This window comes from Gordonia jacobaea, assembly GCF_965344965.1.
Taxonomy (GTDB): Bacteria; Actinomycetota; Actinomycetes; order Mycobacteriales; family Mycobacteriaceae; genus Gordonia; species Gordonia jacobaea.
In genome coordinates this window covers 401,730-517,072 of record NZ_CBDRLS010000003.1, presented here as the reverse complement: position 1 = coordinate 517,072, position 115,343 = coordinate 401,730, and the positions used below count along the sequence as shown (strand labels likewise).

At 65.7% G+C, this 115,343-nt stretch carries 79 protein-coding genes and 1 tRNA gene (2 of these 80 cut by a window edge); 24 read left to right on the top strand and 56 right to left on the bottom strand.

The features are described 5' to 3' along the window. A protein-coding gene (gene cobG / locus ACRVY7_RS13000; protein ID WP_431817327.1) for a precorrin-3B synthase crosses the window boundary here: on the top strand, positions 1-1,031 show its 3' portion. Its footprint begins 181 nt before the window's first position; 1,031 of the gene's 1,212 nt are visible here — the last part of the coding sequence; its start codon lies beyond the left edge, outside the window; it ends in the stop codon at positions 1,029-1,031. Positions 1,032-1,034: 3 nt separating this feature from the next. Here the strand turns inward: cobG and ACRVY7_RS12995 are convergent, their stop codons facing one another. Further along, entirely contained in the window at positions 1,035-2,525 is a 1,491-nt protein-coding gene (locus ACRVY7_RS12995) for a flavin-containing monooxygenase (RefSeq protein WP_064869295.1), read from the bottom strand. 92 nt (positions 2,526-2,617) lie between these two features. Here ACRVY7_RS12995 and ACRVY7_RS12990 point away from each other — a divergent pair, with 92 nt between their 5' ends. After that, positions 2,618-3,406: an SDR family NAD(P)-dependent oxidoreductase gene (locus ACRVY7_RS12990; RefSeq protein ID WP_431817326.1), complete on the top strand. Its 789-nt coding sequence runs from the start codon at positions 2,618-2,620 to the stop codon at positions 3,404-3,406. Between the two features lie 59 nt (positions 3,407-3,465). Here the strand turns inward: ACRVY7_RS12990 and ACRVY7_RS12985 are convergent, their stop codons facing one another. The 4 genes from ACRVY7_RS12985 to ACRVY7_RS12970 form a co-directional block, all read right to left on the bottom strand. Further along, positions 3,466-5,208, bottom strand: coding sequence for a hypothetical protein (locus tag ACRVY7_RS12985; RefSeq protein WP_431817325.1), 1,743 nt, complete (start codon positions 5,206-5,208; stop codon positions 3,466-3,468). Between the two features lie 108 nt (positions 5,209-5,316). Then, entirely contained in the window at positions 5,317-6,159 is an 843-nt protein-coding gene (locus ACRVY7_RS12980) for a nitroreductase family protein (protein ID WP_431817324.1), read from the bottom strand. Then, positions 6,152-6,652, bottom strand: a complete 501-nt coding sequence (locus tag ACRVY7_RS12975) for a DUF2505 domain-containing protein (RefSeq protein WP_431817323.1) — start codon at positions 6,650-6,652, stop codon at positions 6,152-6,154. Before ACRVY7_RS12975 ends, ACRVY7_RS12980 begins: the two co-directional genes overlap by 8 nt. Next, positions 6,652-7,290, bottom strand: coding sequence for a flavodoxin family protein (locus ACRVY7_RS12970; RefSeq protein WP_064869353.1), 639 nt, complete (start codon positions 7,288-7,290; stop codon positions 6,652-6,654). Before ACRVY7_RS12970 ends, ACRVY7_RS12975 begins: the two co-directional genes overlap by 1 nt. 179 nt (positions 7,291-7,469) lie before the next feature. Here ACRVY7_RS12970 and ACRVY7_RS12965 point away from each other — a divergent pair, with 179 nt between their 5' ends. Then, positions 7,470-8,288, top strand: coding sequence for a class I SAM-dependent methyltransferase (locus ACRVY7_RS12965; protein WP_431817322.1), 819 nt, complete (start codon positions 7,470-7,472; stop codon positions 8,286-8,288). A gap of 3 nt (positions 8,289-8,291) precedes the next feature. Here the strand turns inward: ACRVY7_RS12965 and ACRVY7_RS12960 are convergent, their stop codons facing one another. The 11 genes from ACRVY7_RS12960 to ACRVY7_RS12910 all read right to left on the bottom strand — a co-directional run bounded on the left by ACRVY7_RS12960 (position 8,292) and on the right by ACRVY7_RS12910 (position 40,856). Continuing rightward, the gene (locus ACRVY7_RS12960) at positions 8,292-9,566 is read right to left on the bottom strand and encodes a phthiocerol/phthiodiolone dimycocerosyl transferase family protein (protein WP_431817321.1); all 1,275 of its coding nucleotides are present in this window, start codon (positions 9,564-9,566) and stop codon (positions 8,292-8,294) included. Positions 9,567-9,680: 114 nt separating this feature from the next. Then, positions 9,681-10,520, bottom strand: a complete 840-nt coding sequence (locus tag ACRVY7_RS12955; RefSeq protein ID WP_431817320.1) for an ABC transporter permease — start codon at positions 10,518-10,520, stop codon at positions 9,681-9,683. After that, entirely contained in the window at positions 10,517-11,350 is an 834-nt protein-coding gene (locus ACRVY7_RS12950; protein WP_064869351.1) for an ABC transporter permease, read from the bottom strand. The genes ACRVY7_RS12955 and ACRVY7_RS12950 overlap by 4 nt, the downstream gene beginning before the upstream one ends. Before the next feature lie 8 nt (positions 11,351-11,358). Further along, complete coding sequence (locus tag ACRVY7_RS12945) at positions 11,359-12,363, bottom strand: ATP-binding cassette domain-containing protein (RefSeq protein ID WP_431817519.1); 1,005 nt, start codon at positions 12,361-12,363, stop codon at positions 11,359-11,361. 58 nt (positions 12,364-12,421) lie between these two features. Further along, positions 12,422-16,900: a type I polyketide synthase gene (locus ACRVY7_RS12940; protein WP_431817319.1), complete on the bottom strand. Its 4,479-nt coding sequence runs from the start codon at positions 16,898-16,900 to the stop codon at positions 12,422-12,424. Then, on the bottom strand, positions 16,897-22,317 hold the full coding sequence (locus ACRVY7_RS12935; protein ID WP_431817318.1) for a type I polyketide synthase: 5,421 nt from the start codon (positions 22,315-22,317) through the stop codon (positions 16,897-16,899). The genes ACRVY7_RS12940 and ACRVY7_RS12935 overlap by 4 nt, the downstream gene beginning before the upstream one ends. Further along, the gene (locus ACRVY7_RS12930) at positions 22,314-27,767 is read right to left on the bottom strand and encodes an SDR family NAD(P)-dependent oxidoreductase (protein ID WP_431817317.1); all 5,454 of its coding nucleotides are present in this window, start codon (positions 27,765-27,767) and stop codon (positions 22,314-22,316) included. The genes ACRVY7_RS12935 and ACRVY7_RS12930 overlap by 4 nt, the downstream gene beginning before the upstream one ends. Positions 27,768-27,773: 6 nt before the next feature. After that, the gene (locus tag ACRVY7_RS12925) at positions 27,774-32,543 is read right to left on the bottom strand and encodes an SDR family NAD(P)-dependent oxidoreductase (protein WP_431817316.1); all 4,770 of its coding nucleotides are present in this window, start codon (positions 32,541-32,543) and stop codon (positions 27,774-27,776) included. Next, positions 32,543-38,029, bottom strand: coding sequence for a type I polyketide synthase (locus tag ACRVY7_RS12920; RefSeq protein WP_431817518.1), 5,487 nt, complete (start codon positions 38,027-38,029; stop codon positions 32,543-32,545). The genes ACRVY7_RS12925 and ACRVY7_RS12920 overlap by 1 nt, the downstream gene beginning before the upstream one ends. A gap of 2 nt (positions 38,030-38,031) precedes the next feature. After that, positions 38,032-39,765, bottom strand: coding sequence for a fatty-acid--AMP ligase (locus ACRVY7_RS12915; RefSeq protein WP_049697392.1), 1,734 nt, complete (start codon positions 39,763-39,765; stop codon positions 38,032-38,034). Positions 39,766-40,166: 401 nt separating this feature from the next. Next, on the bottom strand, positions 40,167-40,856 hold the full coding sequence (locus ACRVY7_RS12910) for a thioesterase II family protein (RefSeq protein WP_235434269.1): 690 nt from the start codon (positions 40,854-40,856) through the stop codon (positions 40,167-40,169). A gap of 79 nt (positions 40,857-40,935) precedes the next feature. Here ACRVY7_RS12910 and ACRVY7_RS12905 point away from each other — a divergent pair, with 79 nt between their 5' ends. Then, positions 40,936-41,559 carry a precorrin-8X methylmutase gene (locus ACRVY7_RS12905; protein WP_064869267.1) on the top strand — a complete coding sequence of 208 codons (624 nt, stop codon included), beginning with the start codon at positions 40,936-40,938 and terminating at the stop codon, positions 41,557-41,559. A gap of 4 nt (positions 41,560-41,563) precedes the next feature. Beyond that, a complete protein-coding gene (locus tag ACRVY7_RS12900; protein ID WP_431817315.1) occupies positions 41,564-43,117 on the top strand; it encodes a precorrin-2 C(20)-methyltransferase in 1,554 nt (517 codons plus the stop codon). 32 nt (positions 43,118-43,149) lie between these two features. Here ACRVY7_RS12900 and ACRVY7_RS12895 read toward each other — a convergent pair whose 3' ends face one another. From ACRVY7_RS12895 to dprE2, 4 genes are read right to left on the bottom strand one after another with little or no spacing between them, the layout of a single operon-like run. Continuing rightward, positions 43,150-43,911: a cobalt-precorrin-6A reductase gene (locus ACRVY7_RS12895; protein WP_431817314.1), complete on the bottom strand. Its 762-nt coding sequence runs from the start codon at positions 43,909-43,911 to the stop codon at positions 43,150-43,152. Beyond that, positions 43,908-44,696 carry a precorrin-4 C(11)-methyltransferase gene (gene cobM / locus ACRVY7_RS12890; RefSeq protein ID WP_431817313.1) on the bottom strand — a complete coding sequence of 263 codons (789 nt, stop codon included), beginning with the start codon at positions 44,694-44,696 and terminating at the stop codon, positions 43,908-43,910. Before cobM ends, ACRVY7_RS12895 begins: the two co-directional genes overlap by 4 nt. Continuing rightward, complete coding sequence (cbiE, locus tag ACRVY7_RS12885; RefSeq protein WP_431817312.1) at positions 44,693-45,931, bottom strand: precorrin-6y C5,15-methyltransferase (decarboxylating) subunit CbiE; 1,239 nt, start codon at positions 45,929-45,931, stop codon at positions 44,693-44,695. Before cbiE ends, cobM begins: the two co-directional genes overlap by 4 nt. Further along, on the bottom strand, positions 45,928-46,704 hold the full coding sequence (gene dprE2 / locus ACRVY7_RS12880) for a decaprenylphospho-beta-D-erythro-pentofuranosid-2-ulose 2-reductase (RefSeq protein WP_431817311.1): 777 nt from the start codon (positions 46,702-46,704) through the stop codon (positions 45,928-45,930). Before dprE2 ends, cbiE begins: the two co-directional genes overlap by 4 nt. A gap of 69 nt (positions 46,705-46,773) precedes the next feature. Here dprE2 and ACRVY7_RS12875 point away from each other — a divergent pair, with 69 nt between their 5' ends. Next, on the top strand, positions 46,774-47,175 hold the full coding sequence (locus tag ACRVY7_RS12875; RefSeq protein ID WP_049697533.1) for a pyridoxamine 5'-phosphate oxidase family protein: 402 nt from the start codon (positions 46,774-46,776) through the stop codon (positions 47,173-47,175). A gap of 27 nt (positions 47,176-47,202) precedes the next feature. Here the strand turns inward: ACRVY7_RS12875 and ACRVY7_RS12870 are convergent, their stop codons facing one another. Next, entirely contained in the window at positions 47,203-48,363 is a 1,161-nt protein-coding gene (locus ACRVY7_RS12870; protein WP_049697385.1) for a M24 family metallopeptidase, read from the bottom strand. 13 nt (positions 48,364-48,376) lie between these two features. Here ACRVY7_RS12870 and ACRVY7_RS12865 point away from each other — a divergent pair, with 13 nt between their 5' ends. Then, positions 48,377-49,342 (top strand): 5'-3' exonuclease, encoded by a 966-nt coding sequence (locus ACRVY7_RS12865; RefSeq protein WP_431817517.1) that lies wholly within the window; start codon positions 48,377-48,379, stop codon positions 49,340-49,342. Here the strand turns inward: ACRVY7_RS12865 and ACRVY7_RS12860 are convergent, their stop codons facing one another. The 11 genes from ACRVY7_RS12860 to dop form a co-directional block, all read right to left on the bottom strand. Beyond that, entirely contained in the window at positions 49,343-50,230 is an 888-nt protein-coding gene (locus ACRVY7_RS12860; RefSeq protein WP_431817310.1) for a DUF4333 domain-containing protein, read from the bottom strand. Positions 50,231-50,431: 201 nt separating this feature from the next. Further along, positions 50,432-53,245, bottom strand: a complete 2,814-nt coding sequence (locus tag ACRVY7_RS12855) for a DEAD/DEAH box helicase (RefSeq protein ID WP_431817309.1) — start codon at positions 53,243-53,245, stop codon at positions 50,432-50,434. A gap of 21 nt (positions 53,246-53,266) precedes the next feature. Next, complete coding sequence (tatC, locus tag ACRVY7_RS12850; RefSeq protein WP_049697381.1) at positions 53,267-54,238, bottom strand: twin-arginine translocase subunit TatC; 972 nt, start codon at positions 54,236-54,238, stop codon at positions 53,267-53,269. 20 nt (positions 54,239-54,258) lie between these two features. Then, positions 54,259-54,531, bottom strand: coding sequence for a Sec-independent protein translocase subunit TatA (gene tatA, locus ACRVY7_RS12845; RefSeq protein ID WP_049697380.1), 273 nt, complete (start codon positions 54,529-54,531; stop codon positions 54,259-54,261). 46 nt (positions 54,532-54,577) lie between these two features. After that, positions 54,578-55,543 (bottom strand): helix-turn-helix transcriptional regulator, encoded by a 966-nt coding sequence (locus ACRVY7_RS12840; RefSeq protein WP_431817308.1) that lies wholly within the window; start codon positions 55,541-55,543, stop codon positions 54,578-54,580. Next, the gene (locus tag ACRVY7_RS12835) at positions 55,543-56,529 is read right to left on the bottom strand and encodes a helix-turn-helix transcriptional regulator (RefSeq protein WP_049697378.1); all 987 of its coding nucleotides are present in this window, start codon (positions 56,527-56,529) and stop codon (positions 55,543-55,545) included. The genes ACRVY7_RS12840 and ACRVY7_RS12835 overlap by 1 nt, the downstream gene beginning before the upstream one ends. A gap of 16 nt (positions 56,530-56,545) precedes the next feature. Continuing rightward, on the bottom strand, positions 56,546-57,904 hold the full coding sequence (gene pafA, locus ACRVY7_RS12830) for a Pup--protein ligase (protein ID WP_049697377.1): 1,359 nt from the start codon (positions 57,902-57,904) through the stop codon (positions 56,546-56,548). Between the two features lie 44 nt (positions 57,905-57,948). After that, on the bottom strand, positions 57,949-58,749 hold the full coding sequence (prcA, locus tag ACRVY7_RS12825) for a proteasome subunit alpha (RefSeq protein WP_431817307.1): 801 nt from the start codon (positions 58,747-58,749) through the stop codon (positions 57,949-57,951). Continuing rightward, positions 58,746-59,627 (bottom strand): proteasome subunit beta, encoded by an 882-nt coding sequence (gene prcB / locus ACRVY7_RS12820; protein ID WP_049697375.1) that lies wholly within the window; start codon positions 59,625-59,627, stop codon positions 58,746-58,748. The genes prcA and prcB overlap by 4 nt, the downstream gene beginning before the upstream one ends. Then, positions 59,624-59,815: a ubiquitin-like protein Pup gene (locus ACRVY7_RS12815; protein WP_005202935.1), complete on the bottom strand. Its 192-nt coding sequence runs from the start codon at positions 59,813-59,815 to the stop codon at positions 59,624-59,626. The genes prcB and ACRVY7_RS12815 overlap by 4 nt, the downstream gene beginning before the upstream one ends. Positions 59,816-60,023: 208 nt before the next feature. Beyond that, positions 60,024-61,523 carry a depupylase/deamidase Dop gene (dop, locus tag ACRVY7_RS12810; RefSeq protein ID WP_049697374.1) on the bottom strand — a complete coding sequence of 500 codons (1,500 nt, stop codon included), beginning with the start codon at positions 61,521-61,523 and terminating at the stop codon, positions 60,024-60,026. A 91-nt stretch (positions 61,524-61,614) separates the two neighbouring features. Here dop and glgP point away from each other — a divergent pair, with 91 nt between their 5' ends. After that, positions 61,615-64,188, top strand: a complete 2,574-nt coding sequence (glgP, locus tag ACRVY7_RS12805; protein WP_431817516.1) for an alpha-glucan family phosphorylase — start codon at positions 61,615-61,617, stop codon at positions 64,186-64,188. Positions 64,189-64,293: 105 nt separating this feature from the next. Here glgP and arc read toward each other — a convergent pair whose 3' ends face one another. Further along, positions 64,294-66,090 (bottom strand): proteasome ATPase, encoded by a 1,797-nt coding sequence (gene arc, locus ACRVY7_RS12800; RefSeq protein ID WP_049697373.1) that lies wholly within the window; start codon positions 66,088-66,090, stop codon positions 64,294-64,296. A gap of 189 nt (positions 66,091-66,279) precedes the next feature. After that, a complete protein-coding gene (locus ACRVY7_RS12795; protein WP_431817306.1) occupies positions 66,280-67,110 on the bottom strand; it encodes a tRNA (adenine-N1)-methyltransferase in 831 nt (276 codons plus the stop codon). Between the two features lie 119 nt (positions 67,111-67,229). On the opposite strand from ACRVY7_RS12795, the gene ACRVY7_RS12790 reads away from it, so the two are divergent. After that, positions 67,230-68,177: a RecB family exonuclease gene (locus ACRVY7_RS12790; protein ID WP_431817515.1), complete on the top strand. Its 948-nt coding sequence runs from the start codon at positions 67,230-67,232 to the stop codon at positions 68,175-68,177. A 39-nt stretch (positions 68,178-68,216) separates the two neighbouring features. Here ACRVY7_RS12790 and ACRVY7_RS12785 read toward each other — a convergent pair whose 3' ends face one another. Next, a complete protein-coding gene (locus ACRVY7_RS12785; protein ID WP_431817305.1) occupies positions 68,217-69,740 on the bottom strand; it encodes a PE-PPE domain-containing protein in 1,524 nt (507 codons plus the stop codon). A 288-nt stretch (positions 69,741-70,028) separates the two neighbouring features. Here ACRVY7_RS12785 and ACRVY7_RS12780 point away from each other — a divergent pair, with 288 nt between their 5' ends. After that, complete coding sequence (locus ACRVY7_RS12780) at positions 70,029-70,871, top strand: thioesterase family protein (RefSeq protein WP_431817304.1); 843 nt, start codon at positions 70,029-70,031, stop codon at positions 70,869-70,871. Positions 70,872-70,896: 25 nt separating this feature from the next. Here ACRVY7_RS12780 and hisG read toward each other — a convergent pair whose 3' ends face one another. The 4 genes from hisG to ACRVY7_RS12760 all read right to left on the bottom strand — a co-directional run bounded on the left by hisG (position 70,897) and on the right by ACRVY7_RS12760 (position 74,446). After that, positions 70,897-71,742: an ATP phosphoribosyltransferase gene (hisG, locus tag ACRVY7_RS12775; RefSeq protein WP_431817303.1), complete on the bottom strand. Its 846-nt coding sequence runs from the start codon at positions 71,740-71,742 to the stop codon at positions 70,897-70,899. A 74-nt stretch (positions 71,743-71,816) separates the two neighbouring features. Continuing rightward, the gene (locus tag ACRVY7_RS12770; protein WP_197494490.1) at positions 71,817-72,098 is read right to left on the bottom strand and encodes a phosphoribosyl-ATP diphosphatase; all 282 of its coding nucleotides are present in this window, start codon (positions 72,096-72,098) and stop codon (positions 71,817-71,819) included. 38 nt (positions 72,099-72,136) lie between these two features. Further along, on the bottom strand, positions 72,137-72,811 hold the full coding sequence (locus tag ACRVY7_RS12765; RefSeq protein ID WP_431817302.1) for an HAD family hydrolase: 675 nt from the start codon (positions 72,809-72,811) through the stop codon (positions 72,137-72,139). 51 nt (positions 72,812-72,862) lie between these two features. After that, entirely contained in the window at positions 72,863-74,446 is a 1,584-nt protein-coding gene (locus tag ACRVY7_RS12760) for a hypothetical protein (RefSeq protein ID WP_431817301.1), read from the bottom strand. Positions 74,447-74,598: 152 nt separating this feature from the next. Here ACRVY7_RS12760 and ACRVY7_RS12755 point away from each other — a divergent pair, with 152 nt between their 5' ends. Beyond that, complete coding sequence (locus tag ACRVY7_RS12755; protein WP_431817300.1) at positions 74,599-75,537, top strand: manganese-dependent inorganic pyrophosphatase; 939 nt, start codon at positions 74,599-74,601, stop codon at positions 75,535-75,537. A 9-nt stretch (positions 75,538-75,546) separates the two neighbouring features. On the opposite strand, the gene metH is transcribed toward ACRVY7_RS12755, so the two are convergent. Continuing rightward, a complete protein-coding gene (metH, locus tag ACRVY7_RS12750; protein ID WP_431817299.1) occupies positions 75,547-79,131 on the bottom strand; it encodes a methionine synthase in 3,585 nt (1,194 codons plus the stop codon). Positions 79,132-79,182: 51 nt separating this feature from the next. Between metH and ACRVY7_RS12745 the strand changes: the two genes are divergently transcribed. Beyond that, entirely contained in the window at positions 79,183-80,061 is an 879-nt protein-coding gene (locus tag ACRVY7_RS12745) for a PAC2 family protein (protein WP_049697364.1), read from the top strand. Between the two features lie 44 nt (positions 80,062-80,105). Here the strand turns inward: ACRVY7_RS12745 and ACRVY7_RS12740 are convergent, their stop codons facing one another. The 6 genes from ACRVY7_RS12740 to ACRVY7_RS12715 all read right to left on the bottom strand — a co-directional run bounded on the left by ACRVY7_RS12740 (position 80,106) and on the right by ACRVY7_RS12715 (position 85,057). Beyond that, positions 80,106-80,414: a hypothetical protein gene (locus ACRVY7_RS12740; protein ID WP_005202917.1), complete on the bottom strand. Its 309-nt coding sequence runs from the start codon at positions 80,412-80,414 to the stop codon at positions 80,106-80,108. Positions 80,415-80,462: 48 nt separating this feature from the next. Continuing rightward, positions 80,463-81,716 carry a cysteine--1-D-myo-inosityl 2-amino-2-deoxy-alpha-D-glucopyranoside ligase gene (mshC, locus tag ACRVY7_RS12735; RefSeq protein WP_431817298.1) on the bottom strand — a complete coding sequence of 418 codons (1,254 nt, stop codon included), beginning with the start codon at positions 81,714-81,716 and terminating at the stop codon, positions 80,463-80,465. Positions 81,717-81,788: 72 nt separating this feature from the next. Next, on the bottom strand, positions 81,789-82,646 hold the full coding sequence (locus tag ACRVY7_RS12730; RefSeq protein WP_431817297.1) for an SCO1664 family protein: 858 nt from the start codon (positions 82,644-82,646) through the stop codon (positions 81,789-81,791). Positions 82,647-82,651: 5 nt separating this feature from the next. Then, on the bottom strand, positions 82,652-83,350 hold the full coding sequence (locus ACRVY7_RS12725) for a DUF3090 domain-containing protein (protein WP_049697361.1): 699 nt from the start codon (positions 83,348-83,350) through the stop codon (positions 82,652-82,654). A 25-nt stretch (positions 83,351-83,375) separates the two neighbouring features. Beyond that, positions 83,376-84,158, bottom strand: coding sequence for an MSMEG_4193 family putative phosphomutase (locus tag ACRVY7_RS12720; RefSeq protein WP_431817296.1), 783 nt, complete (start codon positions 84,156-84,158; stop codon positions 83,376-83,378). A 56-nt stretch (positions 84,159-84,214) separates the two neighbouring features. Next, entirely contained in the window at positions 84,215-85,057 is an 843-nt protein-coding gene (locus ACRVY7_RS12715; RefSeq protein ID WP_431817295.1) for an undecaprenyl-diphosphate phosphatase, read from the bottom strand. Between the two features lie 116 nt (positions 85,058-85,173). On the opposite strand from ACRVY7_RS12715, the gene ACRVY7_RS12710 reads away from it, so the two are divergent. From ACRVY7_RS12710 to ACRVY7_RS12700, 3 genes are read left to right on the top strand one after another with little or no spacing between them, the layout of a single operon-like run. Beyond that, positions 85,174-86,292 carry a YncE family protein gene (locus ACRVY7_RS12710; protein ID WP_431817294.1) on the top strand — a complete coding sequence of 373 codons (1,119 nt, stop codon included), beginning with the start codon at positions 85,174-85,176 and terminating at the stop codon, positions 86,290-86,292. Further along, positions 86,292-86,597: a DUF5703 family protein gene (locus ACRVY7_RS12705; RefSeq protein WP_064869214.1), complete on the top strand. Its 306-nt coding sequence runs from the start codon at positions 86,292-86,294 to the stop codon at positions 86,595-86,597. Before ACRVY7_RS12710 ends, ACRVY7_RS12705 begins: the two co-directional genes overlap by 1 nt. Then, complete coding sequence (locus tag ACRVY7_RS12700; protein ID WP_431817293.1) at positions 86,591-87,694, top strand: quinone-dependent dihydroorotate dehydrogenase; 1,104 nt, start codon at positions 86,591-86,593, stop codon at positions 87,692-87,694. Before ACRVY7_RS12705 ends, ACRVY7_RS12700 begins: the two co-directional genes overlap by 7 nt. 8 nt (positions 87,695-87,702) lie before the next feature. Here the strand turns inward: ACRVY7_RS12700 and ACRVY7_RS12695 are convergent, their stop codons facing one another. Then, positions 87,703-88,248, bottom strand: coding sequence for a YbhB/YbcL family Raf kinase inhibitor-like protein (locus ACRVY7_RS12695; protein WP_049697356.1), 546 nt, complete (start codon positions 88,246-88,248; stop codon positions 87,703-87,705). A 204-nt stretch (positions 88,249-88,452) separates the two neighbouring features. Between ACRVY7_RS12695 and ACRVY7_RS12690 the strand changes: the two genes are divergently transcribed. Next, positions 88,453-89,739 carry an alanine racemase gene (locus ACRVY7_RS12690; RefSeq protein WP_431817292.1) on the top strand — a complete coding sequence of 429 codons (1,287 nt, stop codon included), beginning with the start codon at positions 88,453-88,455 and terminating at the stop codon, positions 89,737-89,739. Next, the gene (locus ACRVY7_RS12685) at positions 89,736-91,046 is read left to right on the top strand and encodes a D-arabinono-1,4-lactone oxidase (RefSeq protein WP_431817291.1); all 1,311 of its coding nucleotides are present in this window, start codon (positions 89,736-89,738) and stop codon (positions 91,044-91,046) included. Before ACRVY7_RS12690 ends, ACRVY7_RS12685 begins: the two co-directional genes overlap by 4 nt. Before the next feature lie 43 nt (positions 91,047-91,089). Here ACRVY7_RS12685 and ACRVY7_RS12680 read toward each other — a convergent pair whose 3' ends face one another. Further along, entirely contained in the window at positions 91,090-92,448 is a 1,359-nt protein-coding gene (locus tag ACRVY7_RS12680) for a M20/M25/M40 family metallo-hydrolase (RefSeq protein ID WP_049697354.1), read from the bottom strand. A 98-nt stretch (positions 92,449-92,546) separates the two neighbouring features. On the opposite strand from ACRVY7_RS12680, the gene ACRVY7_RS12675 reads away from it, so the two are divergent. After that, positions 92,547-92,632, top strand: a tRNA-Leu gene (locus ACRVY7_RS12675). A gap of 292 nt (positions 92,633-92,924) precedes the next feature. Here ACRVY7_RS12675 and ACRVY7_RS12670 read toward each other — a convergent pair. Beyond that, positions 92,925-93,476, bottom strand: coding sequence for an SRPBCC family protein (locus ACRVY7_RS12670; protein ID WP_431817290.1), 552 nt, complete (start codon positions 93,474-93,476; stop codon positions 92,925-92,927). Beyond that, entirely contained in the window at positions 93,473-93,907 is a 435-nt protein-coding gene (locus ACRVY7_RS12665) for an ArsR/SmtB family transcription factor (RefSeq protein WP_049697352.1), read from the bottom strand. Before ACRVY7_RS12665 ends, ACRVY7_RS12670 begins: the two co-directional genes overlap by 4 nt. 311 nt (positions 93,908-94,218) lie before the next feature. Here ACRVY7_RS12665 and ACRVY7_RS12660 point away from each other — a divergent pair, with 311 nt between their 5' ends. Continuing rightward, positions 94,219-96,111: an HNH endonuclease signature motif containing protein gene (locus tag ACRVY7_RS12660; protein ID WP_431817289.1), complete on the top strand. Its 1,893-nt coding sequence runs from the start codon at positions 94,219-94,221 to the stop codon at positions 96,109-96,111. Positions 96,112-96,272: 161 nt separating this feature from the next. On the opposite strand, the gene ACRVY7_RS12655 is transcribed toward ACRVY7_RS12660, so the two are convergent. After that, complete coding sequence (locus ACRVY7_RS12655) at positions 96,273-97,193, bottom strand: mechanosensitive ion channel family protein (protein ID WP_197494583.1); 921 nt, start codon at positions 97,191-97,193, stop codon at positions 96,273-96,275. Between the two features lie 45 nt (positions 97,194-97,238). Between ACRVY7_RS12655 and ACRVY7_RS12650 the strand changes: the two genes are divergently transcribed. Beyond that, on the top strand, positions 97,239-98,273 hold the full coding sequence (locus ACRVY7_RS12650) for a nucleoside hydrolase (protein WP_431817288.1): 1,035 nt from the start codon (positions 97,239-97,241) through the stop codon (positions 98,271-98,273). A 10-nt stretch (positions 98,274-98,283) separates the two neighbouring features. Further along, the gene (locus ACRVY7_RS12645) at positions 98,284-99,234 is read left to right on the top strand and encodes an LLM class F420-dependent oxidoreductase (RefSeq protein ID WP_431817287.1); all 951 of its coding nucleotides are present in this window, start codon (positions 98,284-98,286) and stop codon (positions 99,232-99,234) included. A gap of 54 nt (positions 99,235-99,288) precedes the next feature. Here the strand turns inward: ACRVY7_RS12645 and ACRVY7_RS12640 are convergent, their stop codons facing one another. Continuing rightward, positions 99,289-100,158 carry a siderophore-interacting protein gene (locus ACRVY7_RS12640; protein WP_431817286.1) on the bottom strand — a complete coding sequence of 290 codons (870 nt, stop codon included), beginning with the start codon at positions 100,156-100,158 and terminating at the stop codon, positions 99,289-99,291. 20 nt (positions 100,159-100,178) lie between these two features. Then, positions 100,179-101,492: a lysine N(6)-hydroxylase/L-ornithine N(5)-oxygenase family protein gene (locus ACRVY7_RS12635; protein WP_431817285.1), complete on the bottom strand. Its 1,314-nt coding sequence runs from the start codon at positions 101,490-101,492 to the stop codon at positions 100,179-100,181. Positions 101,493-101,667: 175 nt separating this feature from the next. On the opposite strand from ACRVY7_RS12635, the gene ACRVY7_RS12630 reads away from it, so the two are divergent. Continuing rightward, positions 101,668-102,957: an isochorismate synthase gene (locus ACRVY7_RS12630; RefSeq protein WP_431817284.1), complete on the top strand. Its 1,290-nt coding sequence runs from the start codon at positions 101,668-101,670 to the stop codon at positions 102,955-102,957. On the opposite strand, the gene ACRVY7_RS12625 is transcribed toward ACRVY7_RS12630, so the two are convergent. The 3 genes from ACRVY7_RS12625 to ACRVY7_RS12615 are packed head-to-tail and all read right to left on the bottom strand — an operon-like array spanning position 102,916 to position 106,002. Then, positions 102,916-104,184: a cation:proton antiporter gene (locus ACRVY7_RS12625; protein WP_431817283.1), complete on the bottom strand. Its 1,269-nt coding sequence runs from the start codon at positions 104,182-104,184 to the stop codon at positions 102,916-102,918. The two genes, ACRVY7_RS12630 and ACRVY7_RS12625, sit on opposite strands and share 42 nt — an antisense overlap. A gap of 16 nt (positions 104,185-104,200) precedes the next feature. Further along, positions 104,201-105,730 carry a tryptophan 7-halogenase gene (locus ACRVY7_RS12620; protein ID WP_049697345.1) on the bottom strand — a complete coding sequence of 510 codons (1,530 nt, stop codon included), beginning with the start codon at positions 105,728-105,730 and terminating at the stop codon, positions 104,201-104,203. Continuing rightward, positions 105,727-106,002 (bottom strand): phosphopantetheine-binding protein, encoded by a 276-nt coding sequence (locus ACRVY7_RS12615; protein ID WP_049697344.1) that lies wholly within the window; start codon positions 106,000-106,002, stop codon positions 105,727-105,729. Before ACRVY7_RS12615 ends, ACRVY7_RS12620 begins: the two co-directional genes overlap by 4 nt. A 196-nt stretch (positions 106,003-106,198) precedes the next feature. Between ACRVY7_RS12615 and ACRVY7_RS12610 the strand changes: the two genes are divergently transcribed. After that, positions 106,199-109,417, top strand: coding sequence for an amino acid adenylation domain-containing protein (locus ACRVY7_RS12610; protein ID WP_431817282.1), 3,219 nt, complete (start codon positions 106,199-106,201; stop codon positions 109,415-109,417). Next, on the top strand, positions 109,414-115,343 hold the 5' portion of the coding sequence (locus ACRVY7_RS12605; RefSeq protein WP_431817281.1) for an amino acid adenylation domain-containing protein. The gene runs 1,648 nt beyond the window's last position; only the first 5,930 of its 7,578 coding nucleotides appear in the window; its start codon is at positions 109,414-109,416; the stop codon falls past the right edge of the window. The genes ACRVY7_RS12610 and ACRVY7_RS12605 overlap by 4 nt, the downstream gene beginning before the upstream one ends.

Here is a 115,343-nt window from a genome sequence, read left to right as displayed (position 1 = left end):
TACTCGCCGGTGTGGCCTCGCAGTACGGCGACGGCTTCCTCGATCTGACGGGGCGCGCCAACGTGCAGATACGCGGCATCACAGAGGTCGACGCTGTCGCCGACGCCCTCGTCGACGCCGGCCTGGTACCGAGCACCAGTCACGAAAAGGTGCGCAACATCGAGGTCAGCCCCTTCACCGGGAGGGTCGGCGGCAACGCTGATCTACGCCCTCTGGCGCACGAACTCGACGACGCGCTCCGCTCGGATCAGCGCCTCACGGCACTATCTGGACGGTTCCTCTTCGGCCTCGACGACGGGCACACCGACATCGTGGGTGGCGGCACCGATGTGTGTGCCATCGCGCGCGTCCGCACCGACGAAACGACCGGTTTCGACATCGTTGTCGACGGCGAGATCGTAGGCTCGGTCGCCCAGGAATCAGCCGTTGCGCAGGTGATGCTGAGCGTCGCGCACGATTTCCTCGACGCGGCGGACGGTGCGTGGCGCCCAGCCGATCTCCCCGCGTCCGCGCGTACCGATCTGATCGCAGCGACTCGGAGCCGACTCGACCCGCCGCTCGATCCCTCCCCCGACGCCATGACGGCCGACGAGCCTCGGGTGGGTTGGTTCGATCAGGACGACGGCCGCGTGCTGCTCGGAGCGGTGGTCGAACTCGGGCGCCTGCCTGCTCGACTCGCCGAGTTCATCGCAGCCGTCGAAGCGCCGGTGGTGTTCACCCCCGACCGCGAAATCCTCGTCTGCGACCTCGGTGAGGGCGTCGCCGAGACCGTGGTGCGGGTTCTCGCCCCGATGGGACTGATCTTCGACGCCGCGTCGCCGTGGACACGGGTCAGCAGTTGTGCCGGCGCACCCGGCTGCTCGAGTGGCCTGGCCGAGGTACGCACCGACGTGAGCGAACGCGTCGAATCGGGGCCGCCGGTCACCGAGCGTGAACACTGGGTGGGGTGCGAGAGAGGATGCGGATCACCGCGGGAACCTCACCTGCGGGTCGAGGCCACCGGCGCCGGATACCGACGCACACACGAGTGAGGATCAGGTCCGGTCGAACACGTAGTCATCGAGTGGGAACGAGTCCTGGGCAGTTACCGCCTCGTTCACCGACGTGGGACGGAACAGCGGCGTCTCGCCCTTGCTGTTGAACCAATACGACCTCGACGTCGCGCAGTTTCCGAGCGCGAACACCGAATCGGCGATTCTGGTGGTCATGTCGTCGAAGAACCTGGTGTTGGCTGCCTCGGTGACCTCGAAAGTGGTTGCGTCTCGACGTTGCAGCTCGCCGAAGAGTCGCGCGATGTGTCGCATCTGGCACTCGACTGTGGTGAACCACGACAACCCCACCCACGAGTACGGTCCCGCCGAGTTGAGGAAGTTGGGGAAGTACGGCATCGAGACACCTTCGTAAGCCTGAAAAGCTGTGTCGCGCCACCACTTTCCGAGGTTCCGCCCATCTCGACCGATCACCTCGATGGCTGGGAGATTCCCCTCCCAGACGTCGTAGCCGGTTGCGAGCAGTAGTACGTCGATGGTCGTCTTACGTCCGTCGCGCGTCACGATTCCGTCAGGCTCGATGTGGTCGATTCCCGCCGTCTCGAGATGCACGTTGTCTTGGCCGAACGCCCGGTAATACTGATTCGACACGGTTGGCCGCTTACAGCCGTAGTCGTATGTCGGCGTCAATGCCTGGCGCACCCCGCGGTCGCGGACCTGCAGAAAGCGGAAAAGTGCTGCGAGCTTCTTCGCATTCTCGTTGAGCGATCGAAACCTGCGGTACTTCCACATCGCGATGAGCATCAGCATCTCTTGGGTCACGTCGGTCACCCAACGCACCGCGCGCTGTGTCGCCGGGACCTTGGCGAACAGTCCACGGACAGGAGCCGGAATCGGAAGATCGAGTTTGGGCATGACCCACATCGGCGTCCGTTGGTACACCGTCAAATCGCCGACTTCCTTGGCCAGTTCCGGAATCACCTGCACGGCAGTCGAACCGGTCCCGATCATCGCTGCGCGCTTACCCGCGAAATCGTAGTCGTCGTCCCAGCGCGAGGTGTAGACGATATGTCCGGCGAATGAGTCGAGGCCGGGAATATCAGGTTTTGCCGGTTGTGACAGAAATCCTGTTGCACAGATGAGGAAACGCGTAGTGAGCGTTTCGCCGCCGTCGACCGCAACCTGCCAGGTCGACGAGTCCTCGTCCCACCTCGCACCGTTTACGGTTGTGTTGAACCGCATGTGGCGTCGAACATCGTATTTGTCCGCGACATCGACGGCGTATCGCTTGAGTTCCGGTCCTGGTGCGTAGAGCTTGGACCAGTTCGGGTTTGGCTCGAACCAGAACGAGAATGTCGGCGACGGGACGTCGACCGCCAGTCCTGGATAGCGGTTGACATGCCAGGTTCCGCCCAGGTCGTCTTCACGGTCGAGAATGACAATGTTCTCGAACCCCAACCGTTTGAGTGCGATAGCGCTACCGATTCCGCCGAAACCGGCGCCGACGATGATGACGTCGTACTGCGCTTCGTTCATGGAGGCACGGTACCCCGACGGCGTTGTCGACGTCGTGGGACCTTGGTCTGATTCCGGTGGTCTCGTCATAGTCAAGCTCTATTCTCGTGAGTATGGATATCTCCGGGGCGAACGTTCTCATCACAGGAGCCAGTGGCGGCATCGGCGAGGCGCTCGCCAACGCGATGGCCGCAAAGGGAGGCCGCTTGATCCTCACCGGACGCAGGCACGCTGTGATCTCCGAGCTCGCAAAGCGATTGGGCGGCACCGCGATTGCGGCCGACCTGGCAACTCCCGGCGGACCCGCCGAACTGGTGCGCGAGGCGGGGCACATCGATATCTTGATCGCCAACGCAGGAGTGCCGGCGTCGGGAGAGATCACCGACTACACGAACGACGAGATCGACAGGGCCATCGACGTCAACTTGCGCGCCCCGGTCATTCTGGCGAAATTGATTGCCGAACAGATGATTCCACGACGACGAGGACACCTGGTCTTCATGTCGTCGTTGTCGGGTAAATCGGCGTCGGCAGGCACAGCGCTCTACAACGGAACCAAATTCGGTGTTCGGGGATTCGCGCTCGGCTTGCGTGACGATCTGCGCCCTCACGGCGTCGGTGTCTCGTCGATCTTCCCCGGTCCGGTCAGGGACGCGGGCATGATCGCCGATTCGGCAGTGTCGTTGCCCCGCTTGGGTACTCGCACCACGGCGCAGGTTGCTCGCGCCACGGTGCGAGCAATCGAACGAAACCGTGCGGAGACCACCGTGGCACCGGTCAGTCTGCGCGCGGCAACCCTTGTGGGGGCGTTCGCCCCGGACACCGCGGCCCGTCTGGCACGCTTGTCGGGAAGCGACAAGATCGTGACCGCGATCAGTGAGGGTCAGCGTTCCAAGAGGTGACACTGCAAGAGGTGACACTGCAAGCGGGGACATTCCGAACCGGGACATGGCGAAAGCCGTTACGCCGCCGCGCCGGTAGAACCGCCGGCCGAACTCGTCGACGCGCCGCTATCGGATGACGTTCCCGTCGTCGCGCGATGCTTGCCGGTGTACCCGGAACCGTCGTCGGCACGATGCTTTCCTGCGCTCGGCGCGGAGGACGTCTGCCCCGCGTCCGGCGACGACTCTGTCGGTTCCGATTCTGATGGTGTCGAGTGCTCCGGTGTGGAATGCGCTGGTGCCGAGGTCGTCTCGTCGGAAGTGGTGCTCGGCGGCGGTGTTGGAGACGGTGTCGGTGACGGGGAGACAGTGGTCGGCGACTGGGTTGACGGCGAACCAGGCTCCGGCGCGGCGGCAGATGGCTCCGCGCCGGGACCCGGCGTCGGTATGTCCTGATCGGCCGGCTTGCTGTCGGATGCGAGCGCTTTGCTTCCGCGAAGAGCCTCGTCGGCGGTCAGGGTCACAGCTGTCTTCGCCGCGGTCGTCGGCACCACGCTGCGTAGCGTGCTCGACGTACGGCCGTTGTCGCCTGTGGTCGCTGACGGCAGCGCGTTGACGAACGACTCCTTGATCATCTCCGCCAGTTCTTCGGCGGAACCGAACGTGGCTCCACCCGCGGTGGCGAGGCCGTCGATGTTGGCCACGATGTTGTGAGCCAACAACTTCGAGAACTCGTCGAGCTGGTCGCCGAACGTCGCGAGATTCTGCGGGATGATCGTCGGCAACTGTGGGATCAGGGCGAGTGAATCGCGGGTGGATGTCACGCCGTCGGTGAAGATCTGATCCCAGGCGGCCTTGGTCCAGATGTTGGTGACGGGCACATAGTCTTCGCGGTTGGGGTCGGTTGGGTCGTAGTCGGATGGTGGGTTGAGGCTCCAGTCCTGTTCGGTCAGCTTCTGTCCGAGGTTGAATGCCGTGTAGTACTTCCCGAACAACGCGAACTTGGGTAGCGATCCGGGAGCGCCGGCGGTGCCGAACAATTGGCAGGGCAGACAATAGGTTCCGTCGACAAACGGGTTCAGGCCGTTGAAGACTGCAGTACCGAACTCACCGTATGCCTGCGCCCACTGCTGCGCCGTCGGACCCTGTTCGATCCTCCCGGACGGATCTTCGGTGAGTGTCTCCCAGACCGCCTTGGCGGGCCCCAGGAAGTCGAGGTGGACAGTCTGACCGGACCACCACGGCTGGATGGCTACCTGCTGACCATCGGCCGCGGTGTAGTACTCGCTGTCCGGATCGATGGTGTTGCGGATCTCCGGGAACGTGTAGCCCTCAGGACTCAGCAACTGCCACATCGGGACCTGGCCGTACTGCAGAAAATACAGGGGATCGCTGCACGGACCCGGCACTCCGGTGCAATTGGGTGTCATCGGCGCGAACGTCGCCAATGTCATCCACAACTGATCCGATTGAGCCGCAGCCACTTTCGGGATCGGCATGAGAAGGAGGCTGATCGCAGCCACCTTCTCGTAGTCCTGCTGATCGAATCCGACGACATTCGTCGGGATATAGAGCCACCAGTTGCCGGAGTCGTTGAACGCCTTCGTCGTCTGCTGCAGTGCTTGGTATTGCACTGCGGGCATGTTCGCCAGCGTCTCGTACACGTTGGCCGGAATATTGGCTACCGAACCAGCCGCATGCGCCTGCGCCCCGGGACCCGCGAGCTGCGCGCCCAAAGTCACCGCAAGACCTGCGCCCGCGACGGCGGCAACGACGGCGCCGCGGCGGCCGGCTCTCGTGGTGGTGGCCGTGGTGGTGGACATCGTGTGTGTCGCTCCTCTGCTCATGGGTCGGCTCTCCGTCGCGACGGTGTCACTTGGCACGTCTGCCGAGAAGGGTTCTGTACCTTATCGATATCGACGCTGTCGCCGTTACGCTTGTGGGACAGAAACATTCGTGATTTCGCTACTTGTCTCCGGATCTTCCGTCGACGTGTCTGCTGTCGGCCGCCGGGTCGACTCGTCGGGTTCGGTTGTAGCGTCGAGCGGCTGAAGCCAGGTGCGCACGCCGTAACCGTCAAGGTGCGTGACCTCTCCCACCGGGCGGCGCGTCGAAGGCCCGTAGCGGCCGCGAGGCCACCCGATAGGGACGACGCATACCGGGGTGACGTTGGCGGGCAACTGCAGGATCCGACGTGCCGACGTCAGGTTCCACAGGGGCATCGTGGTGAGCGACGCTCCGAGACCCATCGCTCGGGCGGCGAGCAGCAGATTCTGCACACTGGGATAGATCGATCCCCAATAGCCCGACTCTGCAGGGTGCGGCATCCGGAGTCCGGTGACCCGTCCCTCTCTCACGCCAAGCCGTAGGCACGCGATCACCAGTACCGGTATCTCCTCGAAATGGTCGACCTGCCACTGCACGGCCTTGACCGTGCGTGCGGTCGCCGGGTCCTGTCGTACCAGGTAGCGAAGCGCGAAGCGGGTGTACAGATTCCATGCCTGTCGATAGCGCTTCGCCAATCGTCGCTTGATCTCACGATCCTTGACGACGACGAACTCCCATTGCTGCCCGTTGTTTCCGGTAGGCGCCTGGAGCGCGAGCTCGATACATCGGAGGACGACGGCGTCGTCGACCGGATCGGGCAACACCCGTCGAATCGCTCGTTGCGTCATCATTGCCGCGTCGAGTGGCATGGCCAGTCGGTCGAGTGCCTCGTCGGTGCTCGGAATCGGTTCCGGCGTCGTGGCCGATGGTCGTTTCGCGTCAGTCATGGGTCCGTACCCACTCGGTCGTGAACTCCTGAATGACCGGGATGTGAAGTGTGAACTCCTGTGCGACATGGCTTTCGATCTTTCCGCCAAGGAGCGGAACGGGCACTGCCACCACACCGGAGAATGTCATGCGAGAACCGTCGCCGTCAGGGACGATCTCGGCCGTACCTCCGCCGGACCCAGGTGCGCCGGTGACCTCGACCACGAGTTCCCCACGGACGACGTCCTTCTCGACGGTCACCCAGGTCTCTGTCGTGCGGATCGTCAGGCCGCGACGGTACACCTTGGTCAACAGCGATGGCAGCGCATCGTGGCCCAGGTCTTGCACCGTGACGACCTCGGTTCGGCCGCCGTCCACGGTGAGATCGTCGAGAACCGTGTGGTTGTCGAACTCCGCGAATCTGTCGTGCCAGTACTCGGCGCGCCCGAAGGCTGCAAGAATCTGCTCCGGCGATGCCGACGACGAGACCTCGACCTCGAATTCACGCGCCATCAGACCTTCTCCCCCATCAGCCGATCTGCCAGTCCCGCTGCGAAAACGCGCACCTCGTCAAGGTGTTCGGGCTGCACGTTGGTCGGTGGCAGCCGGACGCCGCGGTACGTCTCGCGATACTCCCCCGAGCCGAGAAAGCTGGTGAGCGACAACATGGAACGGAGCTGATCGCCGGGATACTCGACGTGCATTCCTCCGACGTAGTGCCCGCCCTGCCATTGGCCGAGTTTGCGAACCTCGTCGAGATTGCCCTTCCAACTGTCGCGGCAGACGACAAACGTCGCGAACGGTGTGCCCGCGAGGAGGTTTCGTGCTTCGTCGGTTTTCAGAAATGAGCGTATCGGCATAGACGCTTTACTCCACCACGTCGGAGAACCGATGCACACCAGGTCATAAGGGGTTTCGCTCACTTCTCGGGGAATCGAGATATCACCGGTCTTTCCGGCTACTTGTGCCGGCAGGACGCTGAGCATGTCCGGCCAGACGTTACGCATGGGAAATCGAGCGAATCGACGGGCATAGCGAGCGTCTGTGAATCCGATCTGGGCGTTCGTCACGTCGTACCCGCGCGTCGCGAATTCTGCTGCGGCGGTGTCGAGTAGCCGACGAGTTTGTCCCGAGTAGCTGTAATAGAGCATCAGCACGCGGAGGCTTTTGCGCCCTTCGGTGGTTGGCGTATCGATCACCGGAAACCCTTTCGTATGCGTGCAGGAAATCGGAGTGGACTATTCGAGGAACTATGCATTCGCTTCGCACAGCCAGTTGATGTGAACCGCCGTGATGGCGCCGAGAGCATTCTCCCGTTAGTGTGTTGCAAATGACCGACAAGGCCGCAGTAGACCTCACCGGTGCCGCGAAGACCATGCTCACCACCCTGTACCTGAAATCCCTCGATGCACAGTTCGACGAGCCAGTTCTCGGCGATACGTTCGCACGGGACGCGGTCAGCAGACTCGACTTCGACTGGAGTGACCTGAAAGTCACGGCGAAGTGGGCACCGATCGTCACCGTACGGACCGCCCTCTACGACATGTGGGCACGCGAATTCCTCGCCGCACACCCTGAGGCGACGGTCATCCACATCGGTTGTGGTCTCGACGCGCGGGTGTTCCGACTCGATCCGGGCCCCGAGGTGCGATGGTTTGACTGCGATTTTCCCGACGTGATCGCCCTCCGTGAACAGATCTACCCGACGCGCCCCGGCTACGAGCTCATCAAGACGTCTGCCACCGACCCGTCGTGGTTGGAGAAGATCCCGACAGACAAGCCCGTGCTGTTTCTCGCGGAGGGCATCAGCATGTACCTCACCCAGGACGAGGGCACCGCGTTGCTGCGACGCGTGGTCGACCGATTCGATTCCGGCGAGATCCAGATCGACTTCTACAACTGGTTGGCCATCAAGACACAGAAGATGCACATGCTCAACAGGCGTTCCGGTTCGACGCTGCACTGGGCGGTCAACGATCCCGCAGACGTGCTCGACGAGGTCCCTGGCCTGCGCAGTGTCGCCGACACCACGCTGTTCGACGCACCCACCTTCGATCGGGTGCGCGGTTCGTTTCGCACCGCCGGAGCTGTGACGCGGGCGATGCCTGCTGCTCGAAAGTCGTTGCAATACCATCGATTCGCTTTCTGATCCTCAGCCGACGCTGCTTGCGACGGCGGCGTCGGCGAGTTCGATGAGCAACTGCTCGACTGCCGCGATGGAACGCTCCGGTTCTGGTCCGTGGGTGTGGTATTCCACCATGAGCTGACCGGCAAAGATCTTGCTCGTGTACATCTCGATACCGCCGGCCACCTGGAAGTGCAGTTCGCCGTGCACCGCGACCAACTCGATGTCGCTCGGCGTGCGCATGGGTGGAATGATGCCGTTGTCCGTCATCATCACCACATCGGGAAGTCCGGGTGGATTGCCGTCGTACTGCGGTGTGAAGTGCAGTAGTGACTGCGCGATGACCCCCTCATCGAGGTCGGTGCGATAAGCGTCGGCGATTGCCTGAGCCAGTTTTAGAACGTCTGTGCTGCGGTCGATCTCGGCGAGGAAGGTGCCAACGCCCACGGGATTGGTCGCAGCAGTCGCGGTTACCGGTGGACTGAGGATGTAGCGAAGGTCGACCGGGTAGATGTAGGGCACGGGGATCGCGCGCTCGCCTCGCAATCGCCACTCTGCCATCAGGATGGCCGCCGACAGCACCCCGTTGAGGCTGATCTTGTGATTGCGCGCGTACGCGGTGATGGCGGCCGTGTGCTCAGCCGAGAGCTGACACCACGCCATCGGTACGCGGATCGGTGCGGGCGGGCGTTCTGCGGACGCCGAACGCCGTGACGGAGGCAGGTCGTACGCAAACAATGCGGGCATGAAGCGTTCGAGTCCGGAGCGGGCGAGTTTCGTGATGCCGCGTTCGGACAACACCGTCTCCAACGACGCGGGCGCGGGCTCGATCTTGCCGGGACGGATGTCACCGGTTGTCACGAGATCGGTGTAGTACGAGAAGAGTTCTTCGATGAGACTGAACTGATGGTGGCCATCGGCGAGGGCGTGGTGTACATAGAGGGTCGCCTGCACCGTGTCGTCTCCGACGATCACCCGCAGATGGACCAGCGTTTCGGTCTGATCGAAGTGGATGGGCGTGATCTCGGTATCTGACCTCGTGATCTCGGTATCTGAATTGTCGACGACGATGATGCCCGGATGCATCAGGTCGTCGACCACGATTTCCCAGCGACCGTCCTCGGTCTGCTCGAGATGTCCACCGAGGACGGGATGAACGTCGAGCAGGGTGTCGAAAGCATCGGCAAGCGCGTCGACGTCCAGCGGGCCTGACAGGTGCGCACCGAGACCGACGAAGTTGTGTGTCGCTGCGAACATTTCTTCGCTCTTGGCCAGTTTTCTGATCGTCGAAGCTGAACTCATTCGGTCTTTCCTGCCATCTCGGTGGTGTGGCGCAAGGTCACGTCTCGTTGTCTGTGGGCCGCTATCGCTGGGCCCAATATCTCTGGGCGCAGGCCTGGTGCTCGCGGCGTCCGGCTAGTCGCGCATGCTCGCCTTGCGATAGCCGATTGCCGCGGGAATCAGGCACACGGCGATGATGGCGCCCGACCAGATCAGCAGCCCCATCAGCGGTGTCAGCACCGGACCGCCCAGCGAGAGTCCGCGCATCACGTCGATGGTGTAGCTGAGCGGCTGGTGTTGCACGGCCGGTTGAATCCATTCCGGGTAGGCGTCGAGTGGCACGAACCCGGTGGAGAAGAACATGAACAGGCCGGAGATGAGGGCCGTGGCCTCGACGACGATCGCTTTGGCCGAGTACAGCGCAACTGTCGCCACCATCATGAAGAACGCGAGCCCGAATATGCAGGGCACGAACAACCAGCAGATCGCGGCGAGTACGCCCTCGTGAAAACGCATACCCAGAATCAGGCCGGTGATCATCAGTGCAAGTGTTGCCAACACGATTCGCGCGGCCTCCGCGGCGAATCGCGAGATGAATCCGGCTGCCCGATGGATCGGCAGCACCCACAACCGGGCGAGTAGACCGTCGTCGCGCTCGCGCATGATTCCCAGGCCGCCCACCGTCGAACCCTGAGTGGCCGCGACCATTGCGACGAGCGGCACGCTGCCATAGAGCGCGCTGTGTCCGCTGAATCGTTGGATGCCGTCGCCGAGCACGATATTGAGCGTCACCAGAAAGGCGACGGGCACCAGCACCGTCTCCGCAGTGGTCGCGGGGTCGCGTGTCCACCGGCGCAGCAGTCTCGCAGTGAGTGTTGCGGTGTCGCGCACGAGGGATCGCAGCGATGTCTCTGCCGTGTCATCGCCGCGGGCGGGCAACGTGGTGACGGAATCCAATTCGATGGTCGAGGTCATTTCTTCACCTTCTCCGACGAGGTGAACGCGTACGCCATCATCAACACCGCCAGCAAACCCACGATCCAGGCGATCGCGGGTCCGAGTGTGGCCCAGCCGATCTCACCGGCATAGGGGGTCGAATCACCCGCGAGTGCTCGCAGCGCATAGACGAACTGAGAGATCGGCTGGTTTCGTACGAAGCCCTGAATCCACGACGGGAAGGCTTCTGCCGATTGCACTCCGACCGAGAGCAATCCGAAGATCAACTGCGGCAACATCATCATGTGTGTCGTCGCGTCCGGGTTGCGGGCAACGGTACCGACCACCTCCCCCAGCAGCGAGAGAACCAGTCCGATCGCGAGTGCGAGCAGGCAGAATCCGACAGTGCCGCCAACTCCGTTGTAGAAGCGGAAGCCGATGACGTAACCGCAGATGAGCGAGATCACGAGAGCGACCGTGCAGCGGTACATACTCGCCGTCAATCGGGATGCCAGAGGAACGAACCGCGAGATGGGCATCGCCCGAAAACGTCTGTTGATGCCCGCGACGGCATCCGACGCGGAACGGAACGCGCCCGAGATCGCCGCGAAACTGACTGCCTGCAGCGCGATGAGCGGCATCAGGTATTGGGCATAGCTGCTCATATCCGTCGCGTACATCCCGATCTTCTTGAGGGGGATGTAGAAGCCGACGGTGAACATGATCGACGCCGCGATCTGGGTGACGAGTTCGCCATTGCGCAGTGTCGGCAGAATCGAGCGCGACGTCAGCACCCACCACTGTTGCAGGCGTGATGGTTCCACGTCGCGGGTGGTCGACGCGTCCCGCGCGTAGGCGCCATTACGCACCGTTCCCGTCACCTCGTCAGCCGTTCGTCGGGGCGACGGCCGCCGGTGTTCTGTCCGTTGGTGGGTTGCTGGTGTGCTGTCTCGGTGTTGCCGGTGAGGGCGAAGAACACCTCGTCGAGTGAGGGGCGTCGGAGGCCGATGTCTGCCAGTTGGATTCCCGTTGGTGAGAGCCGATGAACGACCTCGACGAGCGTCTGCGGGCCGCGTGGCGCAGGCATCGAGACCCGGTCGGTCTCCGCGGACAGCATGTTCTGCTTCTGGCGGGGCATCATCATCGGGCCGAGTGCGTGCAGGATGTGCGGAATGTCGGAGGGATAGCGCGGAACGATCTCGCAGAACGTCGCACCGGTCCTCGCCTTGAGTTCGTCGGCGGTGCCCTGGGCGATGACGGTGCCCCGGTTGATGACGACGATCTTGTCAGACAGCGTGTCTGCTTCTTCCAGGTACTGGGTGGTCAACACGGTTGCGATGCCCTCGCCCTTGAATTTGGCCACCAGATCCCACACGGACTGCCTGCTACGGGGATCGAGGCCGGTCGTCGGCTCGTCGAGGAAGACCACTTCTGGGCGCACCACGAGTCCGCACGCGATGTCGATACGTCTACGCATGCCGCCGGAGTATGTGCCGAGTTGACGATCCGACGCGTACTGCAGATCGAATTGGTCGAGCAACTCGTCGGCCCGATTCTTGGCTGCGTGCTTGCGCAAGCCCTGGAGTCGTCCGAACATGACGAGATTCTCACGGCCCGTGAGCATCTCGTCGAGCGCGACCTGCTGACCGGTCAGCATGATCGACCGTCGGACCGCCGCGGGATCGGTGGCGACATCGTGCCCGGCGACGCGAACGATGCCGGAGTCGGGTGTGCTCAGCGTCGACAGGATGTCGACTGTCGTGGTCTTTCCCGCTCCGTTGGGGCCGAGCAGGCCGAGGACCTCACCACGACCAACCGAGAAGCTCACTCCACGCAACGCCTCGAAGTCGCCGAAGCGCTTGCGCAGCCCTTCGACCACCACCGCGTAGTCGGACTCGTCCCGGCGCCGGTGACGGCCCGAGCGACGTCTGATCCGCGCGTTAGTGTCGTGCACTGGCTTCTCCCAGGTCGAAGTCGGACGACAAATCGATGAGTTCGAGTTCGTCACTCGCCGAGTCGGTTTCGTCTTCGATGATCGACTCTCGGGCGAGATCGGTGAGCGTGTGCCCGAACACGTCGGCCAACAGCGCAGCGCGTTCGGTGTCGACACGACGATGGTCGTACCACCAGTCGATGTGCAGCGAACCGCCCGTACGGTACACGCGGACCTCGATCGCATGCCCAGCTCCCGGTACGGTCTCGCGAATCGCCAGCGCTGCATCGGAATCCAGCGAGATGGGCGCGTTTGCCGCGTCCGCGGGTAGGTCGGGTATTGCTCCGGCAAATGTGACGAGCAGATCCGCCTCCGGTGCAGCCTCGAGTCGGCGGGCGGTTGGTGCGTACAGGTAACGCAGCACGCCATATCCGACACCCTGGTGTGGGACGTCGGTCACGGTCTTACGGATCGTCTCGAGGCGTTCGCGGGCCGTGTATCCGCTGACTGCGTTGCACTGCAGCGTGATCGGATGAATCGCGGCGAAGGTGCCGACCGTGCGTCGCGGATCGAGTTCGGGCCGAAGAACAGCCCGCCCGTTGCCGGCCAGATCCACAAGCAATGTGCCGTCGCCGGTCACCTGCGCGACCGTGCGGCCGAGTGCGGTGAGCAGGAAGTGCTCGAGCGGGAACGTCAACCTGCGACGCGCGTCGTCGAGTTCGGTGGTCTGCTTGTCGTCGAGCGCGGTCGCGATTCGGGTGAGGTGTGAGCGATTCGGACGTGCGAATGAACCGTCCCGCACCAGTTGGATATTCGCGGAATCGGTTGCACCGAGCCAGTAGTCGCGGGTCGCGAGGACGGCCGGATGTGCCGCGAGCTCGACCGATAGCTGCGACCAGTCGCGCCAGGGTGTGGCAACCGGAGCCAGGGTGATTTCCTCGCCTGCGAGGACCTGGCCGAATGCCGTGAACAGATCCGTGAGCAGAATCTCCCGGGACTCGTTGTCGGCGACGAGTCCGTGCACACTGAGGGCCAGATATCGGGGGCCGTCCGGTGTGACGACGTAAGCGGCGACCAGCGGGACCAGGGCGTCTGCCGTGCGTCCCACCGCGGCGTCGAGAAGTTCGCGTACCTGGCGACGTTGGGTCTCCTCCCCCGCCTCGATGCCCGCGTCGATCTCGGCGACCACGACGTCGAGGGCTTCCACGGGTTCGCTGATTCGCTGCTCGACCAATCCGTTGTCGTCGACGAGTCGAAGCCGCAGCGCGTCATGGTGATTGACGATCTTGGTCAAGACGGTGCCGACCACCTCAGCCGACACATCTGAACGGAGTCGAAGGATCAGCGGAACCCGCCACGAGTTCTGCTCGGCCAGGCCACGTTCGAGGAATCGCGTGACGGTCGGCGGCACCGGCAGATGTTCCGGATCGGCGTCGACCTTTCGGCCGAGGCCGCCGGACTCGTAGCGGGCGGTGAGCTTCTTAGCGAGTGAGGCGACCGTCTGGTTCTCGTACAGATCTTGTGGCGTGATCTCTAGGCCCTCGTTGGCAGCGCTCATGGCGATGCTGATCGCGATGAGCGAGTCGCCGCCGATCTCGAAGAAGTTGGCGGTGCGTTCGACACTGCCGACGCCGAGGCACTGTGCCCAGATCCGCGCGAGTGTCGCTTCCATCGGTGTCTGTCCGGTGGCGGAGGGAGCCTTGGAATCTGCAGCGGTGTTCTCCGCGTCGATTCCGTGCGTGCCTGCAAACCGCGCTGCGGCGTTGTGCTCGACCCAGTGTCGTTCGCGTGCAAAGGGATAGCCCGGCAGCGTCAGTCGCTGACGTGGTGTGGTCGTGTCGGCGAGTTCGACGTCGACGCCTGCGGCCCACAGTTGGCCGAGTCCGAGCAGGAATGCCGCCTCGTCGTCGCGATTCTGCGCGGGGTGACGCATGAGGCGCACCGCGCGATGTCCGTCGGACCAGCTCGGGTGCCGCGTCGCCGCGCTTGTGAGGGTGCCGCCTGGCCCGACTTCCACCAGCACCCGGGCGGGGTCGGCCAGCAGTGCGTCGACCTCGTCGGCGAACCTGACCGTCGCGCGGATCTGCCGAGCCCACGTGGCCGGATTGGCGGCCTCGCTTGCCGACATCCACGTGCCGGTGACGTTGGACATCAGCGGGATCTGTGGCGCGTTGAGTGTCAACTGCGAGAGGAAGCTCGTGAACTCGGCGACCACGCCGTCCATCAACCGGGAGTGGAACGCGTGTGAGGTGCGGACTCTGCGAGCTGCGATGCCCTGTTCGGACAGCCGCGCAGAGAAGGCGGCGATCGCGCTGTCGGAGCCCGCGACCACGCAACTGCCCGGGTCGTTCACGGTGGCGATGTCGACTTCGCCATCGAGGAGTGCCGCGATCTCGGCCGGGCCGCGTGGGACCGCGACCATCACGCCGCGCGGTGCGGCGTTCATCAGCCGTGCGCGCATCGCGACGGCCTTGACCGCTGTCGGTAGGTCGAAGACTCCGGCGATGGTCGCGGCGGCGTACTCACCGATGCTGTGTCCGGCGAGCGCCGAGGGCTCGACTCCCCGTGACTGGGCGAGCTTGGCCAGTGCGTACTCGACGGCGAACAGGGCCGGCTGGGTCCGGTCGGTCCGTTCGAGTGTTCGCGGAGAGCCGTCGATGATGTCCGAGCGGAGGTCGATGCCGAGCTCGGCGTCGAAAAGAGTTGCGGCAGCGGTGAAGTGCTCGGCGAAGACGGGCTCGGATTCGATGAGACCACGCGCCATCCCGACGTGTTGCGAGCCCTGTCCTGGAAACAGGAATGCGATGCGCTCACCGCTGCCTTCAACAGCCGGTGCCGCGGACGTGAACGCATTGTCGTGCTCGTCGGCACGCAGGATGCCAACCGCATCGGCCGTATCGTTGACCACTGCCGCCAGGCGGAACCGTTCTGTACGACGGCCGGCAAGGGTGTGGGCGACATCGGCGATGTCGAGGTCGGGTCGCCGCTCGAGATCGTCGGCGAGTGCGCGCCGGCCCAGCGCCAACGAGTCCGCGGTTCGCGCCGACAGCGTGACGACGTGAGGACCGCTGCTCGCCGGGACGGGCGCCGATGCCGGCGCTTCCTCGAGGACGACGTGCACATTGGTTCCGCCGACACCGAAGGCGCTCACACCCGCGCGCCGCGGTCGGCTCGATTCCCACTTGCTGTGCTGGCCGCGAACCTCGAAGGGGCCCCGCTCGAGGTGTAGCTCGGGATTGGGTGCCGTGTAGTGCAGCGTGCCCGGCAGTGCCTTGTTCTCCAGACACAGCACGGCTTTGATCAGGCTGGCAATGCCTGCCGCGGTTTCGAGATGGCCGATATTGGACTTCACCGACCCGAGGACACACGGTTCGGTGCGATCTTCCTCGGCGAGTTCGAAAGCCTGACGCAACCCCTCGACTTCGACCGGATCGCCCAGTGGCGTTGCGGTGCCGTGTGTTTCGACGTAACCGATCGTCGCGGCGTCGACCTCGGCGAGCGCGTGGGCCTCGGCGATGACCTCGGCCTGCCCTGCCGCGTTCGGTGCGGCGTAGTTCATCTTCGTCGCGCCGTCGTTGTTGACCGCGGAACCGCGAAGCACAGCGTGGATGCGGTCGCCGTCGGCCACTGCGTCCTCGAGTGGCTTGAGTAGCACCGCGCCGACACCGCTACCGAAGATCGTCCCGTCCGCCCGGACGTCGAATGGGCGGCAGTATCCGCTGGGCGATGCCATCGATCCCGGCTCGTAGAAATACCCGACCCGATTGGGCACGCGAATCGACGAACCGCCGGCAAGAGCCATCTCGCACTCGCCGTTGAGAATCGACTGGCATGCGAGATGGACCGCGAGCAACGACGACGAGCACGCGGTCTGCACGGCGAACGCGGGGCCGCGCAGATTGAACTGGTGCGCGACTCGGGTCGCCAGGTGGTCCTTGTCGTTCTGCAGCGAGAGATTGATCATCTCGAAGCTGGCGCCTTCGCCGATGACCTTGGCGGGGTCGAGATGCGACATCAGATTGTGAAGCAGGTAACCGCTCGCCGAGCTGGTGCCGAACACACCGACGTTCACATCGATGTCGGCGGGGTTGTAGCCGGCGTCCTCGAGTGCGTGCCAGGTGGTCTGCAAGAACAGCCGATGCTGAGGGTCGAGGGTGCGCGCCGCGTGCGGGGTGAAGCCGAAGAACTCGGCATCGAACTCGTCGATCCCGTCCATCGCGGGAGCCCTGCGCACATAGTTGCTGTTCTTCAGCGTGGAGTCGCTGACGCCTGCTGCGCGAAGATCACCTTCATCGAGCGAGACGATGCCTTCTTGATCGGCGCTGAGGGCCCGCCAGAATTCGGTGACCGAATCGGCGCCGGGAAACCGGCCTGCCATGCCGATGATCGCAATCGCGCCCGACGGGTAGTTCGCTGTGTCGACGCCGACACTCCCCGGCTGCGCCCCGAAGGTGCCTGTCCCCGTAGTCGATGCGGCTGTCGTCATACTCGCTGCCCCGTCCTGCGTCGCTGCGCCCGCTGACGGGCCGCCGCGCGTTGTTGGGCGCGTTCCCGCAGCCCACCGGTCGTGTCTGTCTTCTCCGCCTGAGCGAGTCCGAGTTGTCGGATGAGGTCGGCGGCGAGGTCTCGCGGCGTCGCGCCCTGCAGGAGCAACGCAACCGGCGGTTCGACGCCGAAGTCACCGCGAACCGTGTTTCTGATGCGCACCGCCATCAGCGAATCCATACCCAACTCGGTGAGTGGGCTCGTCGGATCGATCGCCGAGTTATCGGCGTACCCCATGATCGTCGCCACGCGTGTACGCAGGCGTTCGGTGACGGCGTCGAGCACCGCGTCGCCGTCGAGATCACGCAGCGCTTCGACTCCCGCCCAACCGTCGTCGGAGTTGTCGACGTCGAGTTCGGAGACGAGTGGCGCGAAGTAGCCGATCTTGTTCAACTCGGGGAAGGCCGCCGAGGCGCGGTCGAGGCGCAGTCGCACCACGCCCGCCTGTGCGACATCGTGACGGAGAATGACTTCGAGTGCCTCGATGCCCTCGTCGGGCGTGATGGGGTCGATCGCGGTCATGTTCAGCGTCTGCGCGACACCGACCTGCGCCCACTGGCCCCAATTGATCGACGTGGCAGGCAATCCCGAAGCGCGCCGCCACGCGACGAGCGCGTCGGTCCACGCGTTCGCAGCGGCGTATGCCCCCTGTCCGGGCGAGCCGAGCAGCGACGCGACGGACGAGAACACCACCCACCAATCGAGTTCGCGATGCGCACATGCGTCGTTGAGCGCGAGGGCGCCGAGCACCTTGGGACCCCACACGCGGTCGAGAGTCTCCGGAGCGAGTGCGCCCAGGAGCGCATCGTCGATCACAGCGGCACAGTGCATGACACCACGCAGTGGTTTTCCGGTCGCCTCCGCGGCGTCGACGAGGACCGTTGCGACGCCGGGATCGGTGATATCGCCCTGCACGTAGACGATCTCGCTGTTCGCCTGGAGTTCGACGAGTGCGGTCTGCTGCGCGTCGTCGGCGGCGCTGCGGCCGTTGAGTATCACCCTGCCTGCCCCGTTGGCGACCAGCCACTGGGCCATGACCAGACCGAGTCCGCCGAGCCCGCCGGTGAGGATGTACGCGCCGTCAGAGGTGACCGTCGTCGACGTGGAGTCGACGCCCAGCGCCGTACGCGTGAGCCGCGCGGCGTACCGAATGCCGTCGCGCCACGCGACGATATCGTCGATGCCGGCCGTCTCGGCTCCTCCTGCAGCGATCTCGCGTACCAGGTCGTTCATGCTGTCGCCCGCATCGTCGAGATCGACGAGCGTGGTGTGCAGATCGGGATGCTCGTACGCGAGCACGCGGACGAGTCCCTTCAAGCCGCCGACCGCCGGGTCGCCGGGCTCACGGGGGTCCACACCGAGTCCGTCCCGCGACACCAGCCACAGCCGTGGGGCGTTGCCGTGCCACCCGTTGACCACCGTGCGCACCGCACACGTCACGGACCACACGAGATCGCGCGCCCTCGTCGCTGACGCCGCGCTGGCGTCGAACCCCTGCTTGTCGACCATCACGATCACGCCTGCGGGCGGATGAGTGGGATCCCCGGTCGCCTCGCCGAATGCAGCAGCCACGGCGGCGTCGTCGAACATGTCGGCCGCGATGACCCGGCGGTGGTCGACGTCGCCGAGCGTCTGCGCGAAATCAGCGGCGAGCACGTCTGCGGTCTGTCCGGCCGAGAACGAGCTGAGCACCAGCCAACTACCGGCGGGAATCGCAGACGACGCGTCCGCAGGCAGCGGCGCCGGTTGCCACTGGGTGTCGAACAGCTTCTGCTCCAACGGAAGGGGAACGGTGTGGCTCTGCACCCGCCGTAGGTAGACCTGCGATCCGGCGAGGAACGGGCGTCCGTTGTCGTCGCTCAGGACGAAATCACCGATCTTGTCGACGCCGTTCTCGGCGTCGACGACACGCGCCGAACACGTCGCGGTTCGCCCGACGGGGCCGAGGACGCGCAGACTCCCTATCGCGACGGGCAGGTACGTCGCTTCGGCAGATTCTGACAGCGCGGTTGCGGGCATCGCTGCGGCGACGCCCTGGAGCGCGGCGTCGAGGAGTACCGGGTGGACACGGAAGCCACGGTGGGCGCTCGCCTCGTCCGGGAGCACGATCTGGGATTCCGACGCACCCCCTTCCGCACGAACGATTCGGGTGAGTGCGGCAAAACCCTGTCCGTGGTGAGCGCCCGTGCGGCGCAGCGCGGTGTAGAAGTCGGCGGCAGGAATGACCGATCCGGTCACCGGCACGACAGTGGGTGCTGCGGCATCGTCGGCAGGCGAGACACGACCGACGGCGTGGCGTCGCCAGGTGCCTTCCGCGTCACGCGAATGCACCTCAACCCGCACGGCTCCCCCGTCGACGGGCGTCAATTGAGTGGTGACCCTGATGGTTTCGTCGACCGGGAGCATCTGCTCCACCTCGACCTGAGCGAGTTGAAGTTGTTGTGCGGGCACTCCGAGTGCTTCGGAACCAGCGGCGAGAACCATCTCGGTGAATCCCGCAGCAGGCATGATGGCCTGACCGTGCACACGGTGGTCGGCCAGCCACACCGTGCTCTCGACGCCGATCTCGCTCTGCCACAGATGGCCTGCGGCAGCGGGGAGTTCGACGTGGGTACCGAGGAACGGGTGTGCGCCCGCACTCGACGTCGACGGTGCGGTCGCCATCCAGTAGCGGGTGTGATGCCAGCGGTTGGGCGGAAGGTCGACGAGGGAACCGTCAACTCGCTGTGTCGTCTCCGACCCCGCCTGCACCGCTGCCAGATTGGCGTGGAAGACGAGGGCCTCGTCCTCGTTGCGGACGATGCTGCCGAACACCGCGACATCGCCACGCGGCCGCGCGACCGAGAGCGTGTCGCCAATCGCGTGGGTGAGCAGCGGGTGCGGGCTCATCTCGATGAACGTCGAAAACGACTCTGCTGCGCGGGTCACCGCCTGTGAGAAGCGCACGGGATTGCGCAGGTTACGTGCCCAGTACTCGGCGTCGAGCACGGTCGACTCGCCCTCGCGGGCCACCGTGGTCAGCAGCGGGATGCGCGGCGTGGTCGGTGCGAGATCGGTCAGCGCCGACCGCAGATCGTCGAGAATCGGGTCGACGGTTCGGTGGTGCGAGGCGACATCGACCTCGACGCGTCGCGCCAGGAGGTTGCGGCCCTGCACCTCGGCGATGACCTTCTCGATCTGCTCGGGCGGGCCTGCGACGACGCTTTGCCGTGGTGAAGCGTAGACCGCGAGCGACACGTCGTCGTAGTTGCGTAGAAGTGCCTCGGTGGTGGTGGCGTCGGCTTCGAGCAATGCCATCGCGCCCTGGCCGGAGAGGTGCACTGCCATCAGCTTCGACCGGGTCGCGATGACCTTGAGACCATCGGCGCGGCTGAGTCCCCCGGAGACGATCGCGGCGGCGACCTCGCCCATGGAGTGGCCGATCACCGCATCCGGCTCGACACCGCGTGAGCGCCACAGTGCTGTGAGTGCCAACTGCACGCCGACGAGAGCCGGCTGGATTCGGTCGATTCCGACGACAGCGTCGCCGGAGGCGAGCGTGTCGCGCAGCGAAAAGCCCACCTGTGCAACGAAATCCGGCTCGATCTCATCGATCGCCGTGGCGAAAGCAGGCTCTTCTGCGAGGAGGCGTCGGCCCATGCCTGCCCACTGCGCACCCTGTCCCGAGTAGCAGAAGACGGTTCCGGTGCCACGTGCCCGCTTGATCGGTGCGACGACCCCCGCTGCCGGTGACCGCTCGGCCAGTGCGCGTAGGCCCGCGACGGCTTCGGTTCTGGTGCGCGCAGAGACACTGCCGACGAGGTCGGTGCGGCCGCGCTGGCGGTCGAGCGTGTGGGCGACGTCGGCCAACGACACGGCCGGGTCGCTCTCGAGCCAGTCGGCGAGGATCTGCGCCCACGTCTCCGCGCGGTCGGCCGTCTTGCCGGTGACGAACAACGTCACAGCCTCCGGGGTGGCCGTCGATTCCGGACTCGTCGACCGTACGGGCTCGGGGCCCTGCTCGATCACGATGTGTGCGTTGGTACCGCCGAGACCAAACGACGAGACCCCCGCACGACGCGGAGCGTCGGCGACCGGCCACGGCGATGCCTCGGTGGGCACGACGAATCGTGTGCCCTTGGTGTCGATGGCCGGATTCCATTGTGTGAAGTGCAGATTCGGCGGAATCTGAGCGTGGTGGACCGACAGCACCGCTTTGATGAAGCCTGCGATCCCCGCGGCGGCCTCGAGATGTCCGAAGTTGGACTTCACGGCGCCGAGAGCCAGCGGCGCACTGCCCTTGCCGTAGACGGCGGCGAGGGCATCGAACTCGATCGGGTCGCCGAGAGCTGTTCCGGTGCCGTGGGTTTCGATGAAGTTGACCGACGACGCCTGCACATCGCCGGATGCCAGGGCGCGTGCGATGACCTCCTTCTGCGCGGGCGCATTCGGTGCGGTGAGCCCGTTGGACCGGCCGTCCTGGTTGGTCGCGGAGCCACGGATCACCGCGAAGACACGATCACCGTCACGCACGGCGTCGGTGAGACGCTTGAGCACCACGACGCCCGCGCCCTCGCCACGGACGAAGCCGTCGGCCGCGACGTCGAATGCATTGCACCGGCCGCGTGGCGAAAGCATTCCCCACTTGCCAAGTGCCAACTGGGTTTCGGGCTGTTGGATGAGATTGACGCCGCCCGCGAGTCCGAGGTCGGTCTCGCGCGAGCGCAGGCTCTGGCAGGCCAGGTGCAGCGAGACCAACGACGACGAGCACGCAGTGTCGACGGCGACGGCGGGGCCACGCAGACCCAGGAGGTAGGCGACTCGACCGACAGTCACGCTGTGCGCGTTTCCGGTCGCGGAGTAGGCGTCGATCGCGTCCTGATTACCGGCGGACTTGGCCTGATACTCGTTGTAATAGACGCCCATCATCACGTTGGCGCGCACACCGTTGACCGTTTCCGGCGAGTAACCCGCGTTCTGCAGAGCTTCCCACGCGACCTCGAGGAGCACACGCTGCTGCGGGTCCATCGCCTCGGCCTCGCGCGGGGTGATGCCGAAGTAGTCGGCGTCGAATCCGCCTATGTCGGAGAGGAACCCACCCCACTTCGAAGGCATTCGGCCGGGCACACTCGGGTCGGGGTCGTAGTACTCGTCGGCATCCCAGCGGTCGGCGGGCACCTCGACGATCGCGTCGCGACCCTCGGTCAGCAGCTTCCAGAAATCGTCAGGACCGTGGACGTCGCCGGGAAGGCGGCAACCGATTCCGACGACAGCGATGGGCTCGGCGCCAGAGATGCGGGCCGCCTTGTCGAACTGCTCCACCAGCGCGCCGCGCTGGGTGGGGTTCATGGCCGCGACACGGTTGTAGGTCGTCTTCATGCGTCACCACTCTCGCTGGATGCCGACACGGATTCCGCGCCGGCAAGGGGATCGTCGGACAGCGATTCCACGCTGTCGAACAGGCTGTCGAGCACGCTGTCGACGTCTGAGTCGTCCGGCTCGGGTTCGGTTGCTGCGGAGCGTCGTGCGGGCTCGAGCAGGTCGGTGAGGAGGTCGCTCATTGCCTCGACCGTTGGGTGGTTCCAGAGCATCGTCGCCGATAGATCCATGCCGACCAGCTGTCGTGCGTCGCGAAGCACGGTCATCGCCATCATCGAGTCCAGGCCGAGTTCGGGGAACGGTTGATCGATGCGCAGTGCGTCCGTCGGCATTCCGATCTCGCGAGCGAGTATGGCGCGCAGGCGATCTCGCAGTTGCGCTCGGGTCTCGTCCTCGGTGAGCTCAGCCCAGACCGGTGCGTCGACAGCGGGCACCAGGGCCTCGGCGGTGTCGGGTGCAGGCGCGGCGGCCCCGGCGAACCGCAGTCCGCGCAGTGCAACGGTGACGGTGCCGTCGGGTGCGCTGACGACGACATCGGTGCTGAAACCATCGGCGTCGCCGGCACGGTGGCGCAGCTCGACGTGCCCCTCCGACGCAGCGGAGTCGACGTCGAGTAGGACCGAGTCAACCGACGCCGGGAACATCAAGCCGTCGTGTGAACTGTCGAGGAGTCGCGCGAGATGTATTGCCGAATCGACGAAAGCGATCGCTGATGGCCCCGCGGAGTCGAGGGACGCGGTCCCGACCTCGGCGGTCAGGGTGCCCGGGGTTGCCGAGTGGTCACCGACCGACCAGGGGTACGGACGCCCGTCGATCCCCCAGCGTTCCTGAAGTCCTTCGGCCTGCGCCGCGTCGAACCCTGTCGGTGCCGGATCGGTGAGTGCGCCGGGCGTCAGGTCGACCGCGGTGTCGGTTGTGGTGGCGGTGACGTGGGTGACCCACCTGTCGGCCGCGGCATTCGGAGACGTCGCCGATGCCACCGTCACGGTGCCGTCGGTGCCGATTCGCACCCGAACGACCCGCGGGCGGTCGGCGACCACCGGGTACTGGAACCGCACATCACCGACTCCTGCCGCGCCACTCTCGCGTGCCGCTACGGCGACGGTCGCAATGAGGACCGACGCCGGGACGACCTGCACACCTTGAACGAGATGCGAACCCGGGTAGGGCAGATCGTCGGGATCCAGGCGTGCCTGGAAGATGGCAGCGGCCCCGTTGGTATCCCCGTCGATGAACTCCCCCAACACGGTGCCCGGACGCGCGGACGGCAGCGCCGCGAGGTCGGCGGCCTCGGCGGCCCCCAGCAACTCGTCGACGACCTTGAAAGAAGTACGCATGCGATACGACTCGGCGAGCCGCTCCCAGTCGGCGGCGACGACGATCGGGCGCACACCGGCGGAGGGGTCGAGGAGGCGACCGAGTGTGCCGATGGCGACGTCGTTGGGCATCGGTGTGAGACCTGCGGACGCCGTCTCGGGCTGTGCGTCGGCCCACGACTTCCACAAGCCCCAGTCGATGACCGTGGCCGCCAGACCCATCGCGTGTCGTGCGTACGCCAGTGCGTCGGCATAGGCGTTCGCCGCGGTGTAGTGCCCCAGCCAGCGCGAACCGAACAGGCCGGTGATCGAGGAGAAGAGTACGAAGCGATTGACCGGCGTGCTCACCGTCAGACGGTGCAGCACGTCCACTGCATCGATCTTGGGCCGGAACATGGCGGCCGCGTCGTCGTCGGACATGTCGATCAACTCGCCTGCCCCGCCTGCGAGGGCCGCGACGTACACGCCGTCGAGCGGCGGTAGATCGGTGCCGAAGCGCGCGAACAATTCGGCCATCGCAACGGGATCGGCGGCATCCGCGGCGTGCGAGACGAGCGTTGTCCCACGTTCAGCGAGTTCGTCGGTCAGCTCGGACAGCGCAGCCCCTCCCCGGCGCGACACTGCGACAACAGTTGTGGCGCCGAGTGCGGCGAGTTGCCGCACCAGATCGGGGCCGACGTTGCCGGTGGCGCCGACGACCAGCTGTGTGAGGTCTGCAGGCAGTTGCGTGATACCGGTGGGAACGTCGGTGCGTGCGAGCCGCGGCACCAGTCGCTGCCCCGCGCGGTAGACGACCTGATCCTCGCCGTCGTTTGCGGCGGCATTCGTCGCCACATGGCGGGCGACGAGTTCGGCGGGCACCGTCGCATCGATATCCAACAGTCCGCCGAAGAGTTCAGGCCGTTCGAGCGCCAGCGTGCGACCGAATCCCCACAGCACGGCTTGTGCCGGATCTGCGGCCTCGCTTTCGGCGACCGGAGCCGCATTGCGGGTGAGGATGTACATACGTACCGGGGTGTTGGCGGCAGCCAGCGCGGCGGCAGTACGTCGTGCCTCGCCGAAGATGCGACGTGCGGCGCGAGCTGAATCCGCGACGACCGGTCGCGGTGCGAAGAGCACGTGCGTCGCGGGCGAGAGCGCCGCCGGGGTCAAGGCGTCGGGTGCCACGACCGTGCCTGCGTCGAGGAGAGCGGCGAGGTCAGCTGCCGAAGAATCGTCGGAGACGACAACCCAGTTCTGATCGGTGGTGTCGGCGAGGGCGTCCAGCGCACGTTCACGCCATGCGAGTGTCATGAACCAGTCGTCGAAAACCTCACCGGCACCGACGTTTTCGGTGTCACCGCCACTATTGCGCCCGGGAGGACCCGACGGTGTCCCGTTACTCGACAGTGCGGCGCGAGCGACAGCTCCGTCCGTCTCGGGCACCTGAACCCAGTAGCGCGAGTGATGCCACGGAGTGTGCGGCAGCCGAACGAACGGCCCGGCCGCGGGCACAGACGGCGGAGTGGTGGTGCGAACCGCTGCGAGATTCGTGGCGAACGTGACCAGATCGTCGGTGTCGCGGTAGAGCGTGCCGAGGACGTTGTTCTTGCCCGCGCGGACGATGTCGTCGAGCGCGTACGTCAGCACGGGATGAGGGCTGACTTCCACAAAGGTCCCGTACTGTGCACCGGCTGCGGCGACCACGGGGTCGAAGCGCACCGGATTGCGCAGGTTGGCACACCAGTAGTCGGCGTCCATCCGTGGCGATACCGCGCCGGAGGGATCCGCCGTCGAGAGCAGCGGAATCGTCGGCGTGCGAGGCGAGATGTCGGCGAGTGCCACGCGCAGGTCAGGAAGGATCGGATCGATGATCGGGTGATGCGACGCGACGTCGACCTCGACTCGGCGCGCGAGTCGGTCGGTGGCTGCGACACGGGCGATCGCGGCGTCGACCTGTTCGGGTGGGCCGGCGATGACGGTCTGCCCCGGCGACGCATACACCGCTACGGTCAGGTCGTCGAAGTCGGCGATCAGGTCTTCGGCAGCCCGGGCGTCGAGTCCGAGCAGCGCCATCGCACCCTGACCCGACAGCGCCGACATCAGCCGGGAGCGTGTCGAGATCACCTTGAGTCCGTCACCGATGCTCAACGCTCCCGACACGACTGCTGCGGTGACCTCGCCCATCGAGTGGCCGATCACCGCGGCGGGCTCGACGCCCTTGGCGCGCCAGAGCGCGGTGAGGGCCAACTGGATACCGACGAGTGCCGGCTGGATGCGGTCGATACCCGTGACCGACTCACCCGCCGTGATCGTCTCGCGCAGTGAAAAGCCGGCGTGTGCAACGAAATCCGGCTCCAGCTCGTCGACTGCGGCGGCGAAGGCGGGCTCGTGTTCGAGAAGGCGCTTGCCCATACCCGCCCACTGGGAACCCTGTCCGGAGTAGACGAACACGGTGCCGGGCGTGCGCACGGCGTCGCGGACGCCGACCACACCCGGTGACTTGTACCCGCCCGCGATCGCGCGCAGGCCCGCGACGGCGTTGGTGTGGTCGGCCGCGGTGACCGTCGCGAAGACCGGGAAGGTTGCTCGGTGGTTGGCCAGGGTGTCAGCCACCGCTGACAGCGGGGTGTCAGCCCCCGCGCCGGCAAGCCAATCGGCAAGTACGCCAGCGGTCGACGCGACGCGCTCCGCGGTCTTGCCTGCAACCACGAGGGTGCTGACCAGTGGTTCGGGGGTGAGTGCCGTTTCGCCTGCGACCTGCGGTGCCTGCTCGACGACGATGTGCGCGTTCGTCCCGCTGACCCCGAAGGACGACACACCCGCGCGGCGCGGGTGATCCGTCTCGGGCCAATCGACGGGCTCGGCCGCGACGGTGAAGGTCGACGCGCCGGCACACGCATGGGGGTTCAGGCTCGAGAAGTGAAGTTGTCGTGGGATGTGCGCTTTGCCGACGGCCAACACGGTCTTGATGAAACCTGCGACACCCGAAGCGGATTCGAGGTGTCCGAGGTTGGTCTTCACCGATCCGATGATCAGCGGCGACGAGTCCTCACGGTCTCCGAAGACGTTGTAGAGCGCGTCGAGTTCGATCGGATCGCCGAGCGGTGTGCCGGTTCCGTGCGCCTCCACGTAGTCGATGTCGGCGGGCTCGAGTCGCGATGCGGCGAGCACTCGTCGCATCAGAGCTTGCTGCGCCGGACCGTTGGGCACGGTCTGCCCGCTGCTCGCGCCATCCTGGTTGACTCCCGTACCACGAATGACGGCGAGCACCCTGTCGCCGTCCCTGGTCGCGTCCTCGAGTCGCTTCAGCACGACCACACCGCAGCCCTCGCTACGCACGTATCCGTTGGCATCGGCGTCGAAGGTCTTGCATGTGCCGTCTGGTGCGAGCATGCCCCAGCGCGAGCAGGCGATGCTGTTCTCCGGGGAGAGGTTGAGGTTCACGCCCGCGGCGAGCGCGGCGTCGGCCTCGCGCCGCCGCAAGCTCTGGCACGCGAGGTGGATGGCGACCAACGACGACGAGCAGGCCGTGTCGGTGACGACAGCGGGTCCGTTCAGTCCCAAGAAGTACGACAGGCGTCCGGCCGCGAAGTTGGCGGCGTTGCCGAACGGGATGTAGGGATCGAGATCTGCCGGTGCCAGCTTGCCCGCGAATGACAGTGTGTAGTCGTTGGTCGTCATGCCGACGAAGACACCGGTTTGTGTGCCGCGCAATGCTTTCGGGGTCAGGCCGGCGTCTTCGATCGCTTCCCACGCAACTTCCATGAGGAGTCGTTGTTGCGGGTCCATGCCGACGGCTTCGCGGGGCGTCAGTCCGAAGAACTCGGCGTCGAACTGATCCGGATCCCAGTGCGTGAGGAAGCCGCCCTGGTTGGTGACGATCGTGCCGGGCACGGTGTGATCGTCGGTGGCGAATTGGTCTGCGTCCCAACGGTTGGCGGGAACCCGGACCACGCCGCTGCGACCTTCGGTGAGCAAGTCCCAGTAGTCGTCCGGGTTGTTCACCTCACCGGGAAGCCGACACCCCATGCCGACGACGGCAATGGGTTCGGTCTCGCTCTTCTCTGCGATGGCGAGTTTCTTGGTCAGATCGTCGATCCTGCGGAGCGCATCGGTGATGATCGCCCGTCGATCGGTGGCCTCGGGAGTCATCGGTGCTCAGCCCAGCCTTTCGGAAAGTGCTTTCAACAGTTCGTCTTCGGAGAGTTCGTCGAAGGAGTCGTCGGGTGCTTCCTCGGTCGCGTCGACCATCTCGGGCAGCGTCGACGCGAGGTACCCGGTCAGTGCTTCGACTGTCGGATAGTCGAACACCACAGATGTGGGCAATTGCTCGCCGAGCGATTCACTCAGCGCGCGCTGGAGTGTCACCGTCATCAACGAGTCCATCCCGAACTGGAAGAACCCGGTGGTGGCGTCGAGTTCTTGAGGCGACGACAACCCCATCACCTTGGCGACCAGTGCTGCGACGTGGTCGCTGAGCAGTTCCCTTCGCTGCGACGGTTCGGCACCCGCGAGCGCCTCGCGCAACTCGGTCGGGCCGTCGGAAGCCGGCAGGTCTGGCTCGTCGACGAGATCGTCGACGATGCGCAGCACCGCACGGGTGCGGTAGGCCGCGGCAAGGGTCGGCCAGTCGGCCGCGACCACCGTCGAGCGCACCGGCGCTCCGGGAGCGGTCGCCGACACCAGCGCACGAATCGCGGTCGGATCGTCCATCGGGAGCAGACCCGAGCCGCGCGTCACCTGACGTTCGATCTCGTCCTGGACCTCGTCGAGCGACTGCCACAGCCCCCAATTGATGGTCGTCGCAGCAAGACCGGCCGCACGACGGGCGTGCGCAAATGCGTCGAGGAAGGTGGTGGTCGCGGCGTAATGCGACAACCACCGCGATCCGGTGAGGCCGGAGATGGACGAGAAGACAACGAAACGATCGACATCGGTGCTCACCGTCATGTCGTGCAGCACCGCGAGCGCGTCGAGCTTGGGCCGGAACATGGCGGAGACATCGTCGTCTGACATGTCGGTCAGCGTCACCGGGCCACCGCCGAACGCGGCGAGGTACACCCCGTCGAGCCGCGGCAGGTCTGCGCCGAAGCGTGCGAACAGCGCTGCCATGTCGTCGCGATCGGTGGCGTCGGCTGCTATCGGAATCACGGTGGTGCCCTGTGCCGCGAGTTCGGTGATCACTCCGTCGAGTCGGTCGCCCGGATTGCGCGACACCGCCACGACAGTGCCCGCACCCATCGATGCCAACTGTCGGATCAGGTGTGGTCCGATATTGCCGGTGGCACCGACAACGAGGTGAGCGCCGTCGGATGCCAGGCGGTCGTCATCCGGGAGCGGCAACGCTGAGGCGCGCGTGAGTCGCGGCACGCGGCGGACTCCGGCGCGATACACCACCTGATCCTCGCGGTCTTCGACCGCGGCCTCGGTGGTCTCGGCGACGAGGTAGCCCGCTGCGAGCGTGAGCGGTACCGATTCGTCGATGTCGACGACCGATCCCCAGAACTCGGGATGCTCGAGTGCCAGCGACCGTCCGAGACCCCACAGCACAGCCTGAGCGGCGGCGGCGCGATCGCCTTCGGAGATCGGCTGCGCGTTGCGCGTCAGGAAGTGAAGTCGCGGCGGTGAGTCGAGTCCGTGCAGTGCCGAGACGAGCGACCGGGCGACGCCGAAGATGCGGTAACCCGCTGCGGCGCCGAAGATTTCATCTGTCGTCAGCGGTGCCGGTGCGTAGAGCACGCGGTCGACGTCGGCGAGGTCGTCGGCAGCGGTGAGCGTCGCGACCTCGTTCTCGTCGACGATGCGCACCGAGTCGGCGCCGAGACGCGCTGCGAGGGCAGCACCGACATCGCGCCCTACCACGACCCAGCGCTCAGCAGAGCTGTTGGAAGATGAGGCGTCGGGGGTTGGCCGGGTCAGGGGTCGCTCCGGCCACGTCAGCTCGTGCCACCACTGTGCCGGGATCGCGGTGTCGACCGGTCCTGTCGGGGCCGGGGTTGCCACCTGCAGGGCGTGCCGCTGCGGGATCGGCATCCAGTGCTGGACGTGCTGCCACGGCGTTGCGGGCAACACCGGGTGTGGCTCGGGCGGATGAGGGGTGCTCGGCGGTCGCGTGGTGGCGGCGGCGCTCACCGCGGTGTGGAACGACACCGTGTCATCACCATCGCGGATCAGGGTGCCGAGCACGTTGTGTACGGCGTCAGCGTTCTCCAGTGTTTCGGAGACCGCCTGGGTGAGCATCGGATGCGGGCTGATCTCGACGAATGTCGCGTTCTCGAGAGCCGCAGCGCCGACCGCTTCAGCAAGGGATACCGGCTGCCGGACGTTGGCCACCCAGTAGTCGGCGTCTGCGGTGGGAGTGGTTCCGGGTGTCACGGTCGAGAAGAAGTCGATGCGGGGCTGTCGGGGTGTGAGTCCTTCGAGCGCGCAACGCAGTTCGTCGAGTATCGGATCCATCAGCGCCGTGTGTGACGCGACCTCCATATTGACCCGTCGCGCGAAGCGACCGGTCGCCGAGACCTGCGCGATGACGGCGTCCACCGCGTCGACCGGGCCGGCGACGACGGTCTGACGCGGCGCGAGGCGTCCGGAGATCTCGACACCGGTGTGGGTGGTCAATAGCTCTTCGACTTCGTCGGCGCCGACGCGCAGCAGCGCTACGGCGCCCAGGCCGCCGAGTCGTGCCATCAATGTCGAGCGAACGGCAATGACGTGTAGCCCTTCGGCTTGCGTCAGCGCACCGGCGACGACTGCGGCGGTGACTTCGCCCATCGACTGACCGATGACTGCGTCGGGATGAACCCCGTAGCTGCCCCACAGTTTCGTCAGCGCCAGTTGGATGCCCAGCAGGACTGGCTGCACCTCGGCGTCGCCGTGCAGGTCCTTCTGCTCACTGATGACATCGCGCAGGGAGAATCCCACCTCCGCGACGAAATCATCGTCGAGTTCGTCGATTGCCGCGGCGAACGCCGGTTCGTCGGTGAGCAGAGCAGCGGCCATCGAGACCCACTGCGATCCCTGACCGGAGTAGACGAAGACGGTGCCCGGCCCGGGTGAAGCGGTTGCGGGCAATCGGACGCCTTCTGCGCTCTCCCCTGCCGCGAGAGCGACCAGGCCTGCGATGGCCCCGGCACGATCGCGGGCGGTGACCGACCCGAAGACCGGTAGTGCTGCCCGGTGGTGATTGAGCGTGTGGGCGATATCGGGGAGCGGAACGCCCGCGCCGTCGGAGTCCATCCATTCGGCGATCGCAGCGGCCTGGGCCGAGACGCGCGCGGGGCTGTTACCCGAGATGACAAGTGTCGCAACGGCTTGTACAGGATCGTCGTCGGCTGCAGCTGCTCGACGTACCGACGGTGCCTGTTCGATGACGACATGTGCGTTGGTGCCGCCGAATCCGAACGACGACACTCCTGCCCGTCGCGGACCCTCAGTGGTCGGCCAGGCGGTCGCCGAATCGACCACCCGCAGTCGTAGTTGCTCGAACGGGATGTGCGGGTTGGGGTTTCGATAGTGGAGGTTGGCCGGGATCGTCCCGCGTTGCACCGCGAGCACGGTTTTGATGAATCCTGCGACACCCGCGGCGGCCTCGAGGTGCCCGAGGTTCGACTTCACCGCTCCGAGAAGGAGTGGTTTGTCTGCCTGCCTGCCGCGCCCGAGAACGGTACCGAGAGCACGCGCTTCGATCGGATCGCCGAGAAGTGTTCCGGTGCCGTGTGTCTCGACGAAGTCGACGTCGTGGGCGGCGATACCGGCGTTCGCGTACGCAGCGCGTAGCACTTCCATCTGGGCGGCGGGATTGGGCGCGAACAGGCCGTTGGAATGTCCGTCCTGGTTGACCGCGGAGCCGCGCACGACCGCGAGTACCCGATCACCGTCGCGTAGCGCGTCGCCGAGGCGCTTGAGCACCACCACGCCCGCGCCCTCGCCGCGGACGAAACCGTCGGCGTCGGCGTCGAACGAGTGGCAGGCACCCGAGGTCGACAGTGCGGCAGATTGATCGAAGCCGTGGAAGACCGCAGGCGACAGAAGCAGATTGACCCCCGCCGCGAGCGCGACGTTGCAATCCTGCAGACGCAGGCTCTGACACGCGAGGTGGATCGCCACCAACGACGACGAGCAGGCCGTGTCGATGGTCATCGAAGGCCCGCGCAGGTCGAGGAAGTACGACAGGCGATTGGCGATGATGCTCAGCGCTCCGCCGAGGTTGTTCCACGCGTCGACGCCCGGGAGGTCGGTGGAGGCCAGGAAACCGTACTCACTGACGCACGCGCCGACGAAGACGCCCGTCGGCGAGCGCTTCAGCGTCCCCGGTGCGATTCCGGCATTTTCCACTGCCTCCCAGGCGGTTTCGAGAAGCAGGCGTTGCTGAGGGTCCATCTTTGCGGCTTCGCGCGCGGTGATCTCGAAGAAGTCGGCGTCGAATCCCGCGATGTCGTCAAGGAAGGCGCCGTGCCGCGTTGTCGACTCCAGAGCCGCCCGTACTTCCGGGGTGCCGTCGTCGAAGCGTTCCCAGCGTTCGGCGGGAACCGTACCGACGGCATCGCCGCCCGTTGAGAGGAAGTCCCAGTACTGCGCAGTGCCGTGCACGCCACCGGGTAAGCGACAGCTCATGCCGACCACCGCGATCGGGTCGTCGAGCGTGCCTGCGCTCACCGTGTGGTCGCTGACGTCGATGGGCTCGTCGTGCAACAGGTAGTGGACGAGCGAGTTGATCGTCGGGTGCTCCCAGAACTCGACCGGCGAGACGTGACGCCGCAGGAGTTCGGAGAGTTCGCCCGAGAGAACAACCGAATCACGCGATCCCACACCGAGATCGGCCATCGAGGCCTCGGGGTCGACCTCGTGGCGCGCACAACCGGTCATGGCCACGAGGTGATCGACCATCCACTCCCGAAGGCTGTTGTCGTCGAAGTCGTGTGCCGCCATCAGAGCCCCGGCTCCGCTCCGAGCGGTGAGGACTCGACGTCGTCGAACAGGCTGTCGAGCAGCCCGTCGGACTCGGTGTCGAACTCGTCGTCGACATCGTCGGACTCCTGCGGAGCGATCTTGTCGGCGAGGTGGGTGGCGAGCGCCGCAACGGTCGGATGGTTCCACAGCATCGTGGCCGAGAGTTCGATCCCGGCGAGCTTCTCCGCGTCGCGGCGGATCGACATCGCCATCACCGAGTTGAGACCCAACTCGGCGAACGGAACATCGGATTCGAGGTCGGCCTCGGGAAGTCGTAGCTCGTGGGCGAGAATCGCGCGCAATCCGTTCTCCAGGGTGCTCAACATCTCGGCGCGGTCCATCCGATCCCATGCGTGCGTGTCGATCTCGTCGGCGGTGTACGACACCGACGCGTCAGCGCGTGGAAGGACGACGGCTTGCGCGACGTCGAAGCGGTCGATGTACTCCCACGCCGCGAGTGCCTCGCCGACCCGGACGGGACGCGACCCGACGCGTTCGAGCTCAGCGACGACGAGGTCGGCATCGGCGGCGAAGCCGAGGCCCTCCCACGCCACCCAGTCGATGCTGAGGGTGCGCCCATGTGATGGGTTGGCGAAGCGTGCGAAGGCGTCGAGATAGGCATTCGCCGCGGCATAGCCGCCTTGTCCCGGAATGCCGAACAGGGCGCCCGCACTTCCGGTGAGATGGCAGAAGTCCAGTTCGGAAGCCTCGAAGACCTCCGACAGAGCTTGTGTGCCTGCAATCTTGGGCCGGATGACGGTGTGGAGCGTTTCGGCGTCGGTATCTGTGAGGAGTCGGTTCACCGTGACACCCGCAGCGTGGATCACGCCGCGTACCTGCGGAGCACCCGCGTCGTCGCGGCGCTCGAGGAAGGCACGCAGCGCCGAGGCGTCGGCGACGTCCAGTGCGACGGGCTCCACTGCGACGCCCCGTGCCTCCAGCGCACGAACACCGTCGATGCGTGTGCGCGTGGACGAGTCGACGTTCTCGTCGTCCCACGTCCGCCGCGGTGGTAGTCCGTTACGACCGGCGAGGATGATCCGCCGTGCGCCACGCCCGGCGAGCCAGTCGGCGATCACCAGACCAAGTGCACCCAGGCCGCCGGTGATGAGGTACGAGGCGTCAGCACGACACCGCAGCGCTTCCCGGACGGGCCCAGACTCGAGCAGAACCGACTCGAGCGGAACCGTTGTGGGAACGGACAATTGCTCGTCGATGAGCGAACCGATGGCCTTGAACGGGGTGGCCATCGCCGCGGCGAGCGACGACGCGTTGGCGGTGAGGTCTGCGTCCGCCGGTAGGTCGATCAGCCCGCCCCAGATGTCGGGTTGCTCCTCGGCGATCACTGTCGCGAGTCCCCAGAGCGCGCTCTGGGCGAGATCCCCTGCCGCGGTTGGTGTGCGGACACCGCGGGTCACGAGCCACAGTGTCGTGGCGCTATCGCGTTGAGCGAGACGCCGCACCCACTCGGTGACCTCCGAACCCATACGCACCGCGTCCGCGGCGTGATCACCCGTCGATGCTCCCCCGGCGTAGACGACATGCCGTGCTGTCGACGCATCGTCGACGACGTCGACGCCCGCGGTGCGCAGGGCTGCTGCGACCGCGTTGCCCTCTCCGACGACCGCGACCGAGCCGCTCGGTGCCGCAGCGCGATCGGCGTCGAACTCCATCGGTTGCCACTCGAGTACGTGTGTCATCGACTCCGGCGGCAGATCGGGAGTCGGCGCGTCGGTTCCGTCGACGGCCGCGAACCGCAGTCCGCGAATGTCGAGAAGCGGGCCGTCTGGGCCGTTCGCGGTGACGTCGACGACCAGCCCGTCCTCCACGGTGCGGTTTCGTCGGATGTCGATCGTCGCCCTCGGATCGGTGACATCGTCTGCCAGCCAGACGAACTCGGTCGCGGACGGCACCATGAGGTCACGATTCGAGTCGTCGACGAGGCGCGCGAGGTGCGCGGCTGCGTCGAGTACGGCGGCAACGGAAGGTTCGGGTAGGTCGACTTCGGCCGACAACCGCTCCGGCGATCCGTGCAGACCCGAGAATGTCCACTCGAAGGGTTGGCCTGTCACACCCCACTCGCGCAGGAACTCCGCCGTAGAACGACCCTGCGCGGCGGTGATCGGCGCGAGGCCATTGAGTTCGGATGTCTGTGTCGCGGGTGGTTCGACGACCGCGTGGGCGGTCGCGTGTCGCACCCACGTCGACGTGTCGGACGCCGAGCGCGACGAGATCGACACGACGTCGCCGGCGGCCACGACCTGGACGAGTCGAGGGCGGTCGAGAGCGATCGGATAGTGGAATCGAACCTCGCCGATGTGCTCGATGCCGACGCTGCGGGAGGCGTCGACCAGGGTGGCGAGGAGTACCGAGACCGGCACCACCTCGAGGCCGTTGAGTTCGTGTGAACCCGGATACGGCTTGGTGTGCGCGGTGAGATCTGCCCGCCAGAGATGCGTGCCCGCGGTGTCGGCGACGTCGATACGCTCGCCGAGCAGTGTGCCGTTCGTCGGCACCACCGCAGCCGCCGTTGTACGTTCGGGCAGTTCGATCCAGTGCGACGTGTGCTGCCAGACAGTGGCAGGCAGCTGCACATGCGGCTCGGCGCCGTGCGAACTCGTCGGAGGCGTCGTGGTCTGCGCCGCGTTCAGGTTGGTGTGGAAGGTCAGCGCATCGTCCTGGTTGCGCAGCAACGTCGCGACGGAGTGGTGATGAACGTCGGCGAGCGTGTCGTCGATCGCGTAGGTGAGTATCGGGTGCGGGCTGACCTCGATGAACACGCCGTGCGCGTCGCCTGCGGCGCTGATCGCCTGCGAAAACCGCACCGGATTGCGGAGATTCGAGCACCAGTAGTCTGCGTCGAACCGCGGTTCGCCCTCGGCAAGGGTTGTGGTGATCAGCGGAATGGTTGGTCGACGCGGGGTGAGATCGGCCAACTCGGTGCGGAGATCCGGCAGAACCGGGTCGATGATCGGATGGTGGGAGGCGACGTCGACCTCGATGCGGCGGGCGAGCTTGTCGCTTGCGGCAACCTTGGCTACCGCGGCGTCGACCTGGTCGGGTGGGCCGGCTATCACCGTCTGTCGCGGCGACGCGTGCACCGCGACGGTCACGTCCGGATATGTGTTCACCAGTGCTGTCGCAGCGTCGGCGTCGAGTTCTACGAGGGCCATCGCGCCCTGGCCCGACAGCGCGGACATCAGTCGCGAACGGGTTGCGATGACCTTGAGACCATCGGCGACGGACAGCGCACCGGACACGACAGCCGCCGCGACCTCCCCCATCGAATGTCCGATGACGGCGTCGGGGATGACGCCGTACGAGCGCCACAGTCGGGTGAGTGCCAATTGCAGACCGGTGAGGACGGGCTGGATGCGGCTGATACCGACAACCGGTTCACCTGCGCGGACGACGTCGACCAGCGAGAAGCCGACCTGTGCGACGAAGTCCGGTTCGATGTCGGCGAGCGCCGCCGCGAACTCGGGTTCCGAATCGAGCAGTGTGCGCGCCATACCCGCCCACTGCGATCCCTGCCCCGAGTACACGAAAACGGTGCCGGGCCTGCACCGTCCACCGTGAACATCGACGAGCCCCGGTGCCGTGTCGCCCGCCGCGAGAGCGCGCAGACCCACGACCGCCTGCTGGTTGTCGCGCGCGGCCACCGTGGCGAACGTGGAGTGTCGCGTGCGGTGGTGATCGAGGGTGTGGGCGACGTCGGCCAGTGATACGTCGGCACCGGCACCGTCGAGCCAGTCGGCCAGCGCTGAAGCCTGTGCGCGCACTCGATCGGCGGTCTTCGCCGTCACGGTGAGTGTCGTCACCGCAGCGATGCTTGCCCCAGAGTTCGTAGCCCCAGAGTTCGTAGCCCCAGAGTTGATAGGCGCAGTCGCATGCGCGGGCGGGGCCTGTTCGAGTACGACGTGTGCGTTGGTGCCGCCGAAGCCGAACGAGGACACACCGGCGCGCCGAGGCCGATCGCGTTCGGGCCACCCGGTGTGCTCGGCAACGACCCGCAGGCGCAGGTTGTCCATGTTGATGTGCGGGTTCGGTTGGGAGAAACCGAGATTCGCCGGAATGTTTCCACGGTCGACGGCTAGGACAGCCTTGATGAAGCCGGCAACACCGGCCGCGGCCTCGAGGTGACCGATGTTCGACTTGACCGCACCGATGAGGAGCGGATCGTCGGAGCTGCGGCCGCGTCCGAGAACGGTACCCAGTGCCCGTGCTTCGATGGGATCGCCCAGAAGTGTTCCGGTGCCGTGGGTTTCGACATAGTCGACGTCGCGGGTGGTGAGGCCTGCGGCTGCGTACGCACCGCGCAACACGGCCATCTGCGCCGATGGGTTGGGCGCCATCAGACCGTTGGAATGGCCGTCCTGATTGACTGCAGAACCGCGCACGACGGCGATCACGTTGTCGCCGTCGCGAATCGCGTCGGACAGCCCTTTCAGCACCACGACGCCCGCACCCTCACCGCGCACATAACCGTCGGCGGCTGCGTCGAACGAGTGGCACTGTCCGCTCTGCGACATCGCCTCCGCGGTATCGAAGCTGCGGGTGATCGCGGGCGACAGCATCACATTGACGCCCGCGGCCAGCGCGAGTGTCGATTCGCCCGAACGCAGACTCTGGCATGCGAGATGGATGGCCACGAGCGACGATGAGCATGCGGTGTCGATGGTGACCGACGGACCGCGGAGGTCGTAGTGGTACGACAGGCGGTTGGAGATGATCGACGACGCTCCGCCGGTCCCCGACCACGCGTCGACCTGACTCAGGTCGCTCGTCGCCAACGCACCGTACTCACCGGCACACGAACCCGCGAAAACACCGGTCTGCGAGTGACGCAACGCGCCGGCCGGGATGCCGGCGTGGTCGAGCGCCTCCTGGGTGACCTCCAGCAGCAGACGCTGCTGCGGGTCCATCTTGTCGGCCTCGCTCGGTGAGATGTCGAAGTACTCGGCATCGAAGGCGTCGACCTCGGACAGGTAGCCGCCCCACCGCGTGGTGCGCCGCAGAGCGTTGGCCGTCTCGTTGCGGCCGTCGTCAAACTGTGTCCACCGTCCCTCGGGGACGGTGCTGACACCGTTGCCGTGGTCGAACAGGAAAGCCCAGTATTTCTCCGGCCCGAAGACATCGCCGGGAAACCGACAGCCGATGCCGATGACGGCGATGGCGTCGTCGGTGGGCTGTGAGTGTGGCAGGTCGACGGTGTTCGTCTGTGCTGCTTCGGGATTGGCGACGAAAGCTGCCAGCGTGGCGATCGTCGGATGCTCCCAGAAATCGACGGGCGAGATCTGTCGACCCGCGAGTTCGGACAGTTCGCCCGACATGACGACCGCATCGCGCGATCCCACACCGAGGTCGTTGAACGCAGTGTCGACGTCGATGTCGTCGGCTTCACAACCCATACGCACGAGCTGGTCGACCAGCCATGCCCTCAGATCCGCCTCGTCTCGAGGCATAGTCACTGCGCGGAGTCCAATCCGACGAACACGCCGTCCCGGTAATGGTCGCCGACCGACGACCGACGCGTCTTGCCGCTCGTGGTGATCGGAATGGAGCCGGGTGCAACGAAGACCACGTCCGCGGCCCGGACGCCATGACGATTCGACACAGCCGAAGTCACCTCGTTGCGCAACTGTGCGTAATCGACCTGCGCGCCGCGATCTTTGACCTCGGCGACCACCACGAGTTGTTCCGCCGATCCACGGTCGACCGACACCGCCGCGACCCTTCCGCGGGTGAGTTCGGTGACCGTACCTTCTATGTCATCGGGGTAGTGGTTGCGCCCGTCGATGATCAGAAGATCCTTGATGCGGCCTGTGATGAACAGGTCGCCCTCCGACAGGACTCCGAGATCACCGGTGCGCAGCCATGGTCCGGCCGGTGTGGTGGGCGCGGGATCTTCTATCCATCCCCCGAACACCTTCTCGGTGAGCTCGGGATTGCGCCAGTAACCTGCGGGAACGTTGTCGCCATGCACCCATATCTCCCCGACTTTGTCGGCGGGATTCTCCTGGCGGGACTCAGGATCGACGATCCGGAAGGTCACCGAACGCTCGGGTCCGTGGCTCATCAGTTCCGAGCCGTCCTGGCCCTCACCGCTTCGCCGTGCCCAGCCCGAGGCGAGCTTCTCGAAGTCGAAGTTGATGCCCTCTGACGTGCGTCCCGGCGTCAGAGCCGCCACGTACAGCGTCGCCTCGGCCAAACCGTATGCCGGACGAACAATATTGCTGGGCAAAGCATTTCGCTCGAATCTGTCGACGAACCGACGCACTGTGCTGGCGTGTACACGCTCTGCACCACACATGAACGCGGTCACGCCGGACAGATCACGTCCCGCGAGGTCGTCGTCGGTGGTCCTGCGGGCCGCGAGCTCGTACGCGAAGTTGGGTGCGGAGGTGAACGTCTTACCGTAGGAGGCCATCGTGGTGATCCAGCGAGATGGCTTCTGCAAGAACGCCATCGGGCTCATGTCGACGGTGCGTCGGCCAGACAGAATGCCGCCGCAGATGCCCAATAGCAGGCCCATGTCGTGGTAGAAGGGCAGCCACGACACCAGCACGGTATCGGGATCGGGCCAGCCGCCGTGATGAGCGAACATGTCGCTGATCAGTTGGTCGAGGTTCGTGACGACATTCCGGTGCGACACCATCACTCCGCGTGGAGCGCTGGTCGAGCCCGAAGTGTATTGCAGCACTGCGGTTTTGCTTTGTCGCACGTTATCCGGGTAATCGTCGACGGGCGCGTCGGCATCGAGCGCATCGATCTCGATGACCGTCGGTGTGGCTCCCGCCATCTCCTGTGCGTACGGGAGTACGTCGTCGATGACGGTGGTTGTGGCGAAGATGACCGACGGGGTGCAGTCGGATAGCGCAGAACTGATCCGTTCGTCGTGGTGCGCACCGAACATCGGCACGGACAACGGTACGACGATGAACCCTGCTTCCATCGCGCCGAGAAACGCGACGATGTAGTCGAGGCTCTGTGGAGCGAGGATCGCTGCGCGATCACCCGGACTGCCATGCCTGAGCAATTCCGCGGCAACGACACGAACGCGCTGATAAAGCTCACGAAACGTCAGTGATTCTTCATATCCAGCCTGGTCGATGTCGTAATCGATAAAACTGAAAGCGACGTCGTCAGGTTGCGCAGCAGCCCTACCCCGAAGAATGGACGGGATCGTTTGCTGCGACAAATTTGGCTTTGCCGGCCCGGTGAAATCAACCGAACTTGTTACATCCACGATGCATTCGCTTTCCCCCCGACAGAGAATGTGCGATGACACTCAGGCGACGGCTTCCCCTCGTCGTCGATGAGTCTTCCCCAAATAACCAGAGCGTCCAGAACGATAATACTTCGATTCACGAACGTGGAACGAAGGCTAGCAGCCGCAGTGTCTGCACGCCACCGGGGAGTGCGTGAATTGAGTTTCCAAATGCAACCAAATTTTGCGAACGATCAGCAGTGCCTTGATGCTTCGGACAGCTCAGTTCTTCGAGTCGCGCGTGACCTGTGCGAACAGAACTTGGTCATTTGTTCCAATCAAACTGGGTCATTTGTTCCAGTCGGCGACCTGTGAGTTACCTATCAAGATTCTCAGGTGACAGGCAGCTTCTGCTCGATGTCGGCCACCACCTCGGAGAGGTTGTCCGTGAGGTAGAAGTGATGGCCCGCAAACTCCCGCATCGTGAACTCTGCGGTTGTCCTTTCCTGCCAGGGGCTGACCTTTTCGGTAGTTGCGACCTCGTCGTCGTCGGCGTAGTAGACGTGTATTGGGCACGACAGCGTGGCATCCGGGGGGCATTGATATGCCGTGATGGCTTTGAAACCGCGCAGTGTCGGCAGAATTCGGGCCTGAAATTCCTCACTCTCGAGGAGTGCCGGGTCGACGCCTGTCATTTCCGACACCGCGTCAAGCAAGCCGCGATCGGATTCGGGAATGTAGTCGTATCCGCTGCGGCCGGGCGCGGCGCAAGCCGACACGAAGAGCGCCTCGACTCTGCGGCCTGCTGCCTCGAGGATGCGCGCGGTCTCGAATGCCACCAGCGCGCCCATGCTGTGTCCGAACAGGGCTATGCGCGCGTCGGGGTCAGCAGGAAGCTTGCTGACGACCGTGTTGGCGAGTTCAGGTATCCCTCTGAACGACGCGAGGTCGTGAGTTCCGTTCTTGCCGGGGTATTGCACGGCGATTCGTTTCACACCGGACGTGAAGGTCCGCGCGAATGGTACGTAGAAGCTGGCCGATCCGCCGGCATGCGGGAATATGTACAGTGTTGGCGCACTCACGCCGGTCACCCTATCCTGTCGAGCCAGGGGGCAACCGATCTGTTGGTCGTGACGACGGCCCCGATAGGGTTGAGCCATTATGCCCGACTACCTACGCGACGCCGCCGAGATCTACCGGCAGTCCTTTGCCACCATCCGAGCCGAAGCCGATCTGGCCGGATTCGCCCCGGACGTCTCCGGGGTTGTCGTACGCATGATTCACGCGTGTGGCGAAACAGATTTGACCAAGGACGTGATCGCGACGTCCGGCGTCGTCTCCGCGGCACGATCTGCTCTCGAGGCGGGTGCACCCATTCTGTGTGACTCGACGATGGTCGCCAGCGGAGTGACCCGCAAGCGATTGCCCGCGGACAACGAGGTGCTGTGCTATCTCGGAGAGCCGGGCCTGCCGGCACTCGCCGAGCAACTGTCGACCACGCGGACCGCTGCGGCCGTCGAGTATTGGCGGGACCGACTCGACGGAGCGGTCGTCGCGATCGGTAACGCACCGACCGCGTTGTTCGCGCTTCTCGACGTCATCGACGCGGGCGCGCCCCGCCCGGCGGCGATCGTCGGCGCACCCGTCGGTTTCATCGGAGCTGCGGAATCCTGTGCGGCACTGGCGAACCGCGATGATCTCGACTTCATCACCGTCGCCGGACGTCGAGGCGGTTCGGCGATCGTTGCCGCCGCGATCAACGCACTGGCGAGTGCACAGGAATGACGCTGTGACGACACCACGCAACGAGGAAAGTGCGGCGAAAGAGGCGCGCTACGGAAAGCTCTGGGGCGTAGGACTCGGCCCGGGCGACAGCGAGTTGGTCACCGTCAAAGCCGCGCGGATCATTGCCGCTGCCGACGTCATCGCCTATCACAGCGCTCGCCATGGAAACAGTATTGCCCGGGGCGTCGCCGAGCCGTATCTGCGCGGCGATCAGATCGAAGAGCGTCTGATGTACCCGATCACGGTCGAGGCAACCGATCATCCCGGCGGCTACCGCGGCGCCCTCAACGACTTCTATGCCGAGAGCGCCGAAACACTCGCGGCGCACCTGCGGGCCGGGCGGGATGTCTGTCTGTTGGCCGAGGGTGACCCGCTGTTCTTCAGCTCGTACATGCATATGCACAAACGCCTTGCCGACGACTTCGATGCAGAGATCATTCCCGGGGTGACGTCTGTGAGTGGGGCGTCGTCTGCACTGGGCATCCCGCTCGTCGAAGGCGAAGAAATACTGACCGTTGTACCGGGAACACTCCCGGTCGACGAGTTGACCGCGGTGTTCGCCGGCGCCGATGCCATCGCGGTGCTCAAACTGGGCCGCACGTTCTCGACTGTGTGCACGGCCCTCGAACGAGTCGGACGGCTCGACGAAGCTTGGTATGTGGAAAGGGCCTCGACGCCGGCGCAGCGCGTGCTGCCGCTCACCGACGTCGACCCGTCGGAAGTCCCGTACTTCTCGATGGTCGTCGTTCCCGGCCGACGGAACAATCCGCGCTTCGAGGCGTCCGTTCCCGAGCCCGGGACCGGTGAGGTCGTCGTGGTCGGGCTCGGACCGGGAGCGCCGACACAGACCACGCCGCAGGTGCGCGCCGAACTGGCGTCGGCCACCGACTTCGTCGGCTATCGAACGTATCTCGCGCGGGTGACGCCCCGGCCGGGACAGCGGATGCATGCCAGCGACAACCGCGTGGAGGCCGAACGCGCGGAGTTCGCGCTCGACCTCGCTTCGCGGGGTGCTCGCGTGGCCGTCGTGTCGTCCGGTGACCCGGGCGTGTTTGCCATGGCGGCGGCGGTGGCCGAGGTAGCGGCTCAGCCGCGTTGGGCCGACGTGCCCGTCCGCGTTGTGCCGGGGGTGACCGCGGCAACGGCGGTCGCTGCGGTCACCGGCGCCCCACTCGGGCACGACTTCGCGGTGATCTCGCTCTCGGACAGGCTCAAACCGTGGGAGCTGATCGAAGCCAGGATTCGGCACGCAGTTCAGGCCGATCTGGTGATCGCCGTCTACAACCCCGGATCGCAGAGCAGGACATGGCAGGTGCCACGCCTTCACGACCTGCTGCGCGAGATGGTTCCCGACGACCGCGTCCTGATTGTCGGGCGCGATGTCGGCGGACCGGAGCAGACGCTGTCGGTGACGACCGTCGGCGCGTTCGATCCGTCGATCGTCGACATGCGCACGATGCTCATCATCGGATCGTCTGCGACGACGGTTGCCGAGCGCAGTGGTGGTCGTCTGGTGTTCACGCCCCGTCATCACACGCCAGATGGTGACGGCGCCTGATCATCGCGGCGCCTGATCATCACGGTGTCTGATCATCGCAGCGTCTGGCCGGTGAGCAGGTCACGGACGAGTTCGACGGCGCCTGCTGCGTCCTCGACGGTTGGCATCACGGGTTCGCTCGGACGGTCGACCATCACGACCTCGATGCCGAGAGTCCTTGCGGCATCGAGCTTTGCGCGCGTCATGTCACCGCCGCTGTTCTTCGTGACGAGCACGTCGATACGGTGCTCACGCATCAGGTCGATCTCGTCGGCGAGATGGTAGGGACCACGCGACCGGATCACGGTGTGGTGTCTGGGCGTGGCGGTCTGCGGAGGGTCGACGACCCGGATGAGGAACCATGCCGAGGAGTTCTCGGCGAATGCGTCGACGTCCTGCCTGCCGGTGGTCAGGAATACGCGTGCTCGTCGGCCGTCGAGATGCCTTGCTGCACTGGCTATATCCGGAACCTGGACCCAGGTATCCCCGACATCCGGTGACCACGGTGCGCGACATAGCCGGACGATAGGTACAGCGAGGTCGCCGGCCGCGGCTGCGGCGTTGGCGCTGATGCCACTCGCGAAGGGATGGGTCGCATCCACGACGACGCGAATAGCGTTGTCGTGCAGCCATGTCCGCAAGCCGGGCACTCCCCCGAAGCCGCCTATGCGTACGGCACCGACGGGCAGCCGAGGATCGCCGACCCGCCCCGCGAGTGAAGAGATCACGGGAATGCGCTCGGCGACGAGTCGGGCAGCCAGCTCGCGGGCTTCGCCTGTGCCCCCGAGCACCAGCACGGCCGGTGCGTCGCTCATGTGGCGGACGGTCTGTCGTCGTGACCGCCACTGCGGAGTTTGGTCATCCGCGCGTGCGAGTAGAGGTAGCTGTCTGTGGGGGTCGAGGTTGCCGGATCGAGCACCTTGCCGACGAAAATGACCGCGGTGCGGCGGATTCCGTGGTCGTCGAGCCGTTGCGGCAGGTCCGACAACGCGCATCTGATCACCACCTGATCGTCGCGGGATGCGAATGCGACTGTAGCCGTGGGGCATTGCGGCCCGTAGTGGTCGGCGAGCGCCTCGACGATCTGCGGCGCGCGGTGCGCGGCGAGGTGCAGTGCGAGGGTGACACCCGACTGCGCCAGGTGCGCGAGTTCCTCACCCGGCGGCATGTCCGTCGACAGCGTCGACACGCGGGTGATGAGAAGACTCTGACCGACCCCGGGCACCGTGAGTTCGGTGTCGAGGGCAGCTGCGGCCGCGGCGAACGCGGGTACGCCGGGCACGATCTCGACGCCGATCCCCAAGCGTCGGAGCTCACGGTGTTGCTCGGTGAACGCCGAATACAGCGAAATATCGCCGGAATGCAGACGTGCGACGTCGGCGCCGGACGCGTCTGCCTCGACGATGTGCCCGATGATCTCGTCGAGCGGCATCCTGGCCGTGTCGATCAGGGTGGCGTCGGCCGGACAGAGTTCGAGTAGCTCCTGCGGGACAAGCGATCCGGCGTAGAGACAGGTGGTGCACTCGCCCAGGACGCGTGCCCCACGCAGGGTGATGAGGTCGGCTGCGCCGGGGCCTGCGCCGATGAAGTAAACGGTCACGACTCGTCGTCCGTTCGTGTGACAACCCACTGCACGATCGGCAGCGCGGGACGCCATGTCGTCATGGATCCGAGCGGCTCGACGGTCTCGATGGAGAATCGTCGCAGAAGTCCCCCGAGTCGGCTGTGCCATTCGACAAGCAGTGACTGGGTTTCGACCGTGACAGCGTTCGCGACGAGGCGCCCACCCGGGAGTAACGCGTGCCACGAGGCGGTCAGGACCTCGTCGTCGAGTCCTCCCCCGATGAAGATCGCGTCCGGATCCGGTGCGTCACGCAGTGATTCGGGCGCGGCGCCCTGCACGGTCAGCGCGCCCGCCACACCGTGACGGGCGGCGTTGCGCGCGAGGCGCGCGGCACGGACGTCGTCGTGCTCGAAGGCGATGGCGGTCCCGTCGGAGTCCGCGCGCAACCACTCGATGGCCACGCTCCCCGACCCGGAACCGACATCCCAGAGGAGTCCTCGCCCACCTGGCGCGAGGGCCGCGACGGTCAAGGCCCGCACCGCCGACTTGGTGAGTTGTCCATCATGCTCGTACGCGTCGTCGGGTAGCCCCGGTAGGCGCGTCGTCCGAGGTCCGACACAGTCGATGGCAACGATGTTGAGCGCATCGTGAGGTTGAGGTCGGTACGAGCGCGCAACCGACTCGATGATCCGTTGGCATGGGCCACCGAGTTGTTCGAGAACGGTCATCGTCGACCAGCCGAAACCGTTGCGCACCAGCACCTCGGCGATCGCGGCGGGTGTCTGAGCTCCCCTGCTGAGCACGAGGATCCGACGGCCGTCGGTCAACGCGGGCACCACGACGTCGGCGTCGTCGCGCAGCGTGCTGATCACCTGTGTGCGAGACAGGTCCCACCCGAGTTCGGCACAGGCGAGACTCGCCGACGACACGGTCGGGAGCACCCGAACCCGGTTGCGCCCCACGGCATTGACGATCGTCGACCCGACACCGTGGAACATCGGGTCGCCGCTCGCCAGGACGTGCACGGTCGCGTCAGAAGCCGGGGAGTCTGACGATCCGGACAGCACCTGCTGTAGGTGCTCGGACATCGGCGAACGCCATGCCACCGTCGTCGTGTCGAGCTCGGGCAGGAGTTCGAGTTGGCGTGTTGATCCGTATACGACTGTGGCGCTGCGTAATTCGTCGCGCGCGCGATCGGTCAGTCCGGCCCAGCCGTCGGCGCCGATCCCGACGACGACGAATTCTGGTGTATCCGTCGTCGCGACCGTCATCGGGGCAACCTGCGCCAGATCGCACGCGGTACGAATTGCATCGCGAATCCGACGAAGCGCAGTGGTCCGGGAATCCACACCTCCCAACGGCCGCGGTGGTACGCCCGTGCCACAGCGTCTGCCACCTGTTCGGCGTCGACCGACATCGGCGCCGGCTTGGTTCCGGAGGCCATGAGTTCTGCTGTCATGTTGCCGACCACGAAACCCGGGCGGGCGAGCAACAATCGGACGCCCGATCCATGGAGTGCGTCCGACAAACCACTGGCGAAGCCGTCGAGTCCCGCCTTTGCCGACCCGTACACGTAGTTGCCGCGTCGTACCCGCACTCCGGCGATCGACGAGAAGACGATCATGGTGCCCGATGACTGACGCCGCAGTGCGTTGGCCAGCGGCGTCAGCACACTGATCTGGCCGACGTAGTCGGTCTGGGCTATCTGCAGCGCGTGCGCGACGTCGGTTTCGGCGCGGTGTTGATCGCCGAGAATGCCGAACGCGACGATCGCCGCGCCGATGGGCCCGTGATCGGCTGTGATCGCCTCGATGAGCGACGAGTGCGTGTCGGTCGCATCGGCGTCGAATTCGACGGCGCTGACGTCGCTGGCGCCCGCCGCGCGCATAGCGGCGATTTCGTCGTCGAGGTCGGCGGCGCGGCGCGCGGCGAGAACAACACTCTTGCCTGCCACCAGTTTTTTCGTGAGGGCGATCCCGATCTCGCTGCGTCCACCGAAGAGGACTACCGTCCCCGGATCGTCGTGTGAATTGCTCCGCGCCATGACACGCAGTATTCCACCGGCGTGCGGCCAGCCGACAGCGGTGCCGTCGCGGTGACTATCGTTGGCACCATGCCGCGCACTCCGGAGAACATCGGTTCCGCTGCGCTCGACTTCCTCGGCGAGCGACACCTTGCGTCACTCGCGACGCTTCGACCCGACGGCACCCCGCACGTCGTTGCTGTCGGGTTCACCTACGACCCCGACAGTGGACTCGCTCGGGTGATCACCCGTGAGGGCAGCCAGAAGGTGCGCAATGCCGAGCGCGGCGGCTATGCCGCCGTGACCAACGTCGACGGTCCGCGGTGGCTGACGCTGGAGGGCCCCGCGACCGTTCATCGCGATCGCGACCGCGTTGCGGAGGCCGAACGGCGCTACGCCCAGCGATATCGGGAGCCGAAGCCGAATCCCGAGCGCGTCGTCATCGAGATCGACGTGCAGCGTGTACTCGGTTCGCACTCGCTGCTCGATTGATCGTCACCCGTCCCGCGGGGCCCGGGTCTACAGCACCCGCAATTCGTGCGGGCGCACATTGACCGGTTCGCATCCGTCGTCGGTCACGATGACGATGTCCTCGATCCGCGCGCCCCACTGCCCCGGGAAGTAGACGCCGGGTTCGATCGAGAACGCCATCCCGGCCTCGAGGACGAGGTCGTTGCCGCTGACGATGTAGGGCTCCTCGTGAACGGAGAGCCCGATGCCGTGGCCGGTGCGGTGAATGAAGTTCTCCCCGAACCCCGCGTCGACGAGTACTTCACGCGCTGCCGCGTCAACCTTCTCGGCGCTCACTCCTGGCCGCACCGCTGCGACCGCGGTCCGCTGGGCGAGCTCGAGCGCGGCGTACGCACGTGCCCTCTCGTCGGTCGGCTGGGCGAAACAGTACGTGCGGGTGGAATCGGAGTTGTAGCCCGGTTCGACCGGTCCGCCGATGTCGATCACGACGATGTCGTCGGGTTGGATCACCCGGTCGGACTGCTCATGGTGCGGATCGGCGCCGTTGGGACCCGACCCGACGATGATGAATTCGGGTTCCGTGTGTCCCTCCGCGACGATCGCCTCGGCGATGTCGGCGGCTACGTCGGCTTCCGTTCGTCCCGGACGCAGCCACTCGCCCATGCGTGCGTGCACCCGGTCGATCGCGGCGCCTGCGCGTCGGAGAGCGTCGACTTCGTTGCCGTCCTTGATCATTCGCATCTGACGAAGCACCGGCGTCGCAAGGGTCGGGGTGGCTCCCAGACGATCTGCGATCGGCACGAGATGGAGCGCCGGCATCGACTCGGAGACCGCGACGGCAGCGGGAGTCGGCAACCCGGCGACGGCAAGCGCGTGTGCGTCATCGCCGTCGACCCAGTCGACGACGTCGATGTCGAGTTCGCTGACCGCGGAGTCGCGCACGGAAGCGAGCTCGAGTCGAGCGATCACCAGTCGAGGGGTTCCGGATGCCGGGATCACCAGCGCCGTCAGACGCTCGAAGGTGTCGGCGCGAGAACCGGTGAGATAACGCAGGTCAGGTCCTGGGGAAACGATGAGGGCGTCGAGTCCGGCTTTGCCGGTCAGCACAGCGGCACGTGCGAGGCGACGGCGGTACACCTCGGCATCGAAACGCTCTTCTGCAGTGGCGGTCACGAGTCGAAGCCTACGCGGATGGCAGAGTTGAGACATGCCAGGATCCGTGATGTTGCTCGACGGCGCAAGCCTGTGGTTCCGCTCGTTTCACGCACTGCCCGAGAAGCTCACCGCCGCCGACGGACGGCCCGTGAACGCGGTCCGTGGATTCGTCGACACGATCGCTTCTCTGGTGTCCCAACACCATCCGACCCGCCTCGTCGTCTGCCTCGACCTCGATTGGCGTCCGGCGTTTCGTACTGACTTGCTGCCGTCGTACAAGGCCCATCGGGTGGCGCAGGAGGCGCCGCATTCCGGTGACGGAAGTCGAGACGAACCCGACATCGAAGAGGTTCCCGACACCCTCACGCCGCAGGTCGACATGATCCTCGACGTGCTGGCCGCCGCGGGACTGACGACATCGGGAGCAGCGGGATGCGAAGCCGACGACGTGATCGGCACACTCGCCGCGATCGAAGCCGACGACGCCGTGATCGTGGTCAGCGGCGACCGCGATCTGCTTCAGGTGGTGGCCGATGACCCGGTGCCGGTGCGCGTGCTCTACGTCGGACGCGGACTGGCGAAAGCCGAGCTGATGGGACCCGAGGAGGTTTCCGAGCGATACGGCGTGCCCGTCGACCGGGCCGGCACGGCCTACGCGGAGATGTCGATGCTGCGCGGAGACCCGTCGGATGGGCTGCCCGGCGTGTCAGGGATAGGCGACAAGACGGCCGCGAAGCTGATAACCGCCTACGGCGATCTCGACGCGCTCGAGGCCGCAGCCGACGACCCGTCGTCGACGCTCACTCCGCGCGTGCGGTCGGCACTGCGTGATTCGACGGACTACCTCCGTGCCGCACGGACAGTGGTGACGGTGCGCACCGATGCGCCCACGGTGGAGAGCATCGATGACGACCACCTGCCGTCGTCGCCCGCCGACCCCGAGCGACTCGCCGACCTGATCGACGAGCTGCGTATCGGTGCGTCTGTGGGCAGGCTCGCCGACGCGCTCGGGTGGGAGCTTGCGTCGCGCTGATCAGCTCGTCGGACGCGACACCTCGTACTTGCCGTCATCGTCGAGGATCGTGACCTTGACCTGTTGCTTCTGGCCTCCGACGGTGACCGAGCAGCTGAACGAATTACCCTTCTTCACGCTCTGACCCGACGGGCACGAGACGTTCGAGACGTCGCTCGCCTGGTAGTCCTTGGTCAGGACCTGCTTCACGCCGTCCTGAACCGCGTTCTGGTCGAGCGTCTTCGGTGCCCAGCCCGGCCATGCGAAGGCGGTGATGAGCAAGATCGCGGCGATCACGACCGCAGCGCCGACGCCGCCGAAAATGGCTGTGCGCTTACGGTTTGATGATCCCGACGTTGTTGACGCCGCCATCGACGAGAACGGATCGGCCTGCTGGCCGGGCTGCTGCGGCTGACCCTGACCGTAGTCTTGCTGACCCTGCTGCGGCTGTGCGTACTGTCCCGGCTGTCCGTACTGGGCTGGCTGGCCGTACTGGCCCTGCTGCTGCGGCTGACCGTACTGGGGTTGGGCGTACTGGGGCTGACCCGGCTGCGGCTGCCCGTACTGCCCCGGCTGTCCGTACTGCGCCGGTTGCCCGTATTGGGGCTGGCCGGGCTGCCCGTACTGGGGCTGCTGGCCGTACTGCGCCGGTTGCCCGTATTGGGGCTGGCCCGGCTGGCCATACTGCCCTGGTTGTCCGTATTGCGGCTGGCCCGGCTGCCCGTACTGGGGCTGCTGGCCGTACTGCGCCGGTTGCCCGTACTGGGGCTGGCCCGGCTGCCCGTACTGCGGTGGCTGACCATACTGAGGAGGTTGCGCCGAGCCTTGCCCCTGCTGATCGGCCTCGTGCGACTGGCCCCCGGGGGACGACTGGTCACCGGCGTTGTTGGGATCGTACGGATGACTCATGCGTCTCTCTCTCGATCGTCCCGGCGATGGTGCACCGGTGTGCAGTGTCGAACGGTCACGGTATCGCGGCGCGACGCGCGTCTCCCCCGCCGTCGTCGCCGACCGATATGCGAAGTGAAGGTTACCCCAGCGAATCGGACTCGTCGGTCAGGCGGTCGACGACTCCCGATCACGTCGAACCGCCCACGCACTCCTGCTACGTCAACCGAGTTCGGCAGCGACAACGCCGCGTCGGATCGCTCCGACCGCTGCGCGTGCCGAACGGGCGAGCGGAGCGTCGTCGCCTACACCGAGGCGGATCTGTTCCAGCAAATCAACGACCTGTCGGTTCCATCGAACGAAGTCGCCGGGTGAGAGCAGCGTGCCGCGCTCGCCCGCGGCGGCCAACGACTCCGTCAGCGACCGACCCGACGCCCACAACGACACAGCGACGGAGAACCCCGTGTCGGGTTCGCGTGTCGGCGACACCCCGTGACGCCGTTCGACGTCGGTGACCTGACCCCAGATGTCGAGGGTCTCGGCGATCGCGGTCCGCAGCTCGACGTTTCCCGGCATCGCGTCGGCACCTGCGTGACTGTCGCGGCGCGATTCGAACACCATCGCTGCGACAACCGCAGCGAGTTGCGGCGGTCCGAGTCTGTCCCAGATCCCGGCGCGAATGCACTCGGTCACGAGGAGATCGCTCTCGCTGTAGATCCGGCTCAGGAGCTGACCCGTGGGCGTGACCACCACCTCACCGCGATCACTCTCGACGTAACCGAGTTCGGTGAGCACGCCGACGATCCTGTCGAAGGTCACTCCGAGTGTTGATGTTCGCTCGCTGATCGAGCGCTCCGCCGACACGATGTCCCGAACAAGCCGGTTGCGTTGCTCGGCGAGCCGGAACAGGTCGTCGCCGTTGTCGAGCTGATGGGCGGGATGAGCCCGCAGTTGGTGGCGCATTCGGGCCAACTCGGTGTCGTCTGCCGCCAACGCCCGCTTCTTCTGGCGTCCCCGTGGCATCTCGATCCCTGTCGACCGCAGTGCCGATGCCAGATCGCGCCGACCGCGTCCGGTCCTGCGGTCGGGATTCTTGGGCAGCCGCATATGGCCGAGCACCTCGGGCGGATTCACGAAATCACGTGTACCCACGCGGCCGCACCAGGCGTCCTCGCTGAGTACCAGCGGCTTGGGATCTGCCGGTTGGCTCGCGGCCTCGAGCACGACGGCGAGTCCGCGGTGGCGCCCCGATGACACACCGATGACATGTCCGCGTTTGAGGCCGGCAAGGTCGGCGACCGTCGACTCCTGCGTGGCCACACGGCTGCGGAATTTGAGATCCCGCTCCCGTCTGCGGATCTCCTCACGCAGCGTCACGTAGCCGAGAAAACCTCGGTGCGAGTCCGACCCATCGTCCGCACCGTCGGACGGGTCGTCGTCGAGTGCGGTGATCGTCCCGGGCTCGATGCCGCGTTTGTCGGCGGCTCCGGCGAGCTCGACGTCGAGTTTGCGTAGTCGGCGGTACATGTCGTCGACCTTGCGGGATTGCCCGACGACGGAACGGTCGGCCTGGAACTGCGCAAACGACCTGTTGAGTAGCTCACGTGACCCCGCGAGTCCTCGACGACCGATCAGGTTGACCGCCATGTTGTATTCGGGCGCGAATGAGCTGCGCAGCGGGAACGTGCGGGCCCCCGCGAGGCCTGCGACCTGTTCAGGAACCAGCTCGGGCGTCCACACCACCACGGCGTGACCCTCGACGTCGATGCCCCTGCGCCCGGCGCGTCCGGTGAGCTGGGTGAACTCACCGGGAGTCAGATCGACGTGTGACTCTCCGTTGAACTTGACCAGGCGCTCGAGAACGACTGAGCGGGCGGGCATGTTGATACCCAGCGCGAGGGTTTCGGTGGCGAACACCATCCGCACGAGTCCTCGCACAAAGAGTTCTTCCACCGTGTGACGAAACGTCGGGAGGAGGCCCGCGTGATGGGCGGCGAACCCACGCCGCAAACCTGCCCGCCACTCGTCGACCCCGAGGACGTCGGCATCACCGGGCGCGATCTCGGTGAGGTGCCGGTCGATGACTTCGTCGACGGCACTCGACTCCTCGGGTGTCAGCAACGACAGTCCCGACCGAAGGCATTGGGCCAAGGCGGCGTCGCAACCCACGCGCGAGAAGATGAATCCGATTGCGGGGAGCAAGCCTTCGCGATCGAGGCGAGCGACGAGCTGCGGACGTGAGAGGGCGCCGGGCCCTCTACCGCGGGTCTGGCGCGGTCGTCCGCGACCGGAACGTCGATCGTGTCCGCGACCGCTGTCGCGGTCGTCTGCCAGGAGCATTCGGTGTCGGATATAGCGTTTGAGTTCGGGGTTGACCTGGGGCTTGCCGCCGTCGCGGTGGGGGTCGAACAGGTCGAACATGCGTGAGCCGACGAGCATGTGCTGCTGGAGAGGCACGGGTCGATGTTCGTCGACGATGACGGTGACCTCGCCTCGGACAGTCTGAATCCAGTCGCCGAATTCTTCGGCGTTGCTGACCGTCGCCGACAAGCTCACCACCCGCACCGAGGGATCGAGCCCGAGAATGACCTCCTCCCAGACCGCACCGCGAAAACGGTCGGCAAGGAAGTGCACCTCGTCCATCACCACATGCGAGAGTCCTTGTAGAGCAGGTGAATTCGCATAGATCATGTTGCGGACGACCTCGGTGGTCATCACCACGACCGGAGCGTCGGAGTTGATCGAGCTGTCGCCGGTGAGGAGCCCGACGTTCTGTCTGCCGTGAACGGCTACGAGATCGGCGTACTTCTGATTGCTCAGCGCCTTGATCGGAGTCGTGTAGAAACACTTCGTTGCGTCGGCCAATGCGAGATGCACCGCGAACTCGCCGACGATCGTCTTGCCTGCACCGGTCGGTGCACACACCAGCACGCCTTGACCGTCCTCGAGCGCGTGGCAGGCCAGCCGTTGGAAGTCGTCGAGCTCGAACGAGAGGCTCGCCGCGAAGCGGTCGAACTCCGTGTGGTCAGCAGACATCGGGCTCAGAACACATCGGGGTCAGAGGACATCGTCGAAGGTCGCGGCGTCGCGCACGGAGGTGCGGCCCTGCTCTGAGACCGGCGAGGGTGCTCCGACGGTCGATGGTTGCGGTCGCGGCGAGACGTCGGGCAGTGGGCTGGCCTGGTCGTCGGGAATCGACGCCCAGTCCGGTGTGTTCCGGTCGCGCCGTCGGTCGTTGAACCGCGAGAACTGGATCGCTACCTCGAGCAGGACAGTCAAAGCGAGGGCCAGGGCCAGCATGGTGAACGGATCCTGGCCCGGGGTCACGATGGCCGCGAACACGAACAGGGCAAAGATCAATCCGCGACGCCACGCCTTGAGGCGCTCGTACCGCAGCACGCCAACCGTGTTCAGTGCGACGATCAGCAACGGCAGCTCGAAACTCACGCCGAAGATGATGAGCAGATGGATCATGAATCCGAAGTACTGATCGCCCGCCAGCGCGGTCACCTGCACGTTGTTGCCGACGGTCAGCAGGAAGTGGAATGCCTTCGCAACGACGAGATACGCCAGCACAGCGCCTGCGATGAAGAGCACCGCGGCCGCCGACACGAACGAAATCGCGTACTTGCGTTCCTTCTCGAGCAGGCCGGGAGTGACGAACTGCCAGATCTGGTACAGCCACACCGGGCAGGCCAGCACTATGCCCGTGGTCAATGCCACCTTGAGGCGGAGCATGAACTGATCGAACGGCCCCGTCGCGAGCAGGCGGCAGGAGTCGTCCGCGGTCAGCGTCGCTCGTGACGATGCAGGCAGCGAGCAGTAGGGCTCACGGAGCAGGTCGCCGAGAGTAGGGAGACCGAATATCCCGTAGGAGTACCAGACGAAGCCGATGATCGTCGTGACGACGATCGCGGCCATCGAAATGAGCAGTCGGGTACGCAGCTCGAACAGATGCTCCACCAGCGGCATGGTGCCGTCGGGGTTGAGTTTGCGCTTGCGGTACCTCGGGTCGAATGGAATCCGCACTCAGGTGTCCCGGTGAGCGGCTACGCCGACTTCTTGGTGTGATCCGGGGTGGATGGCGCAGTGGTGCTCGCGTCCGACGACGGGAGCTCGCGCTGCGGTGTCGCTTCGTCGGGAGACGCGGTGGTCTTGGGAGGCGTCGAATCACCCTCGCGCTGCATCTCCTGTACCTCGCTCTTGAAGATCCGCAGCGACTGGCCGAGGCCACGCGCCGCGTCGGGAAGCTTCTTGGAGCCGAACAGCAGTAGCACTACCACCAGCACGATCAGCCAGTGCCACCACGACATTGCACCCATCAGGATTTACCTTCCGCTTGTCTTCATCGTCATCGTACCGCGCCATTCAGCGATAGCGCGCCCGAGCTTGCTGTGCGGCGCTGGTCACAGCGCCGTCGATCTCCCGATCATCGACGACGCGCACCGTCCCGCCGAACCCCAACAGAAATCGCGTCAACCACTCCGGTGAGCCGTACGCGAGTCGGCCCCTGATCGGTTCGTGGGTGTCGCGGTCTGCGACGACGTCGTCGAGCGGATCGATGCGGTAGTAGTCGAGAACCCAAGCCTGCTCCGGATCTATCGCGATGTCGACAGACCTGTGGTCAGGGTCATCGCCGAGAATCACCGACTGCTGCGTGCCCGCCACGGATGCCGGCGGCGCTGACGGCTCGTCGCGCAGCTGCGCGGCCTCGATTCGATCGAACCGGAACAGGCGCACGCCCTCGCTGCCGCGACACCAGGCCTCGAGGTAGGTGTTGGAGTTCAGCCCCTGCAGGCGTATCGGGTCGACGACCCGCTGACTGACCGAATCGCGCGTCGCCGAGTAGTAGGTGAGGTCGAGTGCCCGGCCTTGCGTGACCGCACGCCGCACCGTCGCGTAGGTCGGGTTCTTCTCGTCATCGTCGTCGACGGTGACCGTCGCGACGGCAGGAAGAGACTTGCCGACGGCTTGTTCGATCTTGGCGATCGCACGCCGCGCGGCCTGCTGGTCGAGGACCCCCGCCATGTCGACGAGCGCCTGTAGGGCAACCAACAGCACGCTCGCCTCGGCGCCGGTCAGTCGAAGGGGACGGTCCATTCCGGCCGTGAACCCGACATCGACGTACCCCTCGGAGAACTCGAGCTCGATGAGGTCGTCCGGGTAGTAACCCGGCAGTCCGCAGACGAAGAGCTGTTCGAGATCTTTGCGTAGTTGAGTGGGCGTGACCCCCAGATCGCGCGCGGCCTTCTCCATGGAGATACCGCCACGCGTCGAAAAATATGGGACAAGTGCCAGCAGTCGACTCAGGCGCTGCGATTGTGCTGTCGACATCAGGCGTTCACCCCGGCGATCCGATCGAGTCCCGTGATCACGAGGTCGCGTAGTTCGGCCGGTTCTCGGACGACGGCGTCGGGGCCGACGGCCAGAATCATGCGGGCCAGCGTGCTCAGCGACATGATCTCGATGACCAGGTCGTCGCCCTCCTCGCCGTCGAACGAGGCAGGGGTGCTCGACGTCGCGAGGCGTCGAAGCCCTGCCGCACGGTCGGTAGCCACCCAGACGCGAGCGGCGCGACCATCCGAACCGGTGGCTGCATCGACCGCGTCGGCGACGATCTGCTGCAGATCGGTGTGCTCCGGACGGTGCACCACCCCGGCCGGGCCGATGGCGGTGACGTCAGAAAGCCTGCTCAGTCGGAAGGTTCGTGTTGCCTCGCGACCACGGTCGTGGCCGACGACATACCAGCGACCTCGGTGCGTCACCACTCCCCACGGTTCGAGCGTGCGGCGCTCCCCCGACGACGTCGCGCCCGCGCGGTAGGTGAACGTGATGGCCTGGCCCGCGTCGATCGCTGCCAGTGTCGGTGTGAGCGACTGCTCACCCCCGAGGGACCTCTGTGACACCGCTGCGACACCGATCTCGTCGTCGGCACGCACGTCGATTCCCGCCGCCTGGAGTTTGAGGACGGCGGTCTGCGAGATGGTCGAGACGTCGGAGTTGTCCCAGAGTGCCGCGGCCATCGCGATCGCCGCGGCCTCCTGCTCGTCGAGCGTGATGTCGGGCAGCGAGTACGAGTCCGGGTCGATTCGGTACCCCTCGATCCCGCTCTCCGGAGAAGGGCCGGTGACCAGAGGCACGCCGAGGTCGCGCAGATCGTTCTTGTCACGCTCGAACATCCGATTGAACGCCTCGGCGGAACGCTCCTGGTCGTGGTAACCGGAGACGTTGCGGCGGATGTACTCGGCGGTGACGTATTGCTTGGTCGAGAGCAGACAGATCACCAGGTTGATCTGACGCTCGACTTTCGACGTAACCACGCCATGCAGCTTACGGCTACATGGATGCGATCAAGCGATCGACGCGCTCGTCGACGCTGCGGAACGGGTCCTTGCACAGCACCGTGCGCTGAGCTTGATCGTTGAGCTTGAGATGGACCCAGTCGACGGTGAAGTCGCGTCCCGCCTTCTGCGCGGCGGAGATGAAATCACCGCGCAACTTGGCTCTCGTCGTTTGCGGCGGTTCGTTGACGGCGGTCTTGATCGCCTCGTCCGTCGTCGCGCGCGTGACCAAACCCTTGCGTGAGAGGAGGTCGAAGACCCCTCGTCCGCGCTTGATGTCGTGATAGGCGAGGTCGAGTTGCGCGATCTTTGGGTCCGACAGCTCCATCGAGTACTTGTCCTGATAGCGCTGGAACAGTTTGCGCTTGATGACCCAGTCGATCTCGGTGTCTACCTTGGAGAAGTCGTCGGCCTCGACGGCGTCGAGCATGCGACCCCACAGGTCGACGACCATGTCCATCTCGGGGTCCGGCGCGCGATTGACCAGATGCTCGACCGCACGTGCGTGGTACTCGCGCTGGATCTCCAGTGCGGTGGCCTGCCGTCCGCCAGCGAGACGGACCGGGCGCGTGCCGGTCGTGTCATGGCTGACCTCGCGAATCGCCCGGATCGGGTTGTCGAGGGCGAAGTCGCGGAAAGCGACCCCTGCCTCGATCATCTCGAGCACGAGTGCCGCGGAGCCGACCTTGAGCAGGGTGGTCATCTCCGACATGTTGGAGTCGCCGACGATGACGTGGAGTCGGCGGTACTTCTCGGCGTCGGCGTGGGGCTCGTCGCGCGTATTGATGATCGGACGCGACCGCGTCGTCGCCGACGACACGCCCTCCCAGATGTGCTCGGCACGCTGCGAGAGGCAGAAGGTTGCCGCCTTGGGCGTCGCCAGCACCTTGCCCGCACCGCAGATAAGCTGACGGGTGACGAGGAACGGCAGCAGCACATCGGAGATGCGCGAGAACTCCCCTGCTCGAACGACGAGATAGTTCTCGTGGCAGCCGTACGAGTTGCCCGCCGAGTCGGTGTTGTTCTTGAACAGGTAGATGTCGCCGCCGATACCTTCGTCGGCGAGCCGCTGTTCGGCGTCGACGAGGAGATCCTCGAGAACCAACTCACCGGCTCGATCGTGGTTGATGAGCTGGATGAGGCTGTCGCACTCCGCCGTTGCGTACTCGGGATGAGAACCCACATCGAGGTAGAGCCGTGCGCCATTCTGGAGGAACACATTCGAGGAGCGCCCCCACGACACGACCCGTCGGAACAGGTACCGCGCGACCTCGTCGGGACTCAGTCGGCGATGGCCGTGGAAGGTGCAGGTGACACCGAATTCCGTCTCGATGCCCATGATTCGACGTTGCACTCTTCAACCCTACCCGCGGAATCCTGCGTCGACCGGTTGCACGATCAGGACGCGCCCGAATCAGTTGAGGCATCGCCGCTCGGGTCGCCGTTGCCGTCCGACGCTGTCGATTCGGTCGGCTCCGCTGCCGCTGCGGGCAACAGGTCGGCCACCGCGGCAGCGGTCAACCGTCGGAACGCGCGCCTCGGACGATTGCGGTCGAGGATCGCTACCTCGAGATCGCCGGGGCTCAATTCGCGTGCCGCAGTTGGCGTTCCGTTCGACGCCTCGGTCGGAGTCGAGAGCGCATCCACCGCGATCTTCAGGGCGTCTGCGAGTTGAAGATCCGACTCGTAGCTGTCCTTGAGGGCAGCCGAGATGGCGTCGGTGGCGCCACCCATGACGATGAATCTGGTCTCGTCGGCGATCGAGCCGTCGTAGCTGATGCGGAACAACTGCGAGGGCTTCGGCTTTCCGAAGCGCGCCACCTCGGCGACACACAACTCGACCTCGTACGGCTTGGGCTGTTCGGTGAACACCGAACCCAGCGCGTTCGCGTACGTATTGGCCAACGAGAGCGCCGACACGTCGGCGCGGTCGTAGGAGTAACCACGCATGTCGGCGAGCTGGATACCCGCCTTGCGCAGACTCTCGAACTCGTTGTACTTGCCGACCGCGGCGAAGCCGATTCGATCGTAGATCTCGCTCGTCTTACGCAGGGTGTTCGACGGATTCTCCGCAACGAAGAGCACGCCGTCGGCGTAGGTCAGGATGACCACGCTGCGCCCGCGGGCGATTCCCTTGCGCGCGAGATCCGAGCGATCGCGCATGATCTGCTCGGCACTTGCGTAATACGGGAAGGTCATCGCGGCGCCTCCTCATGCTCTGCGGCTCGACGCTCGATGATCGCCCGAGCTGCCGCCTCGATGTCGGCGGGTGGAACCTCTTGTGCGCCTTCGGCACTCACGACGACGGCGGTCGGGAAGATCTTGCGGACGATGTCGGGGCCGCCGGTCGCCGAATCGTCGTCGGCCGCGTCATAGAGCGATTCGACGGCGATTGCGAGCGCCGAGTCGGCGTCGAGATCGGAACGGTAGAGCTTCTTCAACGACGATTTCGCGAATACCGACCCGGAGCCGATCGCCTGATACCCGCCGAACTCCTCATGCCGGTCACCCGCGACGTCGAAGGAGAAGATGCGGCCTCGTTCGGTTGGGCTGTCGTGGTCGATGTCGTAGCCGACGAGCAGCGGGATCGCTGCCAGGCCCTGCATCGCCGCACCGAGGTTGCCGCGCACCATCGAGGCGAGTCTGCTGACCTTGCCGTCGAGAGTGAGTGGGACACCCTCGATCTTCTCGTAGTGCTCGAGTTCGACAGTGAACAGCCGGACCATCTCGATGGCGATACCCGCGGTGCCCGCGATGCCGGCAGCCGAGTACTCATCTGTGACATACACCTTCTGCACATCGCGAGTCGCGATGAGGTTGCCCATCGTCGCGCGTCGGTCGCCCGCGAGCACCACACCGCCGGGAAAGCTCACGGCCACGATCGTGGTGCCGTGCGGGATTTCCGAGGTGTCGGTGGCCGAGGTGAAGGTGCCCATGCGTTCAGCCCTCGCCTGTGGCAACTGGTCGGGTGCGTTGACCCGCAGAAAGTCGGTGAACGACGAGATGTCGGCACCGAACGTGGGGTGGGAACTTCTGGTGGGACCGGACGGGGACAGTGAACCGAATCTCTCGCTCACTGGCCGCCCTTCTGCACGTACGCGCGCACGAAGTCTTCGGCATTCTCTTCGAGCACGTCATCGATCTCGTCGAGGAGGTCGTCGGTGTCCTCGGCGAGCTTCTCGCGTCGTTCCTGGCCGGCACTGCCGTCGGAGCCGAGTTCGCCGTCGTCTCCACCGCCGCCGCGAGTGGTCTGTTCCTGCGCCATGTGCACTCCCTCGTTTCTGCCGAGGCTCCGCCTCGACGATGCCTGCACCCGTGGTCACCGCTCTTCGCCGTCGGCGACGAGGAGTACTTCACCCGCCCGTCGCTTCCTGCTGCATCGCGGTGCGGCGCAGACACTTCCAGCTCGTATATCCACACTACCTGTGACGTGTGCGAAAGGGCGGTTGAAACCAAGACGCGTCGAGAACCGATCAGGTGGTGAGTTGATCGACCAGCTCGGATGCCGAGTGCACGGAGTCGAGGAGTTTGCCGACGTGTGCCCTGCTTCCGCGCAGGGGTTCCAGTGTCGGAATCCGTACCAGCGAATCGCCGCCGAGGTCGAAGATCACCGAGTCCCAGCTCGCTGCGGCGACGTCGGCGCCGAAGCGGCGCAGGCATTCGCCACGGAAGTACGCCCGGGTGTTCTCCGGAGGTTCGGTGATCGCGCGCGTCACATCGGCCTCGTCGACGAGTCGCTTCATCGAGCCGCGCGCCACCAGACGGTTGTAGAGGCCCTTGTCGAGTCGGACGTCGGAGTACTGCAGGTCGATCAATTGCAGTCGCGGCGCCGACCAACCGAGCCCCTCACGCTGGCGGAACCCTTCCAGGATGCGGAGCTTCGCGGGCCAGTCGAGGATGTCTGCGCATTCCATCGGGTCGCGCTCGAGGCGATCGAGAACGTCAGCCCAGGTGCGCAACACGTCCATCGCACGGGCGTCGTCGGAGTTCTCGCGCTCGTGGAACTTCGTGCATCGCTCGAGATACTCGCGCTGAAGTGCGAGCGCGGTGAGTTCGCGGCCGTCGGTCAACGCAACCGTCGCCTGCAGCGTCGGGTCATGGCTGATCGCGTGCACCGCCGACACCGGGCGCGCGAGTTCGATATCGGAGAAGTCGACACCGGCCTCGATCAGGTCGAGCACCAACGACGTCGTGCCGACCTTGAGATACGTCGCGGTTTCGGCGAGATTCGCGTCGCCGATGATCACGTGGAGTCTGCGGTACCGCTCGGGATCGGCGTGCGGTTCGTCGCGGGTGTTGATGATCCCGCGCTTGAGCGTCGTCTCGAGTCCGACCTCGACCTCGATGTAGTCCGACCGCTGCGAGAGCTGGTAGCCGGCTTCGTCGCCGGATTGCCCGATGCCGACACGACCCGCGCCGGTGATGACCTGACGCGATGCGAAGAAGGTCGTGAGACCGCCGATGACTGCGGTGAACGGCGTGTCGCGGTTCATCAGGTAGTTCTCGTGGGTGCCGTACGACGCACCCTTTCCGTCGATGTTGTTCTTGTACAACTGCAGGCGAGGTGCGCCGGGCACACTCGCGACGTGGCGCGCCGCCGCTTCCATCACCCGCTCGCCCGCCTTGTCCCAGATCACGGCATCGAGCGGGTCGGTGACCTCGGGTGCCGAATACTCGGGATGGGCATGGTCGACGTAGAGACGCGCCCCGTTGGTGAGGATCATGTTCGCGGCACCGATCTCGTCGGCGTCGATGATGGGGGCCGGTCCGGTGCCGCGCCCGAGATCGAAACCTCGCGCATCGCGCAGCGGCGATTCGACCTCGTAGTCCCAGCGCGTCCGCTTGGCGCGCGGCACCCCTGCTGCTGCGGCGTACGCGAGCACTGCCTGTGTCGACGTCATGATCGGATTCGCGGTCGGGTCGCCTGGCGCGGAGATCCCGTATTCAACCTCGGTGCCGATGATTCGCTGCATGGTATTGAGACTAGATGTCGGTCGGATGAAAGGTCGGACCCACCACCGCGCATCGGTCGCACCGGCGACGCTCGTGTGGGACCTTCTACACGTGAAAGCATTCCGCCGGTTCACCGTTCGGGTTCCGTTGCCCACTCCCCTGTCCGATCTCGCCGTTCTCGCCCACAATCTCCGATGGGTCTGGCACGCACCGACCCAGGACCTGTTCGCCACCGTCGACCCCGAGCGGTGGGAAGCGACGGGCGATCCACTGCGGTTGCTCGCGGAGGTATCGCCGGAGCGACTCGCAGAGTTGTCGACCGACTCCGACTTTCTCGCGCGACTCACCGCGCTACGTGCTGACCTCGACGAATACTGCACGTCGCCCCAGTGGTACGGCGACCGGGCGGACTCGGGAGACCCCATGCCCGAGGGCATCGCCTACTTCTCCATGGAGTTCGGCATCTCCGAGGTGCTGCCGATCTACTCCGGCGGTCTCGGCATCCTCGCAGGCGACCACCTCAAGGCGGCGTCGGATCTCGGTCTGCCCTTGATCGGCGTCGGACTCTTCTATCGGTGCGGCTACTTCCGGCAGAGTCTGTCCCACGACGGCTGGCAGATCGAGCGGTATCCGGTCAACGATCCGGGCGCGTTACCGCTGACGCTGCTGACCGATGCCGCGGAGAAGCCGGTGATCATCGAGATCTCGATGCCCGGCGGGCGCACGCTGCATGCACAGGTGTGGGTTGCCACCGTCGGTCGAATCCCGTTGCTGCTCCTCGATTCCGACATCGCTGCCAACGACGACGAGCTGCGCGGCATCACCGACCGCCTCTACGGCGGCGATCAGGATCACCGCATCAAGCAGGAGATCCTGCTCGGCATCGGAGGGGTGCGAGCCCTGCGTGAGTACGTCCGTCTCGCAGAACGCGCACAGCCCACCGTCTTTCACATGAACGAGGGCCATGCCGGGTTCCTCGGCGTCGAGCGGGTCCGCGAGCTCGTCGACTCCGCTGGGCTCGACTTCGATTCCGCGGAGTCCGTGGTCCGAGCGTCGACGATCTTCACGACGCACACACCCGTCCCCGCCGGAATTGACCGCTTCCCCGACGACCTCGTGCGCTTCTACCTCGATCCGGGGCCCGACGGCACGTCGCATCTGTTGCCGGGGCTGTCGGCGAGCACGGTTCTCGAACTCGGCGACGAGTCGAATCCGGGTGTGTTCAACATGGCGCACATGGGTTTTCGCCTCGGGCAGCGATCCAACGGGGTGTCGCAACTGCACGGCGCGGTCAGTCGCGAGATGTTCTCCGACCTGTGGCCCGGATTCGACGCCGACGAGGTGCCGATCGGTGCGGTCACCAACGGCGTGCACGGCCCGACGTGGGTTGCGCGCAGATGGCAGGACGTCAGTGGGGGCAACGAGGAGGCGGCGCCCGCGGTCTACGAGGCGTTGCCCGCCGCAGACCTCTGGGCGATCCGCTCGGAGTTGCGGGCAGGTCTCGTCGACGAGGTGCGTCGTCGTGCCTATGCGAGTGGCCGCGACCGCGACTTCACCGACGCCGAACTCGGTTGGACCGCAGACCTTTTCGACCCCGACTCGTTGACCATCGGCTTCGCGCGACGGGCGGCCACCTACAAGCGACTGACGCTGATGCTGCGTGACCCCGACCGGATGCGCCGGATCCTCACCGATCCGGAGCGGCCGGTGCAGCTCGTCGTCGCCGGCAAGGCGCATCCGGCCGACGACGGCGGCAAGGCGCTCATCCAGCAGATCGTGAAGTTCACCGAGGATCCCGAACTGCGCGACCGCATCGTCTTCCTCCCCGACTACGACATCTCGATGGCGCGACACATCTACGCGGGCTGCGACGTGTGGCTCAACAATCCGGTACGCCCCATGGAGGCGTGCGGAACGTCGGGGATGAAGTCGGCGCTCAACGGTGGGCTGAACCTGTCGATTCTCGACGGGTGGTGGGACGAGATGGCCGACGGCGAGAACGGCTGGGCGATTCCGTCGGCCGAAGGCGTCAACGACGAGAATCGTCGCGACGACCTCGAGGCCGAGGCGTTGTACTCGCTGCTCGAGGAGACCGTCGTGCCGCTGTACTACTCACGCGAGGACGGCGTGCCGACGCGGTGGGTGGAGATGGTCCGCCACACCCTCGCCGTGCTCGGTCCCAAGGTGCTCGCATCGCGCATGGTCCGCGACTACACCCTCGAACTCTATGTGCCGGCAGGGATTTCGTACCAACAGGCGTGCGCGGACGGGTACGCGTTGGCCACCTCGCTGGCTTCGTACCGTTCGACGCTGGCGTCGTCATGGAAGTCGGTGGCGATCGCCGGTATCGACGAGTCGACGACTCCAGACGACGAGCTCGACCTCACTGCGCACGTCTCACTCGGCGAACTCGCGCCGGACGAGGTGACCGTGCAGGCCGTGCTCGGTCGGGTGACCGACGACGGCGACATCTACGACGCGGTGCACTCGCCGATGGAACCGGTGCCCGGGACCGACGCATCCGGCCGGACTCGTTACCAAGCAGCCGTCGCACCGTATCGATCCGGGGTGCTCGGCTACACCGCGCGTGTGCTGCCGCGGCATCCGCTGCTCACCGACGACGCCGAACTGGGCTTGGTGCGCTACCCGGCGTCGGCAGGCGAGCCGCCCGCGATGCCCTCGTAACCCGAATACACCTGGGCCAGACACATCGCGCCACACACAACTGCGGCCGACCCGTAACGGGTCGGCCGCAGTTGTCTGTATTGAAGACCTGCAGGAACCGAAGATCTACAGGTACTGACCGGTGTTGGTCTCGGTGTCGATGGCACGGCTTGCGCCGGAGCTCTTACCGGTGACCAGCGTGCGGATGTAGACGATCCGCTCGCCCTTCTTGCCCGAGATACGCGCCCAGTCATCCGGGTTGGTGGTGTTGGGCAGATCCTCGTTCTCGGCGAACTCGTCGAGGATCGAATCGAAGAGGTGCTGCACCCGCAGACCGGGGGCGCCGGTCTCCAACTGCGACTTGATCGCGTACTTCTTCGCACGATCGACGACGTTTTGGATCATCGCGCCGGAGTTGAAGTCCTTGAAGTACATGATCTCCTTGTCGCCGTTGGCGTAGGTGACCTCCAAGAACCGGTTCTCGTCGCTCTCGGCGTACATCCGCTCGACGACCTTTTCGATCATCGCGTTGACGCATGCGGTGCGGTCGCCGCCGAACTCGTTGAGATCGTCTGCGTGCACCGGAAGCTGCTCGACGAGGTACTTCGAGAAGATGTCGATAGCCGACTCGGCGTCCGGACGCTCGATCTTGATCTTCACGTCGAGACGTCCCGGGCGCAGGATCGCCGGGTCGATCATGTCTTCACGGTTGGACGCGCCGATCACGATGACGTTCTCGAGGCCCTCGACACCGTCGATCTCGCTGAGCAACTGCGGCACGACGGTGGTCTCGACGTCGGACGAGACGCCTGATCCGCGGGTGCGGAAGATCGAGTCCATCTCGTCGAAGAAGACGATGACGGGCGTGCCCTCCGATGCCTTCTCACGTGCGCGCTGGAAGATCAGCCGGATGTGTCGCTCGGTCTCGCCGACGAACTTGTTGAGGAGCTCCGGACCCTTGATGTTCAGGAAGTACGACTTGGCTTCCTTGGCATCGTCGCCACGCGCGGTCGCGATTTTCTTGGCAAGCGAGTTGGCGACGGCCTTCGCGATGAGCGTCTTACCGCAACCGGGAGGTCCGTAGAGCAGCACACCCTTCGGCGGACGCAACGAGTAGTCGCGGAACAGGTCCTTGTGCAGGAACGGGAGTTCGACGGCGTCGCGGATCTGCTCGATCTGCCGACCGAGACCACCGATGTCCTCGTAACCGACGTCCGGCACTTCTTCGAGGACGAGATCCTCGACCTCGGCCTTGGGCACCCGCTCGAATGCGAAGCCGGCCTTGGTGTCGATCAGCAGCGAATCGCCGGGGCGTAGCTTGCGACGCTTGCCGTCCTCACCGTCGACATCGCCGAGTAGCGGTTCGGCGAGCCACACGACTCGTTCCTCATCGGCATGGCCGACGACCAGTGCGCGTTGGCCGTCGCCGAGAACCTCGCGCAGCGTGCTGATCTCGCCGACCGAGTCGAATTCGCACGCCTCGACGATGGTCAGTGCCTCGTTGAGGCGCAGGGTTTGACCCTTGCTCAGCGAGTCGAGGTCGATGTTGGGCGAGCACGTCAGCCGCATCTTGCGGCCCGACGTGAAGACGTCGACGGTCTGATCGGGGTAGATCTCGAGGAGCACGCCGTACCCACTCGGTGGTTGCCCGAGACGGTCGACCTCTTCGCGGAGGGCAACGAGTTGCTGTCGCGCTTCCTTGAGGGTTTCCAGGAGCTTGGCGTTGCGTGTCGTCAGATTGTCGACGCGCTCCTGGAGGTCCGAGGCATCCGCTGGACGCCCGAAGGAAGGGCGGCCGGCTTCTGCGTGCAGCGGGGGCGTGTAAGCAGGAGTGAATTGGTCCCCGGACGAATTGAGATCATGGCTTGCGGTCTCGTCTGCCACATTCTCACCGGAGGCTTCATGGCGATCAGATTCGGTCATTGCTGACTCCTCTCCCCGGCGACTACCCCAGTGGGTTGCGCCGTAACACCACGCTACCGGGAGGCGGCAAATATCGCCGCGCACCGCGCGATACGTGGTGTTGACGGCGTGTTAAATGTGAGTCTTCGCAACGTATTCGCGGTGTTTCTTCGGCGAAGCCGCGCTTTGTTCATACCCTCTGAGCTGAACTCATCCCTTTGTCGGTCGACGCTGGGGACGCAGGGTTGTGACTCCGTCCGCCAGGCGTCGTGCGGTGATGAGAAAGGCCGTGTGTCCTTGCATTTTGTGTTCGGGTCGCACGGCGAGGCCAACGGCACTCCAGTCACGGACGAGCGATTCCCACGCGTGCGGCTCGGTCCAGCATTCCTGCTCACGGAGCGCTTCGACGACCCGCGACAGCTGGGTGACCGTTGCCACATACACAGTCAAAACCCCGCCTGGTTTCAATACCGTTCGGACGACGTCGAGTGTTTCCCACGGCGCAAGCATGTCGAGGATGATGCGGTCGAATCGCTCATTGGTGTCGACCTCCATGAGGTCGGCGACAGTCAACGACCAATTGTCGGGCGCCCCGCCGAAGAAAGTCTCGACATTGCGGCGTGCGTAATCGGCATGATCCTCACGGATCTCGTACGACACGACTTCGCCTTCTGCCCCGACGGCCCGCAGCAACGAACATGTCAGGGCGCCGGATCCGGCGCCGGCCTCGAGAACTCGAGCACCCGGGAAGATGTCGCCTTCGCTGACGATCTGCGCGGAATCCTTGGGGTAGATGACCTGAGCTCCGCGCGGCATCGACAGGACGAAATCGACGAGCAGCGGCCGCAGAGCGAGGTACTCGGTGCCGCTGGTGGCCTTGACGATGCTGCCTTCGGGCGATCCGATCAGATCGTCGTGCGAGATGGCGCCACGGTGGGTGTGGAACTGTTTACCGGACTCGAGATTGACCGTGAACTTACGGCCCTTGGCGTCGGTGAGCTGGACTCTATCGCCCACGACGAACACGCCACTCGACGCCATGTGTGTTTCCTCTCGAGACTGCTGTGACGCATGTGACCGTTGGGAAAGATCCGAGGTCAGGGTGCGCATGTCGGGCGGCAGCAATGTCACTGCCGCGACCTACCCTGCCAAATGTGAGCATGACTGCGTACTCCGGGTCCTCCGCCGACCCCATCGTCCGGAACGACGGAACGGCCGACGATCCTGCGACGTCTTCGGCCAAGGCGCCCGCGACATCCTCATCGTCGAGTCCGGAGACGAGTGGGCGGGGACATGGGCGTGGACTCGTCGGACGGCCGCTTGCCCTGTCGCCGTCGAGGGCCGCTGATTTCAAGCAATGCCCGTTGCTCTACCGCTATCGGGCAATCGACAGGTTCCCGGAGACGCCGACGCAGGCGCAGACGCGTGGCACGGTCGTCCATGCGGCGCTGGAGAATCTGTTCGATCTGCCCGCCGAGCTCCGAACCCGCGAATCTGCCGAGTTCCTCGTCGAGGGTGCGTGGGCGGCGATGTGCGAAGCCGACCCCTCATTGGGCGCCATACTCGACGGCGACGACGACAAGTTCGTCGAAAAAGCCATCAAGCTGATCGGCAACTACTACCGCCTCGAGAATCCCACCGCGTTCACACCCGAGTCCGTCGAAGAACACGTGGAGATCGAAAGCGACGATGTCCTGATGCGTGGCTTCATAGACAGAATCGACGTGGCGCCTACCGGCGAGATCCGCATCGTCGACTACAAAACGGGCCGCGCACCAGGTGAGGGGTATGAAGCCAAAGCGCTGTTCCAGATGAAGTTCTATGCGCTGGCGATCCTGCGGATCAGGGGTGTGGTTCCCCACCGCCTCCAACTGATGTATCTCTCCGACGGCCAGGTGCTCAGCTACACACCCGACCGTGACGAGCTCGAACGGTTCGGTCGTACGCTCTCGGCCATCTGGCAGGCGATCCGCGAAGCGGTCGCCTCCGGAGACTTCCGGCCTCGACGATCAGCCCTGTGCCGGATGTGCGAACACAAGTCTCGGTGTCCCGAGTTCGGTGGCGAGATCCCCGAGTACCCCGGTCCCCCGCCCGGATTCGTCGCCTGATCGCGCGACTGTCAGTCCTTCTCGTCCGAATCCTGTTGCCTAAGCGGCATTCTCGGTGTTCTCGGCTGCATGCCGACCCTGCCCGGTCACCGCGTGCCTGCCGCCTTCCGACGCCGCCCCGTCCTTTGCCGCCCCGTCTTCAGCCGCATCCGGCCGTGTCTGCGCCGCGTGCCGAGGTCCATCTGACTGCGTCGGCGGAGCCGCCGGTGACTGGGGTCCTGCTGGTGCTTGGGGTCCTGCTGGTGATTGCGACGCCGGGTCGGTGATCTGCGGGGAACCGACCGTCGGGGCCGCCGGGGACGTGGTCGGAAGCGTTGGAGGCGTTGTTGCCTGCTCGGGCGCGCGGTGGCGGCCGCGTGTCGACGGCTGGACCGCGTCGAGCTGTTGCTCGCCAACGGACTCCTCGGTATCCGACGACAGCGTCGCGGGTACCGGCGTCTCGGTGTTCTCGGCGGCGGCGCGCGACGCCGAGCTCGGCAGATCTGTCGGTGCCATGCGGGCCGCAGCGGTCGGGTCGACGACGTCGACGGCCGCGTTCTGCACGCCCGGAGCCTGGAGCGGATAGAACGCGTTGTTGACGCTATCCCAGCGGGCAACGTCATCGTCGTCGACGGCGATGCCGAGCCGACTATTGACCAGCACAGCAAGCGCTGTCAGCGGATGGTGTTTCGGTGTGTAGACGAGGTAGGTGGTGTTGCCGTCGGCGCTGCGCAGGACCGTCGGCTCCTGGCTGTAATCGATGAGGTTGCCGTAGTTCTGTTCGCCTAGCCCGGTGTGGATCGTGATGAATCCCGCTGCGTTGACCAGGAGCGAGCTCACCGGTCGAGACGAGGCCCATTGGAAATTGGCGACGGGATCACCCACCACGATCACCGACGTCACGGGCAGGTCGCCGGTTGCCTCCGGGTCGCGCGCCCCGTTGGACTCGGCACCGAACATCTCCATCAGTCCGGCCACTGCCGCGTGGTCGGCGGCCCAGGCCTTCAGCCCCCACGGGCTGCGCGGGTCCGAGATGAGAACGATGTGGGACCGCTCGACATCGATCGACGGGCCGTCTTCATTGGCGGCGACAGCCTGCTCGGCAGCGTTGCCGAGGGCTTCGGCACCTTGGGAGTAGCCCGTGTAGACGACGAAGGGGTTCGCACCCTGCTGCGTCGCGAAAGCTCGCATGGCCGCGAGGTTCTTCGTGATCGCCACATCTCGTGATTGGTCGTAGGTCGGGGCGAAGATCGGCAGCGCGGCGTCGGAGCGTCCGCCGATGATCGGCCCGATCGACTCGGGGTAGTCGATGATGTATGTCGGTTTGTCCCCGGTTCGAAAGCCCCTGAGGCGCGGGTAAAGGGTGCCGTCATCGGTACCAGGGGTCATGACGATCAGCACATCGCCGTTGTGCGCTCCGATCGCCGTACTCAACCAGTCCGGACCGGTGCCGTCGTCGGGCTCGGACGGACGAAAGACTCCGGAGGCGGCGAGGCCGTCGACGGTGTGTTGAGTTGCTTCCGCGGACGGTACGCCGGCGTGTGCCGTTGTCGACGAGAGGGCCAGAGGAACAACAGTTCCCACACATAGCGCACAACCGACGGCAGCACTGCCGACCGATTTCCGGAGTCGGTACACGGGCAACCTCATGTGTCAGTGCCGCTGCAGATGAGGCGGCAGGGATGTTCGTGACCGAATATTGCGATCTCAATGGTCAAAATAACTGTCGCGAACATACCCGAGTGTGGTCGTTTGACCACACTGACGACGTGGACTTGTAGCGATTTGGTCTAAACGTAGGAATGAAAGCGTCCGATCGGATGACACCGACCTGATCGGGGGCTTGAGGTTCACGTGATCTAGGGTCGGGCCGTGGAGAGTTGCTACTACGAACGCGTCGACGACATCCCCAACACCGACGACGACGCTGACGACTTCGAGTACTTCTCACCCACGTCCGCAACCCTGAGTGTGTGGGCCTCCGACATCCAGCACGGAGGACCTCCCGCGGGTCTGTTGATGCGCAGTCTCCTACGGTGCGCGCCGAATCCCACGCAAGAGTTCACCCGGGTGACGACCGAGATCCTCGGGCCGATCGGTTTGGGACTCAATCGGGTTCGCGCGAGGGCGGTTCGCCCCGGACGACAGATTGCGCTGATCGAAGCCGACCTCGAGGTCAGGCAGTCCGACGGTACATATCGCCTGGCGGCACAGAGTGTCGGGTGGCGCATGCGCACAACGGATTCGGCAGCGATCACCCACGCGCCGCGCGAACCGTTGCCGTCGCCGGAGACACTGCCCGTGGTTCGTGGTGTCACCGCAAACAGCGACCTCGGCGTCGACTGGGGCACCGTCGGCTTCATCGGGACGACGGAGACCGCGGCGACGCCGGGATTGCACGGCCGGACACCCGCGGTGTGGATCAAGCCCTCGATCGACCTGGTAGAAGGCGAGACCATGTCGAATATGGAGTCGGTCTTCACTGTTATCGACGTGGCGAACGGACTCGGAACGACGCTGCGACCCGACGAGTGGACCTGGATGAACACCGACACCACGGTGCACCTCGTCGGCCAACCGTCGACGCCGTGGCTTGGCATCGATGCCGACATGGCCGCGGGCAGCCACGGCTACGGCGCCACATTCGCCGATCTCTACGACGTCAGGGGCTTCTTGGGCCGCTCGGCCCAGACGGTGCTACTCGGTCCGCGCTGAGCGCTTCTCGGGTTTCCGCCAGACGTCAGAAGCGGCAGGACCGGATGTCCGACGCGAGGATCGCGCGCGCACCCAGCTCCGAGAGCTCGTCCATCAGGTTCTGGTGATCGCGACGCGGCACCATTGCGCGTACGGCCGCCCACTCCGGATCGGCCATCGGAGCGACCGTCGGCGACTCGAGACCGGGGGTGATCGCGGTCGCCTGCTCCAGCAGTGATCGAGGGCAGTCGTAGTCGATCATCACGTACTGCTGTCCGAACACCACGCCCTGCACTCGCTTGATGAACTGCGTTGCGCGCTTGTCGGGGTCGACGCCGGCACGGCTGATCAGGACACCTTCGGAGTCACAGAGCGATTCGCCGAACGCCTCGAGGCCGTGCTGTCGCAGAGTCCGTCCGGATCCGACGACGTCGGCGATCGCGTCGGCGACCCCGAGCTGGATGGAGATCTCGACCGCACCGTCGAGGCGGATGATCTCGGCTGTCATCCCCCGCGACGCGAGGTCGTCGCGCACCAGGTTCGGATACGACGTCGCGATGCGCTTGCCTGCCAGATCGTCGACGCTCCACTTCTGACCTGCGGGAGCCGCATAGCGGAAGGTCGAGGACCCGAAGCCCATCGCGAGCTCTTCGTCGACCTGGGCACCCGAGTCACGAGCGAGATCACGCCCGGTGATGCCGAGATCGAGTGTGCCCGCGCCGACGTAGATGGCGACGTCTTTGGGTCGGAGGAAGAAAAACTCGACGTCGTTGTTGTTGTCGAGGACGGTGAGATCCTTCGAGTCGGATCGCTTTCGGTAGCCGGCCTCGGCCAGCACGGCGGCTGCGGACTCGGAAAGGGCACCTTTGTTGGGGACTGCAACGCGCAGCATGGTCACTCCAGGGGATGTCGATGAATCGTCTGTGGTCTGTAGGTCGGGCGGGCCGGGACCGAATCGGTCACGGCCTACAGATGGCGGTAGACATCCTCGAGTGAGAGGCCCCGTTTGATCATCATCACCTGCAACCAGTAGAGAAGCTGCGAGATCTCCTCGCCGAGCGACTCGTCGGATTCGTATTCGGCGGCCAACCACACCTCGCCGGCCTCTTCGATGATCTTCTTGCCCAGTGTGTGCACGCCGGAGTCGAGTGCGGCGACGGTGCCACTGCCCGCGGGACGCGTGGTCGCCTTGTCGGTCAGCTCCGCGAACAACTCATCGAAGGTCTTCACGGGTGTCGATTGTCCCATGCGCGCACATGGGATCGACTCACGGGATCGCCGAACGACTAGTCGTGCCGTGCGAGGTCGAGGATCGTCAGACCGTCGAGGCTGCGTCGAAAGCGGCGTCGGGGACCCTGCGGGACGTCGGCGGCCGACGGCACGACGATCGTCGTGCACCCGGCGGAGACCGCCGACTGCGTTCCGGTCGGCGAATCTTCCACGGCGACACACTGACTGGCTTCGACGCCGAGTAGTGCCGCTGCCCGCAGATAGGGATCGGGCGCCGGCTTGCCGTGCTCCACTTCATCGCCGCACACGGTGACCGTGAAGAAGTGCGGGCCGATCGTGTCGAGCGCCTGATCGGTCAGCTCGCGCAAAGTGTTGGTCACCAGCGCCATCGGGATACCGGCGGCGGCGATGGTTGTCAAAGCCTCGAACGCGCCCGGTCGCCACGGCAGATCGACTGCGAACAGTTGCGCCACCCGATCGAGCAGCCATCGCTCGTCGGCTGCATGGTCACGCTCGTCGACGGGCACGCCGGAAGCGTCGAAGACCTTGGTCAGCGCGTCGGTCATGGAGTTGCCGAGCGTCGACTCCCGTAGCTCCGGCGTCATCGTGTAGCCGTGACGTTCCGAGAGTTCGGCGACGGCGATGTCCCACAGTTTCTCGGAGTCGAGCAGCGTGCCGTCCATGTCCCAGAGGACCGCGGCCGGACGGGCTGGTTCTGTCGAGGTCGTCACCCGAGAATCATCGCCGATGCGGACAACGCGCAGCGAATCCGGTGATTCGGCTCACGTGGCGGCGTGATCGTGCACAGGGCGAGGGGCCGGGCGTCTGACGGTGTCGACGACGCTGATCACCAGTCCCAGCACAGCCGCGGCCATCAGGGAGGCGTAGACGGTCAGCGCGGTATCACCCCGGCCCGACGTGTAGCCACCGCTTCCGCCATGTCCATCCGGTCGACCTGGCCCGCTTTGTTCGCCGCGTCCACCCGGTCGGCCCGGTCCGCCGGGACCGGCTTGTTGGCCGGTAGGTGATTGCCCGGCGGGTTGTCCGGACGGCTGTCCCCCGGGTTGTCCGGAGGGCTGGCCGGCACGACCACTGTTGCCATGGAACTGCCTGGTCATGCCGTGGCCCTGATCGCCGGACAGTGACGAGTGGTAGACGCCGATCGCCGACGCCTGGATCAGGACCGGCACCGCGATGAACCACAGCGGGAGGTAGAACGCGACGATCACGCTGAGGATCTCGACGGCGTAGAAGTATCGGTCGTGCATCGCGGGCAAGAGGAACGGCACGATGGCAGCACTTGCCGTTGCCACCACGAGGATCGAGGCAGGTGTGACGGCCGGCTTCTTCCACAACGACCAGGCCAGGAACACCACGATCACCAGCGCGGCCAGCCCGATACCGAGATGCGCCAGCCAGGTGGCGTCTCCCGAGATCGGAATGAGCTGATACAGGTTCGCCGCGCCGAGCGTGAGCTGCTTGTACGAGTCGGTCTGGTTCAGATACACCGAGAGCGCCGTCGACCACGACGCGCCTGCCACCACCGCGGGAAGGTCGAGCAGTACATAAACGGCCGGTATCGCCAGCAGGGCATACCAGGGAATGCGACGGCGAACGAGCAACCACAACACCACGGGCAACACGAAGATCGCCTGCAGTTTGAAGCTGATCGCCAGGCCGAAGAACACACACGCGACCACGGAGTTCGACACGTACGGATTCCACGCACGCACAGCCCACGCAGAGCGATTCCCGACGTGCGCCTGTCGCCCGGAATCGCCTTCACGAGCATCGCCCCGACGAGTATCGCTGCCTTGAGCGCGCAGCAGGAAGTAGATCCCCGCGACTACGCACGCGGTGTAGATGGCGTCGGCCTGACCCCACCAGGCGCTGTTCATGATCACGGACGGCAGGAGGAACACGACACCAAACGCCAACGCGCGCAACCAGAATCGATCCGTCCGCAGTGCGACGATCCGGTACGCCGAGCTCGCCAGCGCCACGTCGAAGATGATCGACAGCGCCTTGATGCCGATCAGTGACGGCACGTGCAGCACGGTGAGGAGCCAGATCAGATAGAGGTAGGGGTAGTTGTAGTCGGCGAACTGCTCACGGAACGCGCTGAAACCCTGCTCGTCGAGAGTGTCGTACCAGCGGCTCAAGAAGTTCTGGTAGTCCATCGTCTGGCGGTCGAGGAAGTACCACCGCACACCGAGACCCACCGCCAGCACAGCGCACAGCACACCCCATCGCACCCACCGTGGCACCGCGTCGCGCGGGGTCGGGTCGGGCTGTGCGCCGGTTCCGCCGGCGACAGGTGTCTGTGGACGTGCGGGAGGGCTTGCGGAAGTGAGAGTCGACGACATGGTCCCCACTGTGACCGGCGAAGCTGGGAGGTCGGTGGAAAGAGACTGTCTGGTTCGCGCCAGTGGATTCACCCCGGATGAGCTCGCTCGGGGCGGAGTGACCGTAGTGTCGGCAGAGAGCACCGACATCACCGAGCAGCCCCGGAGGAGTCATGTCGAAGGTCTTCGTCTTCGGACACCGCAACCCCGACACCGATGCCATCGCGTCGGCGATCGCGATGGCGCATCTCGAGCGCACGCTCGATCCCACACGTGACGTCGAGGCGGTGGCTCTCGGTTCGCCCGGACCCGAAACTCGCTATGCGCTGGATCATTTCGGGGTTGAGGCGCCGCGCGTGATCGAGCGTGCACGACCCGAGGCGGACGGTGTGATGCTCGTCGACCACAACGAACGTCAGCAGAGTGTCGCCGATCTCGCCGACGTGACCATCCACAAGGTCGTCGATCATCATCGGATCGCCAACTTCGAGACCGCTGCGCCGCTGTGGTTTCGCGCCGAGCCCGTCGGCTGTACGTGCACGATCCTTCACCGGATGTTCGGCGAGAACGATCTCACACCGCCACGAGACGTCGCCGGACTGATGGTGTCGGCGATCATCTCCGACACACTTCTGCTGCACTCGCCGACGACCACCGACCTCGATCGAGCTGCGGCAACCGAACTCGCCGAGCGCGCCGGAATCGACCTCGACGGCTACGGCACCGACCTACTCCGCGCGGGCTCCGACGTCGGCGACGCGTCGGCGGCCGAACTCATCGACCGCGACGCCAAGAGCTACACCATGGGGTCGACGACGGTCCGCGTCGCACAGATCAACACCGTCGACGTCGACAGTCTGCTCGCACGCCGCGACGAGTTCCTCGCAGCGATGAATGCCGAAGCGCGACAACAGGGATACGACCTGTTCCTGCTACTGCTCACCGACGTGCTGAAGGTCGACTCCGACCTACTCGTCGTGGGCTCGCCTGTCGAGGCCGTCGAGAAGGCGCTTGGCGTGACCGTTCGCGACGGCCACGCCAAGGCACCGGGGATCGTCTCCAGGAAGAAGCAGATCGTCCCGCAGCTGACCGAGGTACTGCGCGCCACGTGACGCGCATGCTCAGACGTTGAAGTACTTGGCCTCGGGATGGTGCAGAACGAAGGCGTCCGTCGACTGCTCGGGATGGAGCTGCAACTCCTCCGACAGTTCGACGCCGATGCGCTCCGGTTCGAGCAACTTCATCATCGTGATGCGGTCTTCGAGGTTCGGGCACGCGCCGTAGCCGAACGAGAAACGAGCACCGCGGTACTCGAGGTCGAAGAAGCCCTGGGCCGCGTCGGGATCCTCGGACCCGAATGACTTGTCCCCCACCGTCAGTTCACTGCGCACCCGCTGGTGCCAGTACTCGGCCAACGCCTCCGTCAACTGCACTCCGATGCCGTGGACCTCGAGGTAGTCGCGGTAGGCGTCGTCGGCGAAGAGCTTATTGGCGAAATCGGCGATCGGCTGGCCCATCGTGACGAGTTGGAACGGCAGCACGTCGACCTGTCCGGTGGCGATGGCGTCGTCGCGCGAGCGGATGAAATCGGCGATGCACAGGAACTTCGGCCGCTGCTGGCGTGGGAACGAGAAGCTGTACCGCACAGGGGCATCCGGGCGGGGCTCGGTGAGCACATGCACGGTGTCGCCCTCGCTGACCGCCGGGAAATACCCGTACACCACGGCCGCGTGCTGCAGGATGCCCTCGGTCGACAACCGATCGATCCAGTAGCGAAGCCGCGGGCGCCCTTCGGTTTCGACCAACTCTTCGTACGACGGCCCATCACCGCCGCGCGCTCCGCGCAGACCCCACTGGCCGAGGAAGAGTGCACGCTCGTCGAGCAGTTGGCGGTACTCGGCGACAGGTACGCCTTTGATGATCCGAGTCCCCCAGAATGGTGGCGTCGGAACGTCGTTGTCGGCGGCCACATCCGAGCGTGCGGGCACCTCGATCGGAGTCTCCGCGGCCTTGCGCTTGGCGGCGATGCGCTTCGATCGTTCGTGTCGTGCCTTGCGCTCGGCGGCCTTCTGGGCGGCAGCGATCGAGTCGGCGCTCTCGGGCACCGATCCCCCACCACGCTTGAGCGCCATGATGTCGTCCATCAGGCGCAGACCCTCGAAGGCATCACGCGCGTAATGCACGTCGCCCTCGTAGGCTTCCGACAGATCGTTCTCGACGTACGACCGTGTCAGCGCCGCTCCGCCGAGGAGGACGGGATAGTTGTCCGCCAGCCCTCGAGCGTTGATCTCCTCGAGATTCTCCTTCATGACGACGGTCGACTTCACCAGCAGCCCCGACATGCCGATCACGTCGGCACGCTTGTCCTCGGCCACCTCGAGGATCGTCGAAATCGGTTGCTTGATACCGATGTTCACGACCTCGTAGCCGTTGTTGCTCAGGATGATGTCGACGAGGTTCTTGCCGATGTCGTGGACGTCGCCCTTCACGGTGGCGAGCACGATGCGTCCCTTACCGTCCTCGCCGGTGGCTTCCATGTGCGGTTCGAGATGTGCCACAGCGGTTTTCATGACTTCGGCAGACTGCAACACGAATGGCAGCTGCATCTGGCCGGATCCGAACAGCTCGCCGACGGTCTTCATCCCGGACAACAGCGTCTCGTTGATGATCTCCAGCGGCGGCTTCTGCGTCATCGCCTCGTCGAGATCGGCCTCGAGCCCGTTGCGCTCCCCGTCGACGATGCGACGCTCGAGTCGCTCGAAAAGCGGAAGCCGGTTCAGTTCTGCCGCACGGGTTTCGCGGGCCGACGCCGCCGAGACGCCCTCGAAGAGCTCCATGAGCTTTTGCAGCGGATCGTATCCGTCACGTCGACGGTCGTAGATCAGGTCGAGCGCCACATCGCGCTGCTCGTCGGGGATGCGAGCCATCGGCAGGATCTTCGACGCGTGCACGATCGCGGTGTCGAGACCCGCCTGCACGCATTCGTGCAGGAAGACCGAGTTGAGCACCTGGCGCGCAGCGGGATTCAGCCCGAAGGAGATGTTGGAGATGCCCAGGGTGAAGTGCACGTCCGGATGTGCCTCGTGCAGCCGACGGATAGCCTCGATGGTCTCGATGCCGTCCTTGCGGACCTCCTCCTGACCCGTCGAGATCGGGAACGTCAGCGTGTCGAGGATGATGTCCTCTTCGGCGAGGCCCCAGTTGTCGGTGATGTCGGCGATGAGCCGCTCTGCGACACGGACTTTCCAGTCCGCGGTACGCGCCTGACCTTCTTCGTCGATCGTCAGTGCCACCACAGCGGCACCATGTTCGACGGCGAGCCGCATGATGCGTGCGAATCGCGAATCGGGTCCGTCGCCGTCCTCGTAGTTGACGGAGTTGACCGCACACCGACCGCCAAGCGTCTCGAGTCCTGCGCGGATCACCTCCGGCTCGGTGGAGTCGAGCATGATCGGCAGCGTCGACGACGTCGCGAAACGGCTGGCGAGCGCTGTCATGTCCGCTGCGCCGTCGCGGCCGACGTAGTCGACGTTGAGGTCGAGCATGTGCGCGCCGTCGCGTGTCTGGTCCTTGGCGATGTCGAGACACTTCTGGTAGTCCTCGGCGAGCATCGCCTCGCGGAAAGCCTTGGAACCGTTGGAGTTGGTGCGCTCGCCGATGACCAGGAAGCTGGCGTCCTGGTCGAAGGGCACCGCGGTGTAGAGCGACGACGTCTCCGACTCGTGCTGCGGGGTCCGCTTCGCCTTGGTCACGCCGCCGACCGCGGCCGCGACCTCACGGATGTGGTCGGGCGTCGTGCCGCAGCAACCGCCGACGAAGGAGAGCCCGAATTCACCGACGAACATCGCCAGTGATTCCGCCAGCTCGTCTGGCTGCAACGGGTAGACGGCGCCGTTGGGGCCGAGTTCGGGCAGACCGGCGTTGGGCATGACCGAGACCGGAATGGTTGCATGCCGTGACAGGTACCGCAGATGCTCACTCATCTCGGCCGGCCCGGTGGCGCAGTTGAGTCCGATCATGTCGACGCCCAGCGGCTCGATGGCGGTGAGCGCCGCGCCGATCTCGGAACCGAGCAGCATGGTGCCCGTGGTCTCGACCGTGACGTGGGAGATGATCGGAATCCGACGCCCGAGCTGAGCCATCGCCCGCTTGGCGGCCAGCACGGCAGCCTTCACCTGCAGCAGATCCTGCGAGGTCTCCACGAGGATTGCGTCGGCGCCGCCGTCGAGCATGCCTGCGACACATTCGAAGTAGGCGTCGCGGATGGCCTCGAACGTGGTGTGGCCGAGGCTCGGCAGCTTGGTGCCGGGGCCGATCGATCCGAGAACGTAACGTCCGGTGCCGTCACTCGACGGCCCCATCTCGTCGGCGACGCCGCGAGCGATGGAGGTGCCCTTGAAGGAGAGTTCGCGGATGCGATCGGCGATGTCGTAGTCGCCGAGGTTCGAGAGGTTGCAGCCGAACGTGTTGGTCTCGACAGCGTCGGCGCCCGCCTCGAAGTAGGCGCGGTGGATGTCTGCGAGAACGTCGGGGCGGGTGTCGTTGAGGATTTCGTTGCAACCCTCGAGGTTGTTGAAATCGTCGAGCGTCAAATCCGCGGCCTGCAACATGGTGCCCATCGCCCCATCGCCGATCAATACTCGACGCGACATGTCCGTGACGAACGTCGTGTCGAAGTCGGTGGCGGTACGGGAGGGGTTGGACATGGTTCTCAGCGTAGTTCGCTCTCTCTTGTGATCAGGTCGTAGGCTGGTTCAGTGAACGCAGAGCAGTTGTCGAACCTTCCCCGGTTGCGCCGGCCGATCCTGCTGGCTGCCTTCGAGGGCTGGAACGACGCCGGAGACGCGGCCAGCAGTGCCGTCGAGCATCTCGCGCTGACCTGGGACGCGCGCCCCCTCGTCGACATCGATGCCGACGACTATTACGACTTCCAGGTCAATCGGCCCACGGTGAAGCAAATCGACGGAGTCACCCGCCGAATCGACTGGCCGACGACGTCCATCTCCTACTGCAGCCCCGAGGGAGCCGACCGTGACATCGTACTGGTGCGCGGAATCGAACCCAACATGCGCTGGCGTGCGTTCTGCGCCGAGATCGTCGACCTCGCGCACGAGCTGGGTGTGGAGACGACAGTGATGCTCGGTGCGTTGCTCGCCGACACTCCCCATACCCGTCCGGTCCCGGTGACCGGAAGCGCCTACAGCAGTGAAGCGGCCGAGCGCTATAACCTCGCCGAGAACCGCTACGAGGGCCCGACGGGGATCACCGGGGTGCTGCAGGATCTGTTCGTGCAAGCGGGGCTGCCCGCGGTGTCGTTCTGGGCTGCGGTCCCGCACTATGTGTCGACGCCCCCGAACCCCAAGGCGACCGTCGCGCTGCTCAACAGGGTCGAGGAGGTCCTCGACATCGAGGTACCGCTCGGCACGCTGCCCGAGCAGGCCGAAGAGTGGGAGCAGGCGGTCACCGAGATGACCGAGGACGACGAGGAGATCGCCGACTACGTCCGAGGCCTCGAGGAGCGCGGTGACGCCGAACTCGACACCGACGAGGCGATGGCCAAGATCGACGGTGACGCGTTGGCCGCCGAATTCGAGCGCTACCTCAAGCGGCGTCGACCCGGCCCTTTCGGAGGCTGAGTTTCAGCTACTGGTCGCTGTCCAACGGGCTGCTCGCTCGTCGGTCAGTCGATGCGTTCGATGGAGACGACCGGCGTTGTGATGCGCCAGGTGCGTACGTCCGGGTCGTCGGCGGCGCGAACCCAGAACTGTGCGGATTCGCCCACTCGGCATGACTTCACACCGAGAAGCGGGATGTCTTCGGAGTCGCGACGCAGCCTGCTGACCGCCCACTCCTCGCTGTCGGTGCCTCCCACTCCCGGAGCCCGCAGCAGAGTCATGTCGTTGAAGTCGAGCAGATACGTCGAGGTCCGTGTGATCACGGTGTACACGCCGGATTCGGTGTTGGGTCGGATCTCCTGAACGCGGGCCACCCGGAGAACTCTACTAAGCTGCGCCGCCTGCGTACGAATCGCGTCGGATCATCGTGTCGCGTGGCCTAATTCGACGCCGAGCAGTGCTTGGACGGCGGTGGCGACATCGCCGGGAGCGGTCGTCGACTGTCCGATTCCCTGCTCGACATCTCGGCACCACCCGTCGATGGCGGCAAGGGCCTTCGGCGTATCGAGGTCGTCGGCGAGATGCTCCCGAACGCGGGCGATGACGGGTGCGGCGTCCGGGCCGGTCGGCGCCGACGTGGCAGTCTGCCACCGGTGAAGACGTGCGCGGCCCTCGTCGAGAACGGCATCGCTCCACATGCGGTCGGCGCGGTAGTGCTCGGCGAGCAGCGCCAGCCGGATCGCCGCGGGATCCTCACCCGCACGGCGCAGCACCGACACGAACACGAGGTTTCCACGGCTCTTCGACATCTTCTCGCCGTCGAGTCCGACCATGCCGGTGTGCACGTAGTGGCGCGCAAAGCGACGGGCGCCCGTGTACGCCTCACCATGCGCTGCGGAGAACTCGTGATGAGGGAAGATCAGGTCGTTTCCGCCACCCTGAATGTCGAATTCGACGCCGAGCCGGTTCAGCGCGATCGCCGAACACTCGACGTGCCAGCCGGGACGTCCCGGTCCGAACGGCGACTCCCACGACGGTTCGTCGGGGCGACGCGCCCGCCACAGGATGGGATCGAGGCGGTCACGCTTGCCCTGACGGTCGGGGTCGCCGCCCCGTTCGGCGAAGAACCGTTCCATCGTCGCCCGGTCGTACCCGGATTCGTATCCGAACTGCTCGGTGGCGTCCGCGCGGTAGTACACGTCGGGGAACTCGGGATCGTCGACGACGTACGCTGCGCCGGATGTGAGGAGTTTGCCCACCATCTCGATGACCTCGTCGACGGACTCCATCGCACCGATGTAGTCGCGCGGCGGTAGGACGCTCAGCGCGGTCATGTCGTCGCGGAAGAGCTGAATCTGCTCGGAGCCCAGCGCACGCCAGTCGACGCCGTCGCGGGCCGCACGCTCGAACAGCGGGTCGTCGACGTCGGTGATGTTCTGCACGTAGTGCACCTCATGCCCCTGATCGCGCAGCACCCGGTTGACGATGTCGAAGGTGAGGTAGGTGGCCGCGTGACCGAGGTGCGTTGCGTCGTAGGGCGTGATGCCACAGACGTACATGGTCGCGGTCGCGCCGGGCGAGACGGGGCGGACGGTGCGGCTCGAGGTGTCGTACAGGCGGAGCGCGGGTCCGGATCCGCCGACGGTGGGCACAGCCGGTTGGGGCCACGATTGCATATGTCCCACTGTATTGGCCGCTCTCAGACGGGTCCGAACAGGGCTGTCAGAACGGGCTGTCTGAATAGGTCGTCAGAACGGTGGCCAGGGAATGGGGCGGTGAGGCGGCGGCATGGGAAGCCTGCCGGATTCGGCGAGGATGATGGCGCGCAGGGTGAGTGCGTCGATCTCGTCGTCGGTGATGTGTGGGGCCAGTGCCGCGCGGAGCTGCGAGTCGTCGGACTCCAGGGCCTCGGCGAGCGTCGCGATATCGGCGATCAGGTGGCCGGGGATCTGATCGCCCGCCCAGCCCCACAGCACCGTGCGCAGTTTGTCGTCGGTGTGCAGGCAGATGCCGTGGTCGACGCCGTAGACGTTGCCGTCGAGACCTTCGAGTACGTGTCCGCCCTTGCGGTCGGCGTTGTTGAGGATGACGTCGAGCACCGCCATCCGCAGCAGGCGCGGATCGTCGGCGTGGACGAGAACGACCTGCTCTCCGAGTGGATCGAGCGCCCGCAGGATCGGCCGATAGTTGTCCGGGACGGTGTCGGGCGGGCACAGGTCCACGAGGTCGACGCGGGCCGCCGGGAGGTCGCCGGAATCGGGATCGGGGGTGTCGATCCAGCGCTGGACCATTCCGGGGCCGAGCGGACCGTCGCGCATCACCGTCGTCGGGATCGTGTGCCAGCCAAGCGCCTCGGAGATCAGGTACGACGCCACCTCGCGCCCAGCAAGTGTGCCGTCGGGAAAGTCCCACAGCGGTACTTCGCCACGAATCGGTTTGTAGACACACCGAACGCTGCCGCCGGTGGACGGTGTTGCCTCGCAGACAAGGGTCGCGTTGCTCGCCGTCGGGATTCGGCCGACGATGACCAGCTCTCCCTCGCGGAGCGCATCATCTGAGGTGATGCCGCCCGTACCGGGCTCGCCTGCGGCCTCCCCCGGTTGCATCGGTGTCAATCCCGCCCCGGGCTGTCGGCGTCGGGTCCTTCTCCTGACTCGTCGCCTTCGTCGTCGGTGTCGTAGAGACCCGAGTCATCGCCGAGCGACAGATCGCGGAACACCTCCGGGTCGACGAACTCGATCGATTTGCTCAGCTCTGCGTCGCGTTTGAAGCCGTTTGTGCGGACACAGAGGTGACCGGCGGGATCGAGAGGCTCGGCGCACAGCGGGCACGGCGGCCGCCCGGCGGAGATGACCCGCGACGATCGCGCGGCGAACTCGCGCGCGGCCTGCGTGGTGAGGAACACGCGGACGGCGTCGGGACCCTCGTCGGTGTCGTCGAGTACGACGCTCTCGTCGAACTCACCCTCGGTGATGGCGAGCAGCTCCACGACGACGGCCTCGGACTCGGCATCCCAGCCGAGGCCCATGGTTCCGACCCGGAACTCGGCGTCGACCGGCATCACCAGGGGGCTGAGATCTCCAACACGGTCGGACGGCGGTGGAATCGGGGTGCCGAACCTGCGATGGATCTCGTCGAGCAGAGCGCCGATCCGATCGGCGAGGATCTGCACCTGTTGCTTTTCGAGCATCACGCTGATGATGCGCGCCTCGTGGACAGCCTGGAGGTAGAACGTCCGGTCGCCCGGTTGTCCGACGGTACCGGCGACAAACCGGTCCGGGCTGCGGAAGACATGGATCGCTCGAGACATCACACCTCCTTTTCTCGTGTGTTCATTATCCGCGTCCGGCGGGAGCCTGTGCAGAAGTTGCCGGTCGCAGGGTGTTGTCGTCGACGCCGGTCTCGCCTCCGATGGTCGCGTCGTCCTCGGCTGCGGCTTCGTGGGAGGCGGCGTCGTGGCTCTTCTTCGGCGGGGGCGACGGTATCGAGATCACTGCGGCGTTGTTGACCGTCTGCACGTACGGGCGTGTCGCGCCGTAGCGGACGATGCTGATCGACGCCGGTTCGATGACGATCCGTTGGAAGGTGTCGAGGTGGGCACCCATCGCGTCGGAGATCACCGATTTGATCACGTCGCCGTGTGAGCACGCGACCCAGACACCGGAGCCATCCGGCCCCCCGAGTTCGCGGTCGAGCCTGCGTATGGCGGCAACGGCACGGGCCTGAACCTGAGACAGACCCTCACCGTCAGGGAAGACGGCAGCCGACGGGTGCTGCTGCACCACCTTCCAGAGGGGCTCGGCAAGGAGGTCTTTGATCGGTCGGTTGGTCCAACTGCCGTAGTCGACCTCTGCGAGATCGTCGACGACCACCTCGGGAACCTGACGACCGGTCTGCTCGGTGATGGCTGCGAGCAACGGTGCAACGGTCTCACCACACCGTTGCAATGGTGAGCGAGCCACCGCGGTGATCTGCTCGACGCACGAGCCGAGTCGATTCACCAGTTCCGCCGCCTGCGAGCGTCCCTTGTCGTCGAGGGCGACGCCCGGCGTGCGGCCGGCCAGTACGCCCGAGGTATTGGCAACCGACCGGCCATGGCGAACCAGGATCACGGTCATCCCTCAACCATAGGCACTCGCGCCCGCTGCGGCACAGACGGCCGACACGGCGCAGGTCAGGTCGCGCTGATGACCCCGGCGGAGAGCAGACCGATCACGACGAGGCCGAGGGCCACGCGGTACACGCCGAACCAGTTGAGCGAGTGTCCGCTGACGAAGCGCAGCAGCCAGGCGATGGAGATGTAACCGACGACGAAGGAGATCAGCGTGGACACCGCGAGTTGTGCGCCGGTGGCCTCCATGCCGTCGCCGGAGGGGTGGAAGGCGTCGGGGAGACTGAACAGCCCGGACGCCAGCACCGCGGGGATCGCGAGCAGAAACGAGAAGCGGAACGCGGCCTCGCGCTCGAGCCCGAGGAACAGACCCGCGCTTGCCGTCGCACCCGAGCGTGACACGCCGGGCACCAGGGCGAGGCACTGCGCGAGACCCATGACAAGGCCGTCGCGCAGGGTGAGCTGCTCGATCGACCGGGACTGCGTCGCGACGCGTTCGGCGAGCCAGAACACTCCCGAGAACACGATCAGGACGATCGCGGTGATCCACAGGTTGCGCGCAGCGGTGCGGATCTCGTCCTTCAGCAAGAAGCCGATGATGCCGATCGGAATGGTCGCGAAGATCACGTACCAACCGATCCGGTAGTCGAGGTTGCGCTCGTGTTCGTTGAACAGTCCGCGGAACCAGGCGGTGATGATGCGGCCGATGTCGCGGGCGAAGAACACGAGAACCGCAGCCTCGGTTCCGAGTTGGATCACAGCGGTGAACGACGCTCCGGCGTCGCCACCGAACATCAGTTCCGAGGCGATGCGCAGGTGGGCCGACGATGAGATCGGAAGAAACTCGGTAAGGCCCTGGATGATTCCCAGCACGATCGCCTGGGCCCAGGTCATGGTCTCGGTCACGGGCGACGATGCTACCGGTCGTATGCGACGCGCGAGCGGCACACCGGATGTGATCCGGCGAACGGTCACGCTGACCTGTCGGCGGGCGACCGATGTGCGTCGCGCAAGATGGTTGCATGCGCTCACCCCGGCTTGTCGATACCGCTCACTCTGCTCGCCGACGTTCGGCGCCGGTCTGGGGTATCGCAACGATCGTGGTCGCGACGATGGTGCTGGCGGGCTGCGGATCGTCGGACGATGGCGGCGGCAAGAAGGAAACGGTGGCGCCCGCGACCGCAAGTGCCGCCCCCGCCGGACCTGCCGCAACGCCTGCCGGCACGGTTGTGCCGACACCGCCGGGAAGCACGCAGCTGGCTCATTCGGGCAACTCGCTGGGTGTTCTGAGCAAAGACGGGACATCAGTGCTCCGATTGTCGACGGAGGCGATCACCACTCCGCCGAGCACCGTCGCGGTACCCCGGCTCACACGATTGATCGGGGTCGGCAACGGCGCATTCGTCGGTGCGGGGCCGGAAACCCTGGTGCGCATCGCTCCCGACGGAGCCGTGACGTCAGCGCGCACCTCGGTTTCGGAGCCCACCGCGCTGGCTCGCACGGCAGCCGGACAGATCCTCGTGGGGACGGCCAACGGTCACCTCGTGGTCTTCGACGCCGCGCTCAAGCAGACCCGCGATATCGGCGGATTCGTCGGCGTGGATCAGATCACCGTCTCCCCCGTCGGCGCCGACCTCCCTGACGAGCAGGTCGTCGTGCTCGACAAAGCGCAGTCGTCTGTCACCCCGGTCAACATCTCCACCGGCGAGTTCGGTGCGGCGCTACGCGCGGGCAACGGCGCCACCGAGGCGACCGTCGACCACTACGGGCGAATCCTGGTGGCCAACACACGCGACGACGAGATCGTCGGATTCTATGGAGCACCGCTGGTGATGCGATTCCGCTATCCCGTGCCGAACGGACCGTACGCCGTAGACTACGACGACACCCGCAATCTCCTTTGGGTGTCGACGACGGCGAACAACGAGGTGGTGGCGTATGACCTTGCCGGTGGTGAACCCGTCGAGAAGCATCGCTTCGCCGCGGTCGCCCAGCCCGACGCCCTCACCGTCGACGATGCGTCCGGCACCGTTTACGTCCTGTCGGCCCGCGACGGCGGCGTGCAGGTCGTCAGTCCGCCGTATACCCAAGGGGCACCTGTGAGCAGTCCCACTGCCGCGCCGAGCGAGGCGGGACGCTGATGTCGACGCCCGGTCATCACCGGCTCCCCCAGCATCACCGCACCAGCGCACGAATCGGTGCGCGTTATCCCCGCGGATGGGAGGTGACGTCCGAGGACTACGAGACGATGTTGATCAAGCTTCCGCCGGACATCACCAGGGTGACGGCGTCGATGCGTCTGTCACTCGAAGCCGAGTTCGGTGGCTGGGAACTGTCGCGGGTTCGGCTGTACACCGATGGCACCCGAAAAGTGTTGCTACGACGCAAAAAACCGCCACGGGGCCGAGGTGGCGAGCAGTTCGGCGGAAGTGCCGAGGCATGCTGACCCGCGTCAACCGGGTCCTGTATCCGGTCGCGCTCAAGGCGATGTTCCTTCTCGCCCCCGAGCGCATCCACTCGATCATCATGGCGTCGATCCGCACCACCACCAGGCTGGGCATCGCGCGGACCCTCCTCGCGCGACTGTTCACCGTTCCCGACCCGGTGCTGCGCCAAGAGGTCTTCGGTGTCACCTTCCCGGCGCCGCTGGGACTGGCGGCCGGTTTCGACAAGTCGGCGGCAGCGGCCGACGCGTGGGGGCTTCTCGGCTTCGGGTACGCCGAGGTCGGCACCGTCACCGGCCAGGCCCAGCCGGGCAATCCGCCACCGCGGCTGTTCCGGCTCCCCGCCGACCGTGCGCTGATCAACCGCATGGGATTCAACAACCCCGGCGCGGTGGCAGCGGCTGACAATCTCCTGGCGGCCAAGGGGCGGGGTATCCCCGGTCCGATCGGCGCGAACATCGGCAAGACCAAGGTGGTGCCGCTCGACGGCGCCGTCGAGGACTACCGGATCTCGGCTCGCCTGCTGGGCCAGCATGCCGATTTCGTGGTGGTCAACGTGAGCTCACCGAACACTCCCGGTCTCCGCGATCTCCAGGCCGTCGACTCACTGCGGCCGATTCTCGCCGCGGTACTCGACGAGGTGACGGTTCCGGTCCTCGTGAAGATCGCCCCCGACCTCGCCGACGCCGACATCGACGCGGTGGCCGATCTGGCCGTCGAACTCGGTCTGGCGGGCATCGTCGCGACGAATACGACGATCTCGCGTGACGGACTCACCACTCCAGCAGACGAGGTCGAGGCGATGGGTGCGGGCGGACTTTCCGGCGCACCGCTCGCTGATCGGTCGCTGGAGGTGTTGCGCCGCTTGTACTCTCGCGTCGGCGGCAAGCTCGCCTTGATCAGTGTCGGCGGTATCGAGACGCCCGATCAGGCATGGGAGCGCATCTGCGCGGGCGCCGATCTGTTGCAGACCTACACCGGCTTCATCTACGGGGGGCCGGTGCGACTACGCGAGATCCATGAGGGACTCGCAGCCCGCGTGCGCGCCGCCGGATTGAGCAACATCTCCGAGGCGGTCGGCAGCGCGCCACGCGGCTGATCGTCGAGTCAGACGTTCTCGGCGGGCTGTTCGTACGTCCCGATGATGCGCGCGCGTCCGATCGCGTGCGAGAACAGGTTGAATCCGAGGTAGGCCGGCGTCGCGTTCTCGGGCAATTCGAGCGACTCGACGTCGACGGCGTGCACGACGATCATGTACCGGTGCGGGCCGTGTCCGGGCGGCGGCGCAGCTCCGACGAACCGCTTGAGTGAGGCGTCGTTGGCCAGGGTGACCGCTCCCGCGGGTAGACCACTCCCGTTCTCGTCGCCTGCATCCTCGGCGAGACTCGTCACCGATGCAGGGATGTCGGCGACGGCCCAGTGCCAAAAACCTGCGGCAGTCGGAGCGTCGGGGTCGTAGACCGTCACGGCGAAACTCTTTGTCTCCGAGGGAAATCCAGACCACGAGAGCTGCGGTGAGGCGTCGGCGCCGCCCGCGCCCATGATTCCGCTGACCTGAGGAGTTGCCAGCGGCGCGCCGTCGGCCACGCTCTCCGAAGTCAGCGTGAACGTCGGCAGGTTCGGCAGGTCTGCGTAGGGGTCGTACGAGGTCATCGAACACCTTTCTCTCGCGAGTACGGCCGGTATGGCCGAGCGTGCGTGGACTCGTTCGCGAGTCTAATCCGCAGCGCTCGGAGCCCGAGATGCACTTTCACGTCCCGCCGCCGGAAGTTGTGTAGTAACTTTCAGTTGACCACTTGGTCAACTTTGGGAGCCGGGTACTCCGAGCTCCCCACAACACCTCTGGGAGCAGCACATATGGGCCGTCTCGAGGCCACGACAACCCACTCGGGCGCAGTCGCGTCGTCACAGCCGTGGTCGACCGACCCCGACGGGTACTACGCGGGAATCGACGCGGCGGTGCGTGATGCGGGAATCGACGCGCCGACCCTCGCACTGGATCTCACCGCGCTCGAACACAACATCGCCAACCTGACCGCCCGAGCGGGCGGTGTGCCGATTCGGTTGGCCAGCAAGTCGCTTCGCGTGCGATCGATCATCGACGACGTCGTCGCGCGCGACGGGTTTGCGGGAGTCCTTGCCTACGACGTCGCCGAGGCGCAGTGGTTGGCCACCGAGTCGAACATCGACGATGTGCTCCTCGGGTATCCGTCGGTTCGACGTGCCGCTCTCGCCGACCTCCTCGCCGACGACGTCGCACTGACGCGCGTCACGCTGCTCGTCGACGACGTCGCGCAACTCGACGTCATCGACTCCATCGCCTCGCCAGAGCACCGTTCGGTGGTTCGCGTGGCCATCGACCTCGACGCCTCGTTGCGACTGTTCGGGGGTCGCGTCCACCTCGGTGTCCGACGCTCCCCTGTGCACGATGCAGACGCCGCCCTGACACTGGCCGGTGCGATCGTCGCACGTCCGGGGTTCGCGCTCGTCGGCGTGATGTCGTACGAGGCTCAGGTTGCGGGAGTCGCCGACGACGTCGACGGCAAGCCACTGATGAACAGGGCGACCCGGGCGATGCAGCGCGTGTCCATGCTCGAATTGCGACGACGACGGGGCGTGATCATCTCCTCGCTGCGCGAGCTCGCCGACATCGAGATCGTCAACGCGGGCGGAACCGGCTCGCTCGAAGAGACTGCCCGCGACAGTTCGGTCACCGACATCGCCGCGGGCAGTGGGCTTTTCGGCGGCCATCTGTTCGACGGATACCGACGTTTTCAGCCCGCTCCCGCGTTGATGTTCGGTCTCGACGTGACGCGCAGACCCGCGCCAAAGATCATCACGTGCGCGGGTGGCGGATGGATCGCGTCCGGCCCGCCCGCGCCCGACAGACTGCCGCGTCCGGTGTGGCCCGCGGGTTTGTCCTACGTCGGTACCGAGGCCGCAGGCGAGGTGCAGACGCCGCTGACCGGCGACCCCGCGTCGACGCTGGTGCCGGGTGATCGAGTGTGGTTCCGCCACACCAAGTCCGGCGAGGTGTGCGAGCGCGCCAGGACAGTTGCTCTGATCGGACGTGACCAGAACGGACAGGCACGCGTCGACGGTCTCGTTCCGACCTACCGAGGGGAAGAAAAGTGCTACCTGTGACAACACAGACGCGCACGCAGTGGCGCAATTGGAGTGGAAACCAGTCGGCCACAACGGCAGTCGCGACACCCGACAGCGACGACGCCGTCTCGCAGCTCGTCGCGACAGCAGCGGCCGACGGAACACGTATCAAGCCGATCGGCTCCGGGCACAGCTTCACCGCCATCGGCGTGCCAGAGGGCATTCAGCTCGACATGTCCGCGCTCCGCGGGGTGGTCGGCGTCGACGGGAAGCGGGTGACGTTGCGTGCGGGCACCCGGCTGCACGAGATCCCCGCTCTGCTCGCCCCTTACGGGCTCGGAATGCGCAATCTCGGCGACATCGATCGTCAGACGATCACCGGGGCCACGTCGACGGGTACACACGGAACCGGTCTGCACTTCGGTGGGATCTCGACGCAGATCGTCGGCGCGAAGATCGTCACCGGCACCGGCGACGTCGTCACCCTCACTGCCGACGATGACGAATTGCGCGCTGTCGCTTTGGGATTGGGTGCGCTTGGGGTCATCGTCGAGCTGACCATCGAATGCGTCGACGCATTCAGTCTCCGCGCTCACGACGAGCCGCTCGACCTCGACGATGCGGTCGGCGGCTTTCTCGACCGCGTCGAATCCTTCGACCACCACGAGTTCTACTGGTTCCCGCACACTCGTCGCGCGCTGGCCAAGACCAATACAAGGCTTCCCGCAGATGCGACGCCGAGTGGGCCGGGCTCGGTGCGTAGATACATCGACGACGACCTGATCAGCAACAAGGTCTACGGCGTTGTCTGCGAACTCGGACGCCGTGTGCCCGCAGTTGTTCCGACGCTCAATCGGGTTGCGAGTCATGCGCTTTCGGAGCGCACTTACGTCGCACCGTCGGCAGAGGTCTTCGCGTCGATCCGTGATGTGCGCTTCCGCGAAATGGAGTACGCGGTCGAACTGCCCGCCGTGGCGGAGGTACTCAACGACATCGAGAAGCTCATCGCACGCAAGGGATACCGCGTCAGCTTCCCGGTGGAGGTGCGCGCAGCCGCCGCCGACGATCTGATGCTCTCGACGGCCTCGGGGCGTACCACCGGTTACATCGCGGTCCACCGCTACCACCGTGACGATCCCGCGGACATCTCGGCGTTCTTCGCCGACGTCGAGGAGATCATGGTTGCCCACAACGGCAGGCCACACTGGGGCAAGCTACACACTCGCGACGCGGAGTACTTCCGCGCTGTGTACCCGCAATTCGACGACTTCCTCGCGGTTCGGGACAAGTACGACCCCTCGCGCGTTTTCAGCAACGACTACCTGCGGCGGGTGCTCGGCGACTGATCGCGCTGACGCATCGCAGCTGAACCGTAGGTCGGGGGACCGCTCAGCTGTGATGCAGAAAGTGCTCGAACACCTGCGTGCCGAACAGGACCGAATCCACCGGGACACGCTCGTCGACGCCGTGGAAGAGCGCGGCGAAGTCGAGCTCGGGTGGCAGGCGCAGCGGCGCGAAGCCGAAGCACCTGATACCGAGCTTGGCGAACGCCTTGGCGTCGGTGCCGCCCGACATCATGTACGGGACGGTTCGGCCGTCCTCGTCGTAGGCGAGGATCGCGTCGTTCATCGCGTCGACGAGGTTGCCGTCGAATGTCGTCTCGTAGGAGTCGAGGTGGGTGATCCATTCCCGTCGGACGTTGGGGCCGATCAACTCGTCGATCTCAGCCTCAAATGCCTTCTGGCGTCCGGGAAGAACACGGCAGTCGACGACGGCCTCGGCCTTCTGCGGGATGACGTTGGCCTTGTAGCCGGCCTTGAGCATGGTCGGATTGGCGGTGTCGCGCAGTGTGGCACCGAGGATCCGGGCGAGGCTGCCCAGTTTGAACAAGGCGGTCTCGAGGTCAGGTGTGTCGGGACCGAGGTCCCAACCCGTCTCCTCGGACACCGCCTGCAGGAACTCGGCCACCGAATCGCTGATCACGAGAGGGAATTCGTGGTTTCCGATTCGCGCGACCGCGGAGGCGATCTCGGTGACAGCGTTGTCGGAGTGCAGGAACGATCCGTGGCCCGCAGTGGCTTCGGCGGTGAGCCGCATCCACGAGAGCCCCTTCTCGGCCGTCTCCACCAAATAGAGACGACGCTGCGTGCCGTCCGGGCGGTCGACGGTCAGTGAGTAGCCGCCGACCTCGCCGACTGCCTCGGTGATGCCCTCGAACAGATCCGGCCGATGCTCCACCAGCCAGTGCGATCCCCACGTCCCGCCAGCCTCTTCGTCGGCAAGAAAGGCGAAGACCAGCTCACGCGGCGGCACGGTTCCGTCACGTTTGAACTGGCGGGCCAGTGCCAGCGCCATGCCCGCCATGTCCTTCATGTCGACGGCGCCGCGGCCCCAGATGTAGCCGTCGGACACCGACCCCGAAAACGGGTGGACACTCCAGTCGGCAGGCTCTGCGGGCACGACGTCGAGATGCGCGTGCACCAGGAGCGCACCACGGTCGGAATCAGGCGGACCGGCGAGCCGCGCGAACACGTTTCCGCGTCCCGGTCGCCCCGACTCGACGTACTGAGTGGTGTACCCCACCTCTTCGAGCATCCCCGCCACCCACTTGGCGCAGTCCTCCTCGCCCTTCGTCGTCTCGGGCTCTCCCGTATTGGAGGTGTCGAAGCGGATCAGTTTGCTGACGATATCGACCACTTCGTCGACGGCTTTGATGGTCCCGGCGGTGTTCTCAGGCTCCGAAGTCACCCCTCACTCCTACGGGATTTGGGATACGGGGGCAACCTCGGTTAGTGTTATCCGGCCCGGTGCGGAACGGAGAAATCCGCGAGACACCGAAGCACCGAGTCCGAGTGGCGGAATGGCAGACGCGCTAGCTTGAGGTGCTAGTGCCCTATTAACGGGCGTGGGGGTTCAAGTCCCCCCTCGGACACCGCGAGAGTCCCGGAGAGCATTGCTCTCCGGGATTTTTTCGTTGGGCGGCCGGGCTGGGGCAATCGAGCCGTGCTGGGTCGTGTCGGGAGATCGCGAGTACAGATGCTCAAGCCAGTCTCCAGCGTGGACGACCGGCGACAAGATCTGCACGGTCGGTCCAAGTGCCTGCGACTGAATGTTTTCCGTGTCGGCGCCGTCGCGCATTGCTGTGGCGCAGACAAGAGACTCGCGCCCGCTTCCCGCCGCTCCGCCGGTCATTACTCAACCGGCGGGCGTCGACACCGCCGACGTCAGTAGCCGGAGTCCGGTGACCGGTTCGCGCTCGCGTTCACCCGGTCCCGCACCGTGAGGTAGTACTCCCGTTGCGCCGGGTAGTAGTCATCGAAGTCGAGGTCGGCCGGGTCCGTTCCGGTCACTACCGCCGAGAGACGATCCAGGTAGTACTCCCACCCCGGGCCGGTGCTTTCGATGATCTCCGGGTCGTGGACGATCTGACTGAGCCTCAGCGTCGTGATGCCACTGTTCTCGTCCAGCTCAAGGATCAGATCCCACGTACCGGCATCGTCGGTCGTGTGCACCTGAAGGACATGTGGCGGCTCGCAGCGTCGAATGTCGTAGCGCACCGGGGTCATGTTCTCCTCCCCCTCGGCGTTCATCGTGAAGGCGACGTGACCCTCGTCGGGGTCACCGTCGAAGAAACCGATCCAGCGGGCGAGCCGATCGGACTCGGTCACGGCGGCCCACACGTCGTCGACGGCGGCGCGGTAGGTACGGGTGAACTCGACCACGTCGCCCTCTCGGCGGACGCGGTGCCGGCCGCTGGGTATGGGCGCATTCGTCATCCTGACTCCTGTATCTGGTGGGATGTGACGTCGGGTTCGGCAGTGTGTCGGCTGGACCTGTCTGGGCTTGCGGCCCTGCGTCTTTCGCGTCGGGTTCGGTACACCTCGGTGTTCAGGGCGTCGAGTGCCGACTCCGCGATCGGCACGCGGGAGGCGTCCGCGGCGTCCCCGGATCCGAGGTCGGACAACAACTTCCGCACCTCGAGCAGTGGTGTCGGGTCGAGTCGATAGTGACGTTCCCGGCCCGTCGTGGCGGCCTCGACCAGGCCGGCCTCGGCGAGCACCCGTAAGTGTCGACTCACCGCGGGCCGCGAAATCGGGTGACGGGCGGCGAGCAACCGTTGGATGTCGACGACTCGTTGCGGGCCGTCGACGAGGATCCGCAGGATCCCGCGACGCACCGGGTCGGCGATTGCGACGAAGACGGACACTCATAAATGGTAACTGACTAGTTACCAATTGTCGGGTGTCTTTGTGGAAGGGGCAGCGAGCGGCGACTGCCATGTTTTGGCAACTATCGCCCCGGAAAACCGTGCCGCCGTCGCGTTCTCGGCGATCACGAGCATCCTTGACACCTTGAGTGTTCAACGCCGCAACGCTGGACCGAAAATGGGTGGTCGGGACTCGGCGAAACGCGTGTCCACAAGGTCGAAAAATTGTTCGAGAATTCCTCGACGCTGTCGGTATTGTCGGGTAATGTAGAACACATATTCGACATGACGTGGGGCGGGGGTGGCGGCACGTGAACAGCAATCGCAACAACAGCGAGAATGGCCGTGCGCCTTCAGCTTTGGGATCATCTGTGTTGGCCTCTGCTGCGGTGGGGTCGGCGGATGCGGTGGTGGCGGAGAAACTGTCACGGCTTGCCGCGGTGCTGGATGAGTTGGCTGCCGTCGATGTGTCGTTGGTGTCCGACGCGGCGCTGGTGGAAGCCACTGTTGAGGCCGAACGCCTGGCACTGCGGACCGCCGGTGCGGTGACGGATCGCTTGATCGTGGAGGCTTCCGACCGGGATCTGCCCCGCGCCCTGGGTTTCCGCGATGTTCGCAATTTCATGGGGCATGGTCTGCACATTGGTGATCCCGCGGCGCGGCATCGGGTGATCGGCGCGACCGGGTCGTTCACCACGATCTGCGGCGACCGACTGCCACCGTCGTGCCCGACGTTGGCCGGCTACGTGGTGGAGGGTCGTGTCGCGGGCTCGCATGTCCGGGCGGTGTTGGAGGTGTTGGAGGCAATCCCTAGTGAGGTGTCGGCCGAGACGAAAGCTGCCGCCGAAGCACAGATGGCTGGGTATGCGGTCCAGTTCACGCCCGCTGAAATCACCAATCTCGGTTCGCGGCTACTGGCCCATCTGGATCCGGATGGGACGCTGACCACCGCGAAGGACCGTAAACGTCGACGCCGGTTGTGGGTGAATCGGCAGAACGCGCAGCTGATGTCGCGGTTGACCGCTGATTTGGATCCGATCGCCCGCGCCCGGCTCGATACGGTGCTCGACGCGTGGGCCAAACCGGGCATGAACAATCCCGACGACCCGGAGTCACCTGTCGGGCCGATCACCATGGCGAACGCCGAACAGGTCGCGGCCGCCGCCCTGCGCGATCAGCGCTCACCCGCCCAACGCAACCACGACGCATTCTCCGCCCTGTTGGGGCAGGTACTCGAGTCAGGGATGTTGGGTAACACGCATCGGGGGTTACCGATCCAGGTGATCGTCACCACCAGCCTGCACGAGTTGGAGGAGCAGGCGGGGATCGCGCAAACCACGTCCGGAACACTGCTGCCGATCAGCGATGTCATCAACATGGCCGCCTCCGCCGGGGCCAGCCAGTATTTGGCGGTGTTCGGTGACCACACCAGCATCCCGCTCTACCTGGGTCGGTCGAAGCGGATCGCGTCACTCGGGCAACGACTCGCCTCGTTCGCCTCGCCGGGCGGGAAAATGTGTTCCGCACCGGGCTGCACCCTGCCCGCTTCACGGGTGCAGATGCATCACGCCGCGAAAGACTGGGCCGACGGCGGGTTGACCGATATCGACCAACTCGTCCCGGCCTGCGATGTGCACAACCGCCGCGTCGGCCCGAAACCCGGCCAATTCACCACCCGCATGATCACCGAAGGACCCGACACCGGCCGGGTCGCGTGGCGACTCAACGCCAAACCCGGTATGCCGGAGAATCCCGAACGCATCAACCGCATCGCCGACGTCAAAGCCGATTTCCACGACTGCCTCACCGCCGAACACTCCAGCAACCAAGCCGCCGCCGCGGCACGCGCAACCGGGACATGCACAGACGCGACAGTCACCGAGATCGGCGCGCGAGGCTCGGGTACACCGGACGCCGAGATCGTCGCGGGCGCGGTCGGCGCCTGGATGGAGTCGCCGCCTTTGATGCCAGGTGCGCCGAGCGCGAATGAGCCGACGTTGACCGGCATCGAGCGCGCGCTGGTGGGCAGGATGTCCGTCGGCGACACCCCGCCCCTCAGCAGGCGGGTCGACATCAGATGGAACCTCGCTGATCCACCCGATCCCGAGCCGCCCACAGACCCGGACGCGCCAACCGGTCCGGCTCCACCAGGCGACCCCAACCGATTCGGCGGCGTCGACCCACCGCTGGCCGACGCAGCCTGACCAACGGTCACCTGACCGACGCGCCAACCCCCTAGCCTGGGCGAACCGTCGAATCCGGTTGTGCCGCAACCCGTCCACACCCCGCCACCACAACCCGGTGGCGGGGCAGGCTTGGTTGCTCGGTCGGTCGCCCAGCCTCGCGCGCCACGCCCCTGCTGCCGCTAGTTCGGCGACGCGGCGAGGAGTTGGCCCCGCGGATACGGCAATTCGATTCCATGCTCGTCGTAGGCCCGCAGGATCTCGCGGCGCAGTGTCCGCTGAACCTTCCACTGCGAGTTGGGCTTTGTGGTGACCGTCATTCGCAAGATCAGCTGATCGGCAGAGAGTTCCTGCACGCCGAGCATGTCGGGTTCGCCGGTCACGTGCTCGGAGAGCGCATCCGACTCCACGGCGGCGTGCGCAGCGGCGAGTGCCACTTCCTGCGCCCTGTCGACATCCGCGGTGAGTGCGACGGGCAATTCGACGCGGGCTACGGCGTACTCCTGGCTCATGTTGCCGACGCGCGCAATCTCGCCGTTGCGGACGTACCAGAGCGTGCCGTCGACGTCACGCACCGTCGTGATCCGAAGACCGACCGATTCGACCTCCCCGACTGCCTCGCCGAGATCGACGACGTCGCCGACTCCGTACTGGTCCTCGAGCAGCATGAAGATTCCCGTCACGAAGTCGCGCACGAGATTCTGAGCACCGAATCCGATTGCCAGACCGATTACACCGGCTGAGGCGATGAACGGCGCGATGTTGACTCCGAGTACGGACAGGATCGCCAGCACCACCCAGGTGAGCAGCACGATCGACACAACGGACTTCAGCACCGATCCGATGGTGCGAGCCCGTTGCGAGCGCCTCTGGTTGATCACTGCCCTGCTGGCGCCAGACGGTGCGCGGTCACGCAGGTGGCGTAGGAGCAGCGGCATCGAACCCTCTCCGGGTCGACGTCGTGTGACGCGGTCGATGAGCCGGTTGCACACGAAGCGGGCCACCAGCGCGACGATCACATACCCGACGATCCTGATCGGGTTCTCGATCAGCCATTCCCGATTTGTCTCCGTCCATTCGAAAGCCGTTGTGTACGTTGCCATGAACCCGACCGTACGTATTCGTTGCGTATCCATCAGAATTGTGTCGTGACCCAGCGACTGTTCTTCGACTGCGACACCGGTATCGACGATTCGGTCGCACTGCTGTACTTGCTTGCCCGCACCGACGTCGACATCGTGGGGATCGCGAGTACCGCAGGGAACGTGCCGGTCGACGTCGTCGCCGCCAACAACCTCGCCTGGTTGTCGCTGTGCGAGCGCGGTGAGATTCCGGTACATCGCGGGCCCGACGGTCCGCTCGTCGCACCACTGATGACCACCGAGGACACACACGGACCACTGGGTGTCGGATACGCGGAATTGCCCACATCCGACCTCGTCGTCGCCGACACGGACGCACCAGACGCTTGGCTCGACGCGGCGCAGGCGCACGACGGGGAATTGGTCGGGCTGGTCACCGGGCCACTCACGTCGCTTGCCACCGCGATACGACGCGACCCGAGCCTGCCACGACGACTTCGGCGGTTGGTCATCATGGGTGGCGCGTTCCATGTCCACGGCAACACCACGCCCGTCGCCGAGTGGAATATCGCCGTCGACCCGGAGGCTGCCGCCGAGGTCTTCGCCGCATTCGGCGTCGACGGTGCGCCTGCCCCGATCGTCTGCCCACTCGATCTCACGGAGACCGTCGCACTTCTCCCCGACCACCTGGTTCGACTGGCGGCCGCGGCGGGCAGCAGTCCTGTCGAGTATCTGGATCCGACAGACGAACCCGGCATCCGATCGGTTGCCGATAATCCGATCGTGCGTCACCTCGTCGACGCAATGCGTTTCTACCTGGAGTTCCACGACGCCCATGACGAGGGCTACCTGGCTCATCTCCACGATCCGTTCGCCGCGATGGTTGCACTCGACCCGGCCATCGCCGACACCCTGCCCGCCCAGGTCGGTGTCGAGCTCACCGGAGCTCTGACCCGCGGGATGACCGTCGCCGACGAGCGTGGCATGTGGGGCGGAACCCCGAATGCCCGAATCGCAACAGCCACCGACGTCGACGCCGTGTTCGATCACCTCATCGAGACGATCGCCTCGCTCGCTCGCCAGATCGGCGGTTCGGCGTAGCGTCGACCAGGTGACGACACTCGGCTACCAGATCCCGAACTTCACCTACCCCGACACAACACCCGACCAGCTCTTTCCCACCATCGCCGCGCAGGCAGTCGAAGCGGAGAACTCCGGGTTCGACACCGTTCTGGTGATGGACCACTTCTATCAACTGCCCATCCTCGGCGCCCCGGACGAGCCGATGATCGAGTGCTACACACTGCTCTCCGCACTCGCCCAGCACACCTCGCGGGTGCGTCTGTCCTCACTGGTCACCGGCAACACCTATCGGAACCCGACGCTGCTGGCGAAAAGCGTCACCGCGCTCGACGTCGTGTCGGGTGGTCGTGCTCAACTCGGGATCGGAGCCGGGTGGTTCGAGTTCGAGCATCAGTCACTGGGCTTCGAATTCGGTACCTTCACCGATCGATTCGAGAAGCTCGAAGAAGCACTGCAGATCATCCTGCCGATGTTGCGCGGCGAGCGGCCCTCACTCGACGGCAAGTGGTACCACGTCGAAGAGGCAATCAATTCCCCTGCGCCACTTGGCCGTATCCCGGTGATGATCGGCGGCGGTGGCGAGAAGAAGACGTTGCGGATGGTCGCGCAGTACGCCGACGAGTCCAACCTCATCGCCGCACCCGAGGATCTGCCGCGGAAACTCGACGTCCTTGCCGCCCACTGCGAGCGACTCGGCCGCGATCGGTCGGAGATCACGGTGACCGCGCAGACCTCGGCCTGCATTGCGCCCACCGAGGAGCAGGCCACGGCCGAATTCGAGGCATACCTCGCACGGAATCCGGCGGCAGAGGTTCGTCGAGCGTCGACCATCGTCGGTAGTCCCGAACAGGTCGCCGCGCGCTTCTCCGCGATGCTGGAGAGCGGAATCGACGGCGTGACGGTCAACTCTCCCGCCAATGGGCACGTCCCCGGTCGCGTGACGCTCCTCGGCGAGACCCTGGCGCCCCTCATCGGTTGAGCGGAGGGGCCGGGACGAATCGCGCTCACCCGAGCGGGGTTTCTCCCGTGACCTCTACTCAGGTGCCTCGTCGTCCTCGACGTGGTGGTCGAGGTTGACGGTTCCGGTGCGCCAGTATCCGTCGACCTTGACGCAGTCCTTCGGCCGACCGAGCTCGCGTCGCAGATGGCGTCGAATCGGCTTGAGCGACAACGCTTCTCCGGCGAACCAGCTGTAGAAGTTGCCTTCGGGGAGGTCCAACTCCTCCACCGCGCGAAGCAGATTTGTGCCTCTACCGGACTGATCGACGCCGCGATGGACGAAGTGCACCCGGGCGTTCGGCCGTTGGGGAAGGTCTATCTCCGTCTCGGGTCCGGTGACCTCGGCGAAGGCGATGACCTGCTTGTCCTCGGGTAGCTCTTCCAGCCAACGCGCGAGAGCGGGTAGCGCGGTGTCGTCGGCACCGAGCAGGTACCAGTCGTAGCCGGTCGGATAGATGTGGGAGCCGCGCGGACCGAGCATTCCGAGCCGATCGCCCGCAACCGCTCCTCCCGCCCATTTTCCGGCGACGCCGTGATCGTGCAGCACGAAATCGATGTCGAGGACGCCGCTCTCACGGTCAAAAGCCCGAATGGTGTAGTCGCGGTAGATCGGGAACTTGCCCTCGGTCGGCAGCTGCATCCCTTCGGCGCCAACACCCGGCATGACTATCTCGCCGCTTTCGGGATCCGGGAAGAACAGCTTGATGTGGTCGTCGGGTGCCATGTGCACCACGATGAAGCTCTCCGGTGCGCTGATGGAGAACCGCACTCGACGCATGTCCGGACTCAAGTCGATGGTCTCGACAACCTCGACCGTGCGCGGCAGCAGGTCGTACATGGTCAACTTGATCTCGGTCGCGTGAGGCCTAATATCCTGCCCCTGCACGGCATCGATGCCGGTCACGTTGCTCACCTCTCGAAAACTCAAGCGCCAGAAGCGCTATGGCCAACGGGTACGGCCGTCGGCATCGGTTGATTCGATCCGCGACCCACGACGGCGTCGAGGATCTCCCCCGATCGGATGGCCACATTCGACAGTAGCGTCGACGTGAGTCCGTGTGTGTGTTCTGAGTTGCCCTGTACAAAGATCTGCCCCGTGATCTCCGGGGAGGTCTGCAGTCGGTACGCACGGTCGAGTACGGGTCGGCCGTGTTGATCGGCCGCACAGTGGGCAGCGAGATCGCCGAGCATGTCCGCGACAGGAGTCGGCTCGAATCCGGTCGCGAATACGACGGCGTCGCAGTCGAGATCGATTACCTCGCCCGTTGTGCGATGCGCGATGCGCAGGCGTGCGACGTCGTCGGCCTCGTCGAGATCGGTGACCTCGGTGGCGCCGTGTACGAAGAGGCGGCGATTGCCCGATACGCGCTCGGTGTACTCGCGTCCGTACAGATCCTGGATCAGTACCGGATCGACAGCCGAGTAATTCGTGCTGCGGTGGTACTGGAGCAGACGGTCGCGCCACGCAGGTTCGGCCGAGAAGTACTCGTCGACGGCCTCGGCATCGAAGATGCGGTTGGCATAGGGGCTGTCGTCGGCCGGCGTGTAGCCGAACTTGGAGAAGACGGCGTGCACCTCGGCGCCGGTCGTCTCATGCAGAAAGGCCGCAACCTCTGCAGCACTCTGACCGGCGCCGATCACGGCGAAACGGCGATGCGTCAGTGGCGGTAGCTTGGCCAGGTTGGGCAGCACGTGATGGTTGTGGAAGACACGTCGGCCGGCGACAACACCGGCCGGAAGCTTCGCCCGCAGCCCTCCGCCGAGGACGAGATTGCGCGACCGCACGCTTTCGCCAGACGCCGAGGTGATGTCGAATGCGCCGTCGGTGAACGTGACCGAGCTGATCTCGGAGCCGTAGTCGACCGGCACCGACACGCGTTCGGCAGCCCACCGAAGGTAGTCGTGAAATTCGACGCGCAGCGGGAAGAAGTCCTGACGATTGATGAAGTGGCCCAACCGGTCATGCTCGGCGAGGTAGCTCAAGAACGAGTACGAACTCGACGTATTACGTTGCGTCACCAGATCTTTGAGGAACGACACCTGCATCGTCGCCCCGGGAAGGAGCATGCCGGGGTGCCACCCGAACTGGGACTTCTTCTCGAAGAACCGTGCCTGGATGTCACCATCGCGTGCCGTGCTGTTGTCGTTGTGCTCCTCGACCGCGATGGCCAAAGCCAAGTTCGACGGTCCGAATCCGATGCCAGCGATATCGAGTTCGGAGTTCCGCTTACTACACACGCGCCACTCCCTAGATCGTCGTGATTTCCGTGGGCCACCGCCGCACGCAAGACTAGGTAAGTCTAACCTAATCCACAGGTCGGGTTCAGGTACCCCCCGCGAGGCCGGACCCGCACCCATCAGCACACGTCAGCGCACGCCGAATCCGCATCGAACGAGGAGGACGACCGGCATCATGACTCTTTCGACCTCGACAGGGCACGTGGATGGTCCCGACGCTCAACCCGCCCGCGTCGACGGATCAACCACGCCTGCCGACCATTTCGAGCTTTACGGACTCGACTACCACTGTTCTGCGAGTGGTGCAGTGGCCTCGTTCAACGATCCCGCACGCGCAGCCGAGTCACTCGCGCGCGGCGAACACTCAGCGATTGTCGGCGCCCTGGCATTCGACACGGAGGCACCGAGCGCGCTGACCGCGCCCGCACACATCCGCTTCGACGTGCCGACGAGCTCCCGGGCCACAGCCGTCGCGACCATTCCCGTGACGAACATCCCCGTCCCGAACGCAGGTGGCTCGACCAACGCGCCAGGCCCGGTCGCCGAGGCCCGTGTGGTCGCCGCAGAACCGCTTCGCGAGGAACACCGTGACAGGGTCGCTGCAGCGGTGGCAGTGCTCGCGGACTCGACCAATCCGCTGGCCAAGGTGGTGCTGGCACGAAAGCTGTTGTTGGACACCACCCCGAGGCTGACACCGGAGTCGTTCATGGCCGCCCTCGCCACACTGAACCCGCACTCGGGAATCTTCCGCACAGAGCTCACTCCCGCAGGTGACGCCCACCACGGGCGGCATCTCGTCGGCGCGAGCCCCGAGGTACTCATACGACGGCGCGGTCGTCAGGTGAGCGCTCACCCGCTCGCCGGATCCACTCCACGCCATCACGACCCGAGCGTCGACGCCGAGCGCGCAGCAACGCTGAACTCGTCGGCCAAAGACCTTGGTGAGCACCGTTTCGTCGTCGACGCTCTGCGGAGCGCCCTCGCGCCGCTGTGCACGCGACTCGACGTACCCGACGCGCCCAGCATCGTGGGCACGTCGTCGATGTGGCACCTGGGAACGCCGATCGTCGGCGAGCTCGCCGATCCGTCGACGACGGCGCTCGATCTCGCAATCGCCGTGCATCCGACACCTGCGGTGTGCGGAACCCCGACCGCCGCGGCCAGGGAGTACATCCTCGCGACTGAAGGCGACCGTGGTTTCTACGGCGGCGCAGTCGGCTGGTGCGTCGGAAATCTCTCTACTGACGAGCGCTCGGGAGCGCTGCGCGGGGCCGACGGGATCACGCCAGGAGACGGCGAGTGGCTCGTCGCCATCCGGTGTGCGGAAATCGACTCGCGCACAGGAACTCTGGCGACCTGGGCGGGTGGCGGTATCGTCGCCGACTCCGATCCCGACGCGGAAGTCGCGGAGACCACAGCCAAGCTACGTACCGTGCTGCGCGCTCTCGGCGCCGACGAGATCTGACTGACGGGCATCCGGTCGGCATCGTCGCGCGGCGGCCGCGACCATCGGCCCCGCCATCACCGACGTGACCACCGCCATGACGACGACAATCATGTAGGTCTCCTCGCTGAACACTCCGAGACTCAAACCTGTTGTCGCAATGATGATCTCGACGACCCCGCGAGCGTTGAGCCCGCTTCCGACCGCCATCGACTCCCATCTCGACAGACGCGCGAGGCGAGCCCCGAGGTATCCGCCCAGCAGTTTGGCGACGACGGCGACGGTGATCACACCGACTGCCACTCCCGCCACGCCCGGAGAGGCGAGAACTCGCAGATCGACGTGTAGACCTGCCGACGCAAGAAACACCGGCGCCAGCACCGCGGTGGTGACCAACCGCAGCGGCGCCACGACGCGCTCGGGACGTCGACCACAGGCAATCCCGGCGAGCAGCGCCCCGAGAACGGCTTCGAGGTGCAGAGCTTCGGTCGCCGCGGCACCGGCGACCATGGCGATCACCATCACGGCTGCCGACTGCGCGTCGTGGCCACCGGATTCCAAGCGGGTCAGCACACGCCCGATCACGGGCCGCGCGACGAGCGCAACGGCCACCGAACCGATCATTGCCAGCAGAGTCAACGGAAGGTGCCAGCCGCGCAGCCCCACGGTGACCAGGGCTGAGACAGCAGCCAGCGCCAGCCACGCGGCGAGGTCGGTGAGAGTGCCCGCCGAAAGGATGAGCCGACCGAGTCGCGTCTGCAGTAGGTGGAGGTCGCCGAGGATCCGAGCGATCACGGGTATCGCGCTGACCGACATCGCGACGCCGAGCAGAACCGCGAATTCTGTTGTGCTCGTGGCGTCACCCGCGTTCGTACCGGCACCGAGGTACTCGGCGGGCAGCATGAGTCCGATTCCGATGCCGGCGACGAGCGGAATCACGAAAGAGACTCCGCTGACGACGCCGATGGTGCGGGCGTTCCCGCGCAGGAACGGCCCGTCGAGTTCGGTCGCCGCAAGTCCGACGAGTAAGACCACAGCGAGCGTGCCGACCGCGGATATCGCCGTGGTCGGCGCGCCGTCTGCATCGACGACCACTCCCGTGACCTGCGGTGCCACCATGCCGAGAACCGACGGGCCGAGCAGCACACCGGCGACCAATTCGCCTGCCATCGAGGGGAATCCGAGTCGACGCGCGATCGCTCCGCAGACGAGTGCCGCCCCGAGGATCAGCGCCAACGCTGTCAGCATGGCAGGTGCGTGCCGATCAGACGGTCGCGGGAGCCGGTTCGGCCCAGCTCAGTCCATCGGCCGACGGAACGAGTCCGCCGTCGAGCAGTGGCGGTTCGCTTCCGTCGGTACCAACTGCCCCGCGTGCCTGGAACGCGTTCATCTCCTCCATGACGTCACGCACGACCTGTGTACCGAAGAGATGTCCCATCCGCTGGCCCGAGTCGGTGTCCATGCCACCGGTTCGCTCCGCGGCCTCGGTGAGGGCGGCCGTCGACGCCGAGAAGCGCTCGATGATCTGTTCCGGGTCGGTGAGGGCCTGTTCGCCGGAGTAGGCACCCGCGACCAGCGACACGAATGCGGTCATGTCGTTGCGGTCGAAATTGGTGACCTTGCGTGCCTTCCAGAAATACGAGTCCTCTGACTGCTCCATGTCGTAGAAGGCCGACAGGAACTCGTAGAAGACCGCATATTCGCGACGGTATCGACCCTCGAACTCGGTGAACGCGCGCTCTTCGGTCATCGCACCCGCCAACACACTGTTGATCGATCGCGCCGCCAGCACACCCGAATAGGTTGCGAGATGAACCCCGGTGGAGAACACCGGATCGATGAAGCACGCGGCATCGCCGACGAGAACCATGCCGTTGCCCCAGAACTGGGTATTGGCATACGAATAGTCCTTGCGGATTCGGATCTCGCCGTAGGTGCCCTCGGTGACGCGGGTGGCGTCGGACAGCATGTCCTTCACGATCTCGCAGCGATCGACGTAGTGCAGCAGCGTCTCTTCCTGTGCGTTGAGAACGTGCTCTGCCTTGTCGCGCGAGATCACGGCACCGACACTGGTCAGCGTGTCCGATAGCGGGATGTACCACATCCACCCCTCGTCGAACGCCGCGCACAGGATGTTGCCGCTGTCCGGCGCGGGGAAACGCTTGCCGTTCTCGAAGTATCCGAACACCGCGACGTTCTGGAAGAAGTCGGAGTAAATCCGTTCTCCGCCCGCATATTTCGACAACCGCGTGGTGTTCCCCGACGCATCGACGACAAACTTGGCGTCGATCTGGTGCTCGACCCGGTCGGCGTCGACGTAACGGATGCCGGTGACCCGGCCGGTCTCGTCGGTGATTGTCCCGTTGACCCTGCTGCGCTGCCGCACGTCGACTCCCTGCTCCGCAGCGTTCTCGAGCAGGATCTGGTCGAACTTCATGCGTTCGACCTGGTACGCGTATGACCCCTCACCCGCGAACTCCGGCGAGATGGCGAACAAGAAGTTCCACGGCACCGGATTCTTGCCCCAGCGGAAACTGCCGCCGCGTTTGTGCATGAATCCCGCGTTCTTGATCTTCTCGTCGACCCCGAGGAGTCGGCATACGCCGTGAATCGTTGACGGAAGCAGTGATTCGCCGATCTGGTACCGGGGAAACGACTCCTTCTCCAACTGCACCACGCGGTGGCCGCTGCGCGCCAAGAGTGTCGCGACCGTCGAACCTCCCGGCCCGCCGCCGACGACAACGACGTCGGCGGTCTCGCTCACCGGTTGCCCGCTACGAGTGGCGTCGCTCACCGGAGCCCTCCCTCGTTGGCACCGGAAACACTGTCCGCGGTGAGTTCACGAATCCAGGAGCCGACGACCGGGTCAGCGGCCATACTCACCAGATCTGCCTTGTGAGCACCTGCGGCGCGCCAGCGCTCGATCAGTGACATCAGCCGAACCGAGTCGAGACCGACGTCGAGAACGTTTGTGTCATCGGTGATTTCACTCTCGTCAACACCGAGGATGCCAGCAATGTCGGCGATGATCCGTTCTCGGGTGAGTACCGTATTCGTTGTGGCCATGCCGTCCTCTCTCGTGACATGCGGTGAATTGCGAGCATCGCAGCTCGAACTCTGGTAAGCATAGGCTTACCAACATCGACAGCGCAGCCCCGCCCCCGCTTACCGTTTAGGCTAGGGTAGGCTAACTTTTCATGGTTGGCTGCTGTCGTCGATTGCCCGAGATCGCCGCATTACGCACTCCCGGAGTGGGGCGTTGATGCGCGCCACGTCGGCGCAGCAGGGCTTGTGGTTCGCGCAGCGAGTCGCCCCTAACCCCGATGTGTTCACGATCGGTCAACTCGTCGACTTCGAACCTCGACCCGATGCCAGTCGCCTCTCAGCCGCTGTTCGCCAGACCGTCGCCGAAGCCGACGGTCTGCGATCTGTGTTCTCCGAGCAGGACGGCGATGTGGCAGTCGAGCTCGGCGTACCGATCGAGGTGACCGACCGCGATCTCGGCGCCGATACCGACGCGATCGATGTGTATGCGCAGGCCGCGGTCCAGATCGCGATAGACCCTGCATCCGGCCCGTGCGCAGTCGTCGAGATCCTCCACGCGGGTGGGCGTACCTCTGTGCTCGTCGTCGCGCACCACATCGTGATCGACGCCTACGGCCTCGGTCTGCTCGTTCGGCGCATCGGTCGCCTCTACGCTGATCCGGGTGATACCCGACGCCTCGGGAGCGTCGTCGACCTTCCGCCAGAACCCGATGCCGGCGCGAGCGCAGAATTCTGGAGCCGCGAGCTCGCGGGCGTCACTGGTCCCCTGACCTTGGGCGACACACCGCGTGGCCACCGCATCGCGGCCGCTACGCACACGACTCGTGCCCTGGTCCGCGGCGCAGGCGGGGCCGCGATGTCGCCTGATCGCCTCGTCGCCGCCGTCGCGGCATTCTGTGCACGCGCCACGGGTGCCGACGACGTCGTGATCGGGTTCCCGATGATGAACCGATTCGGTTCTCCCACAGCCAATGTCGTGTGCACAACGGTCAACGTCACCCCACTGCGTGTCGCGGTCGCCCCCGCAGCGACCGCCGACGAACTCGCAGCCGACGCCGCAGCAGGCATCCGCCGGATCGCGCCGCATGCGCGTTACCGAGGCGAGGACATCGTCCGCGACGCACGACGCTGCGACGTCGACGGTGTCGTGGGACCGACAGTGAACGTCAAACCGTTCGGCTCAACAGTCACTTTCGATTCCGGGACCCAGGGTTCCGCAGACGCCGACTCAGCCGACTCGATTACCGCAACGGTCCGCTCGCTGCGTCGTGGTCCGGTCGTCGATCTCTCGATCACCGCACTCGACCTCGGCTCGACGGAGTCCGACCGTTCCGACCTCGAGCTCACACTCGACGCCGACGCCGCCATCTACAGCAAGGCCCGCGCCGCCCGAATCGCCAATTCTCTGGCGGCGTTCGTCGGCGAATTCCTGAGCGAGCCAACCCGTCCCGTCGGCGCCATGCGGATCAACGAGCCCGGCACTGAGGTGCCTGCGTCAGATGCGCCGGAAATCGACCGGCACGGCGTCGACGTTCTCCCGTCCGGCACGACAGCACCGATCGACCCGACCCCGCTCGATGCTCGCATCGCGGCCGCTGCGCCCGGTGCGATCGCGGTGCGATACGGCGACGACGCGATCGATTTCGGCGAACTCAATCGTCGCGCAGACGAACTCGTGGCGCGGCTGGGGCCAGTCGCACCCGAGTCGGTCATCGCTGTCGCACTCCCCCGCGGCATCGACCTCATCGTCGCCTTGGTCGCCGTGATGCGTAGTGGCGCAGCCTTTCTCCCACTCGATCCGGGATTTCCCGCCGACCGCAGAGCTGCCAGCATCGCCGACGCCGCGCCTGTCGCCATCATCGAACCCGCCGTCGTCGAGTCCCGCATCACCGAATCCCCCATCACTGAACCCACCGTCGTGGCGTCCGGAGACCGCGATGTTCAGATCCGGCGCCTATCCGATCCGCACGGGCGGCCGGTCGAGACCACGTCGGACGACCCGGTCGGCAACTCTGCTGCCTACCTGATCTACACGTCGGGGTCGACCGGCAAGCCGAAGGGCGTGGTGATCCCACATCGTGCCCTGCGGAACTTCACTGACCACATGGTCGGCGGACTCGGCCTCGGCCCCGGCAGGTCGCTGCTGGCGGTGACGACGATCTCCTTCGACATCGCACTCCTGGAGACACTCGTACCGCTCTCGGCGGGGACATGTGTGGTCTTGGCCGACAACGACGACATTCACGATCCGGCGCGGCTCGCGGCACTCATCTCCCGACATCGACCGGACGTCATCCAGGCCACACCGTCGTTGTGGTCGGCTTTCCTCGGTGCGGGGCACGGACCCGCGCTGGCAGGTGTCGACGTACTGGTCGGCGGCGAGCAGTTGCCCTCCGACGTCGCTCGCGACCTCGTCGCTTCCGCGCGGTCGGTGCGCAATATGTACGGACCGACAGAGACGACGATCTGGTCGACGACGGCTGAGGTCGACGATGCCGCCGACGTCACCATCGGCACCCCGATCGCGAACACGGGTGTCCGCGTGCTGGATTCGACGTTGCACCCGGTTCCTGCCGGGCGCGTTGGCGAGCTCTATCTCAGCGGAGACGGACTCGCTCGCGGCTACCGCGGCCTGCCCGGCATGACCGCCGCCCGATTCGTCGCCGACCCGTACACCGACGGCGCGCGCATGTATCGCACCGGAGACCTGGCGCGCATCCGGCCGGATGGCCGACTCGACTGCCTCGGCCGCACCGACCATCAGGTCAAGGTGCGCGGGTTCCGAGTCGAGCTCGGCGACATCGAGGCTGCGCTCACTTCCCTCCCGGCCGTCGCAGGCGCGGTGGTCACCTCCGTCGACGGGCGACTGGTCGGCTACGTGACCACGCACTCGGCCACAGACAACCACACCGAGCACGACGCGCTGGCCCACTCGTGGCGGAGCGACATCGCCGACATCCTGCCCGACTACATGGTGCCGTCAGCACTCGTCGTGCTCGACGAGTTTCCCCTCACGCCCAACGGCAAGATCGACCGACGAGCACTGCCCGCGCCCGACTACGCGGCGCAGGCCGCTCGGTCGCGGCCGCCGTCGGGTCCCGTCGAGACCGCGCTCGCCGAGGTGTTCGCGACGGTGCTCAGGCTTCCCGCAGTCGGAGCGGACGACAACTTCTTCACACTCGGGGGCGACAGCATCGTCGCCGTGCGAGTGGTCAGCGCCGCGGCGTCGGCCGGCTGGGAAATCACACCGCTGGAGATCTTCGACCATCCCACGGTCGCGGGACTGGCGTCGGTAGCACGCAGCCACGCAACCGCTACGCATGCTGAGAACTCGTACCCGACAGGCCAGCCGCTCCCGACAAGCTCTGCGGCCGCAACCACCGCAGGGGTCGACGCCGACGAACTCAACGAACTGATGGAGGGTGACCTGCTGTGAGCGCAGCGCTCGAAGACGTCCTACCCCTCACCGGCCTCCAGGAAGCGATCGTCTACCGATCGACAGCCCCCCGTGGCTCTGCTGACGTCGACCCGTATCTGATCCTCGCCGACCTCGATCTCACGACGGTCCTCACGCATGAGATCGACGTCGACCGCCTGCGCGAGGCGATCACCACCGTCACCTCCCGACACGCAACACTGCGGACCTCGTACACACGTCGACGGACCGGCGAACCAGTGGCCCGCGTCCACACCACAGTCGAGACACAGCTCCCCGTCGTCGACATCGCCACGCTCGACGACGGACTCGACACCCTGCGCGCGGACGCCCGCACGACCGGCATCGCACTGACTTCGCCTCCGCCGCTGCGCTTTACACTCGTGACCGAGTCCGGACGCCCTCGCTGGCTGTTCGTCGTCGCACACCACGTTGCTTTGGACGGGTGGTCGCTGCACCTGATGTTCAGCGAGATCGTGCGCGCGTACCAGGGCGACACTCTCGCACCCGTACGGCCGATCAGCGACTACGCACGCTGGATTGCCTCACGGGGCCGCGACGTCGGCCCGTGGGTGGGGGCACTCGCGGATGTCGAGGCGTCGACGCTCATCGACATCGTCGAGCCGACGACGCCCAGCGCGCCACTACGTGTGCACCTGAGCGTCGAGGTTTCGGCGGCGCTGCGTGACGTCGCGACGCAGTCCTCGGCGACACTGAATACCGTCATCCAGCTCGCCTGGGCACTCGTGCTCGCCGATCGAAACGACTGCGACGACGTCGTATTCGCGACGGTGGTCTCCGGTAGGGATCCGTCGGTGCCCGGTGTCGACGAGATGGTCGGCATGCTCATCAACACGATCCCCGTGCGGGTGCGCATCGATCCGACGGACACCGTCGGCGACACGCTGACACGACTGCAGCGCGAGCAACTCGCCCTCCTCGGTAGCCACCACGTGCCGCTTGCCGACATCATGTCGGCAGTAGATCTCGGCGGCCCGATCTCGTCGCTCGTCGTCTTCGAGAGCTTCCCTCGCGGAGATGTGCGGCCCCATATCGAGGATGACAACGACTTCACCGCAACGCTTCTCGTCGAAGACGACCCCTCGATCGGGCTGGTGCTCGAACGCCGCGGAGCAGACCCGCACCTACTCGATGAGGTCGTCGCGTGGCTGACCCTGCTCGCGCACTCGCGTGAGAAACTCCTGGGTGGCCTCACGGTGACCCCTGCGGCCACGACGCCGCCATCAGGATCGCTCCCGTCAGCTTCCCTGCCGCAAGCCTCCCTGCCGTATGTTCCGGTGGCCCAGCAGATCTCGGAAACCGCGCAACGCTGTGCACGACGAACAGCGCTCCTCTTGGGTGATCGACGCGTCGGGTACCGCGAGCTGGATGTGCTCGCAGGACGAACCGCTCACGTCCTCAGAGAGCGCGGCATCGGACCCGAATCCGTTGTCGCAGTGGCATTGCCGCGTGGCATCGACATGGTGGTCGCGATCCTGGCCGTTGCCCGGCTCGGCGCGGTCGTCGCGCCGATCGACCCGACCTACCCTTCCGGTCGCATCCGATTCATGCTCGACGACGCGGCACCCGCGCTCGTGCTCGACGAACACACCTTCGCCGAGATCCGCGACGACGCCGTCGATTCACCCGAACTCGCTCCGTTCACGGCACATCCCGAGTCGGCCGCCTACCTGATCTATACGTCGGGTTCGACCGGAACACCGAAGGGTGTTGTGGGTACCGCTGCCGCACTGGCGAATCGCATCACGTGGGCCGCGCAGCGGTGGGACGGATCGGTCGTACTGGCCAAGAGCGCCATCGCGTTCATCGACGGCACCACCGAGATCCTGGGCGCACTCGCCGCGGGCGCCACCGTCGCCATCGCAGACGACGCGTCCGCGCGCGACGCGATGGCACTCGCCGAGCTGATCGACCGTCACGCGGTCGACCAGATCACGGCCGTGCCGTCACTGGCGAGGGCAATCGCCGACCTGCTCCCCGACAGCCCACCCTCTGAAAAACCAGCGCAACCCGAGCCGACGCCGTCGATACGCCGCTGGATTGTCTCCGGTGAGCCACTTCCCGGCAGCACTGCTGCTCAACTCGCCGGCGCCGCAGATGAAGTGGTGAACTCGTACGGGTCGTCGGAGGTCGCAGGGGACGTCACCACCGCGACGATCCGCACCGCCGCGGTCGGCACGATCACCGTCGGCACGCAGGTTCCGGGCGCTGGTGTCGTCGTGCTCGACCGTCACCTGAACCCGGTGTCAGTCGGCCGTTCCGGCGAGGTCTACGTCACCGGCGTCCAACTGGCGAGGGGCTACCACGGCCACTCCGACTGGACGGCAACGCGATTCGTCGCGAACCCGGCAGGTTCCGGTGACCGGATGTATCGCACCGGCGATCGTGGTCTGATCACTGCCGACAGCAGACTGCAGCTCCTCGGTCGAGCCGACTCGCAGGTCAAGATCCGCGGCACCCGCGTCGAACTCGGTGAGGTCGAACGAGCTGTCCTCGCACTCGGCGGCGTCGACGATGCCGTGGCGGTAGTCGGTGAGGATCACGACGGACACACACGTCTGGACGTCTACGTTGCCGGAGCTCAGGCACCCGACGCCGTCCCGGCCGAACTGGCCGATACGTTGCCCGCGGCCATGATCCCGGCCACCTGGACCCGACTCGACTCTCTTCCCCGTACACCGGGCGGCAAGACAGACCGTAGGGCCCTTCCCGCCCCGACCTCGCCGCGCGCGGTCTCCCGACGCGAGCCGCGCACCGACATCGAGCGGCTCGTCGTCGACACCGTCGCCGACGTCCTCGGCCTCGACGCCGCGGGCGCGGCACGGCCGAGCGTCGACGACAACTTCTTCGACCTCGGTGGCCACTCCCTCTCGGCGACACGTGTGCTGACGAGGCTGCGGGTGGCGACCGGACGTGTCGTCGGTGTCGCCGAAGTTTTTGCCCATCCGCGGCTCGCCGACCTCGCAGCGCTGTTCGCAGACGACAGCGGCGCTCCTGAAACCACGACTACCGGAGTCACCGGCAGCGCGGCAACGGTGCCCGCGCAACGCCCCGAACGAATTCCGCTCTCGCCCGCGCAGCGCAGACTCGCCTTCCAGAGCGGGATCGGCGATGCCGCGTACACGATTCCGTTCGCCGTTCGGCTCGACGGGCCAGTCGACGCTGCGCGGCTGCAACGCGCACTCGACGGCATCGTCGAACGCCACGAGACGCTGCGCACAAGGATCGTCGACGACGCGCAGGTCATCGATGGGGTCGACGGCGCGAGCGTGCTGATCGACGAACATCACATCGAACCCGCGAGCCTCGACGCGACGATCGACTCACTCGTCGGGCGCCCATTCGAGTTGTCAGCGGACCTGCCCCTGCGCGCCGACCTCCTACACACCTCCGAGGCGTCGGCGGTGCTGCTCCTCACGGTGCACCACATCGCCGCGGACGAATGGTCGGCAGCAACGCTTTTCGACGAGCTCGCCGCCGGTTACAACGGCACGCCGGTTGCCGCGCCACAGCTCCAGTACGCCGATCACACGCTTGTCGAGATCGAGCGGCTGGGCACCGTCGACGATTCCCGATCACTGGTACGCCGACAACTCGACTACTGGCAAGACCAACTCGCCGACGCACCAGCCGAACTCGACCTCCCCTACGACCGTCCCCGGCCCACCGAGCCGGATGCCGTTGGTGGTCAGGTCGAGATCGTCGTCGACGCCGACGTTCTCGTCGGGCTCCGCTCTGCCGTCCGGGCACTCGATGCGACCGTGTTCATGGCAGCGCACGCCGCTGTGGCGCTCGCGCTCAACGCGTCCGGCGCGGGCAACGACATCGTGGTCGGCACCCCGGTGGCCGGCCGGTCATCGGCATCCGCCGAGTCGCTGATCGGAATGTTCGTCAACACCCTGCCGCTGCGCACCGACCTCTCCGGTGATCCGACGCTCCTCGAGGTGTTGCGCCGCGTCAGGGAGACCGACGTTGCGGCCCTGGCCGCACAGGATGTGCCGTTCGACGAGATCGTCACCGCACTCGCCCCCGAACGAGCACTGAGCCGACATCCGGTGTTCCAGACGATGGTCCAGTACCGCGACCCGATCATCGCCCCCGAATTCACCGGGTTGCGTGCAGAACCCGTCTTCCCACGAGCCCGAACCGCCAAGTTCGACCTGACCTTCGAGTTCGTCGAACTCGCCGACTCCGCCGGCATCCGCTTGCGCGTGGAGTACGCCGCGGCACTCTTCGACGAACAGACCGTCGCTGATCTCGCAGAGCGCGTGAGATCCGTACTGCTTGCGCTCGTCGACGCCCCGACCAGTCACGTCGCGCAGCTGCGCCTCGGCCGGTCCGCCGAGCTTCCCGTGCTGCCCGCACCCGACGTCGTTCGTCCTCGGCGATCCCTTGTCGACATTTTCGCCGCCAGCGCACGCACCTTTGCCGACCGTCCCGCCGTGTCCGACGGCACGCACACGCTCACCTACCGCGAACTCGATGCACTCAGCGCGTCGATCGCCGGACGCCTGCACTGCGACGGCGTGCGACGCGGACACTCGGTTGCCCTGATCCTGGAACGCTCGACGGACCTCGTCGCCGCGATCATCGCAGTACTGCGCTGCGGCGCCGCCTACGTTCCGATCGATCCCGCGTACCCGAGTGAACGCATGTCGTCGACTCTCGCCGACGCCGCGCCGACGGTCATCGTCGACGCCGACTACCTCCAGCGCGAAGGTGACTCCCTCTCTGACACAGCGGTTTTCGAACCCGAACTCACCCCGGCCGACCCGGCCTATGTGATCTTCACCTCCGGGTCGACCGGAAAGCCCAAGGGTGTCACCGTCACGCACGGCAACGTCGTCGCACTGATCGATGCCACGGCCGAACTGTTCGACGTCGACGAGAACGACGTGTGGACGATGTTCCACTCCTACGCATTCGACTTCTCGGTGTGGGAGCTGTGGGGTCCGCTCTCGACCGGAGCGCACCTCGTCGTGCCCGATCACGCCACCACCCGCTCGCCGGCCGACTTCGCCGCCCTCATCGGCGAGCGGGGCGTGACCGTGCTCAGCCAGACGCCGTCGGCCTTCTTCGCCCTCGACGCCGCAGATCTCGCAGACACCGAGCACCAGGAGACCCCCGAGACAATTGGCTCCGGGTCGGCATTGGATTCACTGCGCTACGTGATCTTCGGTGGCGAGGCGCTCGACCTGCCGCGCCTACGATCGTTCGGCCGGCGGTATCCGCGGACCACGTTGGTCAACATGTACGGCATCACCGAAATCACCGTCCATGCAACGTATCTGGTGCTCGATCAGCAGACCATCGATACCGCGACGGGCAGCGACGTCGGGGCGTTGCTGCCAGGTTTCACCGGCCATCTGCTCGACGGGTATCTGCGCCGGGTACCCGTTGGTGCCGTAGGTGAGCTGTACCTCGCCGGCCCCCAGGTCGCCGCCGGCTACCTGCAGCGCCCGGCGCTGCACGCAACCCGTTTCGTCGCCGACCCCTCGGGCACCGGTCAGGTGCTGTATCGCACCGGGGACCTGTTCCGACAGACCGGCCAGGGTGCGCTCATCTATCTCGGGCGCGCGGACACACAGGTCAAGATCCGTGGTTTCCGTATCGAACTCGGGGAAATCCGGGCAGCCCTCGCGGGTCTGCCCGGCGTGCGCGACGCCGCAGTCCTGACCCGGCCAGGACCGAGCGGTGCCGACCGAATCCTGGCCTACGCCGTCGCGGACAATCTCGCTTCCGATTCGTTCCACGCCGGCTCACTCCACGAGGCACTGCGCAACGCTCTGCCTGAGCACGAGGTCCCGTCGGCCGTGGTGATCGTCGACTCGATCCCGCTGACGGTCAACGGAAAGACCGATGCCGCAGCACTTCCGGAACCCGAGGTCGGCGTCGCGGAGGGTCG

What these genes read in the sequence shown, in the direction of transcription:
- ACRVY7_RS12995 (WP_064869295.1), bottom strand. Translation starts at nt 2,525, where the DNA reads ATGAACGAAGCGCAGTACGACGTCATCATCGTCGGCGCCGGTTTCGGC.
- ACRVY7_RS12990 (WP_431817326.1), top strand. Translation starts at nt 2,618, where the DNA reads ATGGATATCTCCGGGGCGAACGTTCTCATCACAGGAGCCAGTGGCGGC.
- ACRVY7_RS12985 (WP_431817325.1), bottom strand. Translation starts at nt 5,208, where the DNA reads ATGTCCACCACCACGGCCACCACCACGAGAGCCGGCCGCCGCGGCGCC.
- ACRVY7_RS12980 (WP_431817324.1), bottom strand. Translation starts at nt 6,159, where the DNA reads ATGACTGACGCGAAACGACCATCGGCCACGACGCCGGAACCGATTCCG.
- ACRVY7_RS12975 (WP_431817323.1), bottom strand. Translation starts at nt 6,652, where the DNA reads ATGGCGCGTGAATTCGAGGTCGAGGTCTCGTCGTCGGCATCGCCGGAG.
- ACRVY7_RS12970 (WP_064869353.1), bottom strand. Translation starts at nt 7,290, where the DNA reads ATGCTCTATTACAGCTACTCGGGACAAACTCGTCGGCTACTCGACACC.
- ACRVY7_RS12965 (WP_431817322.1), top strand. Translation starts at nt 7,470, where the DNA reads ATGACCGACAAGGCCGCAGTAGACCTCACCGGTGCCGCGAAGACCATG.
- ACRVY7_RS12960 (WP_431817321.1), bottom strand. Translation starts at nt 9,566, where the DNA reads ATGAGTTCAGCTTCGACGATCAGAAAACTGGCCAAGAGCGAAGAAATG.
- ACRVY7_RS12955 (WP_431817320.1), bottom strand. Translation starts at nt 10,520, where the DNA reads ATGACCTCGACCATCGAATTGGATTCCGTCACCACGTTGCCCGCCCGC.
- ACRVY7_RS12940 (WP_431817319.1), bottom strand. Translation starts at nt 16,900, where the DNA reads ATGACGACAGCCGCATCGACTACGGGGACAGGCACCTTCGGGGCGCAG.
- ACRVY7_RS12935 (WP_431817318.1), bottom strand. Translation starts at nt 22,317, where the DNA reads ATGAAGACGACCTACAACCGTGTCGCGGCCATGAACCCCACCCAGCGC.
- ACRVY7_RS12930 (WP_431817317.1), bottom strand. Translation starts at nt 27,767, where the DNA reads ATGACTCCCGAGGCCACCGATCGACGGGCGATCATCACCGATGCGCTC.
- ACRVY7_RS12925 (WP_431817316.1), bottom strand. Translation starts at nt 32,543, where the DNA reads ATGGCGGCACACGACTTCGACGACAACAGCCTTCGGGAGTGGATGGTC.
- ACRVY7_RS12920 (WP_431817518.1), bottom strand. Translation starts at nt 38,029, where the DNA reads ATGCCTCGAGACGAGGCGGATCTGAGGGCATGGCTGGTCGACCAGCTC.
- ACRVY7_RS12905 (WP_064869267.1), top strand. Translation starts at nt 40,936, where the DNA reads ATGCCCGACTACCTACGCGACGCCGCCGAGATCTACCGGCAGTCCTTT.
- ACRVY7_RS12895 (WP_431817314.1), bottom strand. Translation starts at nt 43,911, where the DNA reads ATGAGCGACGCACCGGCCGTGCTGGTGCTCGGGGGCACAGGCGAAGCC.
- cbiE (WP_431817312.1), bottom strand. Translation starts at nt 45,931, where the DNA reads ATGACGGTCGCGACGACGGATACACCAGAATTCGTCGTCGTCGGGATC.
- dprE2 (WP_431817311.1), bottom strand. Translation starts at nt 46,704, where the DNA reads ATGGCGCGGAGCAATTCACACGACGATCCGGGGACGGTAGTCCTCTTC.
- ACRVY7_RS12875 (WP_049697533.1), top strand. Translation starts at nt 46,774, where the DNA reads ATGCCGCGCACTCCGGAGAACATCGGTTCCGCTGCGCTCGACTTCCTC.
- ACRVY7_RS12870 (WP_049697385.1), bottom strand. Translation starts at nt 48,363, where the DNA reads ATGTCTCAACTCTGCCATCCGCGTAGGCTTCGACTCGTGACCGCCACT.
- ACRVY7_RS12865 (WP_431817517.1), top strand. Translation starts at nt 48,377, where the DNA reads ATGTTGCTCGACGGCGCAAGCCTGTGGTTCCGCTCGTTTCACGCACTG.
- ACRVY7_RS12860 (WP_431817310.1), bottom strand. Translation starts at nt 50,230, where the DNA reads ATGAGTCATCCGTACGATCCCAACAACGCCGGTGACCAGTCGTCCCCC.
- ACRVY7_RS12855 (WP_431817309.1), bottom strand. Translation starts at nt 53,245, where the DNA reads ATGTCTGCTGACCACACGGAGTTCGACCGCTTCGCGGCGAGCCTCTCG.
- tatA (WP_049697380.1), bottom strand. Translation starts at nt 54,531, where the DNA reads ATGGGTGCAATGTCGTGGTGGCACTGGCTGATCGTGCTGGTGGTAGTG.
- ACRVY7_RS12840 (WP_431817308.1), bottom strand. Translation starts at nt 55,543, where the DNA reads ATGTCGACAGCACAATCGCAGCGCCTGAGTCGACTGCTGGCACTTGTC.
- prcA (WP_431817307.1), bottom strand. Translation starts at nt 58,749, where the DNA reads ATGACCTTCCCGTATTACGCAAGTGCCGAGCAGATCATGCGCGATCGC.
- ACRVY7_RS12815 (WP_005202935.1), bottom strand. Translation starts at nt 59,815, where the DNA reads ATGGCGCAGGAACAGACCACTCGCGGCGGCGGTGGAGACGACGGCGAA.
- dop (WP_049697374.1), bottom strand. Translation starts at nt 61,523, where the DNA reads ATGCAGCGAATCATCGGCACCGAGGTTGAATACGGGATCTCCGCGCCA.
- arc (WP_049697373.1), bottom strand. Translation starts at nt 66,090, where the DNA reads ATGACCGAATCTGATCGCCATGAAGCCTCCGGTGAGAATGTGGCAGAC.
- ACRVY7_RS12795 (WP_431817306.1), bottom strand. Translation starts at nt 67,110, where the DNA reads ATGGCGTCGAGTGGCGTGTTCGTCGTGGGCGATAGAGTCCAGCTCACC.
- ACRVY7_RS12790 (WP_431817515.1), top strand. Translation starts at nt 67,230, where the DNA reads ATGACTGCGTACTCCGGGTCCTCCGCCGACCCCATCGTCCGGAACGAC.
- hisG (WP_431817303.1), bottom strand. Translation starts at nt 71,742, where the DNA reads ATGCTGCGCGTTGCAGTCCCCAACAAAGGTGCCCTTTCCGAGTCCGCA.
- ACRVY7_RS12770 (WP_197494490.1), bottom strand. Translation starts at nt 72,098, where the DNA reads ATGGGACAATCGACACCCGTGAAGACCTTCGATGAGTTGTTCGCGGAG.
- ACRVY7_RS12760 (WP_431817301.1), bottom strand. Translation starts at nt 74,446, where the DNA reads ATGTCGTCGACTCTCACTTCCGCAAGCCCTCCCGCACGTCCACAGACA.
- ACRVY7_RS12755 (WP_431817300.1), top strand. Translation starts at nt 74,599, where the DNA reads ATGTCGAAGGTCTTCGTCTTCGGACACCGCAACCCCGACACCGATGCC.
- metH (WP_431817299.1), bottom strand. Translation starts at nt 79,131, where the DNA reads ATGTCCAACCCCTCCCGTACCGCCACCGACTTCGACACGACGTTCGTC.
- mshC (WP_431817298.1), bottom strand. Translation starts at nt 81,716, where the DNA reads ATGCAATCGTGGCCCCAACCGGCTGTGCCCACCGTCGGCGGATCCGGA.
- ACRVY7_RS12730 (WP_431817297.1), bottom strand. Translation starts at nt 82,646, where the DNA reads ATGCAACCGGGGGAGGCCGCAGGCGAGCCCGGTACGGGCGGCATCACC.
- ACRVY7_RS12725 (WP_049697361.1), bottom strand. Translation starts at nt 83,350, where the DNA reads ATGTCTCGAGCGATCCATGTCTTCCGCAGCCCGGACCGGTTTGTCGCC.
- ACRVY7_RS12720 (WP_431817296.1), bottom strand. Translation starts at nt 84,158, where the DNA reads ATGACCGTGATCCTGGTTCGCCATGGCCGGTCGGTTGCCAATACCTCG.
- ACRVY7_RS12710 (WP_431817294.1), top strand. Translation starts at nt 85,174, where the DNA reads ATGCGCTCACCCCGGCTTGTCGATACCGCTCACTCTGCTCGCCGACGT.
- ACRVY7_RS12705 (WP_064869214.1), top strand. Translation starts at nt 86,292, where the DNA reads ATGTCGACGCCCGGTCATCACCGGCTCCCCCAGCATCACCGCACCAGC.
- ACRVY7_RS12700 (WP_431817293.1), top strand. Translation starts at nt 86,591, where the DNA reads ATGCTGACCCGCGTCAACCGGGTCCTGTATCCGGTCGCGCTCAAGGCG.
- ACRVY7_RS12695 (WP_049697356.1), bottom strand. Translation starts at nt 88,248, where the DNA reads ATGACCTCGTACGACCCCTACGCAGACCTGCCGAACCTGCCGACGTTC.
- ACRVY7_RS12690 (WP_431817292.1), top strand. Translation starts at nt 88,453, where the DNA reads ATGGGCCGTCTCGAGGCCACGACAACCCACTCGGGCGCAGTCGCGTCG.
- ACRVY7_RS12670 (WP_431817290.1), bottom strand. Translation starts at nt 93,476, where the DNA reads ATGACGAATGCGCCCATACCCAGCGGCCGGCACCGCGTCCGCCGAGAG.
- ACRVY7_RS12655 (WP_197494583.1), bottom strand. Translation starts at nt 97,193, where the DNA reads ATGGCAACGTACACAACGGCTTTCGAATGGACGGAGACAAATCGGGAA.
- ACRVY7_RS12630 (WP_431817284.1), top strand. Translation starts at nt 101,668, where the DNA reads ATGACTCTTTCGACCTCGACAGGGCACGTGGATGGTCCCGACGCTCAA.
- ACRVY7_RS12625 (WP_431817283.1), bottom strand. Translation starts at nt 104,184, where the DNA reads ATGCTGACAGCGTTGGCGCTGATCCTCGGGGCGGCACTCGTCTGCGGA.
- ACRVY7_RS12615 (WP_049697344.1), bottom strand. Translation starts at nt 106,002, where the DNA reads ATGGCCACAACGAATACGGTACTCACCCGAGAACGGATCATCGCCGAC.
- ACRVY7_RS12610 (WP_431817282.1), top strand. Translation starts at nt 106,199, where the DNA reads ATGCGCGCCACGTCGGCGCAGCAGGGCTTGTGGTTCGCGCAGCGAGTC.